107 protein-coding genes, 1 pseudogene and 1 other annotated feature (2 of these 109 running past the window's edge) are annotated in these 115343 nt (G+C 48.6%); of the genes and pseudogenes, 45 read left to right on the top strand and 63 right to left on the bottom strand.

The features are described from left to right. Nucleotides 1–506 carry the 5' portion of an endonuclease/exonuclease/phosphatase family protein gene (locus H8710_RS04600; RefSeq protein ID WP_249294240.1) on the bottom strand. The gene continues 307 nt to the left of window position 1, outside the view, so only the first 506 of its 813 coding nucleotides appear in the window; it begins with the start codon at nt 504–506; its stop codon lies off the left edge, out of view. A 373-nt stretch (nt 507–879) separates the two neighbouring features. On the opposite strand from H8710_RS04600, the gene H8710_RS04595 reads away from it, so the two are divergent. Beyond that, nucleotides 880–3021: a beta-galactosidase gene (locus tag H8710_RS04595; protein WP_249294239.1), complete on the top strand. Its 2142-nt coding sequence runs from the start codon at nt 880–882 to the stop codon at nt 3019–3021. A gap of 64 nt (nt 3022–3085) precedes the next feature. Here the strand turns inward: H8710_RS04595 and H8710_RS04590 are convergent. From H8710_RS04590 to H8710_RS04575, 4 genes and pseudogenes are all read right to left on the bottom strand, one after another. Beyond that, nucleotides 3086–3350: pseudogene (locus tag H8710_RS04590) on the bottom strand (class I SAM-dependent methyltransferase); the annotation flags it as partial. Nucleotides 3351–3422: 72 nt separating this feature from the next. Next, the gene (locus H8710_RS04585) at nt 3423–4556 is read right to left on the bottom strand and encodes a glycerate kinase family protein (protein WP_249294238.1); all 1134 of its coding nucleotides are present in this window, start codon (nt 4554–4556) and stop codon (nt 3423–3425) included. Next, a complete protein-coding gene (locus H8710_RS04580) occupies nt 4522–4758 on the bottom strand; it encodes a hypothetical protein (protein ID WP_249294237.1) in 237 nt (78 codons plus the stop codon). Before H8710_RS04580 ends, H8710_RS04585 begins: the two co-directional genes overlap by 35 nt. A 31-nt stretch (nt 4759–4789) precedes the next feature. Continuing rightward, nucleotides 4790–5113 (bottom strand): DUF3795 domain-containing protein, encoded by a 324-nt coding sequence (locus H8710_RS04575; protein ID WP_249294236.1) that lies wholly within the window; start codon nt 5111–5113, stop codon nt 4790–4792. A gap of 149 nt (nt 5114–5262) precedes the next feature. On the opposite strand from H8710_RS04575, the gene H8710_RS04570 reads away from it, so the two are divergent. Then, a complete protein-coding gene (locus tag H8710_RS04570) occupies nt 5263–6102 on the top strand; it encodes a patatin-like phospholipase family protein (protein WP_249294235.1) in 840 nt (279 codons plus the stop codon). A 62-nt stretch (nt 6103–6164) separates the two neighbouring features. Here H8710_RS04570 and H8710_RS04565 read toward each other — a convergent pair whose 3' ends face one another. From H8710_RS04565 to H8710_RS04555, 3 genes are all read right to left on the bottom strand, one after another. Next, nucleotides 6165–6425, bottom strand: coding sequence for a hypothetical protein (locus H8710_RS04565; RefSeq protein ID WP_249294234.1), 261 nt, complete (start codon nt 6423–6425; stop codon nt 6165–6167). Between the two features lie 85 nt (nt 6426–6510). After that, entirely contained in the window at nt 6511–6690 is a 180-nt protein-coding gene (locus H8710_RS04560; protein WP_249294233.1) for a hypothetical protein, read from the bottom strand. Further along, nucleotides 6687–6863 (bottom strand): prepilin-type N-terminal cleavage/methylation domain-containing protein, encoded by a 177-nt coding sequence (locus tag H8710_RS04555; protein ID WP_249294232.1) that lies wholly within the window; start codon nt 6861–6863, stop codon nt 6687–6689. Before H8710_RS04555 ends, H8710_RS04560 begins: the two co-directional genes overlap by 4 nt. 138 nt (nt 6864–7001) lie before the next feature. On the opposite strand from H8710_RS04555, the gene H8710_RS04550 reads away from it, so the two are divergent. Beyond that, nucleotides 7002–7604: a helix-turn-helix domain-containing protein gene (locus tag H8710_RS04550; protein WP_249294231.1), complete on the top strand. Its 603-nt coding sequence runs from the start codon at nt 7002–7004 to the stop codon at nt 7602–7604. Nucleotides 7605–7701: 97 nt separating this feature from the next. On the opposite strand, the gene sigK is transcribed toward H8710_RS04550, so the two are convergent. Next, nucleotides 7702–8394: an RNA polymerase sporulation sigma factor SigK gene (gene sigK / locus H8710_RS04545; RefSeq protein ID WP_249294230.1), complete on the bottom strand. Its 693-nt coding sequence runs from the start codon at nt 8392–8394 to the stop codon at nt 7702–7704. A gap of 386 nt (nt 8395–8780) precedes the next feature. Between sigK and H8710_RS04540 the strand changes: the two genes are divergently transcribed. The 6 genes from H8710_RS04540 to H8710_RS04515 all read left to right on the top strand — a co-directional run bounded on the left by H8710_RS04540 (nt 8781) and on the right by H8710_RS04515 (nt 19598). Then, nucleotides 8781–10262 carry a hypothetical protein gene (locus H8710_RS04540; RefSeq protein ID WP_249294229.1) on the top strand — a complete coding sequence of 494 codons (1482 nt, stop codon included), beginning with the start codon at nt 8781–8783 and terminating at the stop codon, nt 10260–10262. 15 nt (nt 10263–10277) lie between these two features. Next, nucleotides 10278–10736, top strand: a complete 459-nt coding sequence (locus H8710_RS04535; protein ID WP_249294228.1) for a hypothetical protein — start codon at nt 10278–10280, stop codon at nt 10734–10736. A 182-nt stretch (nt 10737–10918) separates the two neighbouring features. Next, nucleotides 10919–11464 carry a hypothetical protein gene (locus H8710_RS04530; RefSeq protein WP_249294227.1) on the top strand — a complete coding sequence of 182 codons (546 nt, stop codon included), beginning with the start codon at nt 10919–10921 and terminating at the stop codon, nt 11462–11464. A 253-nt stretch (nt 11465–11717) separates the two neighbouring features. After that, nucleotides 11718–15269, top strand: a complete 3552-nt coding sequence (locus H8710_RS04525; RefSeq protein ID WP_249294226.1) for an endo-alpha-N-acetylgalactosaminidase family protein — start codon at nt 11718–11720, stop codon at nt 15267–15269. 613 nt (nt 15270–15882) lie between these two features. Continuing rightward, nucleotides 15883–16155 carry a GNAT family N-acetyltransferase gene (locus tag H8710_RS13450; RefSeq protein WP_346727089.1) on the top strand — a complete coding sequence of 91 codons (273 nt, stop codon included), beginning with the start codon at nt 15883–15885 and terminating at the stop codon, nt 16153–16155. A 134-nt stretch (nt 16156–16289) separates the two neighbouring features. Beyond that, nucleotides 16290–19598 carry a response regulator gene (locus tag H8710_RS04515; protein ID WP_249294225.1) on the top strand — a complete coding sequence of 1103 codons (3309 nt, stop codon included), beginning with the start codon at nt 16290–16292 and terminating at the stop codon, nt 19596–19598. A gap of 146 nt (nt 19599–19744) precedes the next feature. Here H8710_RS04515 and H8710_RS04510 read toward each other — a convergent pair whose 3' ends face one another. Next, the gene (locus H8710_RS04510; protein WP_249294224.1) at nt 19745–21256 is read right to left on the bottom strand and encodes a Na+/H+ antiporter NhaC family protein; all 1512 of its coding nucleotides are present in this window, start codon (nt 21254–21256) and stop codon (nt 19745–19747) included. Between the two features lie 395 nt (nt 21257–21651). Here H8710_RS04510 and H8710_RS04505 point away from each other — a divergent pair, with 395 nt between their 5' ends. Beyond that, entirely contained in the window at nt 21652–22470 is an 819-nt protein-coding gene (locus H8710_RS04505) for a MerR family transcriptional regulator (protein WP_249294223.1), read from the top strand. A gap of 106 nt (nt 22471–22576) precedes the next feature. Here H8710_RS04505 and H8710_RS04500 read toward each other — a convergent pair whose 3' ends face one another. The 8 genes from H8710_RS04500 to H8710_RS04465 form a co-directional block, all read right to left on the bottom strand. Continuing rightward, nucleotides 22577–23440, bottom strand: a complete 864-nt coding sequence (locus tag H8710_RS04500) for a sugar phosphate isomerase/epimerase family protein (protein WP_249294222.1) — start codon at nt 23438–23440, stop codon at nt 22577–22579. A gap of 169 nt (nt 23441–23609) precedes the next feature. Next, nucleotides 23610–24041, bottom strand: a complete 432-nt coding sequence (locus tag H8710_RS04495; RefSeq protein ID WP_249294221.1) for an ACT domain-containing protein — start codon at nt 24039–24041, stop codon at nt 23610–23612. 122 nt (nt 24042–24163) lie between these two features. Further along, nucleotides 24164–25474, bottom strand: a complete 1311-nt coding sequence (locus H8710_RS04490; protein ID WP_249294220.1) for a phenylacetate--CoA ligase family protein — start codon at nt 25472–25474, stop codon at nt 24164–24166. A 60-nt stretch (nt 25475–25534) separates the two neighbouring features. Then, nucleotides 25535–26107, bottom strand: a complete 573-nt coding sequence (locus H8710_RS04485; protein WP_249294219.1) for an indolepyruvate oxidoreductase subunit beta — start codon at nt 26105–26107, stop codon at nt 25535–25537. Between the two features lie 62 nt (nt 26108–26169). Beyond that, the gene (gene iorA / locus H8710_RS04480) at nt 26170–27900 is read right to left on the bottom strand and encodes an indolepyruvate ferredoxin oxidoreductase subunit alpha (protein WP_249294218.1); all 1731 of its coding nucleotides are present in this window, start codon (nt 27898–27900) and stop codon (nt 26170–26172) included. A gap of 62 nt (nt 27901–27962) precedes the next feature. Continuing rightward, nucleotides 27963–28493 carry a histidine phosphatase family protein gene (locus H8710_RS04475; RefSeq protein WP_249294217.1) on the bottom strand — a complete coding sequence of 177 codons (531 nt, stop codon included), beginning with the start codon at nt 28491–28493 and terminating at the stop codon, nt 27963–27965. 19 nt (nt 28494–28512) lie between these two features. After that, a complete protein-coding gene (locus H8710_RS04470; RefSeq protein WP_249294216.1) occupies nt 28513–29814 on the bottom strand; it encodes a phenylacetate--CoA ligase family protein in 1302 nt (433 codons plus the stop codon). 258 nt (nt 29815–30072) lie between these two features. Continuing rightward, nucleotides 30073–31563 carry a sodium:solute symporter family protein gene (locus tag H8710_RS04465; protein WP_249294215.1) on the bottom strand — a complete coding sequence of 497 codons (1491 nt, stop codon included), beginning with the start codon at nt 31561–31563 and terminating at the stop codon, nt 30073–30075. 358 nt (nt 31564–31921) lie between these two features. Here H8710_RS04465 and H8710_RS04460 point away from each other — a divergent pair, with 358 nt between their 5' ends. After that, the gene (locus H8710_RS04460) at nt 31922–33112 is read left to right on the top strand and encodes an ATP-binding protein (RefSeq protein WP_249294214.1); all 1191 of its coding nucleotides are present in this window, start codon (nt 31922–31924) and stop codon (nt 33110–33112) included. A gap of 9 nt (nt 33113–33121) precedes the next feature. On the opposite strand, the gene H8710_RS04455 is transcribed toward H8710_RS04460, so the two are convergent. After that, nucleotides 33122–33379 (bottom strand): hypothetical protein, encoded by a 258-nt coding sequence (locus H8710_RS04455; protein ID WP_249294213.1) that lies wholly within the window; start codon nt 33377–33379, stop codon nt 33122–33124. Between the two features lie 124 nt (nt 33380–33503). Here H8710_RS04455 and H8710_RS04450 point away from each other — a divergent pair, with 124 nt between their 5' ends. After that, nucleotides 33504–34283 (top strand): TatD family hydrolase, encoded by a 780-nt coding sequence (locus tag H8710_RS04450; protein ID WP_249294212.1) that lies wholly within the window; start codon nt 33504–33506, stop codon nt 34281–34283. A gap of 127 nt (nt 34284–34410) precedes the next feature. On the opposite strand, the gene H8710_RS04445 is transcribed toward H8710_RS04450, so the two are convergent. The 5 genes from H8710_RS04445 to H8710_RS04420 all read right to left on the bottom strand — a co-directional run bounded on the left by H8710_RS04445 (nt 34411) and on the right by H8710_RS04420 (nt 40432). Beyond that, a complete protein-coding gene (locus tag H8710_RS04445; RefSeq protein ID WP_249294211.1) occupies nt 34411–35292 on the bottom strand; it encodes a Gfo/Idh/MocA family protein in 882 nt (293 codons plus the stop codon). A gap of 57 nt (nt 35293–35349) precedes the next feature. Beyond that, the gene (locus H8710_RS04440; RefSeq protein ID WP_249294210.1) at nt 35350–36510 is read right to left on the bottom strand and encodes an N-acetylglucosamine-6-phosphate deacetylase; all 1161 of its coding nucleotides are present in this window, start codon (nt 36508–36510) and stop codon (nt 35350–35352) included. 14 nt (nt 36511–36524) lie between these two features. Continuing rightward, nucleotides 36525–38168 carry a TIM barrel protein gene (locus tag H8710_RS13445; protein ID WP_346727088.1) on the bottom strand — a complete coding sequence of 548 codons (1644 nt, stop codon included), beginning with the start codon at nt 38166–38168 and terminating at the stop codon, nt 36525–36527. Between the two features lie 51 nt (nt 38169–38219). Continuing rightward, a complete protein-coding gene (locus tag H8710_RS04425; protein ID WP_249294209.1) occupies nt 38220–39248 on the bottom strand; it encodes a Gfo/Idh/MocA family protein in 1029 nt (342 codons plus the stop codon). A 293-nt stretch (nt 39249–39541) separates the two neighbouring features. Beyond that, nucleotides 39542–40432 carry an AraC family transcriptional regulator gene (locus H8710_RS04420; RefSeq protein ID WP_249294208.1) on the bottom strand — a complete coding sequence of 297 codons (891 nt, stop codon included), beginning with the start codon at nt 40430–40432 and terminating at the stop codon, nt 39542–39544. A 157-nt stretch (nt 40433–40589) separates the two neighbouring features. Here H8710_RS04420 and H8710_RS04415 point away from each other — a divergent pair, with 157 nt between their 5' ends. Further along, a complete protein-coding gene (locus H8710_RS04415) occupies nt 40590–40937 on the top strand; it encodes a hypothetical protein (RefSeq protein WP_249294207.1) in 348 nt (115 codons plus the stop codon). 260 nt (nt 40938–41197) lie between these two features. On the opposite strand, the gene H8710_RS04410 is transcribed toward H8710_RS04415, so the two are convergent. After that, entirely contained in the window at nt 41198–41992 is a 795-nt protein-coding gene (locus H8710_RS04410) for a ZIP family metal transporter (protein ID WP_249294206.1), read from the bottom strand. Nucleotides 41993–42718: 726 nt separating this feature from the next. After that, the gene (locus H8710_RS04405; protein WP_249294205.1) at nt 42719–43720 is read right to left on the bottom strand and encodes a LacI family DNA-binding transcriptional regulator; all 1002 of its coding nucleotides are present in this window, start codon (nt 43718–43720) and stop codon (nt 42719–42721) included. 311 nt (nt 43721–44031) lie between these two features. On the opposite strand from H8710_RS04405, the gene H8710_RS04400 reads away from it, so the two are divergent. The 3 genes from H8710_RS04400 (at nt 44032) to H8710_RS04390 (ending at nt 47761) form a co-directional block, all read left to right on the top strand. Beyond that, a complete protein-coding gene (locus H8710_RS04400) occupies nt 44032–45195 on the top strand; it encodes a Gfo/Idh/MocA family protein (RefSeq protein ID WP_249294204.1) in 1164 nt (387 codons plus the stop codon). A gap of 123 nt (nt 45196–45318) precedes the next feature. Beyond that, the gene (locus H8710_RS04395; RefSeq protein ID WP_249294203.1) at nt 45319–46488 is read left to right on the top strand and encodes a hypothetical protein; all 1170 of its coding nucleotides are present in this window, start codon (nt 45319–45321) and stop codon (nt 46486–46488) included. Nucleotides 46489–46609: 121 nt separating this feature from the next. After that, nucleotides 46610–47761, top strand: coding sequence for a hypothetical protein (locus H8710_RS04390; RefSeq protein WP_249294202.1), 1152 nt, complete (start codon nt 46610–46612; stop codon nt 47759–47761). A 52-nt stretch (nt 47762–47813) separates the two neighbouring features. On the opposite strand, the gene H8710_RS04385 is transcribed toward H8710_RS04390, so the two are convergent. Genes H8710_RS04385 through H8710_RS04375 form a run of 3 tightly spaced genes read right to left on the bottom strand, consistent with a single transcriptional unit; the run spans nt 47814 to nt 49609 of the window. Then, nucleotides 47814–48353 carry a GNAT family N-acetyltransferase gene (locus tag H8710_RS04385; protein WP_249294201.1) on the bottom strand — a complete coding sequence of 180 codons (540 nt, stop codon included), beginning with the start codon at nt 48351–48353 and terminating at the stop codon, nt 47814–47816. Nucleotides 48354–48388: 35 nt separating this feature from the next. Continuing rightward, the gene (locus tag H8710_RS04380) at nt 48389–48748 is read right to left on the bottom strand and encodes a DUF4180 domain-containing protein (protein WP_346727087.1); all 360 of its coding nucleotides are present in this window, start codon (nt 48746–48748) and stop codon (nt 48389–48391) included. A gap of 21 nt (nt 48749–48769) precedes the next feature. Further along, the gene (locus tag H8710_RS04375) at nt 48770–49609 is read right to left on the bottom strand and encodes a PHP domain-containing protein (protein ID WP_249294199.1); all 840 of its coding nucleotides are present in this window, start codon (nt 49607–49609) and stop codon (nt 48770–48772) included. Nucleotides 49610–50064: 455 nt separating this feature from the next. Between H8710_RS04375 and H8710_RS04370 the strand changes: the two genes are divergently transcribed. From H8710_RS04370 to H8710_RS04350, 5 genes are all read left to right on the top strand, one after another. Further along, nucleotides 50065–50307, top strand: coding sequence for a hypothetical protein (locus H8710_RS04370; protein ID WP_249294198.1), 243 nt, complete (start codon nt 50065–50067; stop codon nt 50305–50307). Nucleotides 50308–50478: 171 nt separating this feature from the next. Further along, nucleotides 50479–51489, top strand: coding sequence for a collagen-like domain-containing protein (locus tag H8710_RS13325; protein ID WP_283242767.1), 1011 nt, complete (start codon nt 50479–50481; stop codon nt 51487–51489). Between the two features lie 137 nt (nt 51490–51626). Continuing rightward, the gene (locus tag H8710_RS04360; protein ID WP_249294197.1) at nt 51627–52433 is read left to right on the top strand and encodes a M55 family metallopeptidase; all 807 of its coding nucleotides are present in this window, start codon (nt 51627–51629) and stop codon (nt 52431–52433) included. 54 nt (nt 52434–52487) lie between these two features. Further along, nucleotides 52488–52835, top strand: a complete 348-nt coding sequence (locus H8710_RS04355; RefSeq protein WP_249294196.1) for an MmcQ/YjbR family DNA-binding protein — start codon at nt 52488–52490, stop codon at nt 52833–52835. Beyond that, nucleotides 52828–53169, top strand: coding sequence for an inorganic pyrophosphatase (locus tag H8710_RS04350; protein ID WP_249294195.1), 342 nt, complete (start codon nt 52828–52830; stop codon nt 53167–53169). The genes H8710_RS04355 and H8710_RS04350 overlap by 8 nt, the downstream gene beginning before the upstream one ends. A 70-nt stretch (nt 53170–53239) precedes the next feature. On the opposite strand, the gene H8710_RS04345 is transcribed toward H8710_RS04350, so the two are convergent. Beyond that, complete coding sequence (locus H8710_RS04345) at nt 53240–54145, bottom strand: DMT family transporter (RefSeq protein WP_249294194.1); 906 nt, start codon at nt 54143–54145, stop codon at nt 53240–53242. A 36-nt stretch (nt 54146–54181) separates the two neighbouring features. Then, a complete protein-coding gene (locus H8710_RS04340) occupies nt 54182–54994 on the bottom strand; it encodes a helix-turn-helix domain-containing protein (RefSeq protein ID WP_249294714.1) in 813 nt (270 codons plus the stop codon). A gap of 159 nt (nt 54995–55153) precedes the next feature. On the opposite strand from H8710_RS04340, the gene H8710_RS04335 reads away from it, so the two are divergent. The 3 genes from H8710_RS04335 (at nt 55154) to putP (ending at nt 57473) form a co-directional block, all read left to right on the top strand. Next, nucleotides 55154–55333, top strand: a complete 180-nt coding sequence (locus H8710_RS04335) for a hypothetical protein (RefSeq protein WP_249294193.1) — start codon at nt 55154–55156, stop codon at nt 55331–55333. Between the two features lie 159 nt (nt 55334–55492). After that, nucleotides 55493–55795: a hypothetical protein gene (locus H8710_RS04330; RefSeq protein WP_249294192.1), complete on the top strand. Its 303-nt coding sequence runs from the start codon at nt 55493–55495 to the stop codon at nt 55793–55795. 196 nt (nt 55796–55991) lie between these two features. After that, on the top strand, nt 55992–57473 hold the full coding sequence (gene putP / locus H8710_RS04325; RefSeq protein WP_283242765.1) for a sodium/proline symporter PutP: 1482 nt from the start codon (nt 55992–55994) through the stop codon (nt 57471–57473). A gap of 429 nt (nt 57474–57902) precedes the next feature. Here putP and H8710_RS04320 read toward each other — a convergent pair whose 3' ends face one another. From H8710_RS04320 to H8710_RS04290, 7 genes are all read right to left on the bottom strand, one after another. After that, nucleotides 57903–58304 carry a hypothetical protein gene (locus H8710_RS04320; RefSeq protein ID WP_249294191.1) on the bottom strand — a complete coding sequence of 134 codons (402 nt, stop codon included), beginning with the start codon at nt 58302–58304 and terminating at the stop codon, nt 57903–57905. A 21-nt stretch (nt 58305–58325) separates the two neighbouring features. Next, nucleotides 58326–58721, bottom strand: coding sequence for a hypothetical protein (locus tag H8710_RS04315; protein WP_249294190.1), 396 nt, complete (start codon nt 58719–58721; stop codon nt 58326–58328). 39 nt (nt 58722–58760) lie between these two features. After that, a complete protein-coding gene (locus tag H8710_RS04310; RefSeq protein WP_249294189.1) occupies nt 58761–59198 on the bottom strand; it encodes a hypothetical protein in 438 nt (145 codons plus the stop codon). A 135-nt stretch (nt 59199–59333) separates the two neighbouring features. After that, on the bottom strand, nt 59334–59588 hold the full coding sequence (locus H8710_RS04305) for a DUF1871 family protein (protein ID WP_249294188.1): 255 nt from the start codon (nt 59586–59588) through the stop codon (nt 59334–59336). Between the two features lie 5 nt (nt 59589–59593). Continuing rightward, on the bottom strand, nt 59594–60058 hold the full coding sequence (locus H8710_RS04300) for a hypothetical protein (RefSeq protein WP_249294187.1): 465 nt from the start codon (nt 60056–60058) through the stop codon (nt 59594–59596). Between the two features lie 55 nt (nt 60059–60113). Continuing rightward, nucleotides 60114–60497, bottom strand: a complete 384-nt coding sequence (locus H8710_RS04295) for a hypothetical protein (protein WP_249294186.1) — start codon at nt 60495–60497, stop codon at nt 60114–60116. A gap of 10 nt (nt 60498–60507) precedes the next feature. Next, a complete protein-coding gene (locus H8710_RS04290) occupies nt 60508–62013 on the bottom strand; it encodes a phage minor head protein (RefSeq protein ID WP_249294185.1) in 1506 nt (501 codons plus the stop codon). A 547-nt stretch (nt 62014–62560) separates the two neighbouring features. Here H8710_RS04290 and H8710_RS04285 point away from each other — a divergent pair. From H8710_RS04285 to H8710_RS04270, 4 genes are all read left to right on the top strand, one after another. After that, the gene (locus H8710_RS04285; RefSeq protein ID WP_249294184.1) at nt 62561–63085 is read left to right on the top strand and encodes an RNA polymerase sigma factor; all 525 of its coding nucleotides are present in this window, start codon (nt 62561–62563) and stop codon (nt 63083–63085) included. Then, complete coding sequence (locus H8710_RS04280; protein WP_249294183.1) at nt 63048–64340, top strand: hypothetical protein; 1293 nt, start codon at nt 63048–63050, stop codon at nt 64338–64340. The genes H8710_RS04285 and H8710_RS04280 overlap by 38 nt, the downstream gene beginning before the upstream one ends. A gap of 171 nt (nt 64341–64511) precedes the next feature. Continuing rightward, the gene (locus H8710_RS04275; protein WP_283242764.1) at nt 64512–65516 is read left to right on the top strand and encodes a Tim44 domain-containing protein; all 1005 of its coding nucleotides are present in this window, start codon (nt 64512–64514) and stop codon (nt 65514–65516) included. Between the two features lie 405 nt (nt 65517–65921). Then, nucleotides 65922–67370: a phospholipase D-like domain-containing protein gene (locus tag H8710_RS04270; RefSeq protein ID WP_249294181.1), complete on the top strand. Its 1449-nt coding sequence runs from the start codon at nt 65922–65924 to the stop codon at nt 67368–67370. A 37-nt stretch (nt 67371–67407) separates the two neighbouring features. Here H8710_RS04270 and H8710_RS04265 read toward each other — a convergent pair whose 3' ends face one another. The 3 genes from H8710_RS04265 to H8710_RS04255 form a co-directional block, all read right to left on the bottom strand. Continuing rightward, nucleotides 67408–67692: a hypothetical protein gene (locus tag H8710_RS04265; protein WP_249294180.1), complete on the bottom strand. Its 285-nt coding sequence runs from the start codon at nt 67690–67692 to the stop codon at nt 67408–67410. A gap of 139 nt (nt 67693–67831) precedes the next feature. Next, nucleotides 67832–68008 carry a ribbon-helix-helix domain-containing protein gene (locus H8710_RS04260; protein WP_249294179.1) on the bottom strand — a complete coding sequence of 59 codons (177 nt, stop codon included), beginning with the start codon at nt 68006–68008 and terminating at the stop codon, nt 67832–67834. Between the two features lie 529 nt (nt 68009–68537). Beyond that, nucleotides 68538–69845 (bottom strand): alpha-amylase family glycosyl hydrolase, encoded by a 1308-nt coding sequence (locus tag H8710_RS04255; protein ID WP_249294178.1) that lies wholly within the window; start codon nt 69843–69845, stop codon nt 68538–68540. Between the two features lie 274 nt (nt 69846–70119). Between H8710_RS04255 and H8710_RS04250 the strand changes: the two genes are divergently transcribed. From H8710_RS04250 to H8710_RS04240, 3 genes are read left to right on the top strand one after another with little or no spacing between them, the layout of a single operon-like run. Then, nucleotides 70120–71397 (top strand): competence/damage-inducible protein A, encoded by a 1278-nt coding sequence (locus H8710_RS04250; RefSeq protein ID WP_249294177.1) that lies wholly within the window; start codon nt 70120–70122, stop codon nt 71395–71397. Continuing rightward, nucleotides 71394–72281 carry an aminoglycoside 6-adenylyltransferase gene (locus H8710_RS04245; RefSeq protein ID WP_249294176.1) on the top strand — a complete coding sequence of 296 codons (888 nt, stop codon included), beginning with the start codon at nt 71394–71396 and terminating at the stop codon, nt 72279–72281. Before H8710_RS04250 ends, H8710_RS04245 begins: the two co-directional genes overlap by 4 nt. Then, nucleotides 72278–72466, top strand: coding sequence for a hypothetical protein (locus H8710_RS04240; protein WP_249294175.1), 189 nt, complete (start codon nt 72278–72280; stop codon nt 72464–72466). The genes H8710_RS04245 and H8710_RS04240 overlap by 4 nt, the downstream gene beginning before the upstream one ends. Nucleotides 72467–72471: 5 nt before the next feature. On the opposite strand, the gene H8710_RS04235 is transcribed toward H8710_RS04240, so the two are convergent. Next, a complete protein-coding gene (locus tag H8710_RS04235) occupies nt 72472–72738 on the bottom strand; it encodes a DUF6809 family protein (RefSeq protein ID WP_249294174.1) in 267 nt (88 codons plus the stop codon). A gap of 509 nt (nt 72739–73247) precedes the next feature. Between H8710_RS04235 and H8710_RS04230 the strand changes: the two genes are divergently transcribed. Then, entirely contained in the window at nt 73248–75824 is a 2577-nt protein-coding gene (locus tag H8710_RS04230; RefSeq protein WP_249294173.1) for a heavy metal translocating P-type ATPase, read from the top strand. Between the two features lie 25 nt (nt 75825–75849). Continuing rightward, nucleotides 75850–76113, top strand: coding sequence for a metal-sensing transcriptional repressor (locus H8710_RS04225; RefSeq protein WP_249294172.1), 264 nt, complete (start codon nt 75850–75852; stop codon nt 76111–76113). Between the two features lie 228 nt (nt 76114–76341). Here H8710_RS04225 and H8710_RS04220 read toward each other — a convergent pair whose 3' ends face one another. The 9 genes from H8710_RS04220 to H8710_RS04180 all read right to left on the bottom strand — a co-directional run bounded on the left by H8710_RS04220 (nt 76342) and on the right by H8710_RS04180 (nt 89072). Then, the gene (locus tag H8710_RS04220; protein WP_249294171.1) at nt 76342–78117 is read right to left on the bottom strand and encodes an ABC transporter ATP-binding protein; all 1776 of its coding nucleotides are present in this window, start codon (nt 78115–78117) and stop codon (nt 76342–76344) included. Further along, nucleotides 78114–79922 carry an ABC transporter ATP-binding protein gene (locus H8710_RS04215; protein ID WP_249294170.1) on the bottom strand — a complete coding sequence of 603 codons (1809 nt, stop codon included), beginning with the start codon at nt 79920–79922 and terminating at the stop codon, nt 78114–78116. Before H8710_RS04215 ends, H8710_RS04220 begins: the two co-directional genes overlap by 4 nt. Before the next feature lie 333 nt (nt 79923–80255). Then, a complete protein-coding gene (locus tag H8710_RS04210) occupies nt 80256–81074 on the bottom strand; it encodes a hypothetical protein (RefSeq protein ID WP_249294169.1) in 819 nt (272 codons plus the stop codon). Between the two features lie 8 nt (nt 81075–81082). Next, nucleotides 81083–82873 (bottom strand): S8 family serine peptidase, encoded by a 1791-nt coding sequence (locus tag H8710_RS04205; RefSeq protein ID WP_249294168.1) that lies wholly within the window; start codon nt 82871–82873, stop codon nt 81083–81085. 236 nt (nt 82874–83109) lie between these two features. After that, nucleotides 83110–83340: an acyl carrier protein gene (locus H8710_RS04200; RefSeq protein WP_249294167.1), complete on the bottom strand. Its 231-nt coding sequence runs from the start codon at nt 83338–83340 to the stop codon at nt 83110–83112. A 12-nt stretch (nt 83341–83352) separates the two neighbouring features. Next, nucleotides 83353–84666, bottom strand: coding sequence for a radical SAM protein (locus H8710_RS04195; RefSeq protein ID WP_249294166.1), 1314 nt, complete (start codon nt 84664–84666; stop codon nt 83353–83355). After that, nucleotides 84663–86216: a B12-binding domain-containing radical SAM protein gene (locus H8710_RS04190; RefSeq protein WP_249294165.1), complete on the bottom strand. Its 1554-nt coding sequence runs from the start codon at nt 86214–86216 to the stop codon at nt 84663–84665. Before H8710_RS04190 ends, H8710_RS04195 begins: the two co-directional genes overlap by 4 nt. Nucleotides 86217–86904: 688 nt before the next feature. Beyond that, nucleotides 86905–87978, bottom strand: a complete 1074-nt coding sequence (locus H8710_RS04185) for a hypothetical protein (protein ID WP_249294164.1) — start codon at nt 87976–87978, stop codon at nt 86905–86907. A 251-nt stretch (nt 87979–88229) separates the two neighbouring features. Beyond that, nucleotides 88230–89072 (bottom strand): glycoside hydrolase family 25 protein, encoded by an 843-nt coding sequence (locus tag H8710_RS04180; protein WP_249294163.1) that lies wholly within the window; start codon nt 89070–89072, stop codon nt 88230–88232. Between the two features lie 305 nt (nt 89073–89377). Here H8710_RS04180 and H8710_RS04175 point away from each other — a divergent pair, with 305 nt between their 5' ends. Both H8710_RS04175 and H8710_RS04170 read left to right on the top strand, forming a co-directional pair. After that, nucleotides 89378–90181, top strand: coding sequence for a helix-turn-helix domain-containing protein (locus tag H8710_RS04175; protein ID WP_249294162.1), 804 nt, complete (start codon nt 89378–89380; stop codon nt 90179–90181). Next, on the top strand, nt 90181–90909 hold the full coding sequence (locus H8710_RS04170; protein WP_249294161.1) for a DUF5412 domain-containing protein: 729 nt from the start codon (nt 90181–90183) through the stop codon (nt 90907–90909). Before H8710_RS04175 ends, H8710_RS04170 begins: the two co-directional genes overlap by 1 nt. An 83-nt stretch (nt 90910–90992) precedes the next feature. Here H8710_RS04170 and H8710_RS04165 read toward each other — a convergent pair whose 3' ends face one another. From H8710_RS04165 to H8710_RS04150, 4 genes are all read right to left on the bottom strand, one after another. Beyond that, nucleotides 90993–91157: a DUF3006 domain-containing protein gene (locus H8710_RS04165; RefSeq protein ID WP_249294160.1), complete on the bottom strand. Its 165-nt coding sequence runs from the start codon at nt 91155–91157 to the stop codon at nt 90993–90995. 70 nt (nt 91158–91227) lie between these two features. Continuing rightward, a complete protein-coding gene (locus H8710_RS04160; RefSeq protein ID WP_249294159.1) occupies nt 91228–92394 on the bottom strand; it encodes a Ger(x)C family spore germination protein in 1167 nt (388 codons plus the stop codon). Beyond that, on the bottom strand, nt 92384–93484 hold the full coding sequence (locus H8710_RS04155; RefSeq protein WP_249294158.1) for a GerAB/ArcD/ProY family transporter: 1101 nt from the start codon (nt 93482–93484) through the stop codon (nt 92384–92386). Before H8710_RS04155 ends, H8710_RS04160 begins: the two co-directional genes overlap by 11 nt. A gap of 117 nt (nt 93485–93601) precedes the next feature. Then, entirely contained in the window at nt 93602–95083 is a 1482-nt protein-coding gene (locus H8710_RS04150; RefSeq protein ID WP_249294157.1) for a spore germination protein, read from the bottom strand. Between the two features lie 189 nt (nt 95084–95272). Between H8710_RS04150 and H8710_RS04145 the strand changes: the two genes are divergently transcribed. Both H8710_RS04145 and H8710_RS04140 read left to right on the top strand, forming a co-directional pair. Beyond that, nucleotides 95273–95968: a DUF421 domain-containing protein gene (locus tag H8710_RS04145; protein WP_249294156.1), complete on the top strand. Its 696-nt coding sequence runs from the start codon at nt 95273–95275 to the stop codon at nt 95966–95968. Nucleotides 95969–95998: 30 nt separating this feature from the next. Beyond that, entirely contained in the window at nt 95999–96376 is a 378-nt protein-coding gene (locus tag H8710_RS04140; RefSeq protein WP_249294155.1) for a DUF4363 family protein, read from the top strand. Nucleotides 96377–96720: 344 nt separating this feature from the next. Here H8710_RS04140 and nrdR read toward each other — a convergent pair whose 3' ends face one another. The 4 genes from nrdR to H8710_RS04120 form a co-directional block, all read right to left on the bottom strand. Then, the gene (gene nrdR, locus H8710_RS04135) at nt 96721–97185 is read right to left on the bottom strand and encodes a transcriptional regulator NrdR (protein ID WP_249294154.1); all 465 of its coding nucleotides are present in this window, start codon (nt 97183–97185) and stop codon (nt 96721–96723) included. A gap of 174 nt (nt 97186–97359) precedes the next feature. Next, nucleotides 97360–98142 carry a sugar phosphate isomerase/epimerase family protein gene (locus tag H8710_RS04130; RefSeq protein ID WP_249294152.1) on the bottom strand — a complete coding sequence of 261 codons (783 nt, stop codon included), beginning with the start codon at nt 98140–98142 and terminating at the stop codon, nt 97360–97362. A gap of 131 nt (nt 98143–98273) precedes the next feature. Next, nucleotides 98274–99242, bottom strand: a complete 969-nt coding sequence (secF, locus tag H8710_RS04125) for a protein translocase subunit SecF (protein ID WP_249294150.1) — start codon at nt 99240–99242, stop codon at nt 98274–98276. Continuing rightward, entirely contained in the window at nt 99242–100648 is a 1407-nt protein-coding gene (locus H8710_RS04120; protein ID WP_249294148.1) for a preprotein translocase subunit SecD, read from the bottom strand. Before H8710_RS04120 ends, secF begins: the two co-directional genes overlap by 1 nt. A 601-nt stretch (nt 100649–101249) precedes the next feature. Here H8710_RS04120 and H8710_RS04115 point away from each other — a divergent pair. Next, on the top strand, nt 101250–101804 hold the full coding sequence (locus H8710_RS04115) for a QueT transporter family protein (RefSeq protein ID WP_249294146.1): 555 nt from the start codon (nt 101250–101252) through the stop codon (nt 101802–101804). A 32-nt stretch (nt 101805–101836) separates the two neighbouring features. On the opposite strand, the gene H8710_RS04110 is transcribed toward H8710_RS04115, so the two are convergent. Together H8710_RS04110 and H8710_RS04105 are read right to left on the bottom strand one after the other, a co-directional pair. Further along, nucleotides 101837–102400 (bottom strand): hypothetical protein, encoded by a 564-nt coding sequence (locus H8710_RS04110; protein WP_249294145.1) that lies wholly within the window; start codon nt 102398–102400, stop codon nt 101837–101839. Between the two features lie 181 nt (nt 102401–102581). Next, complete coding sequence (locus H8710_RS04105) at nt 102582–103886, bottom strand: DUF1015 domain-containing protein (RefSeq protein ID WP_249294143.1); 1305 nt, start codon at nt 103884–103886, stop codon at nt 102582–102584. 252 nt (nt 103887–104138) lie between these two features. On the opposite strand from H8710_RS04105, the gene trxB reads away from it, so the two are divergent. From trxB to metG, 4 genes are all read left to right on the top strand, one after another. Continuing rightward, a complete protein-coding gene (gene trxB, locus H8710_RS04100) occupies nt 104139–105038 on the top strand; it encodes a thioredoxin-disulfide reductase (protein WP_249294141.1) in 900 nt (299 codons plus the stop codon). Between the two features lie 359 nt (nt 105039–105397). Then, complete coding sequence (locus tag H8710_RS04095) at nt 105398–105589, top strand: hypothetical protein (RefSeq protein WP_249294140.1); 192 nt, start codon at nt 105398–105400, stop codon at nt 105587–105589. Nucleotides 105590–105800: 211 nt separating this feature from the next. After that, nucleotides 105801–107318 carry a cardiolipin synthase gene (gene cls, locus H8710_RS04090; RefSeq protein ID WP_249294138.1) on the top strand — a complete coding sequence of 506 codons (1518 nt, stop codon included), beginning with the start codon at nt 105801–105803 and terminating at the stop codon, nt 107316–107318. Between the two features lie 124 nt (nt 107319–107442). After that, nucleotides 107443–107685: a binding site (T-box leader), on the top strand. Nucleotides 107686–107772: 87 nt separating this feature from the next. After that, nucleotides 107773–109746, top strand: a complete 1974-nt coding sequence (gene metG, locus H8710_RS04085; protein WP_249294136.1) for a methionine--tRNA ligase — start codon at nt 107773–107775, stop codon at nt 109744–109746. A gap of 183 nt (nt 109747–109929) precedes the next feature. Here the strand turns inward: metG and H8710_RS04080 are convergent, their stop codons facing one another. Beyond that, on the bottom strand, nt 109930–111162 hold the full coding sequence (locus H8710_RS04080; protein WP_249294133.1) for a Gfo/Idh/MocA family protein: 1233 nt from the start codon (nt 111160–111162) through the stop codon (nt 109930–109932). 411 nt (nt 111163–111573) lie between these two features. On the opposite strand from H8710_RS04080, the gene H8710_RS04075 reads away from it, so the two are divergent. From H8710_RS04075 to H8710_RS04065, 3 genes are read left to right on the top strand one after another with little or no spacing between them, the layout of a single operon-like run. Further along, nucleotides 111574–112356: a Nif3-like dinuclear metal center hexameric protein gene (locus H8710_RS04075; RefSeq protein WP_249294130.1), complete on the top strand. Its 783-nt coding sequence runs from the start codon at nt 111574–111576 to the stop codon at nt 112354–112356. 48 nt (nt 112357–112404) lie between these two features. After that, a complete protein-coding gene (locus tag H8710_RS04070; protein WP_249294128.1) occupies nt 112405–113967 on the top strand; it encodes a DUF4127 family protein in 1563 nt (520 codons plus the stop codon). A 37-nt stretch (nt 113968–114004) separates the two neighbouring features. After that, nucleotides 114005–114379 carry a DUF3795 domain-containing protein gene (locus H8710_RS04065; protein WP_249294127.1) on the top strand — a complete coding sequence of 125 codons (375 nt, stop codon included), beginning with the start codon at nt 114005–114007 and terminating at the stop codon, nt 114377–114379. A gap of 58 nt (nt 114380–114437) precedes the next feature. Here the strand turns inward: H8710_RS04065 and H8710_RS04060 are convergent, their stop codons facing one another. Next, nucleotides 114438–115343, bottom strand: the 3' portion of a protein-coding gene (locus H8710_RS04060) for a LacI family DNA-binding transcriptional regulator (protein WP_249294125.1). The gene runs 1152 nt beyond the window's last position; 906 of the gene's 2058 nt are visible here — the last part of the coding sequence; the start codon falls outside the window, past its right edge; the stop codon is at nt 114438–114440.

Here is a 115343-nt window from a genome sequence, read left to right as displayed (position 1 = left end):
ATGGTGGGGAGTTTTTCAATGCTGTTCAGCTTGTGCATGTATTCTAAAATGATCCGCACGCTTAGCGTCCGCGCCATGGGGCAGACATGGTCGAAATGGGTGTTAAATACCCGGATGCGCCTCCCAAAATGTCGCACATAGAGCTCGCAGACGGTGCAGATTCGCGGGAAAATGGAAAAGTAGGCTCGGCTCCCGTATTTTTCTGGCTTTTTCGAGAGCCAGAAGGTCTTGTTGAATTTCACATCGGTGGGTTTTCCTTTAAACAGGATGGCCGACTCTTCGTTTTTGAGCTTTCTCGTCCGCCCGAAGCCGAAAACGCTGTAATCTTCCAGCATGGCGCGGATGTCCTCTTCCATAGAGGGCAGCAGTTCCTGCACGCCGATGATGGTGGCGCCCGATTCCTCAATCATTTTCCGCACCAGCTCCCGCCGGGTGCGCCAGCGGTTTTGCCGGGCGAAAAAGGAATCCCGTTTTAAATTAAATGAAGCAACTTTAATGGCCGTCATGCCGCTTCCTCCCTGAATGTGAGAATTGGACTTCCTTATGGAGTTCTGATTATTATAACGCTGCTGAGGCGCGAAACACCTCAAACAAAACAGAATATTTTAAAATTTATCTTGCCTGCACTCCTATATTATACCCTTTTTTGATGAAAAGCAACAAAATTTTTGTAATTTATCTGTATAATCAGTTCTAAAACAGTAGGATTATTCGCATCTTCTATCACATTTTTATCAACTTGATAAAAACCATTGCACCAGAATTTTCTTATGCTATACTTGTTTACAAATACACCTGATACCGGCAAAGCCGGTTATCCGCTGTTTCACGGCGAGCCGTCTAAACAGCAAACACTTTTTGAACAAGGAGAACGCCGCCATGCTGAACATCACCTTTGATTCCGAAAGCTATTATCTCGACGAAACACCCTTCTTTTTCTACTCGGGAGAGATTCCCTATTTCCGCGTCCCCCGCAGGGACTGGCGCTTCCGCCTGCAAAAGCTCAAGGACGCCGGAGCCAACTGTGTGTCAACCTATATCCCTTGGGGATTCCATGAGCCTCAGGAAGGAAACATTTCCTTTGAGCCTGACAGCCAGAAGGATTTAGACGGGTTCCTGCAGCTTTGCGGTGAAATCGGGCTTTTTGTCGTCTGCCGCCCCGGGCCCCACTGCTACAGCGAATTGCGTTTTGAGGGCCTTCCGGACTGGCTCTCCCAAGATTATCCCCAGATACGGGCCGCTGATTTTAACGGCAAGCCTTTCCGCTCCTCCTCCATCTCCTATCTTCACCCGATTTTTCTCAAAAAAGCAAAAAAATGGTACGATGCCGTGCTGCCTATCCTCCAGAAGCACACCCTCTCAAACGGCGGAACGGTGGCTTTTATCCAACTGGACAACGAGCTGGGCGGCACTCACGAATGGATTTGGGGCGGTTACGACTACAATCCAGAAACCATCGGCCTGCATGAGGAAAACGGGCGGTACTCCCGTTTCCTGAAAAGCCTCTACACGGATATAGGAGAGCTGAACCGACATTATGGAACCGATTTTGCCGACTTCTCCCATGTAGAGTACGGCAAAACCAACAATCCCACTACACTCTATGAGGCGAGGCGATATGAGGATTATCTCCACTTCACTTTTGAAATGGAGGCGGAGTACATGGAGACGCTGGCCCAATGGTGCGGCGCGTACATAGACGACTGCATCTTCATCCACAACAGCGGCACCGGCGTCATGAACCCCCACTTTCTGGAAACCGCCCGGCGGCTTGATAAAAATTTCATTCTGGGCAGCGACCACTACTACAATCTCGGGAGTCACTGGCCCCAGAACAATCCCACCCCGCAGTTTGTCTCCCAATGCTTTCTTTCGATGGAAATGCTGCGGATGATGGGCTTTCCCCCAAGCATTTTTGAGTTCCCCGCCGGCTCCATCGGCAGCTGGCCCCCCATCACTGCAAAGGATATGAAATGCAGCGCCATGTCCCACCTAGCCTTTGGCATGAAAGGTCTCAACTACTACATCTTCTCCGGCGGCCCCAATCCGGAAAACATGGGGAGTACCGTCACCGAATACGATTATTCCGCGCCCGTCGGCTCCAAAAACCAGATTCGCCCCCATTATGCCGCGGTGGAGGCAGTGGGCCGCTATCTGGCAGAAAATCGTGATCTCGCCCTCTCCAAGCGGGCTACCGACCTGAAAATCGCCATCGACCTGGAGCATGTTCGCAGCGATTACTATAAAAAGAACATCGGCTTCGGCCTGGGCCACAAAGATCTTTATCAGTTCCTTCATCTCGGCCTGCTGTGCACCACTTTCTGCGGCTCCTATTCCCCGGAACTCTTAAGTGTTCACGACACTGATACTTTTTCCGACCTGTCAGTGCCTCTCATCGTCCCTTCGGCGGCGGTCATGGCGAGAAGCGTCCAGGAAAGCCTCGTCGCTTTCCTGAAAAAAGGCGGGAAGCTGCTGATTCTTCCCATGCTGCCGGAACTGGACGAATCCCTCTCCCCCTGCACCATCCTCCGGGACTACCTAGGCGGCGGTGAAACCCGCCCTATTTCCTACGACCTGCCGCTGCTAGAACTGATTGGCTTCGGACCCGCTGTTAACTCCCAGGGTAAGCTCTACGAAACCGACCTTTTGCCTGACGGAGCAGAGCGGCTTGGCTTCGACCGCATCACCGGAAAACTTACGGCCTGGGAAAAAGAGACAGAAAACAGCGGCAAAGCCATTTGGCTCGGCTTTCACTGGAACTACTGCGAGGAAGGCCAGACGAGGATGCTGGAATTCGTCCTGTCCCGTCTGGGCTACGACGGCTATAAGGCAGTGGAATGCGATAACCCGAACCTATGGGCGGTGCTCCGCACCACCGATAGCCGTGCCGTCGTCTTTGTGATGAACCTGTTCACTGAGGACATGTGCGGGACCGTCTCCCTGGATCTGCCAAAAGCCCGGGAATCAAAAGCGGTGACCGTTCCAGCCATGAGCGTCCTGACGGTGGAATTCCCGCTGTAGCGGCTGCCAATCTAAAAAACCTGAAGCACAAAAGCGCCCCGAAACCGGGGCGCTTTCTTGCGGTTTATCTCTTCCGGGCCGAGACGATGAGCATCATGGGACGGCGCAGCTCGTCAGCCATGCTTTTCACCTCCTGAAGCATTTTTCCGTCGGGCTTTGGCTCTGTGACCCGCAGCAGTTCAAAGCCGTTTGCGAGAAGCCCGTCCAGATAAGTGGTGAGCGGTCCGGTGGTATTTTGTCACCGGTTCGCCCAAGAACATCGTCTCCCGCTTGCCTTCGTCAAAATACCGGTCCACCGGAAAGTGGAGGATGTTCCCCGCTTCGTCATAGCCGGCTTCGGGCCATTTGGCCGTATTTATCAAAAAATATCGCGTCGTCGTATTTATTTTCCTTCAAGCCTGTTATTTCCTTTCCACAGCGTAAAGCCGCAGGATATTGTCCATAGTATTACGTAAATTCCGTCGCACATAAAGCTTTGCCTCGTCGAAGGGAACCGGTCCCGGCGTAATGGAAAACATAGCGGTCACCCCCTGTTTGTAGAGGAGCTCCGCACCCTCCCCTACAGCGCCAGCCACCGCCACTACCGGAATTTTCTGCCTCATCCCGTGGGCTGCCACTCCGGACACAGCCTTACCCCCGGCGCTCTGCCCGTCCATCTTGCCTTCCCCAGTAAAAATCAGGTCGGCATTGCGGATCCGGTCGTCGAACTTCATCAGTTCCAACACCATCTGTATGCCGGAGCAGAGGGTCCCGCCCAAAAAGGCGACGATGCCCGCACCGCAGCCGCCCGCGGCCCCTGCCCCCGGCAGGTAGGACACATCAACCCCCCGCTGATAGGTGATGAGCGCGGCAAGGTGGCGAAGCCCTTCATCCAGCTCCCGCACCATCTCTCCATCAGCTCCCTTCTGGGGTGCGAACACATAAGCCGCCCCATTTTCACCGTACAGGGGGTTCTCGATGTCGCAGAGAACGGTGACGTTGCAGTCTTTCAATACCTCTCGGCAGGCCGAGTCGTGATACTGGACGATGTCCTTGAGGGTGCCGCCTACCGGCAGGAATTCTCTGCCCGCTTTATCGTAAAACTTGGCTCCCAGAGCGGCTGCGATGCCTACGCCGCCGTCATTTGTACAGCTTCCGCCCAACCCTAAAGCGATGTTGCGGCAGCCGTTTTGAGCGGCGTGAAGAACCATCTGCCCCACCCCGTAGGTGCTGGCCTTCATAGGATCGAGTTTTCCTTCCACGAGGGTGATGCCCGCCGCCTGTGCCAGCTCGATGACCGCCGTATCCCCGAATCGAACGTAATAAGCCCCTACATAGTCAAGAAACGGCCCTTTGACCGTTATAGGAACCAACTCCGCCCCTGGGACAGCCTCCAAAAAGCAGTCAGCCGTCCCCTCCCCGCCGTCTGCAATGGGCAGAGAAACGACACTGCACCCTGGAAAACGAATTTTTACCTGCTCCGCCATGATTTTGACCGCCTCAGCGGCGGATAGCGTCCCTTTAAACGAATCGGGCGCGATTACGCACTTTTTCATCAGATTCCTCCACTTTTCCGGCCGTCGGCAAAAAGCGTCCGGCCGCAATTTTACGTCCGCCACGGGTTTCTGACGTTGTCCCGCAACTGATAATATCAAACAGTGTAGCATGTCCCATCGGGAAAATCTCCTCTGTTTCCGCAAAATAATTTGTCGGTTTTAATTTTTTGGTGTATAATAAACCCTGTCGCAAAGATTTCACAGAAAACCTTTATCCGCTATAGGCGGTTATCCTATCGCTTTTTCGCTTGTTCTTGCGACAAATTATCCAGTTTTTTATATTCATATACACCATTCGCCCAGTCCCTCAAATTCCTTAGCCTCACTCCTTTGTCGCCGTGTTCCGGGTCACTAAATAACGCTAATAGTTTGGGGCAGGGCATTTGTGGACAATGTCCGCAGTGTTCCAATCCTTTTTCGATACAGCATGCCGCTTTGTCACATTGTCCCCAGAACATTTGACTTTGACAGGCTTGACAGCCTTTGCAGTTTACCTTGTCTTTCCATTCGCATATTCCGCAGTATGTGCCGCAATACGCCATCATTTTCTTATCCATTTAAATACTCCTGTCATATCATCGGTTGCTAAAATAAATCATGTACGGGAGCTCTGAAAAAAATCTGAAACAATGAGGGGGAAACAACAATATTCTTCATTTCCCCACGTATCCGATACACCAATTTTCGAAGGGAGTCTGATTTAATTATGAACGGTCTTGTTCTGGAAGGCGGCGGCATGCGCGGCCTCTACACGGCGGGAGTGTTAGACTTGTTTCTGGACCGGGGAATCGTTTTCGATTACGTCATCGGCGTTTCGGCGGGAGCCTGCAACGCGGTGAGCTACCTCACCGGCCAGCGGGGACGAAACTACCACGTGAATATCGACTACATAAACGACAAGCGGTACATGAGCGCCGGAAATTTTCTGAAAGACGGCTCCCTTTTCAGTGAGGAGATGATGTTCCACACCATCCCGAAGGAGCTGCTGCCCTTTGATTATAAGGCCTTCCGGCAGTCCAAAGTGCCCTTCGTTGCCTGCTGCACCAGCTGCCTCACCGGAAAGCCCGTCTATCACAGGGTCACAGACCTGGAGGCCGACTACAAGCCGGTTCTCGCCTCCATGTCCCTCCCCCTGGTATCGAAAATGGTCCCCTACCACGGCGACCTGCTGCTGGATGGCGGCATGGCCGATCCTATCCCGGCGGAAAAGGCCCTCAAAGACGGCTGCGACAGGCTCATTGTGGTGCTCACGAGAGAAAAAGGCTACCGCAAAGCGCCGGAGAGCACCTTAAATCTCGCGAAAGTGCTCTACCGCAAATACCCGAAGCTCGTAAACGCCATCGCACAGCGCCACAACGTCTACAACGCACAGCTCGACTTGTGCCGGAAGCTGGAAGACGAAGGCCGCGCCATCCTAATAAACCCCGACGAAAAAGTCTGCATCAAACGCACCGAAAAGGACACCGCAAAGCTTGACGCCCTCTACCACTTGGGATATGAGGACGCCCGCTGCCGGGCGGATGCCGTCGAGGCGTTTCTGAAATAGCAAAACTGCCCGTGTGCTTGATGGTACACGGGCAGTTTTTCCTCTGTTCCCTGTCAGTGCTTTCATGGGCGCGCGGCCTGAAACGCCGGCAAAATCCGTAAAAATGCGCCTGCGCGGGTTCTTTTCATTAAATCCGCCTGGAAAGTCTTTTCATCCAGGGCGTTATATTTGATTCCGCTGGAAGTGCGGGTGGTGATCTTCATGATACCGGTCAGGTATTCACCGGTGAGGGCGTCTACCGGGGACCGAAACGGTTTTGCCCGTTTCCGAATATCCTCCGATGTCCAATACACCTGCCGACTGACGATTTCCTTGTTTTTCACCGTAACATAACGAGGTGATGCCGGAGGAATCCCAGATGGATTTTGATGGTGCCAGAGCCGACCTTGATTCGGTCCAGGTACTCCTTCACCGACTCGTACTCCAGCAGGGGCTTGATCTCTGCTTCTGCTGCCGAACGGGGGCAGAAGCCCTGTCTTCCCCGTGGACGCTGCAATCGATGAAAATCATGCCGTTGTCGTTGATTTGGTAGCTGTAGACGCACTTGTTATAGTGGTTCAGGCCCTGGTAGCCTGCCCCCGATTTCACGCCGCCGTGCTCTTTGAAAATCTCTTCGATCTTCGCGGTATAACCGTCTTTGCCACCGGAATTTTAAGAAAGCCGACGATGGAAGGGATGGTCACCGCCGCCAAAACGGCGATAATTTCCACCAGTGTAAAGCCTTTTTCTTTTTCACGGGCATCCTCCCCCGTTTTTTTCATTATAGCCTTTTTACAATAATTTTGCAAGAACCATGTTAAAAAATAAAACTCCAAATTCTTAAGGAAGCAAAAAACTCTACGGAGCGTTACTTGCAATTTTCCCTGTCTGCGGGTATGCTGGTTATTGGGAGTGATAATATGGACTGTACAAAAGTAGGAAGCCTCATTTTAAATCTGCGAAAAGAGAAAAAATTGACTCAAAAAGCTCTGGCCGACCTGATCGGCGTCAGCGATAAAGCTATCTCCAAATGGGAACGGGGGCTCGGATGTCCCGATGTTTCACTGCTAGGGGATTTGTCCCGAGTGCTGGGCGTCAACATTGAAAAAATTTTGTCGGGTGATCTTTCGCCCAACGATATCGACGGAGGAAACATGAAAAAATTAAAATTTTATATTTGTCCCTACTGCGGAAGCATTCTCACCGCCACCGGTGAAGCGGAGATCTCCTGCTGCGGTCGGAAGCTGGAGGCCCTGCCCCAACAGCCTGTCCAAGGTTCCCACAGTATCCGGGTGGAGGAAATAGAGGACGATTACTATGTCACCTTTTCCCATGAAATGACAAAAAAACATTACTTGACCTTTATGGCGTGCGCAGAATATGACAGAGTGCTGCTCGTAAAGCTCTACCCCGAGCAGAGCGGCGAGGTTCGCTTCCCCAAGATGCGCCGCGGCGGCAAAATTTACTTCGGATGTAGTCAGCATGGCCTGTTTGCAACCGATATAGCGTCTGCCATACGCTGAACCTGCTTAAAACAAAAAGAACTGTGGAATGAAATCCACAGTTCTTTTTCTGTTGCCGCATTTTATTGCAAAAAACCAACTGCTATTTGTCTCACAGTCAAAACTGTTCGGGAAAACACTCTTTCAGCGTTTCCAGGGCCTTTTTCTCAATACGACTTACATAGGAGCGGGAGATCTGAAGCTTTTTGGCAATTTCCCGCTGGGTCAGCGGCTTTTTGCCGTGGAGGCCATACCGCATCTCAATAATGGTCTGCTCCCTGGGCTCCAGACTCTCCCGGATATGCCGGTACAGTTCCTCCGACTTCATCTTAAGGTCGATAATGTCCACGACATTTGTATCGTCGGCGATCAAATCCAGCAAGGTAAGAGGATTTCCATCCTTATCGGTTTCGATGGGGTCGTTCATATAGAGGTCGCCGCTGGTCTTTTTAAGGCTGCGGAAATGCATAAGTATCTCGTTGTCGATGCACCGGGAAGCGTAGGTTGCAAACTTGCTTCCCTTGTCGTAGGAAAAGGTGGACACCGCCTTGATCAGCCCAATGGTGCCGATGGAGAGCAAATCCTCCTGGTCACAGCCAGATGTGCTGTATTTTTTGACGATGTGAGCCACCAGCCGCAGGTTGTGCTCGATGAGTTCGTTCCGCGCTTCCAGGTCTCCATTGGCCGCCTTTTGAAAACACTCCTGCTCTTTGGCGGGAGAAAGGGGTTTCGGAAAATGATTCTGCCGCTCCAGGTGGAGGGCGAAAAACAGCAGGTGGGACATGACATAGGACAAGAGTTCGGAAAACATGGCGTTCAGCTCCTTTGAAGCCATGTATATGCGAAAAGAAGGGTTATTTTGTTTGTCCGCTGGAAGAATCTTCTGAAAAGAGTGCGGGGACTGCCCCGTATATCTGCATTCATCAGAGTAAAGTTGCATTTTGGTATATTTTGTTTAAAAATGGGTTGACAAATAAAAATTTCTGTGCTATTCTGAAACCGCCATAAAGAAAGAGGCCATACCCCAAAGCGTTCCGCTTCGGCGCACAGCCCCTGACTTTTCCCATAATTGCTTATGGTTCTACTAGCACTGGTATCATAGCATAGGAAAAATGATTTGTCAAGAAAGCCGGTGAAATTCTTAGCTGTGCGAAAAACGCCTCCCTTTGTCAAATTATTTTTATGGAGGTATTTTTCATGCAAACACTGATCGGCAAAAACGGAGCCATGGTCGGCTCGGCACCCTATTTTCAGAAGCTCAACGAGGGGACGATCATCGGTGACCTGATGCGGAGCTGTTTCGGCACCGCAAATTCGACAAATTACGCGGGACTTTATGATAAACTGAAAGCGAAGTCCGACGACGCGGTGGAGGAGATTTTTTGGGATTTGAAAAAGTATGTCGGCGTGATGCGGCATTTTCCCAAAGATGACCGGGACGACCTTGTGGCGTTCATCAAGGCCCTTGAAGAGCTGAAAGGCTTCGGAAACCAAGGCTCCATCAGCAAGGCCAGCTCCTGCATTGACATTCTCACCCTCAACAGCTACGACACAAAGCCCCAATCCCGCGCCGACCTCAGGGATATAGAGGCGGCGGCAAAACGGGCGTCTCAAAAGAACCGTTCTACCGCACTCGAACTGGTCAAGCGGGCCGCCGACTACGGCATCACAAGGGCGGCGGGCAGCGACAGCTGGAAGCTCGCGTTCCTCCACGACACCATCGGCCCCTACTCCCAGGATTTTTATAAGGATCTGTACATTTACATGGACTTTCAGGAAAATCATCGGTACATGAGAGGAAAATGCTACAAGGAGCTGTGCACTCCGGAATACGTCGCAGAAATGGAGAAAGAGGTGTTCGGAAACGCGGCGGGGCAGTTTAGCGGCAGCTATAGCTATTACGCGGTGTTTTTAAACGGGCTGAAGGAAATTGCCGCCGAGCTGGAGGCGGATTTGGATAATCCCATTCAAGGGGTGCAGACGGAATATCAGGAAACATTGAAATCTGTGGCCGGCCAGCTGGATAAATTCCTAGGAACTAAGTTAAAAGGCAAAGCTGAGAGTAAGCATTTGATGTATAAGGATTCTCAAATAACTAACATTGATCCCCTACATATCACAGACAAATCCATTTCCAGAGATTATATCTTTTTAAGCCGTCAGGATTATTATTTTGAGAATGAACGCGACTATGGAGACGATCAATTTTTTGTGGAATACATGGGCGTTCGTTATCCTACCCTAAGTAAAGAAACTGTTTTGGTCACTGAGTGGGATAAGGTTGATCTTGTTTTTTTAAATAGAACGTTGGATCAATTAGTTGAAGTAGCCAATCAAGAAGAAACAAATTATACTAGAGTTTTACGTGACTCGATAAAACGTAGCCTAGACTTCAAACTTTATTTGCCTGAGGACTCACTTTATTTGGTCAATGGAACTATTTATAATAGAAATGAGGCCGGTAATTTTGTATGGACATATTTTCTTGAATCTCATAATATTAAACCAGGATATTCTGGAACTTTAGCGCAACTAGGTAGCATTTTTGGCAACGAACATCGCTTTGATGAAAGTTGGGATCGTCAGGCGCGATATGAAGGAACGAAATATTGGTATGTCCGCCAAGGCAGAGAAGACGAATTCCACGAACTCTACGACTGGCTGGTATATAAACCGTAAAAGGAAGGGATAGCAATGGTTATCCACCATAAAAAGCTTTGGAAAAATGTCAGCATCTTTTTGGCTGTTATTACTGTAATAAATGTTGCAATCCAAGTATATAACGCCCGGTACCTGCAATACTGCACTAAAATCAACGAATTGGTGAAAGGCTATACTTTTTCCCGGATTGAAATCAAACCAGGGGTCATTGAGTTGGGGAATACCGATAAAAATATTTATAAAGCAATCGACTTTCCGGAATATCGAAAATATTTTTCCATAAGCTGTTGGCAGGAACACGGCGATACGGCAAACATCATCATATTTCAGACCGGCGGCGCTGTGGACGACACCTGGGGATTCTTTTTCATTAATAATCCGGATTTCAACGACGATTTGAAAAATACCCTTAATTTGCTTCCTTTTGGTATCTATCCGCCTGAACGTCTCGGCCCAAACGTCTATTCTTACAGCACCATGACACCAAGGTAAAACAGAGCCCACCGGTACTTTGCAAAACGCCGGTGGACTGTTATCGTTCTTTATACTTTTGATGAGCCTTGGGATCGCCGAACACGCTGGAAAGGGATAAAATACTACTATTATAGGAGAGGAGAAAAAAATAAAGCATTATATGGTTTCACTTTTTATAAACCATAACATGAGAGGAAAAAATGAAAAAAGTCAGAATTGCTTGGAGCCGGGTTTTGTTTTGGACATTAATTGGGTTGTTTTTATTTGGAATATTTTGGTTTAGTTATAATACTGGAGACAGACTGTATAAAAAATATGACCGTTATTGCGCGCCTATTAACGAACTGATAAAAGACGTAGAATTCTTTTCCGGTGGCATCGGCGAGAAACAAATTGTACTCTGCGACCAAAATTATGATGTAATCAAAGTCATTCCATTCGACGGATATCAGAAATCGTTTCACATTCGACAGATGTTTCGAGATGGTGTCGATGGAGTCGTATTTTTTGAGATGGGATGGGCGGTCGACGACAGTTACGGTATCGTCTACATAAACGATTCTCAAAAAAACAAACTTTTGGATGGGTTTGATTTGATGGATCAGACCGGTTATCACAAAATTGGCACACCTAAACGAGAAAGACATGGAATTTACAATGGCCCGCATAAATGGATGCCGGACGTTACCTATTTGAAACGTCTCGGCCCAAATGTCTATTCTTACAGCACCATGACACCAAGGTAAAACCAGAGCCCACCGGCGTTTCTTAACCCAATATCAAAGCCCCCGCCCTTTCAGAAAAGGCTGGGGGCTTTTTCCTATCTCCTCCCCTTTTTTCCAGCAAATCACATTTCTGGAAGAAAAAAGAAACCTTTTTGTCTTTTCTATGGTATTCTATACAATAAACAAAATAGAATACAGTCATAATCAAAACACGCTTTTGTTGACATATTTACCAAAAGATGTTATAACAAAGCCATAAAGGAGATCGAAAGATATGAAAAGTAATAAACGCCGCAAATGGCTCATCCCCTTCACACTTTGCTTCGCGCTGGCGTCGATGCCTCTCACCTCCTGCGACCAAGGTACGGGCAATCAAGCGTTCGCGTCTGACGGCACTGTCTACGCTTCCGGCCTGTCGGCAGGGACAGGCGCTCAACAGTCCATCAACACTGCTTCCACCCCCACCCTTACCCTGTCCTCCGGCCAGATGGACGCCCTGGTCGACACAAGCTTCCCCCGGGTCATCGAATATACCATGCAAAAAGGCTCCATTAAGGGCAATAAAATGAGCGGCCAGGAGAAAAAGCTGGACACCCTACGCATCAACGGCGTCGACGTAAAACCCACAGTCAAATCCTTCCGGTCATCCGACGGCAAAAAGATTGTTTACAATATGACGGCAAAGGACGCCGCCAATAAAATAGACGCCGATATCACGGCAGAGCTTTTTGTGGAAGGAAATGTCCTCACCTTCCAGATCACCAAGATCGACAGCAGGACGGACCGGCTGAAAAATCCTTTCCAGAGCATCGAAATCCCCGATCACAGTTTGGTTTCTGTCCGTTCAAACCAGGCCGACGCCAATTTGAAAGGCGCCCGCTTCGGCACCGACACCACTTCCCGTGGAGACGAATTCTACCCTGCCACTGCGGCCCAGTCAGCAAACGGAAAAGGCTATTTTTACGCCTTTGTATCTAATAAGGAACTGAGCGCCGGACTGTCCAGCAACTCCCAGGTCGGAACTGCCGGCGGCGGTTCCGACAACTACCGGGTAGTCGCCTCGGTGGAAAATCAGTCAGGCGTAGTTAGCGTCGGCCTCCGAAGCGCCCTGTGGTACTACGACCGCATAGTCAGCGACAGCTACGATAACTCCTACGCCGTTTCCGCCATCCCGGCAGAAAAACGGGTGGTGGGCCCAGGGAAAAACGAAATGCCTTTTACCGCTAAGGTGGTCATCACAGGAGACGAAAACGGCGACCGATATATCAACTGGCAGGACGGCGCCATCGCCGCCCGAGATACTATCATTCACATCCCTTATAAAGGGAAAGAAATCCGGGACATCATCGGCACCCGGGTGGTTATGAACTTCGGAAGCCAAGCCCAGAATCCCTTTCTCACCACCCTCGACAACGCAAAAAGGGTTTACCTGAACACCGACGGCCTGGGACAGGGCATTCTCTTAAAAGGCTACCAGAGCGAGGGCCACGACTCGGGGCATCCCGACTATGACAATATCGGAACCCGAATGGGCGGCATCGACGACTTTAACACCCTGCTGAACGAAGGGAAAAAACTGAACGCCCGCTTTGGACTCCACATCAACGCCGGAGAATTCTACCCAGAATCCAAGGCTTTTAAAACCGAGGCCATGCTCCGGGATACCAGCGGAAATCTCGCCTACGGCTGGCAATGGATCGACCAAGCCGTCACCATGAACAGCCTGCGGGATATGGCCACCGGCGAGCGTGCTTCCCGCCTCCAGAGCCTTAAAAATATCGTCGGCAACCGGGTGGACTTTATCTACGTGGATATCTGGGGCAACCAGCGGTCCGGTTCGGAGGACGCCTGGCAGACCCGTAAACTCAGCGAGGAGATCACCAGCAACGGCTGGCGCATCGCGCAGGAATGGGCCTACGCAAACGAATGGGACGCCACCTATCTCCACTGGGTCAGCGATTACTCAAACGGCACAGGCGCTGACAAAGCAAAGTACAACAGCGAGGTGCTCCGATTCCTCTTTAACGGCTACAAAGACTGCTTCCTGCCCGACTACCCCCATTACGGCGGCGTAGCCAATGCCCCGCTGCTGGGCGGTTCCCCCATGCAAGGCTTCGAGGGATGGCAGAAAGAGGCCACCTACGCCCGCACCATCGAGAATATCTTTAACCAGGTGCTGCCGTCGAAATTTTTACAGCACTACGACGTGATGAAATGGCAGAACGCCGAGCAGCCCGTGGCCCTCCCCTACAACGAAAAAGCCTGGACCTTTTCCAATCAGATGAAAAGCTGGCTGCCGGAAGCGCAGATCACCTTGCAGGATAGCGACCGGAAAAACACCGTCGTCGTCACCCGCGGTACCGATAGCAAGGCCGATAAGACATTCTCCTACATAACCGAGGCCCAGAAACTCAACTACCGCTCCCGGGTCATCACCCTAAATGGCGTCACCATCTTGCAGGGCGCGCCCAAACCCGGTGAGACCGACACCAAACTCCCCGGCACCATGTCCTACCTCCTCCCCTGGTTCTGGGATGCTTCCACCGGAGAGCGGGTCAGTGCCGATAAAGAAAAGCTTTACCATTATAACAATCAGGGCGGCGAAACCACCTGGCAGCTTGTGTCCAGCTGGAAAGGCCTCAAAGAGGTAACGGTCTACGAGCTCACCGACAACGGCAGAATGAACGAAACCGTGGTACCGGTGAAAAATGGAAAAATTACCTTAAACGCCAAGGCCAACACCCCTTATGTCGTCACGCGGGGCAATTCCGAGGCTCTGACGGTTTCCTGGAGTACCGGCTCCCACCTAAAGGACGTCTCCTTTAATGCCGCAAACCTTTCTGATAACTGGACGGTCTCCGGAAATGCGGAGCGGTATCAGACCGGTTACCAAATCCCCATGTTGAAAATGAGCGGGCAGGCTCTGGTCAAGCAAACTATGACCGGGCTCACCGCCGGAAAGAAATACGCCGTTTACGTGGGCGTGGACAATCGCAGCGATGCGAAAGCCTCCATCATCGTCACAGATTCTAGCGGAAAGGTTCTGGGCTCCAATCACACTAACCGCTCCATCGCCCAAAACTACATCGGCGCAAACGTCCATAATATCAAATACCCAGCCGAAGGCAGTACGAGCTATTTCCAGAACATGTACGCCTTCTTCACCGCTCCCGGCGACGGCAGTGCCGTTTTAACACTGAGCCGGGAGGCGGGCAGCGGAAACACCTATTTTGATGATGTGCGGGTCGTAGAAGACAAAGCCTCAAACTTTACCTATGACGGCAACGGGAAGGTGACGAAATTCACTCAAGACTTCGAAAACGCCGTCCAGGGCGAATACCCCTTCGTGGTGTCCGGCATCGAAGGCCCCATCGATAACCGCCAACACCTGGCCGAAAAGCACGCCCCTTACACCCAGTCAGGCTGGGACGCCAAAAAGCTTGACGACGTCATCGGCGGCAACTGGTCGCTGAAAGTTTACGACATGGCGGGCAAAAACAAGCTGGTGTATCAAACCATCCCCCAGAATTTCCGGTTCGAGCCCGGCGTCACTTATGAAGTGAGCTTTGATTACGAGATGGGCGTCCAAAATGGCTACGCTATCGCTGTGGGAAATGGTGAGATTTCCGGCACCCCTCAAAAACTCATTCCCCTGTCGGTGGCTATGGGCGGCAAACCCGGCCGCGCCAAGTTCACCATCACCGGCGATAAGAACGGCCAGACCTGGTTTGGTATTTACGCACATACCCATATGAACGAAAATGCCCCCAAAAACAGCGATTACGACAACTTTATCCTGGACAATCTCACTATCGTTCGGAAATAGAAGCTCAGCAGCAAGGAACGAGGCAGCAACACTCTCCCCCTTACCCATAAACGCTTCATTTTCGGAAAAAGCAGGTTCCCAGTCTTTGGGACCTGCTTTTTTGATATTTTAGGGGGCGTTTGAGAAAACAATCCCCAAATTTTCTTTTCGCCAGGTATTTTCTGTGCTATAATAAACACATCCGTTGAAATTGCTTAAAGGCTGTCTCAAAAGAGGCCGTACGATAAACACCGGTGTCATTGTCTGCATTGTTATGGAGGTCATTTTTCTGGCATTGGCCACTGTTTTTCCCTTTTAAAGGAAAAAGGGGCATACTGGTCAGCGGTTTTAACACTCTGTCCCGTGAAGAACGAGAACAATAGGACTAATCCGTAACGACGCAAGGAGGTGCCGCATAAAGCATCAGAGGACAAAAGAACCGGAACACCGCGGCTCCTGTTGCGGAGATTTACGCTGGACGACGCGGAAGCCATCTACTCAACTGAGGTTCCGACGAGGAAGTGACAAAATACCTTGCATGGCCCGCCCATCAAAGCACGGATATGAGCCGATGTGTGCTGACGGAAGGGGTGGAAAGCTATTCGAAGCCGGATTATTTTACCAGTGGGCAATTGTGCCAAAAAATTTGTCGGAGCCCATCGGCTGCGTCAGTGTCGTCTCCCAGGATAACCGTATCGCAACGGCTCAAGCCGGTTACGCTATCGGGAAGCGGTGGTGGCATGAGGGAATCACCTCGGAAGCCCTCAAACGGGTGATGGATTTCCTATTCGACCAAGTGGGATTCAACCGCATTGAGGCGAGACATGATCCCCGAAACACACACTCCGGCGCAGTGATGAAAAAATACGGCATGCTGTACGAAGGTCCCCTGCGGCATGCGGACTGAAATAACCAGGGCGTTTGCGACACCTGATATTACGCTTTGCTCGCGTCGGAACGACCAGTATAAAAGCGCATCCCCGATTGATTATGAACACGAGCTGAATATTTTAGCAGCGGCCACAAAGGAGACGGCAGAATATGACTGAACTGATACGGCAGGAAATCGAAGAATTCGCCCATAATATTTTGGAGAGTTATTTTTGTGATTCTCAGGTAGAGCTGCTGATTTCCACTTTTGCGCCCGACATCATCTGGCTGGGCGCGGGAGAAAAAATGAAGGCGGAGGGCGCAGAAGCGGTAGCGGCCTTTTTCCGGGGCGGTGTGGAGGACCTGCTCCCCTGCCGGATGGAAAATGAGCAATATATTACGCGACAGTTGGGAGATAGCGCTTTTCTCTGCGAGGCAACCTTTTGGCTCAAAAGCATAGAAGGGGCCGAAGCGTATCTCAACATCAACCAGAGGATCACCTTTATATTTGAACGGGCGGATGCACGATATCAGACGGTACATATCCACAATTCGGTTCCCTTTGCCGGCCTCAGCGACGATGAGCTCTTTGCCGCCCAGTTTGCAAAGGAAGCTTATCAAAAACTGCAAGGCATCATCACCCAACGGGACCGCCAGATCGAACTGATGCTGTCCCAGCTTCCCGGGGGAATGCTCGTCTGCCGTCCGGACGAAATGTTTTGTTTCAAATGGGCCAGTGAGGGGCTTTATAGATTTCTGGGCTATGAAGAGGGGGAGCTAAACGCCCCCGCCTCCTGTAAGGAATTCATCTATTCCGACGACTTCTCTGAGATGAAAGCTCGCTACTGCGCTTCCATCGTAAGCGGAGAATCCTACTGTACGGAGTACCGTGTGGTTCGCAAGGACGGCAGTATCATCTGGGTGGCTGACTTCGGCAAACTCATTGACGACCCGGATGGAGAAAAGGTCATCTACTGCTTTATTTCAGACATCAGTGAACGGAAGAAAAGAGATCTGGAAATTGTCCGAGTCAACCAGGAAGTGGAACAGCAAGCCCGTTTTTTATCGCAGCTGTATAACACCATACCCTGCGGTATCCTTCAGTTTACGACCGATCCATCACACCAAATTATCAACTTAAACCGAATGGTTTGGGAGTTTTACGGCTTTCAGTCAGAAGCAGAATACCGTGCCCGCTTTCAAAGTCCTCTCGAGGCCGTTTTGGAGAGGGACCGTGCCCAAATCATTCAGCTTATTGCTTCTCTAAAGCTGGACGGCACATCGGTTTCCTATAACCGGGAATGCCGCCGTCAAAGCGGTTCCACAGCCTGGATTAGCGTAATGATGCAGCGGCTTAAAAACGCCGATGGCTTAGAAGTGATTCAGGCGGTATTTACCGATGTAACCCAGATGAAAGAGTTGCAGTTGGCCCAAGAAAAGGACCGGCTCATTGAAAACCGTTCCCTCCGTGCGGCAATCTGTAGCGTATATCCCCTGATTTTGAATGTGAACCTCACACAGGACAGCTATAACTGCTTCATAGACGAACAACGGATATACACCCCCTTCGGGTTCCAGGGGCTCTATGATGATATGATAATGCAGTACACACTCCCCCGAATCTATCCTTCCTACCGAAAGGATTTTACCGCCGCTTTCTGTCGGGAATCGGTGATGGAAAAATTCGCCCAAGGTCAGCGGGAAATCTACATGGAATTTCAGGAGATAGGAGTAGATGACCAGTATCACTGGATCTCTATCCAGATGATTGCTGTTGACAATCCTCTAAATGACGATGTGCTGGCAATTTTTCTCCTGAAGGTTCTGGACTCCCAGCGAGCCGAGAAAGCCCGGCAGGAACAGCTGCTCCGTGACGCTCTCGCCTCCGCAGAAGCTGCCAACAGCGCCAAGTCCGACTTTTTATCCCGGATGAGCCACGATATCCGTACCCCTATGAACGCCATTATCGGCATGAGTACCATCGGGCAGCTGGCCCTGGACGACACTCGGCGGGTACTGGACTGCTTTCAGAAAATCGATACCTCTTCCCGATACCTGCTGTCCATCATCAACGACATTCTCGACATGTCCAAAATCGAAACCGGCAAGATGAACATCGCAAACGAGCTCTTCGACTTTCCTGACCTGCTGCGGGAAATCAACCTGATCGTTTTTCCTCAGGCTTTGGAGCGGCAAATCGAATTTGAACTGCACCATCACGAACGGTTGGAACGGCAATACATAGGAGATGCCCTCCGATTAAAGCAGGTTCTCATCAACCTTCTCTCCAATTCACTGAAATTTACCGCACCTGGCGGAAAAATCGTCTTGGACATCCAAGAAGCTCAGCGCGCCAACGGCTATTCCTATCTATCTTTCAGTGTTTCTGACACTGGTATCGGCATGTCCCAGGAATTTTTGTCCCGTATTTTCCGTCCCTTTGAGCAAGAATCTACCGAAAATGCCCGCAACAACGTGGGAAGCGGCCTGGGGCTCTCCATCGTCTACAATTTTGTTCAGCTGATGGGCGGCGATATTCAGGTGGAGAGCGAAAAAGGCGCGGGGACTACTTTCACTGTCACCCTACCCTTTCTGGTGGTGGAGGACGACGAGCAGCGGGAACAGGATCGGAAAGCCAAGGAACTGCTCAAAGACCTGAGCGTACTCGTGGTGGACGACGATCCCCTGGTAGGAGAACAGACGGCCGCTATTCTTGGAGACATCGGCGCCCAGTGTGTCTGGGTCAATTCCGGATGGAAGGCGCTGGATGAAGTGCGGCGTGCCCGCCAATTGAAACAAGACTACGATATCGCCATGATCGACTGGCGAATGCCGGATATGGATGGTATCGAGACAACAAGGCGTATTCGCCAAATCGTCGGTCCGGAGACAACAATTATTATTATTTCCGCCTACGATTGGAGTGGAATCGAAAATGAAGCTCGCACTGCCGGTGCAGATTATTTCATATCAAAGCCGCTGCTGCGCTCTTCTATTTATGACGCCTTTGTCCAGCTGGAAACCTCACACCTGACCACCGATGACAGCCTAAAAAAATTTACCTTCCATCAGCAGCGTGTTCTGCTTGTGGAAGACAACGAGCTCAACATGGAAATCGCCAAAGCCTTGCTGGAAATGCACGGTTTACTGGTAGATACCGCTGAGAACGGAAAAGTTGCTGTAGAAAAATTTGAGGAGTCCCCTATCGGCTCCTATCTGGCTGTTTTAATGGATATCCGGATGCCTGTCATGGACGGACTGGAAGCTACCCGGCAGATTCGGGCACTTTCTCGGTCCGACAGCCGTTCTGTGCCCATCCTCGCCATGACGGCCAACGCATTTGAGGAAGACCGGGATCAAGCAATGGCAACCGGCATGACCGCCTATCTCGTAAAACCCCTGGATATCCAAGTGCTTCTCCAGGAGCTGAAATCCGCCGGCATTCGCAGACAGAATGCTCCTTCATTGGATCAGAAATAACCGATGTTGATTTTCATTATAGCCACAGCAGAAAGTGTATATTATTCTACATAAACCCACGCGAAAAAATCCCCTCTGACATTCAGAGGGGATTTTCATTTTACATCTTCGTGGAATATCCAAAACCGTTTATACAGACAACAATATTATGAGTTTTCTGTATCCGCCTTCTGAACGGCACGGTTTTTTTGCGTCTGCATAATGACAGTCAGAATCACAATCAATGCCACTATACCGAACCCAAGTCCCAGCCAGCCATTTCCAGTTAAACCAGAGATGAGATAACCGACAAAGCACACTCCGGCTACCAGCAAGGCGTAGGGAATCTGAGTAGATACGTGATCCAAGTGATTACAGCGGGCACCCGCCGATGAGAGGATGGTCGTATCGGAAATGGGTGAAATATGGTCGCCACAGACCGCACCCGCCAAAATCGCCGCAACGGAAATGACGAGAATCTGGCTGTCCTGGCCGCCGAAAATCGCCATGGCGATAGGAACCAGAATGCTGAAGGTGCCCCAAGAGGTTCCAGTGGCAAAAGCAAGGCCCAAAGCCACCAGGAAAAGGATGGCGGGCATCAGGCCCATAGCCATGCTGCTGCCGCCTACCAAGTTGCCGACAAATCCACCCGCGTCCAGATACTCGGCGCGGCAGAGGCCGCTCAGTGTCCAGGCCAATGTCAAAATAAGAATGGCGGGAACCATTGCTTTAAAGCCTTCCACTAGGCTTTCGGCGAATTCGGTGAAAGTGATGATTTTACGGGGCAGATACAAAAGTCCTATGAGGACGATACTGATAAATCCGCCCATGGCTAACGACATACCAGCGCTGCAGTCGGAAAAAGCTGCGATGATGCCTTTGCCTTCCAGAATCCCGCCTGTGTACAGCATGCAAAGGATACAAACCACGATGAGCATGATGATGGGGATAATCAAATCGCAGATTTTGCCCTTCTTGCCGTCGTCTTCCTCTTCGATCTCAAAGTGGCTTCCTTCTTTTTCATGGGCAGTCTGATATTTTTTCATCTTGGAGAAGTCAAATTTGAAGAAGATGATAAACGCCACCATGAGAAGGGTCAGCAAAGCATAGAGGTTAAAAGGAATCGTCCGCAGAAAAAGATTGAAGCCGTCGATGGTGCTTCCCTCCGGAAGAGAGGATGTCACAGCCGCCGCCCAGCTGGATATCGGGGCGATGATGCACACCGGAGCCGCTGTAGCGTCGATGATATAGGCGAGCTTCGCCCGGGAAACCTTGTGCCTGTCGGTAACAGGGCCCATAACGGTTCCTACAGTCAGGCAGTTGAAATAATCGTCAACAAAAATTAAAGCACCCAGGCCCGCAGTGGCAAACAAAGCGCCTCTCTGGGTCTTGATGGATTTGGTCGCCCATTTTCCGTAGGCCCGTGAGGCTCCAGATTTGGTGACCAGTGCCACGATCATTCCCAGCAGGACGAGAAAAATCAGAATCGGCACATTTTCGCCCACTTTTTCCGACATGACGTTGATGCAAGTCTCCATCGTTTCGCCAATGTGAAAATTGGTGTAAAACAGACCGCCGGCCAGGATTCCCAAAAGCAGGGAGAAATAAACTTCCTTTGTGATCAGCGCCAGCCCGATTGCAATAATCGGCGGGACCAGCGCCCAAAAAGTTCCTACCATTCGTGCAACATCCCTTCGAGTCCAAACAAAGCCTGTTTGGACATATTTTGGATATATGATAACATATTATAAACGATTATGCAACATATTATACATAATTTGTCGAAATAACTTCCTTTTTTGGGTATTATTTTAGCATTACGACGGATTATTCTTCTTAAAAATGTGACAGAACAGCTATTTTTTATTTATTTTCCAATCCCCTATTGACTCTCACACTGTGGTATACTCTATAATGATGATATAAACCAAAAGGTTTATTCGAAGCGCAGCGAATCTGCGCAAAATTCCGCAGCGGCCGTGCGGATAACAGTGATTTCTACGAAAAACAGAAAAATGTATGACACCGGTTTTAATTGCCTGAGCACACGACACATATATGTGGGAGAAACGATATGCTGAAAATTGGCGATTTTTCAAAACTATCCAGAGTGAGTATCCGCATGCTGCGCCATTACGACGAAATAGGTTTGCTGATTCCCGAGTTTACAGACCCATTTACCGGATATCGGCACTATGGCGAGGCCCAGCTCACTGCTGCCAACCGAATCACTGCCTTGCGGGACATGGGGTTCGGTTTGGTAGCCATTGCCGAACTGATGCGCCGGAGTGAAGACACCGAGGCTTTTCGTCAGGGACTTCTGCGGCAAAAAGAAGAAACCCTGCAAGAAGCTGAAAATATCCACACGCGGCTGCGACTTCTGGATACAGCCCTCGAACGGCTGGGAAAGGACAATGCAATGAATTATACAGTAACGTTAAAAGAAATTCCAAAACGGTATGTGGCAAGCGTCCGAAAAGTGATTCCCTCTTATGACAAGGAAGGGATGCTCTGGGAAATCCTCATGCGGGAAACTGCTCCTCTTCGGATGCAGGATGGAAGCCCTTGTTACACCACCGCTATTTTTCACGACGGGGAATTTAAAGAAAACGACGTGGATGTAGAGGTCCAGAAATCGGTGAAGGGAACCTATCCTGACACCGAAAATGTCGTCTTTAAAACCGAGCCGCCAATTCAGGTAGCTTCGGCTACCTGTAAGGGCAGCTATGAACAGATGAACGCTGTTAATGAGGCGGTGGCGCACTGGGTGGGGGACAACGGCTATGTTTTTGCGGGAAAGGCTTTCAACATCTACCATGTGAGTCCTCACGAAACTCAAAATCCTGACGAATATGTGACGGAAGTCTGCTATCCCGTACGGAAACAAGTATAAGCAAAAGCCAGCCGGGCCTAAAAAGGTCCGGCTGGCTTTCTTTCATATATTCATTAGGAAAAAGGACTCTCTCGCCTCAATCCAGTCAAAACATCTTTTTATGGCATCACAGGCTGTCGAAGAGGTCGGCAAGCTTTCTGGCGGAATCCGCCAGCTCTTTGACGCCCGCCTCTATTTGGTCCAAGGGCCTGCCGTTCAGATGGGTGTCCGCCTCCAAGGTAAAATATCCCTGATAATTAATGGCTTTCAACGCCCGCACCACTTTCTGAAAATCGATCTTCATCGAAAAGGGAATGGCGTGACTGTCGTCATGGAGATCGTTGTCGTGAAGATGAACGGCCTGGAGCTGATCTCCCAGTGCCAGAATCATTTTTTCCGCTGAGGTGTGAAGTCCCTCCATCTCTGCGTGACCAATGTCCAGACAGGCCACCAAGTACGGGTCGTTCACCGCCTTCAGATGATCCAAAAAGCTCTTTTCATCGGAACAGGCTGCAGGAGCTGCGTGGCAGCGCTTACTATTCCAGTTCCACATGTTCTCAGTGGCTATTTTGACACCATGCTGTTTTGCAAAAGGCAATAACTCCCAAAACATCTCGGCGTTTTCCTCTGGGGATTTGTTGTTGTCGGGATGAATGACGCAAATTTTGCCCCCTGCCTCAGCTGTGCATTCGATGGAGCGCTTTAAATAGCTCCTAATTTCGGGGCAAGAGACAGGAAAAGGAGCATGGGACTGGTTGCAGATGATACCATTTTCCTCGCCAATCTTCCGCAGCTCTTTTGCAAAGGAAAGGTAATTACTTTTCTGCAAGGGATGGTCAGTGTCCAGTAGCCGGCCATTGTTCCAATCGTACTGAGCCATTTCAAACATAGAAAAGTCCCAGGCGTCGAAACCGGCCTGGGCAACGTACAAAACTGCCTTTTCCTCGCCCACATGTTTGGCGATAGATGCGATTTCAGTCGATGTCTTCATATGGGTTCCTCCGTTTTTTGTCGAATTCCCTTCCGGGATGCTGTGAGCGGCTATATACATGTAGAAAATCACTCAAGCATAAACACCTTTGGCATTTCCATGCCAAAGGTGTTTTCAATTGACTGCTTGGTAATAGGCATTTTACAGTTTCTAAGCCCGGCATCGGCACTCACATGTTGTAAATTTCCTCAGCGGAAACCATGGTCACGCCGTTTTTCTGTAGCACCTCAATAGCCCGGTCGTTGTCGTCTACCCGTAAAATGACATAAGCGGAATTCACGTCTTTGGAGATAAAAGCGTACATATACTCGACGCTGATGTCAAAGTCGCTTAAAATCTTCATGGGGGTGGCCAGTCCGCCGGGCTGGTCGTCAATGCGAATGGTCAAAACATTGGTGAGGGAAACGGTACAGTCGTTTTCCTTGAGTACCTTTTCCGCTTTGTCCGGATCATCCACAATGAGACGAAGAATCCCGAAATCCTTGGTGTCAGCGATACAAAGCGCGCGGATATCCACCTGGGCTTCATGCAAAAGTTCGGTGATTTCGGCCAGACGGCCCCGTTTGTTTTCCACGAAAATAGAGAGCTGCTTGATAATCATAAGGAACACCCTTTCTGCAATCATCTTTTACCGGTTTTGCCCTTATTATGCAAAAGGCAAAAACCGGGCATTATATGGCGCTCAAGACGGAAATTTAAGGATTTAAGCGCCTTATAAGGCGCTTAATCGATCAGTTTTCTCTTGTCGATGACATGTACCGACTTGCCTTCAGTGCGGCCCAGAGATTTCGGCTCCACCAGCTTGACCGACGCGGCGATTTGGAGGGTAGAATCCAGCATGTTGCGAATCTGCCGCTCTTTTTTCTCGATACCGGCAACAGTGTCGGAGAAGAAGGATGCATCCATCTCCACCAAAATCTCCAGCGTATCGTGATTATCGACCCGATCGACGATGAGCTGGTAATGGGGAGCGGCAAAACCCAGCTCCAGCAAAACACTTTCAACCTGTGAAGGAAATACATTTACACCACGGATAATCAGCATATCATCGCTTCTGCCGCGGGGTTTGCACATGCGGACGGTGGTGCGGCCGCACTTGCAGGGCTCCACATTGAGCTTGGCAATATCCCGGGTACGATAACGGATAAGAGGCAGTGCCTCTTTGGTGACACAGGTGAAAACCAGTTCCCCTTCCGCTCCATCAGGCAGTACCTCCCCAGTGTCGGGGTCTATGATCTCGGGGATGAAATGGTCTTCCGCCACATGCATGCCCGCCTGTTCGGAGCATTCACAAGCTACGCCAGGCCCCATGATTTCAGAGAGTCCATAAATATCATAGGCTTTAAGGCCCAGCCGCCGTTCGATTTCCCGGCGCATTTCTTCCGTCCAAGGCTCAGCGCCGAAAAATCCGGCTTTCAGGTGAATATCATCGGGGGTTACCCCCATCTCCTCCATGGTTTCGGCAATGTACAGGGCATAGGACGGGGTACAGGAGATTATAGTGGAGCCGAAGTCCTTGAGGATCTGCACCTGTCGTTTGGTGTTGCCAGTGGAGACGGGGATTACAGATGCCCCCACTTTGGTAGCGCCGCCGTGAAGGCCCAAACCTCCGGTAAACAGCCCATAGCCGTAAGAAACGTGGAAAAAGTCCTTTTTTCCACCGCCAACGCTGGTAATCGCCCGGGCCACCACATCGTCCCAAACCTCTAAATCGTTTGCTGTGTAGCCTACCACCGTCTGTTTGCCAGTAGTACCGGAAGATGCATGGATTCTGTTCACCTCGTCCATGGGAACGGCGAACATCCCATAGGGATAGGTGTCCCGCAGATCCTGCTTGGTTGTAAAGGGAAGCTTACAGAGGTCGTCGATGGAGCGGATATCCGACGGCTTGAGGCCGATGGCGTCCATCTTGGCACGATAGTGAGGTACATTCTCATAGACTCTCGTCACCACGTCTATGAGGCGTTCACTCTGGAGAGCGCGCATATCCTCTCGGGACATGCACTCGATTTCAGGGTTCCAATAGTTCCCCATGATTGACCATTCCTTTCAAAGGCGTTTGTCCTTCCCTCGCGGCAGGTCCGAGCGCCTGTATTATCGATTTTGTCCCAAAACAAAAGCTTTTTTATTGAGCTCCAGGAATTTTTCGGGAACACAGGCAGTCAAAGCGTTCTGCCAGGCCTCTTCCGAAAAGCCCAGTGTTCTCGATGCCACACCCATGAGCACCACATTGACCGCTTTGGCGCTTCCCGCCTCTTCAGCCAAGCGCAGGGCATCTACCACAATAAGGTCGTCAACGATAGCATCCAGCTTGTCGAAGATATTCTCCGGGTAGGAAGCGGCACCAGTAATGACGGGCATGGGCGAGATCTGCTGATTATTAACGATGATGGTACCGCCTTTTTTCAGATAAGGCAGCCAGCGGGCCGCTTCCAGCAATTCAAATGAGATGATCATATCGGCTTCTCCCTCATTGATGACGGGAGAATACACTTTTTTATCAGAATACTTCACGTAGGTGACGACGCTGCCGCCGCGCTGCGCCATGCCATGGACTTCCGATACTTTGACATCGTAGCCGGAGGCCATGACCACGTTTCCCAGGAGTTTGCTGGCAAGGAGGCTTCCCTGTCCGCCGACACCCACAATCATAATATTTTTATTCATGGATATACCAATCCTTTCCGGTCCTTCACTCTAATTTCGTTAAAAGAAATTGCAGTGAGCTTTTATTCCACAATGGCGTCAAAGGGGCAGAGATCGGCACAGAGTCCGCAGCCCACACAGAGGGTATTGTCAATTTGAGCTTTGCCATCTGGTACGCTGATGGCAGGGCAGCCCAGTTTCAGGCAGGCCTTGCAGCCGCGACATTTATCAACGTCGATTTTCAAAGGAGCTTTGTGTTTGACGTATTTGAGAAGGGCACATGGACGTCTCGAAATGATGACAGAAGGCTCTGCTACGGCGATTTCTTCCTTGACCGCATCCATGGTTTCCTTCAGGTCATAGGGATCGCAGACCCGGACCCGGTTGATACCGACCGCTGCACAGAGTTTTTCCAGAGAAACCGCCGCCGTGGGGTCGCCTTTGATGGTGTACCCGGTGGTGGGATTCTGCTGATGGCCGGTCATGCCGGTAATGGAGTTGTCGAGAATGATAACAGTGGAAATACCTTTGTTGTACGCAATGTCGATAAGGCCAGTGACTCCGGAATGGATAAAGGTAGAATCACCGATAACGCAGACCGATTTGGAGGCGGATTCTTCTCCCCTCGCAGTATTAAAGCCGTGAAGGCCGGAGATAGACGCGCCCATGCAAACAGTGGTGTCGATGGCAGATAGGGGTGCCTGGGCGCCCAATGTATAGCAGCCGATGTCGCCAAACACAGTGAGCTTCAATTTCTGCAGCGTGTAGAATAAGCCTCTGTGGGGGCAGCCTGCACACATAACAGGCGGACGGACTGGAACGTTTTCTTGGAAAGCATAGGTTTTCGGTGTCACACTCAGAATTTTTTCGGCAATCAGCTTCTGGGAAAACTCGCCGATCCATCCGAACAGTTCCTTGCCGATGACCTGGACGCCTATCTTCAGACAGTGAGTCTCGATAAAGTCGTCCAGTTCCTCGATAACATAAACTTTGCTCATCTTGGAAGCAAAGTCTTGAATCAATTTGACAGGCATTGGGTGAATCAGCCCCAGTTTCAGGTAACTTACCTTATCTCCTAAAGCCTCACGAGCATAAGTATAGGTGGTTCCGGCGCAGATCACGCCTACGTCGGCGCCCTTGTTTAGAATAACTTGATTTAAAGCACTCGTTTCAGCGTACTCCCGAAGGGCTTTGGTGCGTTTTTCGACCATTGGATGTTTGAGCTTGGCATATCCAGGCATCATTACATATTTGGCCGGGTCTTTATTATATTCCTTGAGCGGCAAATCGAGAGGCTTGCGTGTCTCGACAATGCTCTGGGAATGGGCAATACGTGTGGACATACGCAGCAACACCGGCGTGTCGAACTTTTCAGAAAGCTGATAAGCCGCTTTCACGTAGTCGATGCACTCTTGGGAGTCGGAAGGCTCCACCATAGGGATTTTCGAAGACATGGCATAGTGGCGGGAATCCTGCTCGTTCTGGGAAGAGTGCATGCCCGGATCGTCTGCGACGCCGATGACCAGGCCGGCATTGATACCGGTATAGGATGCGGTAAACAACGGGTCAGCCGCAACATTGAGCCCCACGTGCTTCATGGCACAGAAGGACCGGCGTCCACCAATGGAGGCACCAATAGCTACTTCCAAGGCCACCTTTTCATTGGGCGCCCATTCGGAATAGATGTTGTCGTATTTCGATAAAAATTCCGTGATTTCGGTGCTGGGAGTGCCAGGGTAACTGGATACCACTTTTCCTCCCGCTTCATAAACGCCGCGGGCAACCGCTTCGTTGCCCAACATTAACTTCTTCAAATGATTCAACCCTTTCCTTATTCTAACTGATTTAGTATGTATACATCCCTTAAAAAGCAGCCTTATACTGTATACTCTTCAAAGGCGCAGTGTTCTAAACGATAACTGAAAAACTCCTCGTTGTCCATATCTACAAAATAGGAGCGGATAACCCGCGCTGTATAGTTGTGGCAGACCAACAGGATGTTTTTGCCGGAGTATTCCCGCCCAAGCTCGTCCAAAAAGCTGTATACCCTCTGAGCCAGCTGAAGGGTGGACTCCCCTTTTGGGAACCGATGGGCAAACTGTCCGCGGGCTTTCAAAAAGCCTGGGTCATCCCGCTTTGCTCCTTCAAAAATTCCATAGTTTTGTTCAGCAAGACGGCAATCGGGAACCGCCTTTAATTGCAGGGACCGGCACAGGATTTCCGCTGTTTCCGCCGCTCGAACCAAAGGTGAGGAAAAGACCAGATCAATGGGCTTATCCTTAATTTTTAAGGCCAGCTCTTCCGCCTGCCGTTTCCCGGCCGAGGAAAGAGCAATGTCGGTAGCTCCACAGACCATGTTCTGCTCGTTCCAGGCAGTCTGGCCGTGACGGGTGACGTAAATAGTCATCTCTTTCTCCTTAACAGCACTATTTCTGTTCCCGCAGGTCGATAATGCGTTTGGCTTTGCCCTGATAGCGCTCGAGGGTCTTGGGCTCACAGAGGGTGACTTTTGACTCGATGCCAAGAACCGTCTTTAGTTGGGCGTGAATGCTGTTCCGGAGGGCCTCCAGCTCGCCGTAATGCTCCAAAAGATCTCCATTAATCAGTTCTACACGAACTTCCAGGGTATCCCGGTAACCTTCCCGGCGGATGACGAGCTCGTAATGGCCGCCAATGTGGGGCTGGCTCATCAAAACGCTCTCGATCTGGGTCGGGAATACATTGACGCCGCGGATTTTCAGCATATCGTCGCTGCGGCCCTTAATTTTCTCCATGCGGGCATGGGTCCGGCCGCATGCGCAGGGCTCGTAGGTGATCGTCGTCAGGTCTTTTGTGCGGTAGCGGAGCATAGGGAACCCCTCTTTTGTCAGGGTAGTAATGATCAGCTCACCCGTCTCCCCTTCCCCCATCGCTTCCAGGGTATCGGGATTGACGATTTCGGGAAGGAAGTGGTCCTCGGCAATATGCATGCCGCAGCGGAGTTCGCATTCACCGGAAACGCCGGGCCCCATCAGCTCGCTCATGCCGTAGTTGTCAGTGGCGAAAACGCCAAAGCTCTTTTCAATCTGATCCCGCATCTCAGGCGTACATCCCTCAGAGCCAAACAGTCCAAGGCGAAGCTGCAGCTGGTCGTTTGTGATGCCGTGTTCGTGGGCGACTTCACTCATATGTAGGGCATAGGACGGGGTACTGACAAGAGCTGTGGTGCCGAAATCCTTCATGAGCATCACCTGCTTCTCGGTGTTGCCAGAGGAACAGGGCACCACAGTGGCGCCGATTTTTTCAAGGCCGTAATGGAGGCCCAGCGCGCCGGTGAAAAGCCCGTATCCGAAAGAAATTTGCACGATATCCTCGTCACTGGCTCCAGCAGCAACGCAGAGGCGGGCCACCAGGTCGGACCAGGTGTCCAGGTCTTTTTTGGTGTAACCCACAACGGTAGGCTTTCCGGTGGTGCCGGAAGAGGCGTGGACACGGACAATATTCTTCATGGGCTGTGCGAACAGTCCAAAGGGGTAGGTGTCCCGGATGTCCTCCTTAGTGGTGACGGGAATATGACGCACATCCTTTAAAGATTTAATCTTGTCGGCGGTGACGCCCGCTTTCTGGAGGCGCTTATGATAAAATTCCACGTTGCGGTCGCAGTAATCCACGACCCATTTCAGGCGCTCAAGCTGAATCGCCTCGATCTCTCCGCGGCTCATTGTCTCGATTTCTTTTTGAAAAAACATTGCAAACGTACTTCCTTTCAGCCGGATGTCCCCGGTGTATTTAATAAAAACACTCAAAGGACACGGCCCGTTGTCGAACCATGTCCTTTTATTTTACTATATTTCTGCAAAAGATGCAATAGTTTAACGCGATAAATCGAAACGGCGGTAATTTGATTTTATATGATGCCTCATAGCCGGCAAAAAGCCCTCTTTCAGAGCATTACCGAAATTTTTGAAGCGATCCCGCGTCGATTTTGTACGAAAAGCCGTTCTGCACTAATTGGAAGAACTTTCCTCTGCTGCCTCAAGGAAAAATTCGGTATTGTCCTCGTGAGGTTTGGTCACCATGGTGACGATGAAACAGGTAAGAAAGCTGACCGCAGTGGCGATGATTCCAAAGAGCGGAGCATTTCCGGACTGGAAACCGGAGAAAATCGCCAGTCCCAGGGATGTCAGCAGGCCCGTGCACATGCTCCAAATAGAGGCCGTACGGTTAAACCGCTTCCAGTAGAGGCCCAAAAGGTAACTGGGCAGCAGTGTAGCACAGATAGTGCCCCAAGAGAAAGCCATGAGGGTAAGGATAGGCGATTTCATCGTCGCCAACAGATAGGAGCAAATAATGAATAAAAGGCAGAGGACTCTGGTCAGCAAGAGGGTCTTTTTCCGGTCCATGTCGGGCTTAAAGACCGATACGATAAAGTCCATTGCCACAGCTGAACAGGAAGTCAGCGTAATGCCGCTCAGGGTAGATACCGAAGCCGCCAGCACCAGCACTAAAATCACCGCCAGCAAAATATCGGGGAGCCTGCCCAAAATTTGGGGGATAATCAAATCGTAGTTTGCCTTGCCGCTTACGTCCTGGGGTACCTGAGTAAAAAACAGGCGGGACAGAGAACCCACAAAATAAGCACCGCAGGAAATCAGAGCGGCAAAAGCTGTGGAAATGATAGTGGCGCGCTTAACACCCTCTTTTGTCTCGATACCGTAAAATTTCTGTACCATCTGGGGCATCCCCCAGGTGCCGAAGCTAGTGAGTATGATAAGGCTTCCTACACCGACAATGGTTTTCATCGTCGGTGGATAGAGGCCATTCTGGGACATAATGTCGCCCATTTTGGCGAAGCCTTCCACAAAACCGCCCACTTCCGGGGCATTTGCGATGCAGAAAATCATCGCGACCACGCCGACGATCATGATGAGGCCCTGGATAAAGTCGGCGATCATCGAGGAGACAAACCCGCCCAATACCACGTAGATGGCGGCGACGACGGCAATGAGAATCATAGCGTTGTTATAACCGATCTTCAGCACATTGTCGCAGAGATACCCCAGTCCGGAGTAAACACTAGCCGAGTATGGCGTCATAAAAATAAAGATGATGATGACTGCAAAAATTTTAAGTCCTTTGCAGTCAAAACGTTTTTCAAAAAACTGAGGCATGGTTTTGATTTTCAGTCTGCGGGTCACTTCCCTGGTGCGGTTTCCCAGCACCTTCCAGGCCAAAAACGCGCCGAAGGCGGCATTGCCTACACCAATTAAAATGGCCCACAAGCCAAAGTCATACCCGGATTTACCCGCGTATCCAATAAACAGAACTGCGCTGAAATACGCCGTGCCGAAGCCAAAAGCCGATACCCAGGGGCCCGCCTTCCGTCCTCCCACTACAAAATTCGTCAGGGTGTTGGCTTTTTTCGCACCGACGATGCCCGCTGTGAGCATGGCCGCGAGATAAACTGCCAGCACTGCCCAGGTAATGACTTGCTGCATCCTTTTCACCATTTCTTTCCGCAGGGCCTTATGCTTTTTGCCGTTACGCTTTAAAGCTTTCCTCTGCTAAATTATTTACCATTTTATCACAGTCTGTTCAAAAACACAATGAGGCAAGGTGCCGAAAAAGGAATAGAGATTTTATGCAATTTGTGTATTTTGCTGGAAGGGAGCCTGCCTCTGCCCTTTGGATTCGTATAAGGTTTGCCTTGACCCACCCAATAAAATACACTATAGTATAAAAGAATGGATCGAAATGAAATATAATAGAAAGGGTTAGATAGGGTGTGAAAATGAAATTTTTCACACCAAAATTTGCCGCGTTTCTCGGCAAATTTAAGAAGGTATGGTGATTACAATGGATAAACTGGCATCACTGAGACGCAGTGCCCAATCCCTGACAATTTTCCGCAGGCTGCTCGCAACCCCCACTGTGAAGCGGATGTTATCCCTGGCGGACATCCGGGAGAAAAGTGTGGAGGAAGCGGTTTCCGCCTACGCTGATTTCGCCGCCTCCCTCTTCCCCCATTCGCTCAATTGGAGCGAATATCTCCTCACCCTGGTGCTGGAAGACGAAAACTTTTATATGCTCAAACAAGCCCAAGACGAAAACCCCGGCGCGGAACTGGAGAAATGCCTCAAGGAAGAGCTGGATATTTTAGGGAGATTGAGCCGTGTCACCGGAGAGGAAATTGCCCGGGAAATTGATTATGAGGGTCATCTCCCCCGCTGGCAGACCGACGATATCGACTTTTACAGTGTCTATAAACAGCGGATGGAGGAAATCCATGCCCATGGCTACGGTATTTTTGCCAAATACGCCGCCTTCGTGGTGGAGGACGGCGAGCTGGTTCCGGTGAAACACCCAGACGACATCCGGCTGTCCCAGCTTTCGGGTTACGACCGGGAGCATCAGGAGGTCGTCGATAACACGCGGGCGCTCCTCAAAGGCCTGCCCGCCGCCAACGCATTGCTTTACGGCGACGCAGGCACAGGCAAATCCACTACCGTCAAAGCGGTGGCAAATGAATTCAAGAACCAGGGTCTGCGGCTCATTGAGCTCAAGAAGCGGCAGCTCCACCAAATTCCCAAGCTGGTGGACTACCTGAGCCGGAATCCCTTAAAATTCATTCTCTTTATTGATGATTTGTCCTTTACGAAAGACGACGACGATTTCGCCGCCCTCAAAGCCATCCTCGAAGGCTCGGTGTCCGCAAAGGCCGACAACCTTGTCGTCTACGCTACCAGCAACCGCCGCCACCTGGTCAAGGAGAATTTTTCTGACCGGGAGGGGGACGAAATCCACAAAAACGACACCATCGAGGAAATGATTTCCCTAAGCGACCGGTTCGGCCTGACCATCACCTTCTTCAAGCCCGGCAAGGACAAGTATCTGGACATCGCAAGAGATCTGTCGAAGCAGTACGGCCTGAAAATCAGCACCGCCGAAGTGGACGCGGCGGCGGAGCGGTTCGCTTTGAGCAGGGGCGGTCGGTCCCCAAGGGTCGCCAAGCAGTGCGTGGAGCATTTGAAGGCGCTAGAAGCGTGAAAAAGGACATTACAATTCCATTTCCAGCACTCCCACCGGGATTTCGGGGAATAATTCTTCCAGCGGCATTCCCAAATACCTGCTGAAACAGCTTGATTTGCAGGACAAAAATATACCGCGCACCCTGCTCAATTTTGCTGATGCACTGCTCAGATATGGACACCCGGCAGCCTGCCTCTTAGCTGTCAGCTGTCGTTGTGACCAACCTTTTCGGAGACGCGCTTTCCGAATCTCTTGCCCCACCAGCTTATCAAAATAATCGTGCATCTCATTGCCTCCCTCAAAAGTTGGGTACAATAGAAACAAATATCTTTTGTTTACAGGATACCGGTATAAGCGCAATAAAATATTTTTTACTCCTATATCTGTGTAAAAAGAAAGGACCACCCCTATGTACTCTGGAATTTTCGATTCCCACGCCCATTACGATGACGAACGGTTCGACCCTGACCGGGAGGAAGTCATCGCTTCCCTCACAGAGAACGGCGTTTGTAACGTCATCGACATCGGCTGTGACCTTGAGACCTCACAAAAGGCTTCGGCTCTCGCCCAGCGTTACCCTTTTTTCTATGCTGCCGTGGGCTATCACCCCCATGAAGCCTCCAGCTTCAATGAAGAGGATTTTTCGGAAATTAAAGCGATGCTCCGACACCCCAAGGTGGTCGCTTTGGGGGAAATCGGCCTGGACTACCATTACGACCTGTCGCCCCGGGAAAAGCAGATTGAGGTATTCGATTTTCAGCTTAAGGTGGCGGAAGAGCTGGACGTTCCCATCATCATCCACACCAGAGAGGCCACCCAAGATACTTTGAATTTGCTCCAAAAACACAACTGCCGCGGGGTGGTTCACTGCTACAGCGGATCGGCGGAGACGGCGAAAATCTTAGTCAGGTTGGGGTACTACATCGGGTTTACCGGGGTCATCACCTTCCCAAACGCCCGGAAAATCGTAGAGGCCTGCGACATCGTGCCGCCTGACCGGATTCTCTTGGAAACCGACTGCCCCTACATGGCTCCCGTGCCCTTTCGAGGTAAGCGGTGCTGGTCCCCTATGATCGAAAAAACCGCCGAACGAGTAGCTCAAATCAAAGGAATGGAGCCTCAGACCCTCATCGACACGGCCCAGGAAAACACCATGCGGCTGTTCGGAATCCAATCTGCACAATTTTAATGTAATGTTATTTTGCTTTACAGATAAAAATCCCGTTCAACTGAGATGTTTGCAGTTGAACGGGATTTTCGTATTTATGGATAAATTTATCACACTGTTGAGGCAGTTTTCTGAGAAATCCGGCGCATTACACGGAGATTTCAGCTCCGTTTTGCTCGTCGGAGCGGCGGATGGCGTCCAGCACGTCCACGTGACGGAAGAGCTCGTCGAAAGGCAGGGGTTTCTTTTTATCCCGGAGCATCCCAACGAAAGCGTCCAGCTCCAAGGCGTACAAAAATGACATGTCGATGTCTTTCCGGTAGATCGATTTGCTTCCAAAAACAGTGATGCAGTGGTCGGGGCAGCCGTTTAAATGCCCCGTGACGATCTTGTCGCCGTACCGGAAGGAGATGGCGGCGTTTTGAGGCGAAACCTTCTGCACCGACACGGACTGCACATCGTAGCCGAACACTTCCATCACAATGGTGACCAGATGGGGGCCGTAGAAAAAAATCCCGCTGTAGGGGCTTTCAAAGTCCCCGGGGAAGTTGACGCTGCCGCCCAGCACCTCCCCCATCACCCCAGTTTTGACGGCGTTTTTAGCGGTGACGACTTCGTAGTTGTAGGGGAACGACGAACCGCCGGTGAAAAGAGTTCCGTGCGCTTCCAGTGCCCGGCGGAGCGCGTCCCGGTCGTCTTTCGACGCAGTGATGGGCTTGTCGATCCAGACGGGCATGCCCCTTTCGATAAAGGGCATCACGTCCCGGGTGTGGAGCTTTCCGTCCCGGTAGTCGACCATGACGGCGTCCACTTCATCGAGAAGCTCCATGGGATCGAAAACAAGCTTCTCGATCCGGCCCAGGCGAGCGGTCTCGGCGGCGTGTTCCGGCGTGTCGTCACAGCCGCAGAGGACGGTGATGCGCATATCGGGATAGCGGTACTCCCCGGTTTTCGTGTCGGGAATATTGGCAAGCTGGGCAAAGGCGAGGGCGTGGGAATTTTCCGAGCCCAGAATACCTACTTTAAACATAACAATCATCCTTTCGGGAAATTGAGGCGAAATCAAGTGCCATAACCGCGTGTTTGGCTAAAAATTCAGATACCTGCCGTTCAGAAACACCCCTTTGACGTTAATGTCCTTGTCAAAAAGAACCAGATCCGCATCGTATTCCGGCTCGATGCGGCCTTTTTTGAGGCCTAGAACCTTAGCCGGGGTCGCGGAAGCCATCTTCACCGCGTCGCAGAGGCCCACACCGGCTTTTACGAAGGTGCGCACTAGCCGGTCGGCAGTTGCGATGCTCCCGGCGAAGGCGCTGTGGTCAGGCAGGAAGGCTACCCCGTCCTCGATGACGCAGGCCATACCATCCTCCTTGCGTCCAAGGATGGAGGGGCCGTCTGGCATTCCCGCCCCCCGCATGGAATCGGTGACAAGACAAATGCGGTCGGGGCCCTTGATTTTATAGATCATCAAAAGCAGCTCCGGCGGCAGGTGCATCCCGTCGGCGATGGTCTCCACAATAATGTTGTCCAGCAAAAAGGACGATTCGACGACGCCCAAGGAGCGGAATCCCCGCCTGCGGGTAATGGTGGACATACCGGAATAGAGGTGGGTCACCAGGCGGCAGCCCCGGTCATAGGCGGATTTCACGTCGGCGTACACCCCATCGCTGTGGGCGATGGAAGGAATGACATTCCGTCTCATCAGCGCCTCACAGAAAGCTTCCGCGCCCGGCAGCTCCGGCGCGTAGCTCCACCGTTTGACGATCCCCTCCCCCATTTCGAGGATTTCCTCGTATTCTTTCGGTTTTGGGGCCTTGATGTACCGGGGGTCCTGGGCCCCGCTCTGGTTTTGGGAGAAATAAGGCCCTTCCAGATGAGTCCCTGCGATATGAGGATAGTCCCCCTTTGCTTCCATCGCCGCGCCGATGTCCAAAATTGACCGCTTGAGGGCCGGAATGGCGCTGGCCAAAGTGGTGGGCAGGATGGTGGTGGTGCCGTGGCGGAGATGCGTCCGACAGCCCTCGAGAATCGGCTCCACCCCGCCGTCCATAAAGTCGTGGCCGCCGCCCCCATGGGTATGGAGGTCCACAAAGCCTGGGGAAAGAAAGCAGCCCTGTGCGTCAACCAATTCATCGAAAGGAAGCTCATTCCTCGTGACGACCAGGACTTTGCCGTCTTTCAGGTATAGATCACTGTCCCGGACGATTTCATCCATAACAAGAGCCGCGCCGGTGATTTTCGTAATCATACTTTTCCCCTCTTTCAAGCGCCTGCCGCGACGGCCATAACGGCGGCGTTGAGCCGCTCAAGGCAGAGCTCCGAGGCCTCATAGCCTCCGTCTGAGAAGGCGGCGCTTCCGGGACGTTTCAGCTCTTCGTCAGAGAGCTTGAGCTGGAGCCGGTAGTGGGTCTCCAGCACGATAAACCCGTCGTAGCCGTCCCGCAAAAGGGCGGAGAGCTGTTCGTTTAAAGGCAGCAGTCCATCTCCTAAGGCGCAGCCCTCGGCTTCACCGTTTTCTCCACGGACAGCGTCCTTCAGATGAACGTGGGCCGTATACCGCTTCACCTGTTCATAGCCGCCGGGATAGGGCGGGATAAAGGTCTTGTTGTAGATGTGGTTGCCTGGGTCCCAGAGAACCTTGACGTTTGGAAAGTTCATCTGCCGGAAGAGATAGGAGAGCTCCCCGGCGTTGCAGGCACTGACCGATGGGTCTGGTTCTACGAGGACGGTGAGACCCTTCTCCTTGGCCATAGCTGCCAACCTGCCGATTTGGGCGAGGATGAAGGGGCCGTCCTGCTCCACGCCGTTTTTCCGCCAAAAGGTAAAAGCCCTGATATACTTTGCCCCCGTTTTGAGGGCCAGGTCCATGCACTTTTTTGCAATTTGAAAATGCTCTTCCAGTTCTTCCCGGCTGTCGATGGAGCACTTGAAGATGGGCGAACTGATGGAACAGATGGAAAGCCGGTACTTGGCGGCGATTTCGTTGATTTTCCCGATGTCTTCATCGGTCAGCTCCTGAGGCTGTTTACCCCAGACGCCGCGGATTTCCAGCGCCTCGCAGCCGTATTCTGCCGCCAGTTTCGCCGCTTCCCCAAAATCCTGGGAAATTTCGTCGGAAATGACCCCTTTGCGGAAAAGGATGTCCCGCCCGCTCTCGGCGTCACAGAACATCTGAGCACTGGGATGGTTTTGCAGAATCGAAGCCGGACAGTCGGGAGTGACAGGGCCGCGGACGGTGTGGAGCACCGCTTCCGCTTTGGTGGCGGCAGGTACAGTGCAAATGAGGTAAGGGGCCGCAGTCAGCGCGGGGATGGTCAGGGTCAGTGCCTCTTTGGGAACCTCGTCGAGACTTCCAAAACATCCATCGTTGACCTGCTGCTGCCGGCAGACCGGGTCGAGAGGAACGGTTTTCACCTTCACCGGGTCGGAAAAATCCGCTACCCACGGGTCGTTGAAGGCGATGTGCCCGTTTTCGCCGATTCCCATGCAGACCAGGTCTACGGGGTGCTCCTCCAAGAGTTTCTCGTACCTGGCGCACTCAGCGGAAAGGTCGGCGGCGTTTCCATTGAGATAATAGACGTTTTTAAAAGGAAGCTTTTCAAAAATCCGCTCCCGCAGAAAGTTCCCGAAGCCCTGAGGCGCATCACTCGGCAGGCCAGTGTATTCGTCCATGTGGAAGCCGTTGACCCGCGTCCAGTCGATACCGGGAAAGGAAACGAGCACCTCCAGCATCTCGTTCTGGCTGGGGGCGGCGGCGAAAATCACGTTCACCTCGTCCTTGAGAGCCAAAAGCTCCCGAAGCTTCTCCCCGGCGGCGGTTCCGGCGGCTTTTCCCATTTCCTGACGATTACGGTAGATAAGGGTGATCAGCCTGCCGCTTTGAATTGTTTTGATAGCATTTATCATAGCAATATTCTCCTGAAAATCATGCGGGAAAATCGTCTTCCCCGCCTGTGACTATAAAATGATTTCTTTTCCCTCATTGGATGAACGATAGATAGACAGAATCATATCCACCGCGTGCCGGGCCTCTCTGGGAGTAATCATCGGTTTCCGGTCGCTTTGGATCGCGTCGGCTAAATCCTCCACCAGAGGCACATGGGAGACCATGGGGAGCTTTGTGGGGTCGTCCTTCATCTCGTAGACGGGGGAAACGATTTCCGGAGCCTTTTCGTCGCTGCCGATGATGGACCATTCCTGAATGCCTGCGTCGCTGACCACGATGGAGCCCTTTTCGCAGTGGATTTCCAGCCGGGTGTCCTGTGCAGGATAAACTGAGGTAGTTCCCTCAATGACACCCAGCGCGCCGTTTTTGAACTTTAAGAGCGCCACGGCGGTGTCCTCCACCTTGATGTCATGGACTTGTGTGGCGCAGTGGGCGGTCACCGACTGGGCTTCCCCGGCGAACCACAAGAGCAGGTCGACGCCGTGCACGCCCTGATTCATCAGCGCGCCGCCCCCGTCCAGCTCCCAGGTGCCCCGCCACTCACCGCTGTCGTAATAAGCCTGGTCCCTGTAGTATTTCAGGTAGGCTTCCGCCAAAATCACCCTGCCGAAGCGGCCGCTGTCCAAAGCCTCCTTGACGGCGGCGAATTTCGGGTCGCACCGCCGCTGAAACACGCAGCCCATTTTGACGCCGGAGCTTTCCACTGTACGGATCAGGTCATCCATCTTCTCCCCGGTGATTTCCATTGGCTTTTCACAGAGGATGTGCTTATGAGCCAAAGCCGCCGCCTTGCACATCTCCCCGTGCATTCCTGACGGGGTGCAAATTGACACCGCATCTACTTCGGGATCGTCCAACAGCTGGTGATAGTCGGTGTAAATTTTTTCTACACCGAACCGTTTAGCCGCCTTTTCCGCCCGCTCGGGAATAATGTCGCAGACAGCGACAAGTTCCGCATTCCGGGCGATTTTCAGCGCCTCCCCGTGTAGTTCCGAAATAACGCCGCATCCAATGATGCCCCATTTTATCTTTTTGCTCATTTCAATTCGCTCCTTTGCCGCCACAGCCGGAAAATCTTCCGTCCGCGTAATAATGTCTTTTTTTGCCTGAACGCCAGCGGGAAATATCCTTTTGCCCGCCCAGGCCGTATAAATCGGCCCGCATCCGAATACCTCCCCGATTGCCTCCATTATAACGCTTCCTCATCCGAAAGGATTGTCAATTTTTACGGTATTCTTGTAATATCTTACAAACAAAAACGCCGCCCGAATCAGGCAGCGTTTTACTCAATTAAGCTATGTGCTCTCTACTGTCACAGCAAAAGCGTTGTCTCTCATTCAACGGTTTTTCTGAACTGCAAAGGTGAAATTCCCACTTCCCGTTTGAATACCTTGTCGAAGTGGGCGTTGTCGCTGAACCCCACAGCGTAAGCGATCCCGCTGATAGACTTGTCGTCCCGCCTCAAAAGCTCTTTTGCCTTTTCCACCCGCACATGGCTTACATATTCAGTGAAGGTCCGCCCAGTCACATGCTTGAACACGTCGGAAAAATAAGAGGGCGACAGCATGGTCATCCTGCACATTTCCTCCAGGTAGATTTTCTCCGGATAGTGGACATCCACATACTCCTGCACCTGATAGACCGCTGTTTTGTATCGGTCCACCAGTGCCTTTTTCTTCCGGTCGATACCTCGGCCGTACTCCCTGGAAATGAGGGCCAGAATTTTCAGGAGGTTTGCCTTGACGATGAGCTGGTAATGTGGTGCTTTGCCCTCGTATTCCGCCATGATTTCCTCCAAAAGCAAAGCCACTGTCCGGGAAACCGGCCCGGCCAGTGGGAACAGAGGCTTTACCTCGTCCAGCTTTACGATAAACGGCTCAATGTAGGCGTAATCGAATAAATCGCTGCTTTTGCCTCCCGCCATATCCTCGTTGATAAAAGCCTCTGTGAAGTCCAGCCCAATCAGTACGCTGTCATCGTCCTCGGTCGAAACGGAATGGAAAATCCCCGGTGGAAGTACAAAAACATCTCCCATATGAAGTGTGTAGATCGTTCCGTTGAAATTGTGGACGCACTGCCCCTTTTTCACATACCACAGCTGAATATAATCGTGGCTGTGATATTCCTGGCTCGTTTTGGAACAAAAGCTGTAAATTTTGAATGGAAAACGCGGGTTTAAAATGTCTTTGGCCCGCAGATTCATGCTTTTTCCGTTGTCACTCATTTCGTTCCTCTTCTCTGTCCGGATACGTTTTGCTCCATGTATTTTGATAAGTTCTAATAGTGTTTCTATTTAAAAACCTTTGGCGACTACGTTTAAAATATGATGATAAAATTTTTTTATATTTTCCGTAAAGCGGGATAAAAGCGCCTTTGACACTTTGCAAACAGCTCTGCTGTTTGCTTGTGAGGTTATTATACCATATCCGCAAGCCCATAAGGCTTGCACGCCGCTTTCAGCGGCGCAAAACAGCTTTAGCTGTTTTTGTTATGGTGATAATCATCCACAAATCATTTTGCGAGACAAAATGATTGCGCCTGCGGCGCATAGCACACATTGTGTGATATTTGTGGATATTATACCCTATCCGCAAATTCCGCAGGAATTTGTAAGCGGGTTTACCCGCCGTAGTTCTGCTTTGGCAGAACCGGATAATGATAAAATAAACGCAATGTCAAAACACCTTGTTTTGGCAAGCCGCATTTATGCGGCCGAAGGTTTTCTGTGAAAGCCTTCGTTGATTGTGTTATTATACCATAATTTCATTGTGTAAAGCACAATGGGTGACATAGCCCAAAATTGTGATAAAATGTTCTCTTAGGTGTCCGAAGGCTTGTAGAACAAGGCTTTGACTTACGCCGTGAGGTTATTATACCATCTTCATTTGAGGTGGTCAATGGATTATTTCCACTGGACAGGGCTGATACATCTTATGTTCAAGAAAAAAAGGACAGCCAAACACTGTCCTTTCCAAAATCCAATATTCACTTATCCCAAGGCCACATCTAATATCATCATGACGATAAATCCTGCCATAACACCCATAGTTCCCACGTTGGAATGTTCTCCCAGATGCGCCTCCGGAATCAGCTCTTCGACTACCACATACATCATGGCGCCCGCCGCGAAAGCCAGCATCCAAGGCATCAAAGGCTGGATGAATCCCGCTGCCAGCACTACCAATACGCCGAACACCAGCTCGACAAGGCCCGACATACTTCCCATGAGGAAGGCTTTTCCTGAACTCATCCCCTCTTTTCGCAGAGGGAGCGCCACCGCCGCTCCTTCAGGGAAGTTCTGAATACCGATGCCGATGGCAAGAGCTGCAGCTGCTGTAATTGCCGCCGGATCATTGCCATTTTGTGCAGCCAGGGCAAAGGAAAGTCCCACTGCCATTCCTTCCGGAATGTTATGAAGGGTGACGGCAAACACCAAAAGCGTCGTCCGCTTCCAGGAGGTAGATACGCCCTCCGGCTTACTTGAACCTGGATGCAGATGCGGCAAAAGGCTGTCAAGCCCCATGAGAAAGAGGATACCTAAGATAAACCCCCCTGCCGCCGGAATCCAACCAATCTGCCCTTTCTGCTCCGCCTCTTCGATGGCGGGAATCAAAAGTGACCAAACCGATGCGGCGATCATCACGCCTGCTGCAAAGCCTAAAAAAATTCGCTGTATTTTTGGGTTTATCTCGTTGCGGAAGAAAAAAACTACCGCCGCGCCCAGCGCCGTCATCAGGAAGGTAAATCCTGTGCCGCCCGCCGCCCAAATAAGCGCGTCTCTCATTGTTTCATCACCATACCTTTCCGGTTTTGTGCATTTTTTGCAAAATCTGCCATCTGGCAGCATTTGCCGCACAATGGCAATCATATTTGGAAAATTCACCCAATTGTTAGAATAGACTTACTTAAAAATAAAAATCTAATTATTTTCAAAAAACAATATCTAATAAAATACTTTTGAATTATTCTAATATAATTATATGTTACATACATAAAAAAGTCAAGTATTTTCCGGAAATTTGTCTGTTCCAAAGGAGAAGGAAGGTAATCACAGCTTTTGGAAAACAGATAATACGACTGACTTAGCGAAAACCCATTCCTAAGTGAAACAAATGGCTTTGCTCGTTGTAAAGCTCACAATCGCGGGCCAACTCCGCTTAACCTCCCCCTCTTTGCCCGCTTTTCACAAGCACAAACCAGGTAGGCCCCAATATCTTTCCAGCGAAAACCTTCCTCCATATAAATCGTTTCCAGATAGCCGATAGTTCCGCCATGGGCACCTTCGACATAATCCCGCTTCAAGGCACAGTGTGACAAATTCATCGGCATTACGCTTAGCAAAGCGAAAAAAACGGCATTCTCGGAACTTTAGGGCAATTCTTTGAATTCACCGGACAAATCTCCCATTGCATGATAGGGTCAGCGCTTCATACCCAAGGCAGCTACAGTTTTTAGCTCCTTTCCACCAATTGCCGCCGGCAGATACGGGGAGAATCCTGTTTCCCGTCCTTTACATGGTCGAGCCGCGAACGATAAGCTCAGTCTCGAAAAAAATCTGCCGAGTCTCGGCAGCGGGGTTCTCGATTTTGTCGATGAGGATCTCGCACGCCTGGTAACCCATCTGGTAGCTGGGCTGTTTCATGGTGGTGAGAGCCGGATCGGTCATCAACGAAATGTCGATGTTGTCAAAACCAACAATACTCACGTCCTGGGGCACCAAAAGCCCCAGCTTGTTGGCAGCCTTTAGGATGGCAGCGGCATAAACATCGGAGATGGCGAAATAAGCGTCAGGGGCGTCCGGCGCCGACAGCACGTGCATGGCTTCCGACAAAGCCATGTCAAAACTAATACTTGAAAGGTGGGAAATCCAGTCTTCCCGAAGCTCCAATCCGCTTTCCAGAACAGCCTCCCGGAAGCCCGCTTCCCGATGACGGGAGTATTTGTGGGTCAAAAGGCTGTTCATCAGGGCGATTTTCTTCCGCCCGATGGACACGAGGTACTCCACCGCGGTTTTAGCGGCCTTGATATCGTCAATGCTCACAAAAGAAACTCCTACGCTTTCACAGTATTCCGAGCACATGACCACAGGGCACCGTGACGAAAGCTTGTCCAGAAATTCCGCATCCCGAACGCTGCTGATGAGCATCACGCCGGCACAGGGAAAGTTTTTGAGCATACTTTGATAATCTTCAAATGTCTGGTAAACACCCGCCGTCTGCATAGCAAGGGCATAATACCCTCTGCGGCGTGCAGCAGCCTGCACCCCGTCGATGACCCGGCTGATAAAAGGGTTCTTGAATTCGGGAATACTGAGTAAAATAGTCTTGCACCCGGGATCGGTCAGAGAGTCTCCTTCAGGCAGATACCCCATCTGTTCCATAGTAGAGAGAACCTTTTGCCTAGTGGCATCTCTGACATTGCCCGATCGGTTGATAATACGGGAGACGGTCGCAATGGAAACGCCGGCTTCTTTTGCCACGTCCATAATTGTAATTTTTTCAGATGACTTCATGGGAATCGAATCCTTTTCTGTTTGTAGTTTATTTTATAATAGAAAGTGAAATTAATGTAAAATTTACATTGTTATTATAACAAAAATGTTTCATTTGGAAAAGAGTTTTTTCAAAAATTGATGATTTCAACAAATAAATTCTGAATAACCTGTAATATTGTATATGTTGCCGAGAGATTCGTTGACAAAATGCTGGGTTAGCGCTACAATATTCCTGTAAATATTTCTGTAAATAATGAAAATTTTGCTAAAATAAATTTTTTATATCGCCCCACGAAAAGTGGGGCAGTTTGAAAGTCGAGGTTAGAAAGATGAAGAAACTACGAGTTGGCATCATCGGCGCGGGCTTCATTGGGCGACAGCATATCGAGGCTGTAGGACGGATTCCAGGGGCAGAAATTGTGGCCGCCGCCGACCAAAACCTTGAAATGGTCCGATCACTGAGCGAAGACAGCTTTATTCCCCACTGCACCAGCGACTACCATGAAATTTTAGACAACCAGGACATCGACGTAGTACATATCTGTACTCCCAGCAACACCCATTTTGAAATGAGCAAGGAGGCTCTTTTGAAAGGCAAACACGTCTACTGTGAAAAGCCTCTTTGCCTGGATACGAGGGAAACGGCGGAGCTTTGCCGCATCGCCAAAGAGTCGGGGCTGGCCCACGGTATCGACCTCAATTACCGATTCAACGCGGCAGTTCAGGAGATGCACTACAGAGTCAAGTCCGGCGATATCGGACGGGTTCTCACCGTTCACGGAGAATATCTCCAAGACTGGATGCTCTTTGAATCGGACTACGACTGGCGGGTTGACCCGAAAATCGGTGGTGCCTCAAGAGCGGTGGCCGATATCGGCTCCCATTTTTTCGACACTATGCAGTTTATCCTTGGCACTAAAGTCAAACGGATTTACAGCAAATTTATCAAGGCCTATGACACCCGCACTCATTCTCTAAACGACAACGCCACCACCTATGCCAAAGTTTTGGGCACCGTGGTGGAAGAGGTGGAGGTGAGCACCGAAGACGCGGCCTTCATCATTGCTGAGATGGAGGATGGAGTACCGACATTCATCAATATTTCCCAAATCTGCGCAGGGCACAAAAACGGCCTCGGCATCAACGTCAGCGGCACCAAAATGGGGCTGGAATGGGAGCAGCAAAATCCCGATAAGCTCATCATCGGTCACCGGAATTCCCCAAACGAGTACATCTTGTTGGGAGCTCAGAACATTTCGCCCGCAGTGTCCCGGTTCCTCCCCCTGCCCGCTGGGCATCCCTGCGGCTGGGTAGACGCCCTGAAAAACGCCATAAATGAGTTTTACATTTACATCCGCACTGGCAAATATCAGAATAAAAAGGTAAACTATCCCACCTTCGAGGACGGTCATCAGATTATGCAGCTCATAGAGGCTTGTATTCAAAGCGACGAGACCGGTTCCTGGGTCGAGCTGCCGGGTTCCATGGAGTGAATATGCGCCGCGGCGCCGGGGAAATCTCCGGCGCTTTTGTTTTGCCCGAACGATTGTGTTTTTCACAAAGATATGCTATACTGAATCTAATTACACAACTGCCACTACAGGAGGATACTTATTATGACAATTTGGAAAATGTTCACCGTCGGTATAAAAAATTGTATTCGCAACTGGAAAATCAGCCTGCTGTTTGGGGTTCTTTTGGCCTTGGGGCTCTCCCTTGTCACCTCAGTTCCCTCAACTATTCTGGAACTGACCGTGCAAAACTCCCATATGTATTCTGCGATGATCCTGCTTCCTTTTTTCTGGATCCTTTCTCTGGCGGTAGCCGTACTTCAACCGGCATTGACCACCCTGCCTCTGCTCACAGCCTATACCCTGCCCCCGCAAAACGGACCGCACACCTTCAAAGGCCGCTATTCGAAAAAATTTGGCCCGTTTCTGCTGCTGAGCCTCATATGGTTGGGAATCGGCGTGGCCATCGCCATCGTGTGGATAATCCTTTTTCTTATCTGCGCCCTTATTGCTGGCATTGCCACCATGTCCATACACTACTTTGAACCAAGTATGGTCTTCTTCCTGCTGATTTTGGCGATTCCCCTGTATTTTGCATTCATCGTTATGTCCTGTGCAACCTACTTTAGCTATATCGCTCTGACTACAGAGAATATCAAAGCCACAAAAGCCTTTACCCAGGGATTTAAGATGCTTTCGAAACATTTGGGCCGCAGCATCGGCAACTCGCTGGCATTCTCCCTCATGGCTGGCATCATTCCCGGCGTACTCGTGGGTTTGGCTTATTTCCTGACGGTATATGAATTCGCCTTTTCCAGAGTCATCCCCAGTATTTGGGTGGGATTGCTCCTGCTCTGGCTGGTGGGTCTGCTTTTGACGCACGCTTCCCAGACTGTCTACGCTGCCTCAATGGTGGAACTCTATCGAAAAAACTGGCTGGAAGACCATAATAATCCCTTCAGCGCCCTCATCCAAGCCATGCCAAACGACTTGCAGAACGCATCGGCACCCGGAAGCTGGAATACCCCCTCACAGACCTTTTTTGGAGCAGATGTCCCACCTGAGACACCTTCTTACGATGAATTTGTTCCCAAGGAAGCACCTTTCTTCGAAGAAACTTCTTCTGCTGCACCAGCTGTGGTTTGTCCAGAGCCTCAATCGGAGGTTTCTTCCCTCGAAACGGAATCTTCCCCTGTCCCAGACGCAAATTCTTCTCCCAATCGACCGGATGTGTCCAGCAATCCAGATGAGGGCTCAGCCACTCAACAATTATAGACAAATAAAAATCCCGCCAATAATGGCGGGATTTTTATTTTATATAAATAGTTGCATTTTTTTCCAAAATATGCTATACTATCCAAAAACAGATGTTCTATACTGTCAGGAGTGTTTTGTTATGTCAGCTATTGCCATCATCCGCGCTTCTCTACTGGACTACCGAAAAAGCTGGGCCAAATTGCTTATCTTCTATGCTGTCCTGAGCGGAATATTTCTGCTGCTGCAAATTTTTTTGAATCCCACTCTCACCCGCTATGCCTTTCAGTACAACGAGGTGGTAAGGCTGTGGTGCTATAACGCAAATATCGATTGGGGCCAGTCTGCAGAGCATTATGGCATAAACCTTTTGGGAATTTCCCTGTATTTCGGCAATCTCCTGCTGGGGTGGCTACAGTCCGCTGTAGTGGCGCTTCCCCTCTTGCTGATCCTCAAACGGCCGGACGCTTCCTTCAAAGACCAATATCGACATTTTATCAAAGTGTTTTTTCGGTTTTTCTCGTCGAACGTACTGATTTCGGTGTTTTTCCAAGCATATTTTTTGCTGGAAACCTTTTTTACTGGCCTGCCCTTCCGCCTAATCGGTTCCAGTACCGCTTCTACTCTTGCCATCCTAATCAGAGTCCTGTTTTTCTTTGTTTCATTGGCGCTTTTCCCCTTCTGGCTTTTTTACAGCACTTTCTGGAGCCTGTCCATCTTTGAGGACGGGCTCACTGTGTGGAGCGCGTTTAAACGCTGTTGGAGCCTGCTCACGGGACAGTTTTGGCGGAGCATCTGGACAATTGTCAAAGTCGTCTTTTTCATGAGTTTACCCGTTGCCATCCTGATAAGAGCGTTGGCGTTCTGGGAGGAGCAAACTTATGCGCTCACCAATTTTTTTATTTGGGTGATACTCGTATTCTCAACGCCGCTTGTCACCGCCGCCTACCGCCATATTTACCTGGCACTGGATGGCCGGGAAATATTTTTGCACAAAAGCAGAAAGTCCCTTTCCGACCGGTTCCAGGATCTTTCCCAACAGGTCTACGACCAGAAAAAGGCAATGGGGCTTTTAAGTGACGAAGAAGAGCATATTCTCCCCGATCCCATCACAGGGGAGCCTCTTTGGGCCAGCGGCGAGTATGAGGATAACGCTGTGGAATGGGAAGACGCGGCCGCAAGCCCCCCTGATTCTCCCAAAGATGACGCGCCTTCTGGAGAGATAAGACACCAAGATGATTCAGACGAGCTTGCTGACACTGATAAATCTAATGCTTTCAATGAACCTAGATAAATAACTGCAACAGCAAAAAATCCGCAAAAGTCCAAGGCTTCTGCGGATTTTATCACAGCTCTACCCAATAACGGCAGAATGTTTCTCCCTGAGACGTGGTCACGGTGTTTTCCAGCACACCTCCGTTTTTCAGAACGATTTTCTGAGATGGGAAATTTTCTTTCAAGCAGGTAATCAGCACCTTTTCCATCTTACGCTCTCGGCACTTGTCGAGGATGAGTCTCAGCTGCCGCGTTCCGTAACCTTTTCCACGTTCTGAAGGCCGAATGCCGTATCCGATGTGACCGCCGTTATGGAGCAGTTCCTTGTTGAGGCGCCAGCGGACACTGGCAGCACCCACGATTTTCCCGTCAGACGCCCTTGTGAGAAAATACAGGTTACTGGGAACCATCCCCCGGGGACAGGTGTCCTCTGACTCAAATTTGCGCTCCCGGTTTAACCATTCGTCATAAGTGAGGCTTCCCGATACCAGCGCACTTGGAATAATTGGGCCACCGTCCCGGAGCCATTCCCCCATCATGTCAGTATATTCTCTCCTGTGGAAAATGTCAGGACTTACCAACAGCAAAGTTTCTGTTTCCGATGCACTCATGCGATCACTCCTTTCTTTTTTACTACATTCATCCGTTATGCTTCCATAAGGCACCTGACCGCTTCATCCTGAGAAGGAACAAAAAATACGTCCCTGCCATTATTGCTTTCGTAGATGAAATCTCGAAGAGATTTGCTCCGATAACCGGAAAAATCCCCAAAAACAGCGATCTTTCCATGATAATTGATAAACTTTTGCAGAATCTCACCGGCAAGGCCTGTGCTCAGGATAAAAAAGTCCTCCGGAAGCGCTTCCTTCGGAACAGCCAGACGGCTGCATTCAAACTCGTACTGCGCTTCCATCAGGAGTTCCAGCGCCGACTGAGCGCTTGTAATTTGCGGCGAATCGCATTCGACCACCGCGACGATAAGGTTATTTTGTGCGATAATCTTCATTTTCATACCTTTTTGAGAAATCTACACCGGCAAAATACCTTCCAAGTTGAGGCCGCGTTTATCAGCCTCCACTGCGCCGATGTAGTACTCCACTCCTTTTACAAATTTTGCAAATTCCCCATGGGAATCGCTTCCCGCCGTAACCAACAGGCCGTGTTCTTTGCAAAAACGCAGCGCCAGCGCCGTAATCTCGTCACTGTGGGATGGATAGTAGCATTCCACCCCGTCGATGCCAAGTCCCCGCAGCCGCTCGAGATTTTCCACAAAGGCTTGTTTTTCGTTTGGCAGACGGTCGCCCGGATGGGCCAGAACCGCTTTGCCTCCCGCTTCATGAATAATGGAGCAGACGGTTTCTACCGACTCAAATGGCTGGCGGACCTTGATGCCATAATCGGCATAATAATGCATGCATTCAGGGTAATCAGCTGGATATCCTTTGCTCTTTAAGTAATCAATGCCCTTCCAGCCTCCGCGGAGAGGGTCGCGCTCATAATTCTCATATTCGGCAGGGCACAAATCTGAGTGGTCTTTGGACATAGCAGCAATAAGATCGACACTTAAATCCTCCATTACATGGGAGTTGAAAAGAAGCAGAGATTGGAGCGCCGTATTCTGCAAATCACAGCCATAAGCCAAAATGTGCAGGGTCTGCCCCCCATCCCTGGCATCGATCTCCACGCCGGGAATCAAATGAATCCCCTCTTTTTGGCAGGCCTCTATAAGCTGAGGATAGCTTTTGGTCGTGTTATGGTCGCACACTGAAATCAGTGTAAAGCCTTTTCGTTTCGCCTCCTGCGCCACAGCTTCAGGGGTCAGGGTCGAATCGGAAAAGGTCGTGTGTATGTGCAAATCTGTAAACATCTTCATTCCTCCTTGTGTTTCATAGAAAATCACCTTGCTAGGCCGTCGGATTTCACAATCACCGAGCAGGCAAAAGAAAAGCGGCGCAGGACAGCGATTTGCTCACCGTCCTACGCCGCGTATCATTAAATACCCTATGATATGGGAATAGGAGGATAAGCCCACTGCCCGTTGCCTGGCATGGACGCATAAACCGCTTTGGAATCACAGAAAAACGCTCCGCGCATTCCAGTTTCCTCCCTTACTGGTAAATTTTCGTATCATTGTACCACCGAAACAATGCCCTGTCAAGAAAAAAGTGTTTCTTTTTACAACTTCACCGATTTTCCTCTTTTCTTTTCCGCAAAAACCGTGTATAATATCCATAAATGCCGCACTTGATCCATCTACGACTTCAGACGTGGATGCAGAAAGAAAAGTTTCGTCCGCTTTACGCACCGAAAGGAAGGGTCTTTATGTGTAAATTACTCAGCTGGGCCAGAGAAAAAATTAAAACCTTCACCCTGATGGACATAGGACTTTTGAAAGTATGCTTATTGTCGCTAGGGCTGTTCATCGGTGTCCGCGCCGGTGAAAAAGGGCGAAAATTGTCTCCCTTGTTTTTCCTAACCTATTTGGGAACTATGGCGGCGCTCTTTTATCGGATGTGCGCCCGGCAAGAACTCATCCTCCCTGAACAGATGGAGGACGACGCATAAACACCTCTATTCTATGCAAAAAATCGCCCGGCCGTGCAGGCTGGGCTTTTTTAAAGAACCATCTTTTCCTGCCTTTCATATAATAGAAAAAGCACTACGCCGCCAATTCCGCATTCGAGGCCCTAAAAATTCTATAATTTGGCGGCTGATCAATGAAAGGCGGACATGAAAATGAACGTTTATAAATATAACTGTGATTGCTGTTGCCCCCCTCCCTCGGGCGGCGCAGTAGGACCAACAGGGCCTACAGGAGCCACAGGGCCGCAAGGTCCCACCGGACTCATGGGTATGACGGGGCCTACAGGTCCCACAGGGCTAACCGGCGCAACAGGACCTAGAGGCGCGACGGGAGTTACAGGTCCCAGAGGCGCTACCGGGCCACAGGGCCTGGTGGGATTCACCGGTTCTACTGGTCCTAAAGGCCCCCAGGGACCGCAAGGGCCCAGAGGATTCCAAGGCCCAGTTGGGCCGCAAGGACCCATTGGGCCTACAGGACCGCAGGGACCTCAAGGATTAGTAGGCTTTACCGGTCCGACCGGCCCGACTGGTGCTGCAGGACCCGCTGGAGCGCGCGGAGCTACGGGCGCAACGGGTGTGACGGGTGCCACCGGCCCTCAAGGGCTCGTGGGATTTACCGGTCCGACCGGCCCGACTGGTGCTGCAGGACCCGCTGGAGCGCGCGGAGCTACGGGCGCAACAGGTGTCACAGGTGCCACCGGCCCTCAAGGGCTCGTGGGATTTACCGGTGCTACTGGTCCTACCGGGCCAACTGGGATGTCTAACAACGATTATGCTCAGTATGTTGCCAGCGAAACAGTCTCCAACCAAGGATATATCGCCTTTAACCCTTACTTCCAGCGAGACAACGGCATAAACTTGGCGTCCAGCAGGATAACCTTCACCATTGAGCCAAGAGAAATCTATCTGGTTTCCTATACCATCAACGCCGCGGTATCGGAAAACGGCTACCTGGGCGTAGTCCCAATTTACGGCAATTCTGCTGAATATATTTACGCTAATTTCGGCATAAGAGCCCCTGGAAGTCCTTACGCCAGCGCCTCGGGCAGCTTTTTGCTTTATGTGCCTCTTTCCATTTTTCTCAGTTTTCGAGTTTTAACCAGTGATCCCGATCCTGTTCAGGCTTATGGGCAGGTGAGTTTTGTAAAAATCGCACCTCTATAATCACATTTGCGCTGCTGTAAAGTTTAATTCCTTTACGGCAGTTTTTTATCGGCTTTCGTTGACTTCGTCACGGACAGCTGTTATAATGATGGCAAAGAAGCGTACAACTGTTTCCGACGAAAAAAAGAGGAATCACTATGAATCGAAAAGCACGTTTTTTCATCGGCGTGGACTGCGAAGGCGCGGCCTGTGTGGTCGGTGAACCTCATAAAGGACTAAAAGACAGCGTGAACTACCCTTTCGCCGCCCGTCAGGCCGCTCTCGAAGCCGACGCCGCGGCAAGGGCGTTGTTTGACTGGGGCGCAGAGGAAGTCATCGTCTGGGACAATCATGGAAGCGGCGTAAATCTGGACTACAGCCTTTTGGACCCCCGCTGTAAAATCCTCCTGGGCAGCGGATGCAAAACCCGCTTTCCGGGCATCGACGGGAGCTTTGACGGCGTGCTGTTCATCGGCTACCACGCCCGGGAGGGCACTTCAAACGCCGTGCTGGCCCACACCTACAGTTCCCTGGCCTTTCAGTCCTACCAAATCAACGGGATGGAGGTAGGCGAGATGGAAATCGACGGCGCTTTTGCCGGAAAACACGGCGTTCCCGTCATCTTCGTTTCTTCTGACGACAAATGCGTGAGCCAGGCTAAAGAGCGGTTCCCCTGGGCGGAAACGGTGACAACAAAGGAAAGCCTCGGCTGGAACATGGCCCTGAGCCTGCATCCCCAGGCTGCGGCCGACGCCATCTATCAAGGCGTTCAAAAGGCTTGCGCGCGCCTTTCGCAAATGGAGCCTTTCGAGATAAAAGAGCCCCTATCGGTGGCAATCCGCTTCAAACGGATGGATGACGCGGCGGCGGCCTCCCTCTATGACCGGGAGCGAAAGCCCTTCGCCCTCCTGGACGGCTTTACCCGGACTGGGGTTCTGGATAGGCTGGAAGACCTGTTTTTGTAATGTTTGGAACAAAGTCCTTCATTACGGCATTAACTGCGAAACGGAGGAATCCCAATGACCCAAGAAAAATTACGGGACTATATGCTCACCTTTGCCGACGCGGAGGAGTACAGCCCTTTCGACGACACCGGGCCCATCTACCGCCACAAAAGTAACGGCAAGTGGTTCGGTTTTTTCGCAGAGCTGTCGGGAAAGCCCTGCGTCATCTTAAAATGCGAGCCTCTGGAGGCGGATTTCCTCCGGCAGGCCTATCGGGGCGTCACCCCCGGCTGGCACATGAACAAACAGCACTGGAACACGGTGGAATTATGTTCCGACGTGCCGCCCGAAGAAATCGAAAAGATGGTGCAGATGAGCTTTCGCCTGACCGCGCCGAAAGTGCAGGGGAAACGCCGTGGATGAGGTCCACAGCATCATCGGGCAGACAGTGGACGTTCTGGTCGACCGCCCTCTCGGCACCTATCATCCCCGGACGGACACCATTTTCTATACCGTGAACTACGGCTACGTCGAGGGCGTCATCGCCGGGGACGGCAGCTTTCAGGACGTGTACATCCTCGGGGTGGACGAACATCTCGACACCTTCCGGGGAACGGTGATCGCCGTCATCCATCGGTTGGACGACGTGGAGGACAAATGGGTGGCCGCCCCGGATGGCATGGCCTTCACTAAAGAAGAAATTATCGAGCAGACCCGCTTCGTAGAGCAGTTTTTTGAGATAGAAGTCTATTGTTAAAAAGAGTGCGCTGTACATGCAGCGCACTCTTTTTCATCAAACAGCACCTCACGGGCTGCCGCAATAAGGCTCACTCCCGCTGCCCTTTTCGCCCAAAGGGCAGCGGAATCTCCGACAGCACCAGCCCGAACAAAGTCAGCACCGTCCCGATGAGGGCTACGGCGGTGATTTTCTCCTTGAGGACCAGGGCAGAAGTGATGATGGTGACCACCGGGGTGAAGTAGATATAGACGCTGGTTTTGACGGCCCCGATATACTTGGTCGCCAGATTCCAGGTGACAAAACAGACCGCCGACGCCACAATGCCGAGAAACAGCATATTAAAAAAATTCAGGGGCTTTAAAAACAGCGCCCAGTCGGGGCTGAAGTCCATGAAGAACAGGGCCGGGATCATAAACACGATGCCGTAAAAGAAAATCCGCCGGGTGGTCTGGACGGTGTTGTAGCCGAAGTCGGCGATTTTGCGGACAAGTATCGAATAAACGCCCCAAACCGCCGCGGCCAAAACGGCCAGCAAATCGCCCAAGGGATTCAGCTTTAAGACGGTGCTGCCATTGAAGCTGATGAGCACGATACCGGAAATCGCCGCCACAAAACCCATGAAAAACTGAGGCCGCAGCCGCTCACCGTACAGGAAAAAGTGGGCGAAAATAGCGGTGAAGAAGGGCGCGATGGAAACGATGACACCGATGTTGGAGGCAAAGGAATAGGTCAACGCGATGTTCTCCATCAGGTAGTAAAGGGTCGTGCCGCAGAGCCCTGCCGCCATGAAGTAGAGCTCGTGCTTTCGTTCCCGGGGCCTGAACCGGTGAGGATAAAAGAAAAAGAGGGCCGCAAACCCGATGACGAATCGGACAAAGAGGATTTCCACCGGGGAAAAGTCCCTGAGAAGGATTTTGGAGGAGATAAAAGTGGTTCCCCAGACGAGGATGGTGAACAGGGCGATGATATGCCCTGCGGCGGTTTTCTGATTCATGGGTACGAAGTCCTTTCCGGCCTTAAAGCCATGTTGTCACTGGAAAATCTTCCGGTATTGATGGGGTGTCAGCCCAATGAGGCGCTTGAAAAAATTGGTAAAATGGCTCTGGTCGGTAAAGCCGCAGGCCATGGCCGCCTCGATGGGGAGGGTTCCCTGTTCCAGGAGTACCTTGGCCTTGCCGATCCGCACCGCCTCCAGATAGCTGTAGGGAGAAATCCCCTGCTCTTTGGTAAACGACCGGATCAGGTGGTATTTGCTCAGATGGACGGTCTGGGCCAGCTCGTCGAGGGTGACCGAACTCTGGTAGTGAGTGTCCAGATAGTCTCGCACCTTCTGCATGGGCTCGGAAAGCCCGATAGACCCCGGCTTTACGGCGGGAGCCATATGTTCTTCCAAAACCTGTTCGATGAGCAGAAAGAAAAGCTCCTCTTTTTGCAGGCCGCCCTCCCCCGCCTCAATCATACCGTGGAGCTCCCGCAGGACGGGGGCCAGCTCGCTTTTGTATGCCACCGGGGAGCAGAAACGGGGCTCAAAGGCCGTCCCAGTGATTTCCTCTGCCGTTTTCTCCATGACGGCGACAGGGATGTTGAGGCAGCGGTAGTCCAAGGGGCGCTCGTCCAGCTGGCGGCAGGTGTGGGGTTCCTGAGGGGAAATCATCAGAAGGTCGCCGCTGCCGACGATGTATTCCTTTCCGCCGCAGGTCAAATGCCGCCGCCCGTCTTCGATAAACCCAAGGACGTAGTACTCGTGGAAGTGGTTGGGAAACTGCTGCATCACCCCGCGGAAGGTGTAAGTTTCGATTTTAAGCTGTTCGTCGTAATGAACGGTGCGCATCTCGCCTGCCAAGTCGTCTGCCCCCTTCGTTTTCCCCATCATACCACCGGGCGGGCATAGGGGTCTTGTACGATGTTGCGGTGTCGGAAATAAATTTCTAAAAAGCTATTGATAACATGTAGTAACAAATTATATAACAAACTTGTAGCTACTTAAGGAGGTGTTATTTTAGTGGCACGACAAAAACCAGGGCCTCATCCAGAGTATCCCAAAGATCAGCTCGTCCGTATCCGGGTCGATGTAATCACCATGAAAAAAATTGACTGGTGCGCAGAAAGGCTGGACATGAACCGGTCGGAACTGCTCCGCTACGGTGTGGAAAAAATCTATGATGAGCTCTTTAAAAAATGAGAAGAAGCGGCGCTTCCCTAGCAAGAATCCGCCGCTTCCCCCAAAGGCACAGCCGCTTGAAAAGCAGTGTACATGAAATATTATACATCATGTACCTCCTCTTTTCAAGCGGTTGTGGGAAACGATTGCCATTTTTACCGTTTTGAAGGAGGATTTTCTATGAAAACCACTTTTATTGACCAACTGGAAGCCGCCTGTTCCGTCTGCTCCAGCGACTACGCCATGGAGATGCGCAAAAACAGCCCGGAATATAAGCAAAAAGACGCCGATTACTCCCAGCTGATGAAAAAGATCGGCAAATACCTCCCCGAGGAAAGAGAATCCCTCATCTTCCGATTTGAAGAGGTGTCTAATTGGCTCCGCTCCTTTGATGAGGACTGTACCTACCGCCAGGGCTTTTTCGACTGTGTTTCTCTGCTGCGGTGGATCGGGTTGCTGGAAAATCGGCCCGCTCTGCCATAAATTGACTGAAATCCCAATTTGTGCTTGCCTTTTGAACGAAAATCAGTTATTATATGAAGATAAGATGAATTTTCCTGATGATTTTGAGCGGATTCCCGGATTCATTCTCCCGGGTATGAAAAATCTTTGCCCTTTGCCTCAAATTTGGGTAAAACGGGAAAATTTACTTTAGAATCGACAAAAGGAGTTGGAACCTTTGCAAGTTAATGTAGGTGAATTGTTGGCATTTATTCTGTATTTTGTCCTCATGCTCGTCATTGGATTTGTCTTTTTCAAGAAATCCAAGGACTCCGGCGAAAAGGATTACTTTCTCGGCGGGCGGAGCATGGGTCCCTGGGTCACAGCCCTGAGCGCCCAAGCCTCTGATATGAGCGGCTGGCTTTTGATGGGCCTCCCCGGCTCGATTTTAGCGGCCGGCTTCGGCAAGGTGTGGATCGCCATCGGCCTTGCCATCGGAAGCTATCTTTCCTGGCTGCTGGTTGCCGGGCGTCTGCGTCGGTTTTCCCGTGCGGCAGGTGATTCCATCACGATTCCTCAATACTTAAACAACCGGCTGGCCTCGTCTAGCAAGGCGCTCCAGGTCATTAGCGCCTTCGTCTTTTTTGTCTGCTTCACCGTCTATGTAGCCTCCGGCTTCAAAGCGGGCGGAATTCTCTTTAATAAGGTACTAGGTCTGGACTTGGTGCCTTCGATGATTATTTTCGGCATCATCATTTTGGTCTACACCTTCACCGGCGGCTTTAAAGCGGTCTGCTGGACCGACTTTTTCCAGGGACTTTTGATGTTGGTGGCTATTGTTGTAGTACCGGCGGTGGTGTTCTTCACCAACGATTTGAACTTTGGAAATATCACGGCGGAGGTTCCAAACTACTTTAATTTCCTCCCCACCGGCAAACTGGATTGGGGCAGCGTTTCGGAAATCGTCTCCGGTCTGGCATGGGGTCTTGGCTACTGCGGCATGCCCCACATCCTCATCCGGTATATGGCTATCAAAAATAGCAAGATGATCAAAAAATCCCGCCGGATCGCCACTACCTGGGTGGTCATCACCCTGGCAGCAGCGGCCTGCATCGGTGTTATCGGCCGGGCTTACCTGCCGGAGCTCATCAGCGGAAACAGCGAGGAAGTGTTCATCCAGATGGTGCGGATTTTCCCCGGCTTTATCGCCGGTATCCTCCTCTCAGCCATTCTGGCCGCTTCGATGAGTACCGCCGACTCTCAGCTCTTAGTAGCTTCCTCCGCCTTTACCAGTGACATCTATAAGCCCATTATTCGCAAAAAAGCCTCGGACAAAGAGCTTTTGTGGGTCGGACGCCTGGTGGTTGCCGTGATTGCCATTATCGCATTCTTCATTGCCATTAACCCCAATGCCGGCAGCATTATGAACTTGGTGGAAAACGCCTGGGCAGGCTTTGGAGCCGCATTCGGCCCCGTTATCGTCCTGTCGCTCTATTGGAAGCGTTTTACTTACAAAGGCGCTGTAGCCGGTATCGTCTGTGGCGGCGCTACTGTAGTGCTCTGGCTCTGCTTTGCAACTGCAACTGGTATCTACGCCCTGCTCCCTGGCTTTGTGGTGGGTTTGTTAGCCTGTCTCGTGGGCTCGCTTCTCGACAAACAGCCTTCTCCCAAGGCGCTTGAAATTTTCGATGCCGCGATGGACCCCAACATCGACGACTGATTGTGACAAAAATCCCTCCGTTTAAAACGGAGGGATTTTTTCTAACTAAAGGCTGTATCGTCGAATCCGCCCAGGCTGCTAGGATAACGGCTCTTTGAGGAAAAGCAAATGGATAAAGAAGCTATGCCATAGCGTCTTTATCCATTTCCATATGAACTAAAACTTGCCAATTGCATATAATAATTAAAAACTTTTTCTTTTACTTCATCTTCTCCAAGACAATATTGATCTATTTTTCTTATTTCAGCATCTTTTTCATATGAATCGCAGATTAAATTAATTTCATCTAAAATCTCAAATTTAATAAAATTATCTTCTGCAATATGTACGGAAATACCGTTTTTAAATATAACTGTACCCCCATTTACCGTATCAGTATATTTTGTACCTGTTTTTAAAACATCGACTACCTCTTCAATAAGAACCGATTTATCCTTTATGTATTCTGCCTAATATTCTATTCAATCCATGTTCGCTCACTTCATACCCATTATCGATAAATATTCTGTAAGTATTCTTAAGTTTCTGTACATATTCTGCAGAATATTCTGTTCCCTTTAACACCAATTGTTTGGATGAATTTTCACTATTTAGAACCGCATCTGTAGCATCATAGGTATCGTTAAACGAACTTGTTGCCTTATCATCCAGCGCTTGATAAACTCCGGCGCTTCCTCGTTTCCCCTTCTCACTGTAAAGGGGCTTGACCTGCTGATAGGTTTTGTATCCCCCATACGCCGTCGCCGCCAGCCCCGCTGAACCAGCCAGTGCTGCAAAGACAGCGGTTCTTTCAGGCAATAAGCACTGAAACAGGCGATGAGGGTAAATCATTGCCTTTTGGTCTGATTGATTTTATGGCAATAAGTCCGGATGTATCCTATCATTTACCTGTATCAGATCCTTCCGTGTAAAATAGAAATAGAACGAATCACCACAGTTTTGTAAATTGTCCGTAAAAATATAGTAAATGTCTTTTTCCACCAAAACTTCAATTAAGTGACAGTTGCCTATCATAACATCTTCATTAATAGCCTTGCACATAATGCTTTCTGGTGTTCTATCCTCAACAACTTTTCCAAATAATGCAATTTTGCAATTATACTTTTCTCCTTCTTCCATGAACTCAAAGTTATCAATACTAACAAGTGCCGAATCATCAAAACATAAATCTACAGTCCCTGTCGCCTGATTCTTTAATTCTATATCTCTAGTAGCTTGCGAATCTATAATTTTGATTACTTTATACATTACTTTTACTCCTTTTTCACTGAAATTAATACTAATGCTCTATTTCTTAAGTGGATAAAATGAAACAATATATCCGTTCGTTCCATAAGCAACTCTATATGTACTGCCATTATATACATAATCAGCAAACAGCCCCCTGGCGCTACTGCCTGTTTTAACCGGAGCAGATTCTAAGACTTCTTTCAATACTTGTGGAACATCTTCAATATTTCGCAATGCAAAATCTTTAGCATGCTTTTCTAGGATGTGTAATAGTCCCGACTGCGCATTCCCTTTTTCTAACCAGACAAGCTTTCCATCAACTGTTTTGGTTACTGCAATCACATCGTCCAGATTATACTTGACACCGCTTTCAGCCAATTCGTCCAGTAGATCCTGCGGTTTCAGGCTGCTGGTTCCTTTGGAAACACCGGCGCCTCCACCCTTGACCTCACTGCTCTCAACAACCCTCTTTCCCTTGTAGTAGGAATTTACCATGTCCGGCGCTTTGTACGCCCCATACGCCGTCGCCGCCAGCCCCGCTGAATCCAGCCAGTGCTGCAGGGACAGCGGTTCTTCAAGGGAGTAACGAAGAAGCTATGCTATACGCAGCATAGCTTCTTTTTCAAATATCTATTTTCTTAGCGCTAAAATCTTCGTTGCTACTGTTATGCAATCAGTAATTTCGGAATTATAAATATTAGAACCAAATGCATTCAAAAAAATGGCATTTATTGTTGAGGCCAGCAATCCAACGCTAACGTTCTTTTTATCATCAATAAATTTAATTATTTTTTCTGCTTCTGCCTCATACTCATTATCTGGAGCTAATGGAAATAAATCAATTGGATCCCATTCATTTATAATTTTGATAATATCTTTATTCATATTTTTTACTCCTCAAATAGTTTAGATATGATTTCTAGCATAGAATCATCGAACTGAGCGCTTCCCCACGTCGTAATTAATTTTCCTTCTTTACTTACTTTCGTAACATAAGCAAATTTGCTGCCAGAGTTTTGAGATAAAACCTTGCCATTTTGTATAAAACTTTCTACAAATTCATGGGATAATCCTCTTTGATTCATACGTTCCATACCATGTTCAGCATACTGGTTCCAATCTATCTTGATATCAGGTTTTTCAACATAAATACCCATCTTACCAAAATCATCTCCATACTGTGCTATGGATGCATTGGCTTTTCCGACGCTAATCTCATTGCTCCCTAAATACTTCTTATTCTCGTAATAGGAACGTACCATGCCAGATGCCTTGTATCCCCCATACGCCGTCGCCGCCAGCCCCGCTGAATCCAGCCAGTGCTGCAGGGACAGCGGTTCTTCGGGAAACAGCAAATGGATAAGGAAGCTATGGCATATGCAACATAGCTGCTTGTATTTTTTGAAATAATCAGTTATAGATCACTAAAATTTCGCTACAATTACTTCTCTGGTCAAATTCAGACTGTATACTACCCCATATATATTGATTTTTTACTTCAATATTATTTTGATTGAGTATTTTGTCATGAAGTAATTTTCTTTCAACCTCATCTTCATACGAAAAATCTACATCAACACACACCAAACTAACTGCATAAATTATTTTATTTCGGAAGAAAAAATGTATGAGGTATTTATGGCTGTCAATTTCAAAAATATTCTTGAGGTATATTGCCTTTATGGCATCCTGATTATCATAATACTTTGAACGGCTAAATTCCTCAAAAGTGTATCCTGGTTTAAATACCAGGTCTTTACTTGCTATAAGTTCTCCTGTTTTTAAATTAATCATCGTTTTTCTCCTAATATAACGTAATGGTTTCAACGGGTTTTAAATACCCTTTTTGGATCAGTTCGTGAATATTGGGAATAAATATTTGTGGCAACCCTCCGTTTCCAAATTGTGGATTTGCTTTTACTATGCCATAAGCTGCTTCAATATCTATCATAGCTTTGTATCCTTGCATATTTTTTCTATAGCCATAAATAGGATGTTTTTCAACTTGCAATCCTTCAAATAATTTAGTAGCATTTTTTCCAGATTCATCAATTGCCTGTTTAGTTGTAAAATAACCGGATCCATTCGGTTCTCCTCTATATAAAACAACTTCTTTTTCCACAATTATATCTTGATATTCATCAATCCCGGGATAGTTTCCCTTCCCTTGCCAACTTTTTGCTATTTGTGATGGAGATACTGAACCACTTTTTACGACCTTAGTATCGTCTACAGTTTGCGCCGCATCATCCACATCATCCAGCGCTTCATAGCCCCCGGCGCTTCCTCGTTTCCCCTTCTCACTGTAAAGGCGCTTGACCTGCTGATAGGTTTTGTATCCCCCATACGCCGTCGCCGCCAGCCCCGCTGAGTCCAGCCAGTGCTGCAAGGACAGCGGTTCTTCGGGAAACAGCGCGCCTTTGATGACGTCGAACAACCCCAGCGTCAGCCAGTTGCCGATGTTATAAAGCGTCGGATTGTCCAGCATGGTCTGCGCTCGCGTTTCCAGCCCGTCCCAGAACCCGCTGACGATTCCTGCTGTGATCCAGTCGAGATATTGCCCGTTCTGAAGCCGCGCCAGCTGCGCCAACTGAAAGGAGTGTACCATGTCCGCCGCATCGCTGGGAATGCGCATCAACGGCTCTAACACACTGTTTTGTGACCGTTCCCCGGCATCCATCCCCAGTTGTATCCGGTCCTGCTTCATATCGCCGCCCCCGCCGATTTGCAGGGCCTGTTCGAGGGTCAGAATCGAACATCGGCAGTTTGGATGCAAGGGCGGCAGCAAATCGTTTTGGATAATTTCATCCGCCGTGTAAATGACTCCCCCTTGAGCGGAACAGCGCTCACAGGTACCATCCTGCTTGTCCACCTGGAAAACAAACCTCTGGCCTGTATCGTAAGATTGCAAAACGCCGTACCAGGCGGCCTGTGTATAAAAATCTTTGACCCGACTGTGAAATCGCTGGGCTTTGTCGGCAAAAGCCAAGGTCAGCGTGGAGATCATCTGATCCACAGTGGCTCCCCTTAAAAATCCCTGCTGCATTTTAAGGGATAACTGATCCACCGTGTTTGTGATAAACGAATCAACGCAGCTATTCAGCCCTTCTACGACTGTAGGCGGTGCCTGTGCCCCATTCATTCGGAACCGCTCGCCATATTCCTCGACAATGTCATAAAACTGCGCTTTTAAAAGCGCTTTTTTGCGGGAATGTTGACGGCTTTCCAGAAGTTCGGCTTCATGGGGGCCCTGAGGCTCCGGCAATGGGTATTTGCGCGGGATCAGCAGCCTGTTGGCGCGGAAAAGCATCTCGTCCTCGCTGTCGTCCGCCAAAAACCGGGCGTAAAACCACGCGCAGGCGACGGATATCCGCTCTTGAACCTTATTTACGTTTGCTAATAAAATTTCATCAAACAGCGCACTCAAACACATCTCTTCTTTCGTCAAAAATAAGACAAAAGAAGATAGACGCACAGTTATGTAAAGACAATGGGACACCTCCTTCATGCGGTTTTCCCCTTGACAACTTCTGCGCCATGTGTTATGCTCTAGTTGCGAAGTAGGTCATAGCAATATGGCTCAAAGTCAGGGGCTCGGGTGGAAAGCGGCAAGCTTTTTACGCGGCCTCTTTCTTTTGCCTTCGGCATCAGAATACCACTTTTTATCATTCTTGTCAACACTTTTTGAGAAAAATTGTTACGTAATGCGATTTTTCTGGAAAATACCGTTTTCTTACGCTCAATTCAATTGACACTTTTGTCGAATCATGTTATAATTTTAAACTATCAGATTTTTTGCTAATACTGTCACCTTTTTGGTTGCTCTAAAGTATTTCTCTTGAAAGGGGGTTCGCCCTATGCCGAATCAATCGTTGCGTACGAACGATTGTGTGGACGAGGTAATCGAAAAATATGCCGATATGGTATACCGACTGGCATTCTCCCGCGTGAAGAATAAAAACGACGCAGATGACATCTTTCAAGAAGTATTTCTGCGATACATAAAAAAAGAGCGGGATTTTGAAACCGAAGAACACCGCAAAGCCTGGCTCATACGGGTTACTATCAATTGCTCCAACAGTTTTTTCAGCTCCGCCTGGTCACAGAAAGTCGTCTCTATCGCAGACACGGAACCTGCCCCTTTCGAGCCCTCAGAAGAACTGGGCCTACACGAATTATTGATGGAACTGCCCGTTAAATATAGAACGGTACTTCACTTATTTTATTACGAAGATTTGCCGATCAATGAGATCAGCCGCATCCTCAAGCGAAAACCCGCCACTGTCAAGACACAGCTGATGCGGGCGCGGCAGATGCTCAAAGAAAAGCTGAAAGGAGACCTCTATGAAAACATTCCCTGTCCTGCTGAAATCAATGAATGACAGGATTCGTCCCAGCGACGAGCTTTTGGAAAATACCAAAGCGAAAATGCGCGCCGCTATTCAGACCAAAGAGGCTCCGACTAAAAAACGTCCTGTATTCCACTACAGCACGGCTTTGGCCGGGTTGGCTCTGGTCCTGGCAGGTACAACTCTTCTCCCCCACTTTAACGATAGTTTGTCAGGTCTTCCCCATTCTGGTAGCAGAGTCTCCCCCGAAGGCAATCACAGTGACTTTGTCACTGAAAAACCTTCTGGCGGGGAAGAATCTCAAGGAACGGAAGAACCCGGAGGCACCCAATCAAACCCGAATCCATCCGGTCCGAAAATGGAGCCTCCCAAAGCGGCGGTTCAGCCGCCGCTTTATCCACCGTTGCCCCCGGAATCCTCCGGCAAAAATTCCGAGGAGCAATCGGAACCGAATATTTTGAGTGACGGCAACAGTTCGGATTCCAAATTGCAGTATCCTACCCTTTTTTACAGTAAACGGCTACCCACATTGAGTGAAATTGCCCTCGTCAGCGACAGCAGCACCGCTGCATCCAGCAGCGCGCCGAGCGGCGAACATTCCTCAACTCCCAGCTCGCCATCAGACGCCCCCGTACAAAGTTCAGGCACCGAGCCACCATCCGGTGCGAACAGCGCTCCCTATTCCAGCTATGATACACCGCCGGACTCTAACGGAATGCCTGGCAATACGGCTGAATCCTCCATACCTTCCCTCAATGAACTCACCGACGGTGTGACCGCTCCAGTGGTGACGGTTGGTGACAGCACCCTGTATTTCCAGCCTATTTCCAGCATGACGGTTTCCAGCTGGACCATCACCGATCCTGAAACCGTAGAGGAAAAGCAGTGGACTGCAGAGGATGCCGTCGCCTATTTTGGCCAGGATCCTCAAAGCTTTCCTCTCCCGCAGGGTCTTAAGCTTACCTCTTCTGGTCCTTTCAGTGTTTGGTTCAACAAAGAGGGAAAACCTTATTACGACAGCGTGGGATTTGAGTTTTCAAACGGCTCTTATTCTTTGACCATTACCATGAGCAAAATCGGTATCCCCAAATTCCGTTCTATCACCATGTCAAACCGGCAAGGCAGCGTCTTGAACGGTGTTTCCATGCAAATCGGATGCAAGTCGGTAGCGGGCCAAAACGACACCTATACCGCTGAATTTGTCTCCGGCGGCATCGGATACCAAATCATATCTGGCAATCTGTCTCAGCGGGAATTTATCACACTTATCCAATCCATCACTTCCTAACAGCCTTCCCGCTGGACTGTTGCACCCCCTGTCCTTCCAGGCAGGGGGTTTTTGTATTTCAGCCGCCTTTATTCCTTGCTTTTTCCACTGATTTCTGGTAGGATAAAGATGCTTATAGCAACGGGAATAAACGCCCTTGCGAGCCTTGACAACAATATCAGGAGGTTTCCGATGAAAAAGAAGATCCTTGCACTGATTGCCTGCTGTGCACTGCTCCTCGCTGGAGCACTGGCGCCAGCGGCCTCGGCCCAGGATGCCCTCCCAGTAGATGTGGGTAACCACAACGATTACGGTGGCGGCGGCTACGGCGGAGGCGGATATGACTACGGCGGCGGAAACTATGGCGGCGGAGGTGGCGGTGGTTTCATATTTTTTGATGGAGGAGGCGGTGGAAGCTCCGACGGAGGGCCCGGCGGATGGGCAGTCGCTGTGATCGTTTTCATTGTGATTGCGGCCATCGTCATCAGCGCCAACAAGAAAAAAACAAGCGGCGGAACTGCTCCCCAATATCACCGGCCTGCTTCCGCTCCCGTCCCCCCCAACTGCGATGGAGAAATCACCGCAGCCATCCAGAAAAACGACCAGAACTTCAGCAAAGACAAATTCATCGCCTGGACCAAAGAAGTGTTCATCGCCATGCAGATGGCCTGGACCGCCCGGGACTGGTCAAAAATCCGGCCCTTCGAAAAGGAAGAGCTGTTCCGGCAACATGAAATGCAGCTGCAGGAGTACATCAACCTGGGCCGTATCAATGTTATGGAACGAATCAACGTCAACCAAGCCTGGATGGTGAACTATGAGCGGGATTCCCAATACGAAACCCTGACGGTTTACATGCAGACTCGGATGGTGGACTACATCATCGACGAAAATACCAAACAAGTACTAAAAGGCGATCCCAACCGGGACTGCTTTATGAACTACCTTCTGACTTTTATACGCAAGACCGGCGTTTTGACAAATCCGGCCACCAGCAACCACTCCACCGTGTCCTGTCCTAACTGCGGAGCCCCCTGCAAGGTGACCAGCGCCGGGGAATGCGAGTTCTGCGGCTCCATCATCACCACTGGGGAACACGATTGGGTGCTTGCGAACCTGGACAGTGTCAAACCGACTACACGGCTCCCCTGGAACGGGGTACGCATCCACGCTGAAGACTCCCCTTCTCAGCAGTAAAGTCCGCAACCGTCCACCTTGGGTGGGCGGTTGTCTTTTTCAAGCAAAAAAATCAGAGCAAATCAAACAGAAATACCTTTTTGTTCTTAACAAATTTGCCAAAATCTAACAAAAAAACTTGAATATGTTTAATGTTCATAATATAATAAAATCTGTTACAGAACTGCTGTGACGATGATGATATGCTATCATCCATATTTCTCTTCTTGAAGACCACGGGGCAAAAGTCCCGTGGTCTTCATTTTATCCAAAAATTCACTGGGGAGGGACTAGTTTTCCGTTTCTGTTCATATGATGGGATAAGTGCATCCAGCGGTGTTCATGTCAAGTTCACAGTTTAGCCGTTGTCCGTTACCAAAAGGGCGGTATCATGGATGTGTTCAAAAAGAAACGGAGTGAACAAACGTGCTCAAAAAAATTAAAACAATCATTTTTGTCCTGATCGGACTGTATCTGCTCTTCGCGGTGAGCTTTGGTATCATCCCCTACGCCATCCCCAAAGAAGTTTCGGAGGAAATGAAACCCCAATTCGATGTAAACCGCTTTTACGGCGCAGACGAACAGGGGGTCGACCGCCTGACCTTGGCGGAATCGCCTCAATCGGGTTTTGATAGCCGAATCCGTCTCATCCGGGAGGCACAGACCTCTATTGATCTGGTTTGCCACTGCGTCAAGGACGGGATCACGTCGGAGCAAATTTTCGCCGAACTGCTGGATGCCGCCGACCGGGGTGTGCAGGTCCGGGTGGTCTTAGACGGCAAAGTCGGAGGCCTCAGCGGTTCCCGGAAGGGCATCGCCTATGCTTTGAGCGCTCATCCCAACGTCCAGTATCGGGTCTACAACCCTTTCTGTTTTTACAAGCCCTGGGAGTGGAACGCCCTGCTCCACGATAAAATCCTCATCGGCGACGACCGGGTGATGATTCTGGGAGGCCGCAACATCGGCGACGCCTATTTTGCCCCCGAAGGCTACACTGGAAAAGTCACCAACGACCGGGATGTGGTGGTCTACAACACCGCGTCCGGTGCGGAACAGAGCGGCGACAGCGTTCTCTCTGACGCAAAGGCCTATTTCAACGAAATCTGGAGCTGTGAGGCGGTAAAAGAACCCTTCCCCACCCTTTCCGAAAGCCAGAAACAAAAAGCAGACGAAACGGCGGCTGAGTTAAAGGAAGTTCGCGCAGCCCTCATGACGGCGCGCCCGGAGCTTTATGGCGAGGAACCCTACGACTACGCAAACTCCACCGTCCCTGCCAAACAGCTCACCCTGATACATAATCCCCTAAACGCCGGCCCCAAGGAGCCTTGGGTAGGGGTGCAGCTCGCAAATCTGGGACTGACCGCCAAGGAATCGGTCACCATGCAAAGCCCCTACTGCACCGCCAACAAACGCCTGCTTTCGGTGATGAAAAGCATGGCCGCCACCCTGCCGGAGGTCATTTTACAGACAAACTCGGTTGCCTCTTCCCCAAACTATCCCGCTTTTTCAAATTATATCGAAAATCGGAAGAAATTTATCGATACCGGCATCACCATCCGGGAATTACAAAGTGAGGATTCCATCCACGGTAAGTCCTTTTTGATGGACGGGCGGCTATCAGCGGTAGGATCGTTCAACCTGGACGACCGGAGCATGTACATCGACACCGAAGCAATGCTCGTCATTGACAGCCCGGAGTTCTACGAGCAGCTAAAGGCGGCAATGGACAGCTACGGGAACCAGTCTCTGACGGTCTCGTCCGACAACAGCTATGAGGAAAACGCCGATGTGACGCCGCTTGAAGTGCCCTGGTGGAAACGGACGCTGATGTGGCTTGCCTCCCTCATTTCCCGGCCCTTCCAGTTCCTGATATAACGAAACCCGCCCTGCTTTGAAAGCGGGGCGGGTTGTTTTATCGGCGGATTCCCTGCCAAAGGAGGAGGTCCAGGAAGGCGGAGAGGAGCTTGCCGTCGGTAATCAGGCCGAAGTTGGGCGAATCGCCTCGCCGGTCGATTTGGAGCGCCTGCAACACGGCGATTTTGTTGTGGCGCTCCGGCTGGAGTCGGACGGCGTACTCCCAATCGTCCACATGCATGGTGACGGTGTAGAAGGCGTCCAGAGGCTGGGCGTAGGCCCTTTTGCCGAGGGAATGGCAGAAATCTTCGTACTGGGTGTGCTTTAACTGACGTATAATCATGGCAAAAATCCTTTCTTTTTTGCCAACACACTTGAAAGGTTTTGCAACGCATGGTATAATATTTACGCGGCAATTTCCTTTCGAAGTTGTTGGCGTGTAGGGAGCGGCGTGTTCTTTTGCGAGGTTGCGCCGCTTCCGTTTATTTTTTGAGGTCAACCGCAAGTTTCTTTACTCCCCGTCTTACCGCTTCCATTTTTGATACATTTTCTTGTACACTGTACTCCTCAATGATATTTTTGCACTCTTCATCGAATTTGACAGTCATCTGGTGCGGTTTGGGGTTGTCCGTTGGGCGACCCATCTTTTTTGTTCCCAATTTATCACCTCACTTTGGAACTTCATAAGTATAACACTTTAGAACTTCAAATGTCAAGAGGTTATGAAAATATTTATTCTAATACTGAAAATTTTCTACTTCTTCACCGATACCATTTTCTTTTCGTTCCGTCGCCGGGATTCCCGCCGGACTCCAACGCTTTGGCGTTGAGTCCGCAGGCGGCTTAAGGGGCTGTCTTGTCAGCCCCTTAAGAATCCGACCGCGGGGGGAGGGCTCCGCGCTTCGCTTAGAATCCTAGGTAGTCGCTACATCAAGCTTCGCTTGATGATGCCCCTACCTCCCCTCGTGCCTTTCTAGGGCTTGTAGTAAAACGGATAGGTTTTGCTTCGTCGCTTATCCGGGGCTGCGCGCTGGCGCGCTTCGCCCCGCTCTTATGTCCCCAAACCTTTTCGGAGAAATCATAGGGGGGCGATGCTTACATCGCCCCCCTACACAGAATGTTTCCGTGATGGACGTAGATCACCCGGCCCGGCTTTTTAAGCCGGGCCGGGTGATTTATTTCGCCATGTCATTCCACTTTCCAAATTGCTGCACTATAGGGCGGAAGGGTGCTTCCCCCGCCGAAATCGTGGGTCTTTCCGGTGAGCAGGTCGGTGGCCCGCCCCGTCTTTGCGTCGAAATGGGCATCGAAGGCCGAATCAGCGGCGTTAAGGGCGACTAAAATCCTTTCCCCATCTGCCTGCCGCTCAAAAATAAACTGTTCGTTTGTCAGGAGCACCTTGTTAAAATCCCCATAACAGAGGGCTTTCTCCCCTGCCTTGATTTCTGAGAGCCTGGCGATAAAATCCGTCAGTTCCGTCCAATCAGGCCCGTCAAAACTAGGCCGTAAGGCGTTGTCACCGTCCTCTTTCCGGCCCTCCGCTCCCCACTCACTGCCATAATACAGACAGGGAATACCCGGCATGGTGAACATCAGGGCGTATATGAGGGTCAAGTGGGCTTTATTGGCTAGAATCGAGGCAATTCTCGTGACATCGTGGTTGTCCACGAAGCTGAGAAGGTGCTGGCCCTTGTAGAGCGTCCACTGCTCCGGTCCGAACTGCCGCAGGAGCGAATGGGCAATCTCAAAGAGATTTTTGCTGTTAAAGGCCGAGAAAAGCCCTTTGTAGCACTCGTAGTTGGTGGCGCTGTGGAGCATCTCGCCGTTCATCAGCCGGGTGTAATCCCCGTGGAGCATTTCCCCCAGCAGGAAAAAGTCCGGTTTCAGGCCATCACAGAAGCTTCTGAGACGCCGCACAAAATTTTCGTCCAAGCTGTAGGCCACGTCCAGCCGCAGGCCGTCGATGTCAAACTCTTTGACCCAGCCCTCCACCGACTGGAGCAGGTAATCCGCCACCGCCGGGTTTTGGAGATTGAGCTTCACCAACTCGAAATGCCCTTCCCAGCCCTCGTACCAAAGGCCGTCGTTATAGTTGCTGTTGCTGCCGAAATTCAGGTAAAACCAGTCTTTGTAGGGGGAATTTTCCCGATTTTTGAGGACATCCTGAAAAGCCCAAAACCCCCGCCCCACGTGGTTGAACACACCGTCTAGCACCACTTTGATGCCGTTTTGGTGGAGCGCGTCGCAGACTTCTTTAAAGTCGCTGTTTTCCCCCAGGCGGCAGTCGAGCTTGCGGTAATCCCTGGTGTCGTAGCCGTGCCGGTCGGACTCAAACACCGGGCAAAAATAGACAGCCCCGGCATGGAGGCGCTTTAAGTGCGGGATCCACTCCAGCGCCTTTTTGATGCGGGGGACGGTGACACCGTCGTTTTCCTCCGACGCACCGCAGAAACCCAGGGGGTAAATCTGATAAAAAACTGACTCAAAAGCCCACATATATGTACATTCCTTTCTCTGGAAAACAAATTTCTTTTATGATACCACAACAACCGCCTTTTGAAAACCACCCGGCAGAAATTTACAATTGGTTTTAACTGTGGTAAAATAAATGCAGTAGAACTGCATTTATTGCTGAAGAAGCCCTTTGAGGATGAAATACCCAATTTTGCCGATGAATCGGCAAAACCGGACTTCTTACATCATAATAAATATGGTAAAATAAGGGTGTTAAATTGAGAGGAAACACATCAACCAAAAGGAGTGTTTGCATATGGCAACCAAACGCGCGGAAATCCTCTGCATCGGAACCGAAATCCTCATGGGCGACATCGTCAACACCAATGCCGCCTATATTGCCAAAGAACTGACCAATTTAGGTATCGCCATGTACCACCAGACGGTGGTGGGCGACAACCCGAAACGGCTCAAAGAAAGCCTGGAACTCGCCTTTTCCCGTTCCGATATCGTCATCACCACTGGGGGGTTAGGCCCCACCTACGATGACCTGTCCAAAGAGACCATTGCCGCTTATTTTGGACGGAAGCTCCTGATGGACGAGGAATCCCTGCAAAGTGTGATCGAATTTCATGAAAAGCTCAACATCCCCATGCCGGAAAACAACAAAAAGCAGGCCCTGATGCCGGAGGGCTCCGTCATTTTCCCCAATCCCAATGGCACTGCCCCCGGCTGCGCCATCGAGCATGACGGCAAAACTGCCATCATGCTCCCCGGCCCTCCCCGGGAGATGGCCCCCATGTTCGACCATTACGTTGTCCCCTTTCTCCTCAAGGACAGCGGCAAGGTGCTTTTGTCCCATAATCTGCACTTTTACGGCATCGGGGAATCTCTTTTGGAGACGAAACTCCACGACCTGATGGAAAAAAGCCAGAACCCCACCGTGGCGCCCTACGCCAAAACCGGCGAAGTAATGGTGCGGGTTTCCGCCATGGCCAAAGACGCCGCCGAAGCAGAGCAGATGATGGAACCGATCATCGGGGAAATCAAGGAAACAGTAGGCGAATTCCTCTACGGCATCGACGTGGGCGATTTGCAGACAGCAACGGTGCGGACGCTGAAAGCAAAGGGGCTCCGGGCCGCCACGGCGGAAAGCTGCACCGGTGGCTATGTCTCCAAGCGGCTCACCGAAGTGAACGGCTCCTCTTCCGTCTTTGAATGCGGCGTCTGCACCTACTCCAACCGAATGAAGCGGCAGCTTCTCGGCGTCAAGGAATTCACTTTACAGAAATTCTCCGCCGTCTCACCCGAAACTGCCGCCGAAATGGCGGCGGGAGTTCGGAAACTCAGCGGCGCTCACATTGGTGTGGCAGTAACCGGAAACGCCGGGCCGGAGCCGTCGGAAGGAAAACCGGTAGGGCTTGTTTACATCGCCGTGGACAGCGAATGGCACAAAGATGTTTTTGAAATGAACATCAATCGCCGGGATGAAAATCTGCGGGAAATGATCCGCTATCTGGCGTCGTCCAGAGCCATCTATATGCTGCTGAAAACAGCGGAACAGTTTCAAGGCAATAGCGAGGCAGTAAAATGAGAACCGAACAGCAGATGATGGATTTAATCCTTCGAGTCGCAGAACAAGACAGTCGGATTAGGGCGGCGTATCTCAACGGCTCCCGGACAAATCCCAATGCTCCAAAAGACAAATACCAGGATTTTGACGTGGTATACGCCGTCACTGACATTGCTCCCTTTGCCTCAGATAATGGCTGGTTGTCGGTGTTCGGCCCCCTCGCAATTATGCAGGAACCCAGTCGCATTGACCTGGCCTTCGGTCACGAGCCCGATCCCTTCCGCCGCCACACCCGTCTCATGCTTTTTGCCGACGGCAACCGCATCGACCTGACGGTCGCGGAACTGGATCTGGCTGTAGCGGAATACACAAAGGATTCCCTCACCCTGCCCCTGCTGGACAAGGACGGGATTTTGCCGCAGATTCCCCCGCCCTCCGACCGGAATTATTGGGTCAAGCGTCCGACCGAAGCTCAGTTTCAGGGCAACTGCAACGAATTTTGGTGGTGCTTAAATAACGTGGCCAAAGGTATCAACCGGGACGAGCTCCCCTACGTCATGGAGATGCTGAACGTCTATGTCCGTGAGGCGCTGATGCTGGCTCTCGACTGGTCGGTAGGCATCGAGACCAGCTTTTCGGTCTCCACCGGCAAGGCGGGCAAATTCCTGAAACTGCATCTGTCTCCGGAGCGATACGAAGCGCTGAAAAAGACCTACCCCGACGGCGATTACGCCCACATCTGGGATGCGGTTTTCGCCGCCTGTGCCCTATTCTCTGAGATTTCCCGGGAAACAGCCGCGGCCCTAGGATACCATTATCTTGTCGGCGAAGAAGTGGGGACGCTCCGCTACCTTCGGGCCATGCGGAACGAGTGGGAAGTCCTCCGAAAAGGAGAAACGCCATGACCCGGCCCCGTTCGATGTTTCTGTTGGCCGGGATGCTCGTTTTCGCTGTCTATTTCATCATCGACCGGTTCGTGGCCCCCGTTTCCAACCGGGAGGCCCTTTTGTGGATGGCGCTGGCCGCCCTGCTGATCGTCATTGGCGAAATCAAAGAGCGGAAGGCCCGGAAAGGCGGCAAAAAGGACTGAACCGCTCACTTTTCCAGCAGAACGTCCATTATCAGGCGGCTGCCCCAGAGGAAGCCGGCGGCGAAGTCGAAGCGGGCCTCCAGCGAACTCAGGCGATACCGCTCATAGCAGAGCCGCTCGTACAGTTCTTCCTGCTCGTCGGAAAAGGTTTTGTGCAGCGCAGTTTCGGCATTGGTCACATCGTGGGAAATTTTTCGGTAATCCGGAGAAGGCTCGGAGAATTCACTGGTTTGCCGCAGCAGGTCGTAAAACTGGTCGATGGTTTTGGGCATAGAATCAGCTCCTTAAATTTTTGCTTATTTTAACACAAAAGAAAAAGTATCTCAACTGCCGGTTTAATCGTTTTTTTGCAAACTGTGTCAGAAGTGAATACCAATATATCCACTTCTGAATGCATTGATATTCACTTCTGACGCATTGTTAAATTTCTATTAATAGATGGAGCAATGCGAAGCATTTGATCTTGCATCGCCCCCTACATTTTTCCGCGGAGAGGGTGTAGGGGCGGCTATCAGCCGCCCGCAGTATGCCCAGACGTAATCGAACAAACGACGGGCGGCCGATGGCCGCCCCTACGGTTTTATCGAACGCAATCCTATTAAAAAACAAAATATTCCTCCCCTGCCCCCATTTTTGTGAAAAATGGGGGCAAAATATTTGGGAATCGGGGATTGACAAAACTACACCAACGAAGTATACTATAAACAGATACCCCCCCGGGGTGTCAGTCCCCCATATACCATTTAACCGTCGCAAAACGGTTTCATCGGAAGGAGTTCCCATGAAAAAGCAGAAATTTAACGTCACTGGCATGACCTGTTCCGCCTGCTCCGCTCACGTGGAAAAAGGCGTCTCCAAAGTGGAGGGCGTGGACAACGTCAGCGTGAATTTACTCAGCAACAACATGATGGTCACCTACGACGAACAGAAAACCGACGAAAACGCCATCGTCAAGGCGGTGGAGCAGGCGGGATACGGCGCGTCGGTTCCCGGTACAGGCGCGAAAAACCCGTCGTCCTCCACCCCCGCCACAAAAGACGACGAACTGCGCGAGATGAAACGCCGGCTCATCTGGTCCATCCTTTTCACCGTCCCCCTCTTTTACGTCAGCATGGGGCACATGATGGGCTGGCCCCTCCCCGCCGTCTTTCACGGGGACGCTTCCGCCATTGTTCTGGCCTTTACCCAGTTTTTGCTGGTGCTGCCGGTTGTTTTCGTGAACTTCAAGTTCTTCCGGGTGGGCTTCAAAACCCTCTTTCGGGGCGCGCCCAACATGGATTCCCTCATCGCCATTGGCTCCACGGCGGCTATCGCTTACGGCATCATCGCTATTTACCAAATCGGGTTCGGCATGGCGGCGAGCGATATGGATCGGGTCCACCATTACGCCATGGATCTTTACTTTGAGTCGGCAGGGATGATCCTCACCCTCATCACACTGGGCAAATACCTGGAAACCCGGGCCAAGGCCAAGACCTCCGACGCCATCACCAAGCTTGTGAACCTCCGGCCCCAGACCGCCACGGTAGAACGGGACGGGCAGGAAATGGAGATTGACGTGGCTGACGTCGAGCAGGGCGACATCGTTGTCATCAAGTCGGGCCAGACCATCCCGGTGGACGGAATCGTCGTCGAAGGCGCTTCGGCGGTGGACGAATCTGCCCTCACCGGCGAGAGCATCCCAGTGGCGAAAAATCCCGGCGACAAGGTCATCGGCGCCACCATCAACAAGACGGGATTTTTGAAATTTAAGGCCACTGAGGTAGGTGACGACACCACCCTCTCCCAAATCATACGCCTCATGGAGGAGGCGGGATCTTCAAAGGCCCCCATCGCCAAACTGGCCGACAAAATCAGCTCGATTTTCGTCCCGGCGGTCATCCTCATCGCGGTTGCCGCCTTCGTCATCTGGTTATTGGTGGGCGAATCCTTTGAATTTGCCCTCAATATCGCCATTTCGGTCTTAGTCATTTCCTGTCCCTGCGCATTGGGCCTTGCAACGCCTACTGCCATCATGGTGGGCACCGGCCAGGGCGCCAAAAACGGCATCCTCATCAAGTCAGCTGAGGCGCTGGAGACCGCCCATTCTGTCGACACGGTAGTTCTCGACAAAACCGGCACCATCACCGAGGGCAAGCCTCAGGTCACCGACATTGTGGCCCTCGGCGGCTTTTCCTCCGATGGTTTGATTTCCCTTGCCGCCTCCATCGAAAAGCTGTCGGAGCACCCCCTGGCCGATGCCATCCTCGCCTACGCCCAGAAAACCGGCACGCCCCTCTCCCCCGTCGAGCAGTTTGAGACACTGAGCGGCCTGGGTGTGTCGGGAACCGTATCGGGACGGAAACTCCTTGCCGGTAACCTGCGGCTCATGGAGGAAAACGGCGTTGCTGCCGATGAAGCCCATCGGCAGGGCGAACAGTTGGCCGACGACGGCAAAACGCCTCTCTACTTCGCCGCAGATGGAAAAATCATCGGCATCGTCGCCGTTTCCGACCCCATCAAAGCCACCTCTAAGGCCGCCATCGACGAAATGCAGGCCATGGGTCTCAACGTTGTCATGCTCACCGGTGACAACAAAAAGACCGCTGCCGCCATCCAAAAGCGGTTAGGACTGAAAAACGCCATTGCCGAGGTGCTCCCTCAAGACAAGGAGTCGGAAGTCCAAAAACTCCAGAAAGCCGGGCGCAAAGTTGCCATGGTGGGCGACGGCATCAACGACGCTCCCGCTCTCGCCCGCGCCGACGTAGGCGTGGCTATCGGGGCGGGCACCGACATTGCCATCGAGTCAGCGGACGTGGTGCTTGTCAAATCCAACCTCATGGACGTGGCCACCATGATCCAGCTCTCCCGTTCGGTCATCCGTAACATCCGGGAGAATCTTTTCTGGGCACTTATCTACAACACTTTGGGCATCCCGCTGGCGGCGGGCGTATTTTTCACCGCCCTGGGCTGGAAGCTGAACCCCATGTTCGGTGCGGCGGCAATGAGCCTCAGCTCTGTCTGCGTCGTCCTGAACGCCCTTCGGCTCAAGCTCTTTAAGCCGAAGTTCAAACACTCTGTCAGCGAAAAAGCCAACCCTTCCGCGGAAACCGCGGTTCAAATTATTGAAAGCAAGGAGCCCGCTCCGGCTCCAAAGAAAGGAAGTTTTGTTATGAATAAAACCATGAAAATCGAAGGCATGTCCTGCGGCCACTGCTCCGGACGGGTGGAAAAGGCGTTAAACGCCATCGAGGGCGTTTCCGCCACCGTCGATTTGGAGGCAAAAACCGCTTCCATTTCCCTCCAAAAAGAGGTCAGCGACGACGTTCTCCGCAAAGCCGTCGAGGACGCGGGCTACGAAGTCGTTTCCATCTCCTAGCGTGAGCGAGAAAGGAACGACAGCGATGAAAGCCGACAGAACACAGGTCACCCGCCTTTTGAAAACCGCCCGGGGACAACTCGACGGCATCCTCAAAATGGTGGAGGACGACCGCTACTGCATCGACATCTCCAACCAAATCCTCGCCACCGAATCCATCCTCAAACGGGCCAACCGGGAGATTATCCGGGCCCATATGCAGGGCTGCGTCCGGGACGCCATCGAGCAGGGCGGCGGAGACGACAAAATCGAAGAAATTTTGGCAACAGTGGATAAGATGACAAAGTGATAAACGAGCCTTTCCCCGTGGGGAAAGGCTCGTTGTTATTCGGTCATATTATTTTTTGTTGGTAGTCCTTCATCGTTATTCATTTTTATTAGATAGGTTGCCGATCTCCAATGCTTTGATGGTTGGTTCACAGGTAGTATGAGAGGATTTTCTCAATTGACCTCTCACTTTTCTAAAGGATGGTAGCGTAACTCCCCATAGAAATGTATGGAGAACTTTGCTCTTCATTTATTTTACATAGTTTTGGGCCTGTAAGTTCCACATACGAGAATATTCGCCTTCTAGTTTAAGCAGATCATTATGGGTTCCGTCTTGTATAATTTGCCCTTCCTTTAAAACAATGATACGATCTGCAAATCTGGCGGAGCCTAAGCGGTGTGTAATAACAACTGCAGTTTTGCCCTTAGACATATTGATAAAACGATTATATATGTCAGATTCCATAATCGGGTCAATTGCTGCAGTCGGCTCATCCAGAACGATAAACGAATGATCTCTATATTGTGCTCTAGCAATTGCAATTTGCTGCCATTGACCGCCTGATAAATCGATACCATTAAAGTCTCTGGATAGTATTACATCATTTTTCTGCAAAATTAATTCAGGAGATAAACTGGTCTGGGACAATACAGGCGTGGTATCCATATTCTTGTCGATTTGACCTATCTTAATATTTGCGTCAAGGGTAAATTTATATTTTACATAATCCTGAAATACAGTAGATAAGTATGGATAATACTCATCCGAATCTATCATAGCAGTGTCAAGACCGCCAATATGTACACTTCCATCATTCGGTTTATAAAGTCCCAACATCAATTTTGCCAAGGTGGATTTTCCTGAGCCATTCTCACCGACAATTGCTAGGACTTGCCCCTTTGGTATCTCCAATTGTATATTGCGTAGGGAGGGAGCCTGTGCATTTGGATAAGTGAAGGTGACATTACTCATCCGAATACCGCTTTCCTCTGAAAAAGTATCATGCAATTTTGTCGGATTTTTCTTGGTGATAAAATTCACATAATTTTTAATTGGAGCAAATATACGCACTAGACCGTAGCCAAAACCTCCGACTAAATTTTGCATTAAAGCAAAGAACGTCTGCATAGAACCATATGCTGCAACGAATAAGCCAATTGAAATATCGCCGCTCAAAATACTTGAAATTAGTAGAACCAGCATGGATACATACCCCAAGATCGTAACCAAATTTACCGATAAACTAATTTTTTCAGACTTTTTGTTACAACTAAATACCTCATGGACTAAGTCAGCTAATTGATCTAGGGCTTTTTTATTGAAAAATCCAAACGCTCCTAAATTTCTGGTTTCTTTCAAAAAAGTTTTATCAATGAGACAACTTTTATAGTATTGGTATTTCCTCTTAATAGGCGCTGTTGTATCCTGTAATTTTGTAAACAGCTTAAGTTGAGCAAACAGAGAAAAACACGCAGGTATAAATGCAAAAATAATGCTAAGCATTAATTTTGTATCTACAAATGCAAAATAAGTACCCATGAAAATAAAATAAGGAAGCACAAAGTCTATTACTCCAAAAAGATAAATGGTAAAAAGTCCACAGGATTGTGCACCTTCTTTTGCTTTTAAAATACTATTTAAATATTGCTCTTGTTCAAAGCAAATCGGCTCAGTTTTGGAAACAGCCTTGTGAAAAATATATGTAAAATTACCTTCACAAACATTTAGATACTGTTCCATTAAAAAATTGAAAGTACTATTAATAACTTGTAGCAAAAGAAGCGCAAAACCATAAAGTACAAGAATCCATATCAAAATATGAATGTAATTATGATCGTTGATTGTTTGAATAATACCATCAATCAGTTTTGCTAAGATGATTGTATTTAAGCCATTACTTAAAGCCTGTGCAATACCGAGTGCATTCACACTGATAAACAGTACAGGATGTGCTTTATATGCAATAGGTAGCAGGTGTCTTATCAATACAAAAATAGACGTCCCGCTATCACTCCTTTTTTTCATATATACCACTCCTTCTGTTTTTCGTACATGGTACGATATAACCCGTCTTCTCCAATTAGTTGTTCATGATTACCCATTTGGATAACGCGTCCCTGAGATAATACAAAAATAACATCCGCGTTTTTCACAGAACCAAGTCTATGTGAAATTAAGAGAGTAGTACTGTTTTTATGCATTTGCATGAACTGCCGATACACATAATTCTCTTGAATCGGATCCAAAGCAGCTGTGGGTTCATCCAATATTTTAAAAGGGGCTGGACTAATAGCCGTTCGAGCCATTGCCACTCTTTGCCACTCCCCGCCTGATAAATCAATACTGTCATTATCTATTTTTCCTAAACGGGTATCTAGACCTTCCGGGAGCTTTGATAAAACAGCAGTTAATCCAACCTCCTGAATAACGTTCTTGATTTTCTCCTCAAAGGCAGCATCTTCCATATGTTGTACATCACCGATTGAAATGTTTTCCATTAAACTAATCGAATACCTGGCATAGTCCTGATACTGTTCCACAAAGATTCCTTTCTTATGTGCTGGCGTTAATTGTCTGATATCCTTGCCGTTTATTAGAATTTGACCGGTAAAATCACTATATAAGCCTGTTATTAGTTTTGTAATGGTAGTCTTTCCCACACCATTTTCACCCACAAAAGCATAGTGCTTACCTTTTTCCATGTAGAACGATAAGTCTTTTAGTATTGGGTGCGTTGTGCCGGGATAACAAAACGTAACATTTTTAAACTCCAGAGAATCAAAAGGCTGATTTTTTTCAGGAACAGCCAACAGCCTTTTATCAATTTTCAGCTGTGAAAATTTAGTAAGATCTTTGGCGATTTCTCTATTTCTCGTAAAATTATATAACAGATCGGGAAGTTCCCAAGATAAACGTAAAACAAAACTTGCGAAGTAAGTAATAAGAGAGGTAAACATTCCAATTTCAATCTGCCCTCCCAAAACAGGATTCAGCAAAGAAAGCATAACAATGATCGTGAGTAAAACAGAGAGAATTCCACCGCTCCCAGATTTTAAATACCACTTTATTCTGGGTCTAAGTTCTACTTTTCTTGCAGCCTCAAAATCATTCTTATATTTTTCATTAATTGCGTCTCCATACCCGAAGAGCGTACGTTCTTTGGTGCTTTCACGTTCTGACAAAATAGTGGATAAATACTGATAAGTACGCCTCTTCTGAGTTACTTCAATCCTCGCTTCGTATGTTACGCGTCCACTTTTTATAGCAAAGTAAGCAAAAGGAATTATTAGGATGAATGCTGCCAATCCAGAAATCCAAGAATTAATAAACATAATCATAAGTGGACCAATACAAGATAAAATAAAGATTACAATATTAACTATATTTTTTAGAATATTTGTAAATAGTTCCTCTGGATTTTGGCTGATTCGATTAATTAAGTCCAGTGTTTTGGTATTTTCTATATCTTTATATTCTAAAGCTGCCACCTTATTGATAATACTCTCCTCAAGGTGGTACTGTACTTTTTGATTCATACTTGCCAATAATATATTATTAATATTGGGGCCAATTTCAATAACAATCATTAATAGAATAATGAATACTGCATATCGAATTGCAGATGGAAGCACACTTGGCTCACCGACAATTTTCAATGCGTAATTGATAAATTGAGCGTTAACTAAAATGGTGAAAATTGGCACAATGCCTAAAATAAAATTAAAAAATAAGTAGAATGATGTTTTTATGGGAGAGGTCCTTAAATAAGTTTTAAAAACAGTGGCAATAGTAATTCGTTGAGAAAACATTTTTTCATAATACGGATTCATAAATAATAACTCCTCGTCACCAAAGACGTACTCTAAAGTTAATAAAATGTCAATCTTTGAGGTACGATGGTTTTACTACAAACCTATGTAACTCTCGGAAGAAGATAAATATTATAAAAATTATACCAAATATGCTGTCCTTTTGCAATAAAAAAGTTAAACTTTTTTAATTTTGGAAATATTAATATATATACGATCAACATCAGTAACTATAATAGGAAGGCTATATCCTTGCTAGATGCCATTGTCCTCTTTATTATAAAAACTATCTACAGGTTCAGCATCTACTATAGTTTCATTCACCCTCTCTCTTCCCATCATAATATAACTTTTTTAAAAATAACGATCCGAATATTTGTTATATTTCGTCGGAAACACAACCTGCGGTACATGATGAAATTGGATATGAGTATTGAGTATGAATTGATAAGGTTGAGGGGCATAAAGATGAATAACGTCATTATCATGTGTCAAAAAATGTGCCGGAATACATTCAAAGCCAGGTAAACAATAATAAGAGAATGTAAATGATTTTATCTTTTGTAATCTCAAATGATAATTTGCATAATCTAAAAGTGACTCTGCTAGATAGCAAACACCCGTACTAAGTTTTGCTTTTCTGTAAATATCAAATGTCCCAGATTCAACAGGTACTTCTACTGCGTTGGTTGCCACCTGGGTGGTGGGATCAATTATATAGTAATGTGAATTATGGTAAATATAATTCATAACATGCCCAGATAAATCAGGTCTAATATAGCCTAGATACCCGACTTGCTCATAACTTCGGCTTAAAACATAATGAAACCATGCGGCAGCTGAAGCACAGCAGCCATGATTGGTTTCAAAGGCAAAACGTCCAGATTTATGTAATTCCCAATTATGTTGTCCATCATTCCAAAATACAATATCCTCATCACTAGAAAATTTTTTTATAACTTGAAATAATTGAAGTGCTTCATAAGCATTTAATTTAAGATTTTGGACTTCTTGTGCAGACTTACTTCTTGTTAAAAAAAATAATTGTTCATTCGTATAGCGGCTTTTTCCTAGCATATTGACTGGAACCCAATATAATCCCTTTGCGATTCTTGTGTAGAAAGAAGCGGCATGATTAAGGTTAATTGTATCGTAACCATCTGTAATTTTCATATTAACATCTAACATTGCGTAAAAAACTTGATGCACTCTTTGTAAAGCTTTAGAGTGCCATCATCCTCTCCGTTTATTCCACAAGAAATGTCTAATTCATTTTCTATTTCAACGGTACGTTTCACTAATTGGTCATTACTTATCATTGTTTTCAAGTTTCGCATGGCATGCCATTCGTCTTCATAACCAAATGGAAAGAGACAAACGCCCACTACGGCACAATCTACAAGGGATTCTAAAAATTTAACTGAGCGTTTTACAACTTCGATAGGGTCATGATAATTGATACACAAAACCACAGCGTCTGGTTTGATACCCAAAAGAACGTCTATTGTAGGAAGGGTATAAGAAGATAAATTGTTATAATCAACCGTACAGGCGCCGGATTGTGTTCCAGCAATAATAATGTCTGGCTCTGTCAAATCAATCTCATGCATTAAAGCATTAACATGCTCTATACTTTCTAATCCGGATAAATCAACTGTTCCATCATAACCATATGGATACACTGCATCCATCTGAAATAATTCGCCTTCTGGTTCGGTACAAAACTGCCCAACCTTAAATCCATCCGCTTGAAACAGTTCTCTTATCTTAAGCTGAAAAGTAAATTTACCTTGTTGGCTGGATGTTCCTACAACTGCCAATACAGGAGAATATGTCGTATACAACTTGCCAAATTTATTTGAGGTCTTTTTTGAACGGCTAATTTTAGGAACATAGATATTTTTCTGTAAGCTTGTAGGGAGTAGCCTTATATCTTTTTCATCAAAACAAATAATATTCTTGTCATTTTCTATACATCTCTTTATTATTTCTAGTTTATAATTCTTATTTGATTTAATAGATAGCTCCTGTGAATGCCCTAAAATTAATGAATCGAAAGAATCCCAATCACAATGATCAATATTTTGAATCTGAAAAGTTTCCTTGCCATTAGCAGAACTCACTTTTTGGCCCACTTTACCGGAGTACTTTGTGTCATAAACAGATGTGAGCTGAAAAGGCAGCATATGTTCAAAACGTATCAGACTATTCGTTTCCTTGTTTAAGGGAAATATAGCAGCTTGCTTAGGTGTTTTATATTTGCTATATTGAACCGGCTCATAGCTGAACTCCATATTACGAACTGCTTGATGCGATAAAAAAGATTCAATGTCGATAAAAGCTACTCCATCTGCCAGTAGATTACATATCTTTGCGGTAATAATGGGAGTAATAAAACTATTTCCCCGAACAATCACATAAGCGGGATCTGTCCAAGCAACCCTTTGATTGGTACTCATAGCTCCGACGTTGACCAAGCTTCCACGGACATAGATATATTCATCTATACGGGTCACTGATGTCGTGGCATCTACGCCTATTACGGAGTCATAGGCGGCTGGGAATGAAATCAACCCTGAATTGCAGAATGCAGCAACAATCTTAATATGCTTTTCTTTTAATAGACTACATACTTCCCTCAATTCCGGAAAATCCTGATGAATTCCTGCACTAATATTAATTGCGTCACACTCAATATTTTGATATATATAATTTAACGCGGAAATCAATAGAAATGGATCGGATTCCTCTTCTTTATTAAAAATATTCATTGAGATAATTTGAATATCGGTGTTAACATATTTAAGTAAAACAGAAGCAACTGCGGTTCCGTGGCCATTAACAATATGATCATCACATTCTTCCCAATTTTGTGAGTCATTCAATTTTAAATTAACAATTTCTGTGCGGTCAAACTGTGGATGATTTTTTTTAACCCCTGTATCTAGAATTACCACTTTTTGTTTATTCATAAATACCTTCCTTATAAAGCAACAGGATGGACAAGATTTTTGTCCATCCTGCCCTGTTTGGTTTACCCACTCTATACTACCTACCAGCGCAAACCACAACCTGAGAAACTAGAGCTTTTTGAGCATTCCAATGAATAAATCATGACTTTGGCTACTCTTTTGCTTGGCTTTCTAAGCTTCATATGTATCCCTCCTTTTTATTGTTATTTCATATAGCTCATAGAGCGCTATTATGATCAAGAAGTTTTTAAAAGAGTTTCAACCATATTGCATACATCTTCAAACGTTTTCATGCTGTCCGGTGTGAGGTATTCATCTGGTATCTCAATATTAAATTCATTCTCAAGTTCAACAATTAGCCCGATAAAGGATACAGAATCCTCCAAATATTCGCTTAATTCAAAATTAATGGCCGGATCCACGATGAAACCTATATTGGCAAAGCATTCTGTTATTTTTTCCCGCATATTTTATCTCCCCTAAAGCTTAATAAATAATTCTGGATTCGTTTTATACACCAATGGAAGAATAGCGTCTAATTCTTCTGCGTCTTTCTCACAACCAAAGCCTTCCGGCAATAAACCAGCTTCTTTTATAGCTTTAATATTGGCTGGACATCTTTTGCCTTTGCAAAGATAATAATCCTGGCAATCTTGGCATTTAGGATCCATAGTCGCTTCCAACGCATACCAAGAGGCTAGTTTATAGGGAGCAATTTCCATCTTTCCATTGTTCAAGTAACCTATCCGTCCTTTATTTAACTGGGGACAGATAATAATGCCGCCTTCCGTCGTAATCGTATAGATATTTCTTCCTGCATAATAACACAACCGATTGGTTGCTCGATTTAACATTGCCGAAAGATTTAACTTTTCTCCTTTTTTTGCAATGATATTATAAAAATCACAGATATCGTCTAAAAGATTATCCTTGATTTGATCAACCCGTTCTCCTCCCCAATCATAAACAGGATTAAACATAAATGTAAACCTACTGTCCCCACCAAATTCCTGATTTAAAAATTCAATATAGGATTCAAACTGTCCATAGGCCTCTTTTGTCAAATTTGTTCTGATTGTAATTTTAAATGATTTTGAATTAATCTTATCTCTTATGCTTCTTAAATTATCTATAATTTTATCAAAACTTCCTTCCCCGTTTTTAAGTGGCCTATTTTTGTTGTGAATAGCAGCTAGTCCATCTAAGGTTACAATGTATTCATAGACTTTATACTTATGAAGCATTTTAAACTCATTAAATCCTAATAAGTAACCATTTGTTGTAGTAGATGCGAAATATTGTCGAGAGGCTTTTTTGCAAATATCGATCAATTTTTCTGACAAGTAATATATTGAATTCAGCGCCAACAGTGGTTCTCCACCAAACCATTCTACATGTAAAGCTGAGTACTTATGAATATTTTTTCTTACATATAAAATGATCTCCTCCATCGTATGTTCTTTGATATTACCATTGTTAAATTCATCAAAGCAATAGGCACATTTAAAATTACAAGATTCGGAGGTTAAAATAGTTAACGAAAGAACGTTACTATGTAGACTTTTCTCTAAATTTTCATTTGCTAGGAGATCCTCATCAATCTGATTAGATACTACAAACCCGCTCTCAATCTCTCTTTCTAAATTTTCAATAGAATAAATTCCTGACTCAATATTATCTAGCTTGGTGTTTTCCATTATTGCAGTTTGTTTGGAAAGCTTGTTCAGTAAAAGAACGAATTTTTCGCTATACTCTACATAATAGTTAAATTTAGATAATTTATAGTCACTCATTTTACATTTTCTCCTCTTAAATAGGCCAGTAAGTTAGAGTCTTTTAAAAGACGAACTTTTTTAATTAATATTTTTTTATATAGCTCGATAATACGAGGGTTATAGTAATTCATAATTTTTTCTGGAGAATCTTCTCTTTGACAAATTAAGTGCTCATACATATCAAATTTCTCATTAGCAAGTCTGCTTATATAAGGTTCAAATAAATTTCTGAAATTTAAAGCTTGATGCTCATCAAATAAATTAATAGTTGTAATATAAAAAGACTGAAAATTTAAAAAATCGCTTTCATAAGCAGAGTACCCCGATAGCTCAGAAGCTTTTAATAGTCTTCGGGCAACTCTTTCTCCTTCAGGATCTAAAAATCTAAATACACATGTGTTGATATAAGAATAATTTTTATCGAGCAATCCCATATCTTTAACCAAATCATACATCTTTGATCCATATTCAATAGAAAGCTTACTGGTAAAATGATAATCATAAAACAAATTGTTTTCCTTAGAAAAATTGAAATTTTTTTGAAAAGAAGATACCGTTGAAACCGGATTAATATTTATAAAACCACATTCAACATAAAAACCATATTCATTTAAAAGTTTATATGATTGCAAATTATCTTGCGGTTTTACTCTTTTGTTAAAAAATTCTAAATCCTTTTCATCTAAAGACTCTATCCCCAATAAGGCAGAAATAAAACCAGCCTGTTTCATTTTAACTAGTAATTTATCATCCTCTTCTCCAAATCCTTTCGCGCGTGTGTTAAAAGAAAATGAAAATCTAACGGGATAATTTATAAGTAAATCACACAAACGCTCTATGCGAGCTTTTCCTATTTTTCCTGCTCCTTCTATCGCCGAATCTTGAATATGAAACGCCCGTATTCTATATTTATTGTAAATTTCTATAATTTCTTGAAATACTAAATCAATATCCCTTGCACGCCATTTAATACGTCTTTTTCCTAAGCAATAGTTTAAGGTACAAAAACGACATTGACCAATACACCCGCGTGTACTTGCGATAATAGCCGTATGATGATACCTGGTTTCATGCCTCTCCAAATAAATATGTTGTGGGATCACTGGTTCGCTCATTTCGTCGACATTAAATACTTTTTCGGTTAACTGGTCTCCGATACTGTATAAATACGGTTTATTTAAATTTAATGTGTCATTTTTTAAATATTCTTGAATCAATATTTTTATTGGCTGCTCGTAGTCGCCTAACACTACAAAATTGATGTTATTACAATCCTTAAGTATCATATTTGCAGATAACGTGGCAAACGTTCCAAAAGTAAAGATATAAGCATTCGGTTTTTTTTCTTTTATTTTATCAGCAATTTTATACACATATGGAGCAACTTCCGTATTAATTGTAAGACCAAATAATTCATAGTTTTCTAAATCAATATCTAGTTCATCTGTTTTATTCATATCAATAAAACAGTAATCAACCTTACATTCTAATTCTACATAGGTATATAAAAACTCCAAGGCTACATTTTCTTTAAGATAATCTTTATATGAGTCGATAAATAATAACATTTTGTCACCCTATTTTTTCAAAAATTCTTGTCCTAAAAGCAAAAATATTCTTTTTAGACAATTGATTATTAATATTTGTTAATCGAAAATCTAAATGATCACTGTTAAAAACAATATAAACAAATTGCCACATACGTTTAGACCAACTTATAATTGAGCTAGACTAAAATAATTAATTTCATGCCATATAATAGTAAAAGTTGTGTTTTTATTATCCTTTTCTGAATATTTTTCCCTTATTTACTAGTAGGTGTATTTTTAAGTAATACTCATTTTAAAATCTAAAATTATTTATAAAAATATATTTATTTATTAATTTTATAATATATCAATATATTCCAATTGTCAATACAAAATATAAAATATTTTATGCTAATATACTATATTTTGTAATATACCAAAGTTTTTTATTATATTTTATCTTCAAATTATATAAAATAATAGTTCTATAAAAATAAAAAATAGATCGAAATATCTTTCATACTTCGATCTATTAGCAAATAATATTAACAAATTTTTATTAGAGTTGGAAAAAAGCTAAAATGTTGATCGGGACGATCTCCAGATGAATAAATTCAGATTGACCGATCCTGAAAGGAAAACGCGGCGTAATCCTTTTTCAAATTGAATTTTTTGTGGAAGAGATCTATCCCTATAGGACGATTACCAAGTAGGCAGGGAACTGTTTCTATATGAGCGGTTTATATAATTCCTGTTCATCAATAAAAGTAAGCATGTCTGTTAGCAAAGTAAGTTCCTGTTTCTTGATATTATTCAAATGATTGACGATACTTTGCCGTTCAACAGAAGAACAATTTTGCTTCACCATTGCTTTTAATACGCATCCTTTTATGATAGATGCCAAATTAAAAAGCGTTTTTGCTTGGTTAGACAGACAATCATTTTTTAAAATCTTATTGCAGATCTTAAATAAAACCATTTTGTGCTCTACTAAAAATTGAATACACATACGGTTATAATAGGTATATTTGAGCTCACAAAAGTTTTTATCCTGAAAATATTTTTGAAGCAAATCATATCCTTTGATGCCATATACCAGATTTTCATCATAACGGCGCATATAACTTACATTCGTTTTACCAAGGCATTCTAAAATTCTCTCCTTTAATATTGGCAAAACACACTTTGGATCCTCATAATCCACAGCCAGCCAGCTATTAAATAATTTTCTATGTGTGATAGCCATAATATCGGTAGTTTGTTCAACACGGTGGGGTAAACCTTGTTCTTCTACAGAGTCAAAGGCTTTTCTATAATCATCAAAAGAGATGGAAATATTTCTATATTTTTCTCCATAAAAGAAATCAGATCCAAAAAGCAATTTCTCTTCCTCGTCATATCCATATATGAATAAGTCATGCAATTTATCAGAAAAGTCGCAATTGTATTCAGGTATATATTTTTCACATACATCCGAATATATGTATTTCTCATGATCAATATTCCACTTGATAAAAGGAAGGATATCCTGTTTCTGCTGACAGAACCATGTTCTGTCATACCGATAAACGGTTAAATATGGACAATCGTCGTAAAGATACCTAGTATTCCAAGGAGTATGGTCACCACCTAAATCAATCATCAATTTGTCGTTTTTTTCCTCATACATAACAATTGGTACGATAAGATTCAAAAGAATCCAATTTGTCGTTTCCTCTTTTGTTTGTAAAATAGATAACGCATTGGCAATAACAGGATATCCTGTTACAATAGGGTATTCTGTCGGCAGTACCTTTTTCATAATGAACACTCCTTGTAAATAGTTTATACTTTCCTCTTTAAAATACTTTAACAGCAGTAAAAAGTCAAGAAAAATGGTATCGACATCAGTATTTTAACTTGATTTTTCGTATCACACGAAACAACGATCCTATATTTGAATATCGTAACGATCTCGATAAAACGTATGGTGATGGAACTTCTTTCCCGATAGCCTGTCCCCTCCTACCCATAAAAACACAGGATACCTTCCCGGTACCCTGTGTTTTTCGTTTACTGCACCACGCCTTTGGAATTTGTGATGACGCACTGGCACTCCTTGAGTATGCCGTCGTTGTGCTCCGCAAAATAGTACGGTTCATCTCCGATGATGTGATAACCCCTGTAAGCATAGCCGTTGCTGCCGAAGTAGTACCATCGGTCGTTTATCTTTACCCATTTCAGCTTCGGATAACTGCCGTCTTGGTATTCATACCACCAGCCCAGGTCGTTTTGTATCCATTTACCCTGCATATTCTCCTGCGGATGCGTCAGAGACGGGTAATCCTTGAATGCCTGGTTCAAATCCACGTCGCCATTGATACCCGGAACCCGGCCTGTAGCCGAATACTGCCACATACCGGCCCCTTTGTAACTCAATTCATTGCTCCATTGAGCCACCCATTTATCATAGCGGGCGATGCGGCTCTGAACAAAGTAGTTGTTCATCCAGTTGAGAGAAGCGTACAGGATCCCGTAATACCCGGCGCCTTCAATCACGTCAAAGAACGCCTCGACAACGCTGGTTCGCGCGTCGTTTGAAAGCTTTCCGATGGTTTTGCTGTCTTCGGCGTCAAAGGCCACCGGATAGGTGAGCCTGTAGGGTTTGATGAGACTTAAAAGAAACTGCGCCTCTTCCCTGGCCTTTGCCGTTGTAGTGGCCAGCGTGTACAAGTAAACGCCGGTATCGAGGCCCGCTTTCTGCGCGCCCTCCATATTCACCTTAAACTTGGTGTCCGCCGTCATCCCGTAGGCTGCTCGAATCATGACAAATTTAACCCCCGATGCTTTGACTTTGTCCCAGTCGATGACCCCCTGCCAGGCAGAAACGTCAATGCCTCTGATGGAATCCGCCATGGTTTTCCCTCCCTTCTTGCCAGCGGCGCAGGATTCAAGCCCCGCGCAGACGCTGTTACTCACCCTTATCCTATTTCCGCAGCCGCCGTTCGGTGATTTTTTGGAGGGAACCGCGGCAACCCGCATTTTTTCTTTCTTTTATCGATTTTTCGGGCACATCCTTGCCCTTCCAATTTTTCGCAGCGGATTTTGTCACATTTTTTGCAGTAGAAGCCGTATTTTCCCTTGATTTTTGGGACAAGGTATACTATCATGATAATATACAAAGTTTTTTTCGAGAATTGTAGAAAAGTGGGTAAAATGCTATGATTACCATTCAAGGCAACCATCCGTTTTCGTTTGCCTGTCTCGACTGCGGGCTTTTTTCCACCGATGGGCAATGGATTTATCCGGAGCGTATCGGCGATTGTTTTGAGCTCATCTACGCCCTCGGCGGCAAGATTTTTATTCGGGAAGGTGACGAGGAATACGAACTGCAAAAAGGCGATATTCTCATCCTCCACCCCGGTCAAAAATGGGAAGGAACCCAGGGAAGCTTTGGCCGTACCAGCTTTTATTGGGCGCAGTTTACCTGTGACTCCTTCAGCGAACTGGGCCTGAGGGACAGCTTTTTTCCCAGCGACGAAAAAGACGTGGCCCCTGATTTTGACAAGCTGCTCCGGGCGGCTCACACCCCGGAGCAGGCTCCTTATGCCGCCGACGCTGTTTTGCTCCTCATTTTAAGCGACATTGAGCTGCATCGGCAAAATCGGGCCAAAAAGCCGCCTCAGCTCATCCGGGACGTGGCAGAATGGGTGCGCATCAACAGCGACAAAAAGCTCACTGTGGAGCTTACGGCCAAGCTTTTCGGCTACAGCAGCGACTATCTGTCCGGCGTATTCAGCGACGCTTACGGCAAAGGCCTCAAGGAGTACATCAACGAGCAAAAAATTGCCCACATCAAAAATCTGCTCCTCACTTCCAATTATCCTGTCAAACGGCTGGCGGATATTTTGGGCTACGACAACGAAAACCAGTTTATCAACTACTTTAAGTACCACACCGGTTTGAGTCCGACAAAATTTAGGAATCAATACTACAACACCCATTATAACGGGGAGGAAAAATAGTGGTCTCAGCGTTTTTTCCTATGAAAAAGCTCTTACCTGTGACTCCTGTTGTGCTGTTCTTCCTGTTGTCCTTTTTTCCTTTTTGCAAGGTGACCGCGTTGCTATTCGGCTTTGATTTTTGCCTGTACAGCGATTTTGCATTTGCGGTCGTGACGGCAGGTTTGAGCTGTGTCCTTACAGGCATGCTTTTTCACCAGAATGCCGCTCTGTGCCCAAATGGAGAAATTTTTGCCGCGCTGACATTGCCTGTTTTCCTCGTTAACCTAATGTGCTTCGTTGCAATAGGAAGCAATTTTCTTATCCTGCTGCTGATTTTCCTGCCCTGCATCTGTTCTCTCGCACTTTTTATCCGCTTTGCCCGTCCCGTCGGCTTGGCGGTGACGGCAGCGCTATTGGCATTTGTGCTGGCGATGCTCACCTTTCTCTTGTTTGTTTTCATCGCCATTTTTTCCGAATTTGGCAGGAATACAATTGTGAAAACCAGTTTGTCTCCCCACGGCTATCACTTGGCCCAAGTCATCGAAAGCGATCAGGGTGCGCTAGGCGGGAATACGCTTGTAACCGTGGAGCATCGAGAAAGGGATCTTTTTGGGCTGGCCGGACGATTTGTCAAAAATCCCGTCCGGGTCTACTTGGGGGAATGGGGCGAAGCCGACGATATGAGCATTTACTGGACGGATGAATACACCCTTTGTATTAACGGCGTATCACACAGGATAACCGGGTAACAAAACCACATAAACGCACCAAAATAGACGGCAGGAAATTCCTGCCGTCTATTTTTGTATTAAGAGAATGCTTGTTTGCAAATTCACTCCACCAGCGTATAAACGAAATACTCACAGAGAATACGGCTTCCCTCGTCGATTTCCACGGGCAAAAGCGCCATGGCAACGCGGTTTTCCTCTCCTTTTTCATCTATGAGCACCGCGTAATCTCCGTCGATGCGCTTCACGGTATAAAGTATCGGTTCCATCCTGAGCCCTCGCTTTCATTTCGTCCGTTTTCTACCAGTATAAACGAAAGTTTTGCTTTCTGCAACCGTTCTACAATACCCCTTTGAAGTTTTCTTGTAGCCCCGTCCGGTCGATGTCTACTTTTATCTCATAACTGAGCTTGATTTTCCCCGCGTTTTGCTTCCATTCGTCCTGCAGGCGTTCCCACAATTCCGGTTGGTCTCGCCAGACCATGTCCCCCAGATAGAAAACATCGCTTTTGTATTCCAGTACTGCTTTTCGGAAGGCATCCTCACACTCTGTATGGATTTTTTCCTGAATGACGTCCTCCACCCGTTTGAGGCTCTGCTCATTGAAAGTTTTCCCCGGTTCCAGCACTTTTTCCTGCACCATACCGTCAGCGCTGATCTGTACGGTAAACCGCAGATCATCCCCCCTGATGTCGGGGATGATTTTTGTTTTGCTGTGGTAAAGTTCCACCGAAATTTCCCGGAAATCCTCGTTGAAAACCGAATAAACCGTTTTCTCGATTTCGTCCCGCAAAAACATCATGCCCCGAGTTTCGGTTTCACTAAGCGTCCCTTGATAAATCCCGTCGGAAAAAACCGCCATGCCGGTAAGCTCGATGGTCTTGAGTTTCTTGTTTTCCGCTTCATCGTCCGCCACTGCTATCACTGGCACCAGCGCCGACTGGTGCTCAGTAGCCAAAGATCGCAGAATGTCGATGAGCAGCACCTCACTTATTTTGCCGCTGTCGTCGGCGTTCTGAATGGTTTTTTCGATGGTAAGGGCCGGGAGGATTCCCTGGTTGATGTCGGCATTCAGGACCTCGGAGGCACTTTTCTCCGCCAGCAGGACATTCACGTCCGCCCGGGAATCCATGGTGTTGATGAAAAACGACAGGGATTCGCTCAAGGGGAATTTTCGGGCGCTTTCCCCCAAAATGACAAGCCGGTTGTGCCCCAGAAAGAAATCTTTTCCCTGGCTGATGGAGGTGTCCTCCACCGCCTCAGAGATGGTTTTGCCCCGGCAGGTGATGACCTTGGCATTCTGCTTGGAGGAATCGATGATGGTCTGCCCACCGGAACCATCGGAGCTAAAAATCTGCATGGTGACGAGGTATTGCCCGTCCTCGTAATCTACCCCCACCCCCTGAACGATAGCCCGGTCTTGAAGATTCACAATTTTGATACAGCCGGAAAACAGCAGGCAGCAAACGGGTATCAGCAGTAATTTTGCCGCGAATCTAATTTTCATCGCTGACACCTCCCTTCGGTTCAGGGTCTTTGGCCTTTTCGGAAATCAAAAGGGCAATGGAAATGAGGGGCAAAAAGACAAAGATAGGAATGACACTGAACATAATGCTGTAAAGCCCGTTTGCCGCCCCTTTGTCCATCCCACAGAGCATCCCCCCTGCAAGTATAAGGATTCCAAGAAACGGCAGGACAAAGCGGTGTTTTTTCACCGGCATGAGGCTCTGGAACAGTTCCACTGCCGCCCAGAGGAACAACCCCATCCTGATAAATGCTGTCAGAACCCAGACACTCATGTGCACCGCGTCCAAACGCTGGAAGATGGAGATTTTGGCCAGCGTCCCCACAGTGTAGAAGGGAAAGGCCTCCCCTTCCGCCAGCTGCCCCAGTACAGAGGAAATCAAAAAGACAATTACTTCCAAAATTAAAGACGACATCAGCAGGTAATAAAGGGCTCCCCGTTTTCGTCCTCCGTTTTTACCCAGGTTGGGAAGTAAAACGGCAAACAGCAGGATTTCCGGTGACCGGGCCGTCAAATTGACGGCGATGCGGAGCACTTCGCCGAAGCTCCCCGTCCCCAAAGGCCGGATGAAGATGAGATTAATCTGCTGCCAGTTGCCGAGAAAGGCGAACGCCACTCCGCAGACAAAGACGACAAAGATGATAAATCCGCATCTCGCGATACTCTCAAGCCCCAGATGGGCGGCGTAAGCCGCTGCCAAGGCGAGGGTGAGGATGAAAAAGATGGGCGACGCTTCGGGATAGATGGCGTTGACCATGAACTGTTCGGTGGAAAACACCGTCAGCACAGCAGAAAGCAGGAAATACACGCCGCAGAGAAAGGCTAAGATGGCGCCGCCTTTTCCCCAGAGGGAATATCCGGCGGTGATGATGCTCGTCCCCTGTCTGCGGGACAGAAAAAGCGCAGGCAATACCAAAATGAACTGCATAACTGCTGACAGGGGCACCGCCCAAAGGTAAGCCATGCCGTAGCCGTCCCCCGTTCCCAGTAGAATGCCATTTAATGTGTAAAACATCCGGCTCAGCGTGAGGAGCATGACAAGTTGGGACATGGATATTTTTGGTTTCAGCAAAATATAATCCTCCTTTCCGCCCCGCGGCGGACTTTGAACCCAAGGTAAGCATCGAAACCTTCTTTTCTCTGTGTCAGGCCGGGCCTGTACGGGTTCCCGGCCCTGAAATTCCGGTTGCTATTTTCCCAAGCGGCTGCCCCGGAGATTCTGCACCGTGTGAGTGCCCTTTTGCAGCACCTTCCAGCTTGACCGGATAAAAACATCCCGCATGGCTTTAGGGGAAAACGGCGTAATGGGAGAAGTGAACGGAACGCCAAGATTGTTGAGGCGGCAGGCGTTGCACAATAGTACCGCACTGGCGATGGTCATGCCGTAAAGACCGGTGAGTCCTCCAATTACGATGAAAAGAAAACGCAGTACCGCCACCGGTTCGTAGAGGGACGGCACCACAAAGGAGCTGATGGCGGTGAGAGCCACCACCATGACCATGGGTGAGCCGATAAGACCTGCCGTAACCGCCGCGTCGCCGATGACGAGGGCACCGACGATGCCCACAGCGTGTCCCACCGGTCGAGGGAGTCTCAGCCCCGCCTCCCGCATGATCTCATAGATAAAGTGGATAATAAGGGCCGATAGCATCAGCGGAAAAGGCGTCGTCTCCTCGGCGGAGGCGATGTTGAAGAGCAGGGCGTGTGGCAGCGCCTCGGGATGGAAGGTGGCCAAGGCCACGTAAAGCCCTGGGAGATAGATGGTAAACAGGAAAGAAAAATACTTCAGGAGCCGTATGAAGGTGGCAAAATACGGCCGGTGAGCATAATCGTCAAAGCTCTGGAAATTCTCGCTGAATAGGTACGGCACGATAAGGGCGTAAGGCGTACCATCCAACATAATGGCTACCCGGCCTTCGAGAATTTTCGCCACCAGCGTGTCTGGGCGCTCCGTAACTCCTACCTCACTGAACAGTGATAGGGCCTTTCCTTCTAAGAAAGGCTGTAAATACCCGGTGTCCAGCACGACATCCAGCTTGATTTCACCGAGCCGCCGCCTGATTTCCCGCAGCAGTTCCTCTGAAACTGCGTCGGTCTTATAAATGAGACAGGCATCGGTTTTGCTCTGCTCTCCTAGCTGGAAACTCTCAAATTTCAGCTTATCGGATTTTATACGCCGCCGGACCATGGTAAGATTTATTTTGATAGGTTCAGTGAACCCTTCCCGGGAACCTCGTTCGTTCACTTCGCTGGACGGCTCCGAGATGGAGCGGAAATTGAACCCCTGGGCACCTAGCGCAATTCCCCTTGCGATACCGTCGATGATGATGACCACAAAGCCGGACATGGCCATTTTGAACACTTCGTCAAACAGGAAAACGTCCTTCATGTCCGCCGCCATGACGGTCTGCTTTTCGATGAAGTCGTAAATATCCTCTGGAGCTGTATTTTTGGGGAACTCCTCATTGAGCAGCGGGCGGACAATAAGATTTGCCAGCACTGCCAGACTCACCATTCCCTCAATCATCACAAGGCTCACCCGGATATCGTTGATGAATAAATCCCGTACTATAAAATCCGCCGTGTTCTGAAGCCGCGCCCGCATTTCAATCAGATTGTCGTTCAAATCGGCGCTCAAATGGATTTTCTGCTGTTTTTCTTCTTGTTTCATCGGCGTTTTCATCCTTCCAAACCGTTCTATACAAAAGCGTTCTGCATAATTTGACTGCTCTGTAGGGATACTAACCAAAGCCGTAATCTAAATATCAGTATGTTCGGTTTTAATGGCTTTTATGCGCTTTTGTTTCCGCAATGCAAAACGGTTTGCCTCTGTTGGAACCGGAAAGGAAGGGATTACCCGATGATCGTATTTATCCGCGCCATTCTCCTTTACATCCTTATTATTTTCTCCCTGCGGCTAATGGGAAAGCGGCAGCTGGGTGAGCTTCAACCGTCGGAGCTCGTCATAACCATCCTTATCTCCAATATCGCCTCCCTCCCTATTGAGGACACCTCTATCCCCATGGCCATGGGTGCTGTTCCCATCATCGTGCTGGTGGGATTTGAGCTGATTATCTCAACGATTTCCCTCCACTCAAAAAAATTCCGCTCCGTCCTTTCCGGCAAACCCATGATTATCATTTATAACGGCGTCATCGACCAAAAGGCTATGAAAGAACTTCGCTTTTCGGTGGACGATTTGATGGAAACCCTCCGCGGCAGCGGCATTTTTGACGTGCGGGAAGTGTCCTTTGCAATCGTTGAAACCACCGGAAAGGTGAGCATCCTGCAAAAATTCAAGTATCAAACCGCCACCGCCGAGATGCTGGAACTGAAGGGAAAGGACCCCGATCCGCCCACTGTCGTCATCAGCGACGGCGTCATTCTGCAAAACGCCCTCAAATCCTATGAGCTCCACGAACAGTGGCTCCACAAGACTTTAGAGCAAAACCACATCGCCGTCAAAGACGTCTTCCTCATGACGGCAGACCACAACGCCAACTACTATATCATTCCCAAGGACTGCGCAAAAGTCAAGGGCCCCATCGAAAATTAGCTGTATTTTTGACAGAAAGGAAGGATTTCCATGAAGCGTCTTGTCACCATCATCTGCATTATGAGCGCCATCGTCGCCGGGAGCCTCTATTCCCTCTTCTGGCTCAAAAACTACAGTGAGGAAACAGCAGCTCAGCTCACCGTTATCGCCGATACCGCCCAAAGCGACCCTCAAAAGGCCTCAGAAGATCTGGAAAAGCTCCAGAGGGAATGGGACAAAACCAAAAGTATCATTGGCGTATTCGTCCATGAGGCGCCGCTCAACACCTTCTCGGAATGTCTGGAGGAATGTAAGGCTCTTCTGCGGCAGGAGTATTCCGACGAGTTCCAGGTAAAAATCGAGAAAGCGGTAGGAGCCGTAGCGGATATTTATAAAAAGGAGCTCCCCACACTGGAGAACGTGCTGTAGCGAGTCAATTACATCATTTACAATAAAAGGCGGGGCTTTCACTCTTTTTTGAATGGCAGCACGCCTCTTTCTATTTTTAAGATGAAGTAAAAAGAAAAAAGTAGGGGCGGCTATCAGCCACCCGCGATATATCATAAAACGTATTCCATTAAATTTGCAGATGGATAATATCTACCTACAGTCCCGAAAATAATTAAAAGGGACGACATTCGCGTCGTCCCTTTTTTTATTGTATAGAGAAAAGAGGACGGGAAATCCCGTCCTCTTTTGAGTACTTCTATTATTTGCTTTAGTAAAGCCGTCGCAGACAAAGATAAATCTTCGCTATTCCCATGAACTATTTTTTATTCCTTTGTCTTTTCCCTCTGCAACGCCTTCAACTCGCTCAAAAAGGTGTCCACATCGGAAAAATCCCGATATACCGAGGCGAACCGGATATAGGCCACTTTATCGAGCTTTTTCAGCTCCCGCAGCACCTTTTCCCCCAGCTCGACGGAGCTCACTTCCTTCACCAGAGAGTTTGCGTAATCCTGCTCGATGGAATCGACGAAGCGGTCAAGCGTGGATACAGAGATGGGCCGCTTTTCGCAGGCCCGCAGCAATCCGCCCAGCAGTTTGTTCCGGTCGAACATCTGACGGGAACCGTCTTTCTTCACAACGACCAGAGGGGTAGTTTCAACGATTTCATATGTAGTAAAACGTCTGCCGCAGGAAAGGCATTCCCGGCGACGGCGTATTTTTTCTCCGTCCTCTGTAGGTCGGGAGTCGACGACCTTGCTTTCCAAGTAGGCGCAATAAGGACATTTCATGGTATCATCCTTCCCGGAACTGTTTAAGAGCCCCGTTATTCCGGGCACAAGGGCAAGTCCCTCAGCGCCCCGGATTCATTTCTCTTTTGAAACAGACACCATGCAGAATTGCCCGTTTCCTTGACATTATTTTATCATGTTCCAGATAAAAATTCAACTAATTTTATTCCAAAATTATCCAATCATTTCCCGTAATTTGTCATAGGACGAAATAAGTTCTTCCCTCTCCCGGTAGTTTTGCCGGTAGAGCTCCAGAATAACGCCTCCTCGGTACTGAATCTCTCGAAGCTTTTCGAAGAAAGCAGAAAAATCCATCTCTCCGCTGCCGATGGGCAGGCAGTCTCCCGACGTTCCCCCGTCGCTGATGTGTACGTGGCAGATACTGCTGCCTAGGGCTTTTAGGAACACCATTGGGTTCTCCCCGGAACGACGGGCCTGCTTCACGTCGAGCGCAAACTGCGCGTCTGTTCCCAGCGCCTCTTTCATCCTCCGGAGAAAACTTAACTCGCCGCTGCGGCAACGCTCCACATTTTCCTGTGCCACTGTCACGCCGAACTCCTTCCCCAGCCGATACAACCGCAAAAAACGCTCAAAGTACCGTTCCTCTGGGCAGTTGCTCCCCCGGCGATCTCCATGAAAAACCAGAATTTCTGCTCCAACTTCATTGGCAGCCGCAAAATAACGTCGGTACATCTCTAGCCCGTCTTCCACTCGGCGCTCATAGTCCGAAAAGAAAAAGATGGGTTCCATCCCGGAGGTAAACGGATGAACGGACAGCACCTTGCATCCGCCACTATTCAGTACTGTCCGCAGCTCTCTCAAATAATCCTTTTGAAGCTCGAAAAAAGAGTTGAAAAAAATCTCAATGTTGGAAACCCGGCAGGCGCTCAGATAAGAAACCGCCTCCTCCGGAGTTTTAGGGTAAAAACATGCGGTAGAAATGCCGGCTTTCATCATTTTTCTTCTCCTTTCCCTGTAGTTTAACGATCGCTCTTACCATGATATGCCAAATAAATGCAAAAACGTTCCGTTCCTTCGACAAAAGAGCTGCCGTCGGAAAAAGCCGCTCTTAGAGAGCGGCTTTTGTACTATGCTTTTGCGGATTTCTTATGATTGTGCTTGCTACGGATTTTGTGCTGCTGCCAAACAACCCATAACGGGCCAGACAGACAGATGGAAGAGTACGCACCGGAAATCAAACCGATGATCAGCGGGAACGCAAATTCCACAATCGAGCTTACACCGTTTGCGAAAGCCAAAATGCAGACCACCGTCATAGCTATCAATGTGGAGATGGTGGTATTCAGCGTTCTGGGCAAAGTCTGGTTAATGGACAAATTGACCATGTCCTTTATATTTTCTTCCGACAGGCGGCCAGTATGCAGGCGTTCGTTTTCGCGGATACGGTCATAAATGACGATGGTATCGTTGATAGAGTACCCAAGGATGACCAGCAATACCGCGATAAAGTTGTCGTCTAGAGACATGCGGAAGATAATAAAGGTCGCAAACACCATGGCGATGTCGTGAAGCAATGCAACTACGGCAAATACACCGGCGGACCATCCTCCGATCTTCCGGAAACGGAGCGCGATATAGAGAATCATGAACACCGCCGAGAACGCTACAGCTACGAGACACTTGAGCAGGAAATCCTTACCCATCGTGGGCGAAACCGAGTTAACAGACACGGTTTCGATAGTGTTGTCGGGATACGCTTGCTGCAAAGCTGCGGTCAGAGCGGTCTGAGCCTCAGCCGACAGGCCTTCTTTTGTGGCGAAGTTCAAGGTCACATTGGGTTCTCCCGTAGCCGCGTTTTTAGCCGCGCGGGCTTTTACCTGGATTCCAGTCTGCTCCTGAACAGTTTTCTGAAAATCATCCACGTTCAGTTCACCGGAATAGGAGTAGGTGGCGATAGTACCGCCGCGGAACTGTATGTCTACTTTTACGCCGAAAACAAGAGAAACAATGACGGCGATGGCAATCAAAGAACAGGAAATGATGTAGTAAATCTTTCTGTTCTTGACAAAATCGATATGGGATACTTTCAAAGCCATTATTTCTCACCTCCATACAGCCAGGGCTTGCGGAAGGGCTTAAACCGGGAAATCGATTTGAGCATTAGCCTCGAAGCCGTTACGCCGAAAATAAAGTTCATGATCGCGCCGACCAGCAAGGTGTAACCGAAAGAGTAAATAGCGCCCGCGGTGGACTGGCCAAACATGAAGAAAAGCGGAGAGAGAATTTTAGCAAACAGAGAATCAGTGGGGCCGAACGCGCCCATCAGAACCATTGCGACGATCATCAAAGTCAGGTTTCCGTCGAGAATCGCGGCAAACGCACGCTGATATCCGAGGGAAATGGCGCCGTCAATGGATTTGCCCGCGTAAATTTCCTCTTTGATGCGGGCAGCCGTAATGATGTTGGCGTCAACACCCATACCGATGGATAGAATAATACCGGCAATACCGGGCAGGGTCAAGGTAAAGCTGGGGATAAAGGGCAGGAAGCCGGAAACCGCAGCGATAGAACCTGCCACCTGGCCCAACAGAGCGATAACAGCCACTGCACCGGGAAGGCGATACATCAGCGTAACAAAAACAGCGATGCACAGGAATGCGATAATACCGGCCAAAACCATGACATCTCTCGCACCCATTCCCAGAGTTGGGTCAATCGTATTGAAATTTTGAGTCTCCAGTTTAAAAGGCAACGCACCAGAATTGATCTTATCGGCCAAGGCCTGTGCTTCCTCCGCCTCAAACTGGCCGGAAATCTGCGCCTTTCCATCGGTGATGGGCTCGTTGACCGAAGGATAAGAAATCATGGTGTCGTCCATCCAGATGGAGATCGTCCCCTTGGTTTGCGACAAACGTGTAGTCGCCTCCGAAAACTTCTCCTTACCGGAATCGTTGAGCTCCAAGCTGACGATATATTGCGGTTTCTGGGTGGCTTGGTCGGTGATGTATCCAGCCTCAGCGGATTTCACATCCTTACCTTCCAGAATAATGTTGTCCTTGGTCACGCCGGAGGGAAGTCCATTGGCGTCCACCTCGTTGCCTTCGCGGAAGGTCAGGAGAGCAGTTTCACCCAACTCTTTGATAGCCGCTTCAGGGTCAAAATTGGATTCGCCCTCTTTCCAGGGGAAACGGACGATGACTCTGTCTTTGTTGTAATCCACATACACCTCATTGTCGGTGATGTGAAGGTTGACAAGACGCTGTTCGATGACCGCGCGGGCGGCATCCATTTGCTCTTTGGTAGCATCTACGCCTTCCGGTGGGGTAAAGGTGACGTCAACGCCGCCTCGGATGTCGATACCCCAGCGGATATCGTTTCCGCCTTTGATATAGGTCGTCTTCTTGTCGCCGTAGATGGTGGAAATACCAGTAAAGGAAACCACAGTCAGCAGGACAATCAGAATTGACACTATGAAAAAGACGGGTTTTCCAACTCGTTTCATGGAACAATTCCTCCAGTGTTACTTTGAATTCTGTACCATTTTGCCCATGTCCACCGGACATATTTCACACATGTCCGCAAAAGCTTAGAAACCGTTTCATGCGCAAAAAAAAACAGTTCCTTCCGCCGGACCGCGCACCAGTTAAGGAAGTCAAGTACTCCATATAACTGCTTTTGACTGAGAACAGCCGCAGTGTTCTCATCATAGGGCGCGTCCCAAACCAGGATAGCCTTGCAGGCGTTGAACTGGACAAGCAGGCACCGATAAGTGATATTATAGAGGAAATGTCTTCAAAAGTCAAGATTACGCCATCATCTTCTATGAAATTTATTGAAAACGACCAGAAGGCCGTTTTTTCACTCAAAAGACTTCCTTTTTATTTCAAAAAATTAGTTTTTATCCAAATACCTTTCCTTTGATTTCCAGAAATTTGCAAGATTCATAAATCTGTGGTAAACTGGCAGGGCGGACAAAAAATCATCCGTATAGCGACGCTGAAGATCACCCGCGGCTTCACCCGTGCCCGGCTTCGGGACGCACAGCGACGTTATCAGAGCCCTAGAGGCTCTACTATTTTGTTGCACGGAGAAAGTAGGAAAAAATGAACAGAAAAGGATTCTCAACAAATAAGCTGGTACAAATTGCCGTCATTGGGGCATTGTACACCGTCCTCACCTTTGCAAGCGGATCGTTGGCTTTCGGGACAGTACAGTTTCGCTTAAGCGAGGTGCTGACCCTTCTCCCGCTTTTCAGTCCTGTCAGTATTTGGGGCCTGGTGTTCGGCTGCTTTTTTTCGAACATCATCGGATTCGTAACAGGGTTAAACCCCATAGGCCTTATTGACGCTGTGGTTGGCACAGGAGCTACGCTTTTAGCCGCCCTTGCCACCCATGCTATCGGCAGACTCCCCGATCAAAAGCGGCTTCTCAAGTATATTTTCGCACCTCTGCCCCCGGTGGCCTTTAATGGGATTATCGTCGGGCTGGAACTGACTTTTGTCTTTAGCGGCGAATTTGTCTGGGGGGCGTTTTGGGGGAACCTGCTGTCGGTTGCCATTGGAGAAGCAGTGGTATGTTACCTGCTGGGGCTTATTTTAGTCGGTGTTTTATACCGCAATGATTTTTATAGAAAAATTTTTCCCTTGAAGCAAATATAAAAGGAAAGCCACACCTGTCGGTGTGGCTTTCCTTAAATTCCAAATTTCCGGATAAGTCCGATTGCCATATAATTGCTCATTTCAGTGCATATATTGTCCAGTACATCGTAATTGAACGGCATTTTTCCATAAACGCCGGCAGCAGTACTCTGCGCCTCGCTGGACAGAATCTCAATTTGATGGGTGATCATGGCCCGCCATTCTCTCTCCCTCCAGAAATCGTTTAGTTTTTCCAGCTCCTTAGCAATTTCGTCGGCCGCTTCCATCCATTTCTCTTCTGCTGGGCAGGGCTGCCCGCTATTTTTCTCGCAAATTTCATTTAAATAGGTAAGATAAAAATGGCAATACTGCTCGATAATTCCGCTCATCTTTTGAGCGATATCTGCCCCATAATACCGGCGAAAAAGGCTTGCGTACTGTTTAGCCAGGTCCATAACCTCTTTTTCGGAAACCGGCGTGTTCGGCAGAGAAAAAAGTCTTTGCTGCAGCGTCATTAAGCTCCAGAATACGTTGTGCCGCCATATGTTTTCACAGTCGGCCAGCACTTCGTATTGTTCCGGCGTCAAGTTCTCAACGCCCAGTGATTGTGTTCGCATTGAATCCTCCTCCATCATAATGTTTTTTTGTATATCCATGAATATGTGGAGAGCGACAAAGATGTGCATAAATCCCTTTGTTGTTTGATTCTGGAATTTTTATCCATTAGCAATCCCATCCATTCTCTGTTTTAAAGAAGAAAGCCTGCTCACCGCTACCGCGGGATGCAGGCTTTCTTCTTTATTTGATTTTGCGGCATTCGAGATAATATCGCTTTTCGCAGGCTTCTCCCATCGAAAAGGTTTTTCTGGGCAAAGCCCCTTCCACAATGACCGTTTTAAAGAGATCGGACTTCTTCATAGCGGGGAGCAGGATACCCACAGCGCCTTCCTCAGACAGCCGGCGCACCACACCTTCCCCGTGGATATAATCCACTTTCCCGCCATGCTTTTTCACATATGCATCCAAAAACGTCTGTACGCTGCCCACTGTAAGGGTATGCTTGGGTGCCTCGATAGTGACTTTCTTGTCTTTCCCCTTTGATACCAGGGTGAATTTCTGAGCGGGAATCGGCGTCTCAGCTGTCTTTTCATCAGAAACGTTTTTCTTGCTTTTTGCCGGTTTTTTGGCCGCAAAAGCCAGCAGTTCCTTTACAAACCCGTCGGTATCCACATCGAAAACCGCCCGGTGGATGGCTTCGAACTGAAGTGATGGATCGTGAAGGTTATTGAGCTCAACCAGCGCATACCGGGCAGGATGGTTCTCTGCCGCCTCTGGAGAAAGCTTCTTTTTCAGCTTGTTCCAGCACTCTTTGGCGGTGGCGAGGCTGTGGTTTCCATCGCCTACAGCGTAGAGAAGCACTTCCCTACCTGTGGTCTTATAGCGGCGGTTGAAGGCCCGCTTGTCCCCAAGCTTGTTGAGAGCCGCCGACATATGACCATAGGCTTCCCTGTTGAGAAGGTATCCCTTGATATTGCCGCCATCCATCATCAAATCAAAATCGTACAACTTGTGGAGGTTGGGAATATCCGCCCCCATAGGCTCGATAACGGTTTTTTTTGCGTCGTCAATCAGGATTATGATATGAGGGCACTCGAGAGCCGCATTCTGACGGATTTTTACCCGGGGGGGAATCCGTTCCAAAACTGTGCCCTCAGTGGCACGAACCAACGACTGGGAGCCTTTGTTGTAGTCGTAGCATTCCAGGTCCAGAAGGCCCACCACGCCTTTGCGGACCGCGCCGCTTTTCAGCGTGCGCTCCACGTAAATGAGGCTGTCTGGATAATTGTTGAAGATTTCCTCCTTAAGGTACCCATCCATGGCTGCATTAATATCAGCAATTTTTCCGTCAAAGTCCACCTTATCTAGATAAGCCTCGGGGAACACCATATGGCAGGCGGAAGGCTTCCCCTCGGTGCGCGTCTCCACCTCTTCCCAATATTCCGGTTCGGAGGTGAACTGGTCGCAGGCGACGACACTGAAATCGGGTAACAGCTCCTCCCGAGGTATCAGAATATCTCCAGGGATAAATCCAACATTTTTCATGAAAAACCGTTCCTTTCGAAATTTTCAAAAAGCTTGTTCTTTGGCTCAAAAAGAATAATAACGCTTAAAAAGCGCATAAATATCATACTATTTAGTATACCATATAACCAAACAATGTTCAATCAAAATCAAGGTAAAAAGAGGTTTTTTCTTTTCCGTTGCAACCGGAGGAAAAATATGGTACAGTGATGTAAAGTATACAAAACACGTCTTGCAAAGATTTACCGAACAACGGTGCAAAGGAGTAAAATCATGGTTGATTTAATCATTTTAGGAGCGGGAACCGCCGGTCTGTCCGCCGCAATCTACGGCGTCCGCGCCGGACTCAGCGTCCAGATTATCGAAAGCGGCCTCTACGGCGGGCAGATCGTCAACTCTCCCGACGTGGACAACTACCCTGGCATCGCCAGCATCTCGGGGTTCGATTTTGTCCAGAACCTCCACAATCATGCCGCAGGCCTTGGGGTTAAAATTATAAACGACACGATTTTTGATGTTGAGCTTCAAAGTAACGTCAAGAAACTGATCTCCAAAAAACAGGTGTACGAGGCAAAAACCGTCCTCCTTGCCACCGGCGCCTCTCACCGCAAACTGGGCTGCCCAGGCGAGGAAGAATTTGCCGGACGCGGCGTCTCCTACTGTGCCACCTGCGATGGTGCCTTTTTTAAAGGAAAGGATGTTGCCATTGCGGGCGGCGGCAACACTGCTTTAGAAGACGCTTTGTTCCTCTCGAACAACTGTAATAAAGTTTACCTTGTGCATCGTCGGGAGGAGTTCCGTGCACACAGAACCGTTGTCGAGGCAGTCAAGGCACGAGAAAATATCCAACTTACCCTCAACTATACCGTTTCGGAAATCCGCGGGACAAATGCGGTGGAGAGTATACTGCTCCGTCATACAGCGGGCGGACCGGACAAAGAATTGGCTGTTTCCGGAATATTCGTCGCCATCGGGCTCGACCCCAACACCAAATTATTCGCATCCCAGGTCGAGTTGGAAAATGGATACGTAAAGGCGGGAGAAAATTGCCATACCAACGTGCCAGGTGTTTTTGTCGCCGGGGATGTGAGGACTAAGGACCTGCGTCAGCTGATTACAGCGGCATCCGACGGTGCAGTAGCAGCGGTTGAAGCGGCCAAATTCCTCCAGTAAGCAAAAGCGTCTAAAGGAGGGTTGTCGGCAGCAAGCTGTCTCTATGCCCTTAATTCCGGAGTTCGTTTAGTGTAAAGCTATAGTGCTTTACAAAATTTTTGTCAAAAATTAGCGGCTTTTCCATCTCTTTATTTTGATAACCTACTGAAAAACTCAAATACTAATGACGGAGCCAAATATCCAGGCGCCTTTTCCATTCTGAATCACCAACGGTTCGGAAAAACTGGCAGGCGGATCATGGCTTCGTCTTTTCTTTTTGATGAATACCGCCGCTCTCCCTGCGCGGAGGAACGCTCCGCCTCCGCCTAAACTGCGGCGGGTGATAACAAGCTGCCTGATGAGCAGAAAGGCGGGATTTTATGCCGAACAAAGCCTGTAATGGTCCTGAGGGAAATCACACGTCTGTCGGACCGGACGACACTTTTGTGCCAATGTTTACAAACTTCCCTTTGACACATTTTATGCATGATGAAGAAGGCAATATTCTGTTTGAGATTACCGATGAAGATGTGGAACGAATGAGAAATTACGACATCGAAAACAAAAAATAGCTTGCATTTTCATATTTATGAAAATATGCCAAAGCGGCCGGACGGTGTTGTTGCCGTCCGGTTTTTTCTGTCTAAAACGTGGGGAATCTTGTCCGCTTTGCTTGCAATCGATTTTCCAATATGTTACACTATTAACGATTCCTTTATGTTAAATCCTCTTTCGTTTAGGGTAAAATAAGCCTGTTTCAGTTTCAGAAAGGTTCCGGTATCCATGAAAAAATTTGTTCAGTTTTTAACGTCCCGTCTGTTTATTTTCGCCCTGTTGATTCTTTTGCAGGCAGCTGTTTTGGTCTGCGGCTTATTGTGGCTCCAGGAACTTTCTGTTTACTTTTATATCTTTTGCGAAATCTTAAGCCTTATTATAGTGTTCAGCATTGTATCCAAACAGGACAACCCCATGTACAAAATCGCGTGGATCATCCCCATTATGATGGTGCCGGTATTGGGCGGTTTTTTCTACCTGCTGTTCGGAAAACGGAACATTTCTCCCCGTATTCGCCGCAGGTTGGAGCAGCTGAACGTGAAAAACGAAAATTTGCATGTCCAGAATGCTGAGATTATGGCAGAGATGCGGGAAAATCCCCAGGCAGCCAAACAGGCGGCCTACATTGCCCAAACTGTCGGTTATCCAGTCTATAAAAATACCGAAACGATTTTTCTCACCCCTGGGGAAGAAAAATTTGTCGTAATGATAGAGGAATTAAAAAAAGCGAAAAAATTTATTTTCTTAGAATACTTTATCATTGAAGAAGGCAAAATGTGGAATCCCATTCTCGACATCCTTGCCGATAAGGTAAAAGAAGGCGTGGATGTCCGAGTCATGTATGACGATTTGGGTTCCATTGGTACTTTGCCCACCCATTATTATAAAAAGATGCAGGAACGCGGCATCAAGGTTCAGGTCTTTAATCCATTCAGACCTTCGCTCGACGTATTTATGAATTACCGGGACCACCGGAAAATCTGCGTCATAGACGGAAATGTCGGTATCACCGGCGGCATCAACTTGGCTGACGAGTACATCAACGCCTATGAAAAGCACGGCTATTGGAAGGATTCCTCCATCCTGCTCCGGGGCGACGCAGTGTGGAGCCTGACTACTATGTTCCTGACCATCTGGGAGAGCGAAACCGGCGCAGACGAAAACTATGAGCTCTACCGGCCAACTAATCTCTATCAAAACGACGGATTTGTCCAGCCTTTTGCCGACAGCCCAATCGACTGGGAGCTGTCCGGCGAAAATGTCTACATGAATATGATCAACAGCGCCACCAAAAACATCTGTATTGAAACCCCCTATCTCATTGTCGACAACGAAATGATGACTGCCCTTTGTCTCGCTGCCAAGAGCGGTGTCCGGGTGGATATTGTCACCCCCCACATCGCCGACAAGTGGTTTGTTCACGAAGTGACCCGTTCCAACTATAAGCAGCTCATTCAGGCCGGCGTCAACATCTATGAATTCACGCCGGGCTTCATTCACGCCAAGGTGGTGGTGGTCGACGACGAATACGCCGTCGTAGGAACCCAGAATTTTGATTACCGCAGCTTTTATCTCCACTTTGAATGCGGCGTCTGGATGTACCGCAGCAGCGCTATTCAGCAGGTTACCGCTGACTTTAAGGAAATCTTAAAGGTCTCCCAGAAGATGACCCTCGAAGACTGTAAAATTCCTTGGTACATGCGTCCGATCCGCGGATTTTTAAAGGTTTTCGCTCCGCTCATGTGATTTTGTCGCCTCTGACATATTTTTTAGAGTCTTTATAGGAAAACAGTTTATTTTTGCGCTTATCGGGCACCCTAAAACCAATATTTGACAAACAGATAGCACTGTGCTATACTCAAATCAATATCAAAACATAATGATGGAAAGAGTATGCCCTATTCCAGACTTCAGAGAGCTTTTGGCTGGTGGGAAAAAGCAGATGGGTTGGGCGGAAGATGGTTCTTGAATGGCGCGCCTGAGAGATTTCTTTAGGGTGCGACAGGTCCGCCTGTTACAGCGGCAGAATATCGCAGCGTATTCGATGAGGCGCTTGCCGTGAGGCCGGCGCAAAGTGAAGTGGTACCACGGGATTTTACGTCTCGTCTTCATTAGGGTCTTCCCTATTGCGGACGGGACTTTTTTTATGCCCGATCGCGAATGTGGAGGAAGCAAATCGTCATGAGAAAGGAAGATTTTTATGGACGACAAAAAGTTTTATATCACAACGGCTATCGCTTATACCTCTCAGAAGCCCCATATCGGCAATACCTATGAAATCGTGCTGACCGACGCCATCGCCCGCTCCAAGCGGATGCAGGGCTATGATGTGTATTTCCTTACCGGCACCGACGAGCATGGGCAGAAAATCGAGGACTGCGCCAAGGCGGCAGGCATCTCCCCCAAGGAGTACGTAGATAACATTTCTGGGCAGGTCCGTACCATCTGGGATACCATGGACACCACTTATGACCAGTTTATCCGTACCACCGACGATTATCACGAAAAAACGGTCCAAAAAATTTTCAAAAAGCTCTACGAGCAGGGGGACATTTACAAATCGGAATACAGCGGGCTGTACTGCGTCCCCTGTGAGTCCTTTTTCACCGAAAGCCAATTGAAAGACGGCTGTTGCCCGGACTGCGGACGTCCCGTCCAGGAGACCAAGGAAGAAGCCTACTTCTTCAAGATGAGCAAATACCAGGATAAGCTCATGAAGCACATCGAAGAGCACCCTGATTTCATCATTCCCGAGTCCCGAAAAAAAGAAATGGTCAATAACTTCCTGAAGCCGGGGCTCCAGGATCTCTGCGTCTCGAGAACCTCCTTTAAATGGGGTATCCCCGTCACCTTTGACGACAAACACGTCATCTACGTCTGGATCGACGCACTGTCCAACTATATCACCGCCCTAGGCTACGACCCCGACGGAAATTCGGATGACCTTTACAAAAAATACTGGCCCGCAAACGTCCACATCATCGGCAAGGATATTCTGCGGTTCCACACTATCTATTGGCCCATTATTTTGATGGCCCTGGGTGAGCCGCTGCCCAAACAGGTCTTTGGCCACCCCTGGCTGCTGTTCGGCGCAGATAAGATGAGCAAGTCGAAAGGCAACGTCATCTACGCCGACGATCTCGTCCGCCTCTTTGGAGTGGACGCGGTGCGCTACTACCTTCTCTCCAATATGCCTTACGGTCAGGACGGCAACATCACCTACGAGACCTTTATCGCCAAATACAACGCGGAGCTTGCAAATACTTTGGGAAATCTCGTGAACCGCACCGTCACCATGGCTAATAAATACTTTGGCGGCGAGATCAACGAGGCAAAAATCGAAAACGACCTGGATGCCGACCTGAAAAAGACGGCGGAAGAAGCGTTCTCAGCTTCCGTTTCCCTCATGGACGAATACCGCACTGCCGATGCGCTGGCTAAAATCATCTCCCTTTGCCAGCGCTCCAACAAATACATTGACGAGACAGCCCCCTGGGCGCTGGCAAAAGAAGAGCAGCAGATTCCTCGCTTGAAAACAGTCCTTTCTAACCTGATTGAGTCCATTCGGGTCATCGGCGTGGCCCTCTTCCCCTTTATGCCCTCCACATCTGCGGCGATTCTCGAACAGATCAACGCTGCCGGCAGTGATTTTGCTTCTGCGAAAGCCTTCGGTACCGGAAAAGCTCGAAAAGTCGGTGAAGCTAAGGCTCTCTTCGCCCGCATTGACGAGGAGAAAATGATGGAGCGCATCCAAAATGAGATCGTTGAGCCCCAGATGAAGGAAGCGGCCGCCAAAGCGGCGAAAGAGGCTCCTTTCGAGGCAGCAGAAGGCGTTGCCTCTCTGTCAGACCTCATTTCTATTGACGATTTCGCCAAGGTAGAGCTGCGAGTGGGCGAAGTGCTCTCCTGCGAGAAGCTAAAAAAATCAAAAAAACTGCTTCGCCTCATGGTAAACGACGGACAGGGCGAGCGCCAGGTGCTCTCCGGCATTTCCCAGTGGTACGCGCCGGAAGACCTCATCGGCAGGAAAATCGTCCTGGTGGCGAATCTCAAACCCGCTAAGCTCTGCGGTGAGGAAAGCTGCGGCATGATTTTGGCCGCAGACTGTCCCGAAGATGACGTGAAAGTCATCTTCGTGGACGATTCCATTCCCGCTGGTTCCAAAATCCGATAATCAATTATGCCCCGCCGTCAATTCAAAAACGGCGGGGCATTCCTTTTTATCCTCTCATCCTTTTTTCTTTTCTAAGTAAATGAAAACCGCCCGGATGCTACTTCCAGGCGGTTTTCGGTTTGTGGAGATTATAGAGATTAGAGGATTGCAGTTTAAAATGCGGTTATGCCGCAATAGCATGGTTTACTCATCCAACGCGTATTTGCCTTGAACGGGCTCTTCCCGGCAGACCCATTTGCCGTTGGTGAAATCCGGAAACGCCACCGGCATACTGCCCATGGAAATGGACTGTTCAGACAGGCAGGTTACCGCCATCCAGCTGGCTGCGTCGTAGATGTCAATGGGGGTTTCAATGCCGTTTTGAACGCTGTATAAAAAGGCTTTGAGCACCAGATAATCGATGCCGCCGTGATCGTCGTGTAAATCTTGCTGGAGATAATCCTTCCAAATGGGGTGGTCATACTGTTCCAGATAGTCCTCCATCTTTTCCCAAGGTTCGCCGTCCATGTTCACCTGGTTTACAAACTCTTTCTCAAAGTAGACCGAATCATTGAGCTCCATCCAGATGCCCTTAGTTCCATGGACGCCGTTTCCCCGGGAATAAGGCCGGGGAATGGAAATGTTGTGAGTGAGGGTAATCGTCTCCCCTCTTGCGCATTTGATGACGGTGGTGATGATGTCGCCGATTGCAAAACGGTGGTAGGGACCGTCTTGCAAGCCATAACGGTTTTCCGCCACTTCGTTGAAACCTCTGGATTTGGAGGCAGTAGCTGTCAAAGTCAAAAATCGGTTTCCTCGGTTGATGTCAAGATATTTTGCGATAGGGCCCAGCTCGTGGGTTGGATAGAGCTCGGCGTTGCGGTAAAGATTGTGCTTGGTACGCTGGTCGCCGTTTTCCAAGCCATTTACGATGTCCACCCGCAGGTCGTGCTGATAGCTTCCCTCACAGTGGACCACTTCGCCGAACAGGCCCTCCCGGATCATCCGCAGAACCGCCAGCTCTCTCCTGCCGTAGCAGCAGTTTTCCAGCATCATGCAAGGGGTGCGGGTGGCTTCATAAGTCTTGACCATGTCCCAGCACTGCTCAATGGAGGAGGTCCCCCCCACTTCAAAGCCGGTGTATTTTCCCGCCTTCATCGCATCAATGGCGATACCCACATGTTCGTTCCAAGAAGTGGCGATGATGACGGCATCAATGTCGGGCTTTGCGAGAATTTCGTGGTAGTCGGTGCAGACGTCTGGCATATACCCGCTCTTTTCCTTGATGATGTCGGCGCCTTTCTGCGCCCGCTCCTCGATGAGATCGCAAACCGCCGAAATATGCGCTTCTGGAATAGTTGTAAGGGTTGTCAAAAGGCCGCGAGCCCGGTTGTTGGAGCCGATGATGCCCAAGTTGACATTTTTCTTTGTATTCATAAAAACACCTCTTAGAAGATTGTTATATTTAGTACCGTAAACCGGTGTTCCTTTTCTTGCTTTTATCATAGTCCAAATCAAAGAGGTCGTCAACGGAGTTTCTCAAAGTGGATATAAACCTTGAGTTTTGATTGATAGTTATTAAATTGCCTGCGTCGTTTTTTGTTTATATTTTCTATATTGTTCTTCTATTTTTGGTTGTTTTGACATTATAAAATTTTCTTTTTTCCAGGAAATTTAGAAAATGATCTATTTTCTATTGCATCCAAACACAAATCTGGTATACTGTGGAAAAAAGCAAATTGAGCATGCCTGTAAAAATTATAATTACAATTCTCAGTACCTTTTCCATTACCAGCCGTTTTCAGGACAGATATGTTCAGAAGCTATTCATTAGAGGGGGTATTCAACATGTTGATTAAAGAACTCATTGCTGAAATGGAGCGCGATGCAGCCCGTGAAGTCGGAAAAATCGCCACCTGCGACACTGTTAAAGCCGGCCAAGCAGAAGAGGTTATCAAGGGAATCGCCGTCTCCATGTTTGCTACGCCTGAAGTGATTCGGGCAGCCGGAGAAATCGGCGCCAACTTTCTCATCGTTCACGAGCCTGTCTATTACAACCACTTTGACAGCGAAATTCCAAACAGCATCGGGCGAGAAAAACAGACGCTGATCGATCGACTTGGCATGACTATTTATCGGTTTCACGACCATCCTCACTACACAAATCCGGATACCATCTGCGAGGGAATGCTGGAGGCCATCCACCTCCCCGGTGTGTTGGAAGAGCGCGAACCGCTCAAAAGCAACCGGTATTTATTGGACACACCGATGACTGCTAAGGAGCTTGCCGTTCATCTGGAAAAGCAGTTACATATTAAGCACGTTAAAATTGCCGGTTGCACCGATCAAAAAGGCAAAGCATTGTCCTTGGCCTTTGGGGCGGCAAGCGACGTGGCAGTGGAGTTGGGGACTGTTGATTTTGTTTTGACCGGCGAGACTTCCGAATGGAGCGTTGCGGAAATCGCCAGGGATTATGCCCAGATGGGATACAACAAGGCAATTCTCGTCATGGGGCACATCGGCTCTGAGCGAAACGGTATGATGCTGGTTGCCCACCGCCTTCAGCAGATCCATCCTGACATTCCGGTGCGTTATCTGGAATGTGGAGAGGTATATTCCTACACGGATTAATAGCTGGCTTTACCAAGAAAATCAGCTCTTTGGAAAGGACTTGACAGCATGACAAACGTTTTATACGTTCCTTTGGACGAACGGGCCTGTAACTACAAATTCCCCCAGCAGCTGGCTCAAATGAGCGGCTGCATCCGCCTGCTAATCCCACCAGAATCCATCATGGGATACCGCAAAGATCCCGCCGACTGCGAAGCCCTTTGGCAGTGGCTTTTCGACCACGCTGGGCAATGCCAATACGCCATTCTGTCGGTAGACACTCTGGTTTACGGCAATATCCTCAATTCCCGGCTTCACCATCGCACGATGGAGGACTGTGAGCGGCTTCTCGGCAACTTTAGAAAGCTTAAGGCCTTAAATCCCACTTTGGAAATCCATGCCTTCAGTATCGTCGCACGAGTGGCCGCCTACAATGGCTCCATGGAGGATCCGGATTACTGGGAAACCCACGGCCGTGATATCTGGACATACACCATACTGCGGGATAAACTGAGCAGAGGTGAGGCCACTGCCGAAGAACGCAAGGAATACACCGAACTAGTTGCTCTCATCCCTCCGGAATATTTAAACGATTTTCTCACCCGCCGCAAAGTGGACAGGGCAGTCAATCTGGCCTGTGTGGACTTGACTCATGAGGGCGTTTTCGAAATGCTCACCATCCCAAAAGACGACACGGCAGAATATGGCTACGCTGCGCTGGACCAAATGGCGATTTCGGAAAAAATCCGAGAACACCGGCTCATGGGACGGGTATTGGTCTACCCAGGGGCTGACGAGCTGGGCTGCGTTCTTCTGGCCCGAGTGTTTTGCCGGATAAACTCCTATACGCCCCGGGTCTATGTCCGATATTCCTCCACCCTGGGCCCTCTGGTCATCCCCATTGTCGAAGACCGCCCTTTAAATGAAGGGATTAAGGCACAGATTACCTCCCTGGGAGGCATCGTGGAGGACAGCGCTACCCAGAGCGACTGTATGCTGGCAGTACACTCCCCCGGCAAAGAGATGATTGACAGCTGTTTTCAGGATCACAAAGATTTGACCTTTACAAGCCACATCAACACCGACGAATTTATCCGGTATATCAACGATTATATCGACTGTCAGCAGAAGGCAGTGGGCGTGGCTGACGTGGCTTTCATTAACGGTTCCGACAAAGAATTTATGGATTATCTTCTGGTTTCCGGAACTTTACACCGCGTCCAGAGCGTGGGTGGCTGGAACACCGCCATGAACACCGTGGGCGTGGTTTTGGCGCAGACGGTAATCGCCGCATACCGCAATCGGTTTGACGGCGACTGCGGTGCCTACCGTCTATCCGAAGAATTCAAAATGCACGACGTGGTCCAGGACTGGCTTTTCCAGGCTGATGCTTTGCAGACCTTTTTCGCCGCCTATAAACCGAAGATCGACGTCTTTAACCTGCGGGAACATTACGAGGAAAGCTACGCTTTTATTGGCCGCGAACTTCATCGCCTTATTGATGAGAAGTTCAGCGGAACATATAAAGGTGCGGATATCGTGCTGGAAAACTTGGGCTGTCATTGGGACGGCGCTCAGTATATCCGGTTTGATCTCTCGCTGGAAGGAATAGCGCAGCGGTGGAACCGCTAAAAACCGCCCACCCCTCTGTTCCGGAAAGGAGAGTAAAATGAAACGAGAAATGGGGATCGCCCGATGTGGGCTGGCGTGCTGTCTGTGCGGGCAAAATGATTCCTGCGACGGATGCAACGCGGACCAATGTACCGACAAAGAATGGTGTGAAAACCGCAGGTGTTCTATGGAAAAAAACATATCCGGCTGCTACGCCTGCCCCGAAGCCTGTTCCAAGGGACTGCTGATGAAAACAAAAACCCTCGCCTTTAAATTGTTTGTCCAGCGTTATGGAATGGAGGCGCTGCTGGACTGCCTGGAACAAAATGAACGAAATGGTGTTGTCTACCATCGGGAAGGAATCATCGGCGACTACGATGGCTTGGAGGATGTAGAAAAGTTGATTGCATTTATCCTCACCGGGAAAAAATAGCAGTACAACAGAGCGGGCACCGTCCTTTTTGGACAATGCCCGCTCTTTTATATCGATTTTAATGGGCCGACACGTGGTTCGGGTTTTCTTCCAGCGCATTTAATAGCTGATGAGAAGGGTCCTCCTTGAACACCGTCCCCCACGCCCGCAGCAGATTCTCCGGTGTCACGTAAACTGGTTCGATGCCTACAAAAGATGGAACCTTCTTGCCGATAAGGGAGCCGGCCGCAGCCAAAGCCATGGCCATTCCCTGCTCATATGGAAGCTGAGCGCTCAGCGCCTTGACCATGCCGCCTTTGGCCATATTGAGGGCCATAGCGTATTCCAGGTCGGCGGTAACCACTGCTACGTCTGAACGATTCAAGTCGTTTAAGGCATTCATCACATGCATAGCCGGTCCTTCCCAACTGATATAGAGTCCTTCAATCTCCGGATGCATCTTCATCAGTTCCAAGGTTTTAGCATAGGCGTTTTCTTCATTCTCAAAGGATACAGAACCCACGATATTCAGCTCTGGATACTCTTCCATGAGGATCTGTTCAGCGGCATTGTCCCGCTGCATAGTGCTGTAGTAGTAGGCAGAACCGTGTTTGATAAGGCCGACGTTTTTAAGATTATGCTTTCGCATATATTCACCCAGTCCGCGTCCTGCCTGCCGCCCGTGAGAACGTTCATTGACCGACACACAGGAGACATAGTCCTTGGGAGTCAGGCCGTTTGGCACGTTTGTGATGAGCACAAGTTTTGTTTTGCTGGCGGCAATTTTTTTGAAAGCCGCCGAGGTTTTAACACTGTCGGTGGGAATGGAAATCAAAATATCCGGTTCCAACGACAACAGGCTATTCAGCTGTTTTGACTGCATCACGGGGTCAAAATGGGCATCGGTCACCGCCAAAAGGGAAATCCCTAAGGCGTTGAACACATCTTTAATGCCCTGCTCGTGAAGGTTCATCCAAGCCTTTCC

Source organism: Fumia xinanensis, assembly GCF_014384905.1.
GTDB classification, from domain to species: domain Bacteria; phylum Bacillota; class Clostridia; order Oscillospirales; family Ruminococcaceae; genus Fumia; species Fumia xinanensis.
The sequence above is the reverse complement of the archived record's forward strand: the minus strand, read 5'-3'. Positions and strand labels throughout refer to the sequence as shown.

Bases quoted from the DNA above. Each gene is read 5' to 3' on its own strand.
- H8710_RS04595 (WP_249294239.1), top strand. From the start codon at position 880: ATGCTGAACATCACCTTTGATTCCGAAAGCTATTATCTCGACGAAACA.
- H8710_RS04585 (WP_249294238.1), bottom strand. From the start codon at position 4,556: ATGAAAAAGTGCGTAATCGCGCCCGATTCGTTTAAAGGGACGCTATCC.
- H8710_RS04575 (WP_249294236.1), bottom strand. From the start codon at position 5,113: ATGGATAAGAAAATGATGGCGTATTGCGGCACATACTGCGGAATATGC.
- H8710_RS04570 (WP_249294235.1), top strand. From the start codon at position 5,263: ATGAACGGTCTTGTTCTGGAAGGCGGCGGCATGCGCGGCCTCTACACG.
- H8710_RS04555 (WP_249294232.1), bottom strand. From the start codon at position 6,863: ATGAAAAAAACGGGGGAGGATGCCCGTGAAAAAGAAAAAGGCTTTACA.
- H8710_RS04550 (WP_249294231.1), top strand. From the start codon at position 7,002: ATGGACTGTACAAAAGTAGGAAGCCTCATTTTAAATCTGCGAAAAGAG.
- sigK (WP_249294230.1), bottom strand. From the start codon at position 8,394: ATGTTTTCCGAACTCTTGTCCTATGTCATGTCCCACCTGCTGTTTTTC.
- H8710_RS04540 (WP_249294229.1), top strand. From the start codon at position 8,781: ATGCAAACACTGATCGGCAAAAACGGAGCCATGGTCGGCTCGGCACCC.
- H8710_RS04535 (WP_249294228.1), top strand. From the start codon at position 10,278: ATGGTTATCCACCATAAAAAGCTTTGGAAAAATGTCAGCATCTTTTTG.
- H8710_RS04530 (WP_249294227.1), top strand. From the start codon at position 10,919: ATGAAAAAAGTCAGAATTGCTTGGAGCCGGGTTTTGTTTTGGACATTA.
- H8710_RS04525 (WP_249294226.1), top strand. From the start codon at position 11,718: ATGAAAAGTAATAAACGCCGCAAATGGCTCATCCCCTTCACACTTTGC.
- H8710_RS04515 (WP_249294225.1), top strand. From the start codon at position 16,290: ATGACTGAACTGATACGGCAGGAAATCGAAGAATTCGCCCATAATATT.
- H8710_RS04510 (WP_249294224.1), bottom strand. From the start codon at position 21,256: ATGGTAGGAACTTTTTGGGCGCTGGTCCCGCCGATTATTGCAATCGGG.
- H8710_RS04505 (WP_249294223.1), top strand. From the start codon at position 21,652: ATGCTGAAAATTGGCGATTTTTCAAAACTATCCAGAGTGAGTATCCGC.
- H8710_RS04500 (WP_249294222.1), bottom strand. From the start codon at position 23,440: ATGAAGACATCGACTGAAATCGCATCTATCGCCAAACATGTGGGCGAG.
- H8710_RS04495 (WP_249294221.1), bottom strand. From the start codon at position 24,041: ATGATTATCAAGCAGCTCTCTATTTTCGTGGAAAACAAACGGGGCCGT.
- H8710_RS04490 (WP_249294220.1), bottom strand. From the start codon at position 25,474: ATGGGGAACTATTGGAACCCTGAAATCGAGTGCATGTCCCGAGAGGAT.
- H8710_RS04485 (WP_249294219.1), bottom strand. From the start codon at position 26,107: ATGAATAAAAATATTATGATTGTGGGTGTCGGCGGACAGGGAAGCCTC.
- H8710_RS04475 (WP_249294217.1), bottom strand. From the start codon at position 28,493: ATGACTATTTACGTCACCCGTCACGGCCAGACTGCCTGGAACGAGCAG.
- H8710_RS04470 (WP_249294216.1), bottom strand. From the start codon at position 29,814: ATGTTTTTTCAAAAAGAAATCGAGACAATGAGCCGCGGAGAGATCGAG.
- H8710_RS04465 (WP_249294215.1), bottom strand. From the start codon at position 31,563: ATGCAGCAAGTCATTACCTGGGCAGTGCTGGCAGTTTATCTCGCGGCC.
- H8710_RS04460 (WP_249294214.1), top strand. From the start codon at position 31,922: ATGGATAAACTGGCATCACTGAGACGCAGTGCCCAATCCCTGACAATT.
- H8710_RS04455 (WP_249294213.1), bottom strand. From the start codon at position 33,379: ATGCACGATTATTTTGATAAGCTGGTGGGGCAAGAGATTCGGAAAGCG.
- H8710_RS04450 (WP_249294212.1), top strand. From the start codon at position 33,504: ATGTACTCTGGAATTTTCGATTCCCACGCCCATTACGATGACGAACGG.
- H8710_RS04445 (WP_249294211.1), bottom strand. From the start codon at position 35,292: ATGTTTAAAGTAGGTATTCTGGGCTCGGAAAATTCCCACGCCCTCGCC.
- H8710_RS04440 (WP_249294210.1), bottom strand. From the start codon at position 36,510: ATGATTACGAAAATCACCGGCGCGGCTCTTGTTATGGATGAAATCGTC.
- H8710_RS13445 (WP_346727088.1), bottom strand. From the start codon at position 38,168: ATGATAAATGCTATCAAAACAATTCAAAGCGGCAGGCTGATCACCCTT.
- H8710_RS04425 (WP_249294209.1), bottom strand. From the start codon at position 39,248: ATGAGCAAAAAGATAAAATGGGGCATCATTGGATGCGGCGTTATTTCG.
- H8710_RS04420 (WP_249294208.1), bottom strand. From the start codon at position 40,432: ATGAGTGACAACGGAAAAAGCATGAATCTGCGGGCCAAAGACATTTTA.
- H8710_RS04410 (WP_249294206.1), bottom strand. From the start codon at position 41,992: ATGAGAGACGCGCTTATTTGGGCGGCGGGCGGCACAGGATTTACCTTC.
- H8710_RS04405 (WP_249294205.1), bottom strand. From the start codon at position 43,720: ATGAAGTCATCTGAAAAAATTACAATTATGGACGTGGCAAAAGAAGCC.
- H8710_RS04400 (WP_249294204.1), top strand. From the start codon at position 44,032: ATGAAGAAACTACGAGTTGGCATCATCGGCGCGGGCTTCATTGGGCGA.
- H8710_RS04395 (WP_249294203.1), top strand. From the start codon at position 45,319: ATGACAATTTGGAAAATGTTCACCGTCGGTATAAAAAATTGTATTCGC.
- H8710_RS04390 (WP_249294202.1), top strand. From the start codon at position 46,610: ATGTCAGCTATTGCCATCATCCGCGCTTCTCTACTGGACTACCGAAAA.
- H8710_RS04385 (WP_249294201.1), bottom strand. From the start codon at position 48,353: ATGAGTGCATCGGAAACAGAAACTTTGCTGTTGGTAAGTCCTGACATT.
- H8710_RS04380 (WP_346727087.1), bottom strand. From the start codon at position 48,748: ATGAAGATTATCGCACAAAATAACCTTATCGTCGCGGTGGTCGAATGC.
- H8710_RS04375 (WP_249294199.1), bottom strand. From the start codon at position 49,609: ATGTTTACAGATTTGCACATACACACGACCTTTTCCGATTCGACCCTG.
- H8710_RS04370 (WP_249294198.1), top strand. From the start codon at position 50,065: ATGTGTAAATTACTCAGCTGGGCCAGAGAAAAAATTAAAACCTTCACC.
- H8710_RS13325 (WP_283242767.1), top strand. From the start codon at position 50,479: ATGAACGTTTATAAATATAACTGTGATTGCTGTTGCCCCCCTCCCTCG.
- H8710_RS04360 (WP_249294197.1), top strand. From the start codon at position 51,627: ATGAATCGAAAAGCACGTTTTTTCATCGGCGTGGACTGCGAAGGCGCG.
- H8710_RS04355 (WP_249294196.1), top strand. From the start codon at position 52,488: ATGACCCAAGAAAAATTACGGGACTATATGCTCACCTTTGCCGACGCG.
- H8710_RS04345 (WP_249294194.1), bottom strand. From the start codon at position 54,145: ATGAATCAGAAAACCGCCGCAGGGCATATCATCGCCCTGTTCACCATC.
- H8710_RS04330 (WP_249294192.1), top strand. From the start codon at position 55,493: ATGAAAACCACTTTTATTGACCAACTGGAAGCCGCCTGTTCCGTCTGC.
- H8710_RS04320 (WP_249294191.1), bottom strand. From the start codon at position 58,304: ATGATTTACCCTCATCGCCTGTTTCAGTGCTTATTGCCTGAAAGAACC.
- H8710_RS04315 (WP_249294190.1), bottom strand. From the start codon at position 58,721: ATGTATAAAGTAATCAAAATTATAGATTCGCAAGCTACTAGAGATATA.
- H8710_RS04310 (WP_249294189.1), bottom strand. From the start codon at position 59,198: ATGGTAAATTCCTACTACAAGGGAAAGAGGGTTGTTGAGAGCAGTGAG.
- H8710_RS04305 (WP_249294188.1), bottom strand. From the start codon at position 59,588: ATGAATAAAGATATTATCAAAATTATAAATGAATGGGATCCAATTGAT.
- H8710_RS04295 (WP_249294186.1), bottom strand. From the start codon at position 60,497: ATGATTAATTTAAAAACAGGAGAACTTATAGCAAGTAAAGACCTGGTA.
- H8710_RS04290 (WP_249294185.1), bottom strand. From the start codon at position 62,013: ATGCTTTTCCGCGCCAACAGGCTGCTGATCCCGCGCAAATACCCATTG.
- H8710_RS04285 (WP_249294184.1), top strand. From the start codon at position 62,561: ATGCCGAATCAATCGTTGCGTACGAACGATTGTGTGGACGAGGTAATC.
- H8710_RS04280 (WP_249294183.1), top strand. From the start codon at position 63,048: ATGAAAACATTCCCTGTCCTGCTGAAATCAATGAATGACAGGATTCGT.
- H8710_RS04275 (WP_283242764.1), top strand. From the start codon at position 64,512: ATGAAAAAGAAGATCCTTGCACTGATTGCCTGCTGTGCACTGCTCCTC.
- H8710_RS04265 (WP_249294180.1), bottom strand. From the start codon at position 67,692: ATGATTATACGTCAGTTAAAGCACACCCAGTACGAAGATTTCTGCCAT.
- H8710_RS04255 (WP_249294178.1), bottom strand. From the start codon at position 69,845: ATGTGGGCTTTTGAGTCAGTTTTTTATCAGATTTACCCCCTGGGTTTC.
- H8710_RS04250 (WP_249294177.1), top strand. From the start codon at position 70,120: ATGGCAACCAAACGCGCGGAAATCCTCTGCATCGGAACCGAAATCCTC.
- H8710_RS04245 (WP_249294176.1), top strand. From the start codon at position 71,394: ATGAGAACCGAACAGCAGATGATGGATTTAATCCTTCGAGTCGCAGAA.
- H8710_RS04240 (WP_249294175.1), top strand. From the start codon at position 72,278: ATGACCCGGCCCCGTTCGATGTTTCTGTTGGCCGGGATGCTCGTTTTC.
- H8710_RS04235 (WP_249294174.1), bottom strand. From the start codon at position 72,738: ATGCCCAAAACCATCGACCAGTTTTACGACCTGCTGCGGCAAACCAGT.
- H8710_RS04230 (WP_249294173.1), top strand. From the start codon at position 73,248: ATGAAAAAGCAGAAATTTAACGTCACTGGCATGACCTGTTCCGCCTGC.
- H8710_RS04225 (WP_249294172.1), top strand. From the start codon at position 75,850: ATGAAAGCCGACAGAACACAGGTCACCCGCCTTTTGAAAACCGCCCGG.
- H8710_RS04220 (WP_249294171.1), bottom strand. From the start codon at position 78,117: ATGAAAAAAAGGAGTGATAGCGGGACGTCTATTTTTGTATTGATAAGA.
- H8710_RS04215 (WP_249294170.1), bottom strand. From the start codon at position 79,922: ATGAATCCGTATTATGAAAAAATGTTTTCTCAACGAATTACTATTGCC.
- H8710_RS04210 (WP_249294169.1), bottom strand. From the start codon at position 81,074: ATGAAAATTACAGATGGTTACGATACAATTAACCTTAATCATGCCGCT.
- H8710_RS04205 (WP_249294168.1), bottom strand. From the start codon at position 82,873: ATGAATAAACAAAAAGTGGTAATTCTAGATACAGGGGTTAAAAAAAAT.
- H8710_RS04200 (WP_249294167.1), bottom strand. From the start codon at position 83,340: ATGCGGGAAAAAATAACAGAATGCTTTGCCAATATAGGTTTCATCGTG.
- H8710_RS04195 (WP_249294166.1), bottom strand. From the start codon at position 84,666: ATGAGTGACTATAAATTATCTAAATTTAACTATTATGTAGAGTATAGC.
- H8710_RS04190 (WP_249294165.1), bottom strand. From the start codon at position 86,216: ATGTTATTATTTATCGACTCATATAAAGATTATCTTAAAGAAAATGTA.
- H8710_RS04185 (WP_249294164.1), bottom strand. From the start codon at position 87,978: ATGAAAAAGGTACTGCCGACAGAATACCCTATTGTAACAGGATATCCT.
- H8710_RS04180 (WP_249294163.1), bottom strand. From the start codon at position 89,072: ATGGCGGATTCCATCAGAGGCATTGACGTTTCTGCCTGGCAGGGGGTC.
- H8710_RS04175 (WP_249294162.1), top strand. From the start codon at position 89,378: ATGATTACCATTCAAGGCAACCATCCGTTTTCGTTTGCCTGTCTCGAC.
- H8710_RS04165 (WP_249294160.1), bottom strand. From the start codon at position 91,157: ATGGAACCGATACTTTATACCGTGAAGCGCATCGACGGAGATTACGCG.
- H8710_RS04160 (WP_249294159.1), bottom strand. From the start codon at position 92,394: ATGAAAATTAGATTCGCGGCAAAATTACTGCTGATACCCGTTTGCTGC.
- H8710_RS04150 (WP_249294157.1), bottom strand. From the start codon at position 95,083: ATGAAACAAGAAGAAAAACAGCAGAAAATCCATTTGAGCGCCGATTTG.
- H8710_RS04145 (WP_249294156.1), top strand. From the start codon at position 95,273: ATGATCGTATTTATCCGCGCCATTCTCCTTTACATCCTTATTATTTTC.
- H8710_RS04140 (WP_249294155.1), top strand. From the start codon at position 95,999: ATGAAGCGTCTTGTCACCATCATCTGCATTATGAGCGCCATCGTCGCC.
- nrdR (WP_249294154.1), bottom strand. From the start codon at position 97,185: ATGAAATGTCCTTATTGCGCCTACTTGGAAAGCAAGGTCGTCGACTCC.
- H8710_RS04130 (WP_249294152.1), bottom strand. From the start codon at position 98,142: ATGATGAAAGCCGGCATTTCTACCGCATGTTTTTACCCTAAAACTCCG.
- secF (WP_249294150.1), bottom strand. From the start codon at position 99,242: ATGGCTTTGAAAGTATCCCATATCGATTTTGTCAAGAACAGAAAGATT.
- H8710_RS04120 (WP_249294148.1), bottom strand. From the start codon at position 100,648: ATGAAACGAGTTGGAAAACCCGTCTTTTTCATAGTGTCAATTCTGATT.
- H8710_RS04115 (WP_249294146.1), top strand. From the start codon at position 101,250: ATGAACAGAAAAGGATTCTCAACAAATAAGCTGGTACAAATTGCCGTC.
- H8710_RS04110 (WP_249294145.1), bottom strand. From the start codon at position 102,400: ATGCGAACACAATCACTGGGCGTTGAGAACTTGACGCCGGAACAATAC.
- H8710_RS04105 (WP_249294143.1), bottom strand. From the start codon at position 103,886: ATGAAAAATGTTGGATTTATCCCTGGAGATATTCTGATACCTCGGGAG.
- trxB (WP_249294141.1), top strand. From the start codon at position 104,139: ATGGTTGATTTAATCATTTTAGGAGCGGGAACCGCCGGTCTGTCCGCC.
- H8710_RS04095 (WP_249294140.1), top strand. From the start codon at position 105,398: ATGCCGAACAAAGCCTGTAATGGTCCTGAGGGAAATCACACGTCTGTC.
- cls (WP_249294138.1), top strand. From the start codon at position 105,801: ATGAAAAAATTTGTTCAGTTTTTAACGTCCCGTCTGTTTATTTTCGCC.
- metG (WP_249294136.1), top strand. From the start codon at position 107,773: ATGGACGACAAAAAGTTTTATATCACAACGGCTATCGCTTATACCTCT.
- H8710_RS04080 (WP_249294133.1), bottom strand. From the start codon at position 111,162: ATGAATACAAAGAAAAATGTCAACTTGGGCATCATCGGCTCCAACAAC.
- H8710_RS04075 (WP_249294130.1), top strand. From the start codon at position 111,574: ATGTTGATTAAAGAACTCATTGCTGAAATGGAGCGCGATGCAGCCCGT.
- H8710_RS04070 (WP_249294128.1), top strand. From the start codon at position 112,405: ATGACAAACGTTTTATACGTTCCTTTGGACGAACGGGCCTGTAACTAC.
- H8710_RS04065 (WP_249294127.1), top strand. From the start codon at position 114,005: ATGAAACGAGAAATGGGGATCGCCCGATGTGGGCTGGCGTGCTGTCTG.